The sequence below is a fragment of the Empedobacter sp. UBA5528 genome, assembly GCF_002426075.1.
Classification (GTDB): domain Bacteria; phylum Bacteroidota; class Bacteroidia; order Flavobacteriales; family Weeksellaceae; genus Empedobacter; species Empedobacter falsenii_B.
Map to the genome: position 1 here is coordinate 1 of NZ_DINY01000023.1, position 115343 is coordinate 115343.

Annotated in this window: 104 protein-coding genes and 2 riboswitches (1 of these 106 running past the window's edge); of the genes, 40 read left to right on the forward strand and 64 right to left on the reverse strand. The window is 30.8% G+C overall.

The features are described 5' to 3' along the window. Positions 1 to 76: 76 nt before the first annotated feature. A complete protein-coding gene (locus B4L98_RS04045) occupies positions 77 to 724 on the forward strand; it encodes a T9SS type A sorting domain-containing protein (RefSeq protein ID WP_219035233.1) in 648 nt (215 codons plus the stop codon). A gap of 71 nt (positions 725 to 795) precedes the next feature. Here B4L98_RS04045 and B4L98_RS04050 read toward each other — a convergent pair whose 3' ends face one another. From B4L98_RS04050 to B4L98_RS04060, 3 genes are all read right to left on the reverse strand, one after another. Then, on the reverse strand, positions 796 to 2862 hold the full coding sequence (locus tag B4L98_RS04050) for a protein-disulfide reductase DsbD family protein (protein ID WP_291049271.1): 2067 nt from the start codon (positions 2860 to 2862) through the stop codon (positions 796 to 798). Further along, on the reverse strand, positions 2856 to 4163 hold the full coding sequence (tilS, locus tag B4L98_RS04055) for a tRNA lysidine(34) synthetase TilS (protein WP_286496179.1): 1308 nt from the start codon (positions 4161 to 4163) through the stop codon (positions 2856 to 2858). Before tilS ends, B4L98_RS04050 begins: the two co-directional genes overlap by 7 nt. Positions 4164 to 4274: 111 nt before the next feature. Beyond that, positions 4275 to 4682, reverse strand: coding sequence for an RrF2 family transcriptional regulator (locus tag B4L98_RS04060; RefSeq protein ID WP_219035236.1), 408 nt, complete (start codon positions 4680 to 4682; stop codon positions 4275 to 4277). 370 nt (positions 4683 to 5052) lie between these two features. Between B4L98_RS04060 and B4L98_RS04065 the strand changes: the two genes are divergently transcribed. Next, the gene (locus tag B4L98_RS04065; RefSeq protein ID WP_286496178.1) at positions 5053 to 5487 is read left to right on the forward strand and encodes a hypothetical protein; all 435 of its coding nucleotides are present in this window, start codon (positions 5053 to 5055) and stop codon (positions 5485 to 5487) included. Positions 5488 to 5491: 4 nt separating this feature from the next. Here the strand turns inward: B4L98_RS04065 and B4L98_RS04070 are convergent, their stop codons facing one another. The 4 genes from B4L98_RS04070 to B4L98_RS04085 all read right to left on the reverse strand — a co-directional run bounded on the left by B4L98_RS04070 (position 5492) and on the right by B4L98_RS04085 (position 10386). Then, positions 5492 to 6130, reverse strand: coding sequence for a LysE family transporter (locus B4L98_RS04070; protein ID WP_286496177.1), 639 nt, complete (start codon positions 6128 to 6130; stop codon positions 5492 to 5494). A gap of 83 nt (positions 6131 to 6213) precedes the next feature. Next, complete coding sequence (locus B4L98_RS04075) at positions 6214 to 6945, reverse strand: alpha/beta hydrolase (protein WP_286496176.1); 732 nt, start codon at positions 6943 to 6945, stop codon at positions 6214 to 6216. Positions 6946 to 7050: 105 nt separating this feature from the next. Beyond that, on the reverse strand, positions 7051 to 9672 hold the full coding sequence (locus B4L98_RS04080; protein ID WP_286496175.1) for a valine--tRNA ligase: 2622 nt from the start codon (positions 9670 to 9672) through the stop codon (positions 7051 to 7053). A 78-nt stretch (positions 9673 to 9750) separates the two neighbouring features. Beyond that, a complete protein-coding gene (locus B4L98_RS04085; protein ID WP_286496174.1) occupies positions 9751 to 10386 on the reverse strand; it encodes a hypothetical protein in 636 nt (211 codons plus the stop codon). Between the two features lie 119 nt (positions 10387 to 10505). Here B4L98_RS04085 and B4L98_RS04090 point away from each other — a divergent pair, with 119 nt between their 5' ends. Beyond that, positions 10506 to 10871, forward strand: coding sequence for a DUF1573 domain-containing protein (locus B4L98_RS04090; RefSeq protein WP_038334454.1), 366 nt, complete (start codon positions 10506 to 10508; stop codon positions 10869 to 10871). Positions 10872 to 10945: 74 nt separating this feature from the next. Here the strand turns inward: B4L98_RS04090 and B4L98_RS04095 are convergent, their stop codons facing one another. After that, positions 10946 to 11602: a metal-dependent transcriptional regulator gene (locus B4L98_RS04095; RefSeq protein ID WP_286496173.1), complete on the reverse strand. Its 657-nt coding sequence runs from the start codon at positions 11600 to 11602 to the stop codon at positions 10946 to 10948. A gap of 106 nt (positions 11603 to 11708) precedes the next feature. Here B4L98_RS04095 and B4L98_RS04100 point away from each other — a divergent pair, with 106 nt between their 5' ends. Both B4L98_RS04100 and B4L98_RS04105 read left to right on the forward strand, forming a co-directional pair. Continuing rightward, on the forward strand, positions 11709 to 13763 hold the full coding sequence (locus tag B4L98_RS04100) for a TonB-dependent receptor plug domain-containing protein (RefSeq protein WP_219035242.1): 2055 nt from the start codon (positions 11709 to 11711) through the stop codon (positions 13761 to 13763). Further along, positions 13763 to 14209 (forward strand): thioredoxin fold domain-containing protein, encoded by a 447-nt coding sequence (locus B4L98_RS04105; RefSeq protein ID WP_291077615.1) that lies wholly within the window; start codon positions 13763 to 13765, stop codon positions 14207 to 14209. The genes B4L98_RS04100 and B4L98_RS04105 overlap by 1 nt, the downstream gene beginning before the upstream one ends. Before the next feature lie 58 nt (positions 14210 to 14267). Here the strand turns inward: B4L98_RS04105 and B4L98_RS04110 are convergent, their stop codons facing one another. Next, positions 14268 to 15449: a homoserine dehydrogenase gene (locus B4L98_RS04110; RefSeq protein ID WP_038331702.1), complete on the reverse strand. Its 1182-nt coding sequence runs from the start codon at positions 15447 to 15449 to the stop codon at positions 14268 to 14270. Between the two features lie 127 nt (positions 15450 to 15576). Beyond that, positions 15577 to 15675: riboswitch (SAM riboswitch) on the reverse strand. A gap of 445 nt (positions 15676 to 16120) precedes the next feature. Then, a riboswitch (SAM riboswitch) is annotated at positions 16121 to 16220 on the forward strand. 45 nt (positions 16221 to 16265) lie between these two features. Here B4L98_RS04110 and B4L98_RS04115 point away from each other — a divergent pair. From B4L98_RS04115 to B4L98_RS04130, 4 genes are all read left to right on the forward strand, one after another. After that, a complete protein-coding gene (locus tag B4L98_RS04115) occupies positions 16266 to 17264 on the forward strand; it encodes a homocysteine S-methyltransferase family protein (protein WP_115000635.1) in 999 nt (332 codons plus the stop codon). Further along, positions 17252 to 19915 (forward strand): methionine synthase, encoded by a 2664-nt coding sequence (metH, locus tag B4L98_RS04120; RefSeq protein ID WP_291077617.1) that lies wholly within the window; start codon positions 17252 to 17254, stop codon positions 19913 to 19915. The genes B4L98_RS04115 and metH overlap by 13 nt, the downstream gene beginning before the upstream one ends. Before the next feature lie 359 nt (positions 19916 to 20274). Then, on the forward strand, positions 20275 to 21231 hold the full coding sequence (gene metF, locus B4L98_RS04125) for a methylenetetrahydrofolate reductase [NAD(P)H] (protein ID WP_115000637.1): 957 nt from the start codon (positions 20275 to 20277) through the stop codon (positions 21229 to 21231). A 456-nt stretch (positions 21232 to 21687) separates the two neighbouring features. After that, positions 21688 to 22302 (forward strand): alpha-ketoglutarate-dependent dioxygenase AlkB family protein, encoded by a 615-nt coding sequence (locus B4L98_RS04130; protein ID WP_219035071.1) that lies wholly within the window; start codon positions 21688 to 21690, stop codon positions 22300 to 22302. Here B4L98_RS04130 and B4L98_RS04135 read toward each other — a convergent pair whose 3' ends face one another. Both B4L98_RS04135 and B4L98_RS04140 read right to left on the reverse strand, forming a co-directional pair. Then, positions 22303 to 22839 (reverse strand): hypothetical protein, encoded by a 537-nt coding sequence (locus B4L98_RS04135; RefSeq protein ID WP_219035070.1) that lies wholly within the window; start codon positions 22837 to 22839, stop codon positions 22303 to 22305. 103 nt (positions 22840 to 22942) lie between these two features. After that, entirely contained in the window at positions 22943 to 23689 is a 747-nt protein-coding gene (locus B4L98_RS04140) for a M15 family metallopeptidase (RefSeq protein ID WP_280037621.1), read from the reverse strand. A gap of 69 nt (positions 23690 to 23758) precedes the next feature. Here B4L98_RS04140 and B4L98_RS04145 point away from each other — a divergent pair, with 69 nt between their 5' ends. Continuing rightward, positions 23759 to 25033, forward strand: a complete 1275-nt coding sequence (locus B4L98_RS04145; protein ID WP_291077618.1) for a hemolysin family protein — start codon at positions 23759 to 23761, stop codon at positions 25031 to 25033. Between the two features lie 297 nt (positions 25034 to 25330). Here the strand turns inward: B4L98_RS04145 and B4L98_RS04150 are convergent, their stop codons facing one another. The 6 genes from B4L98_RS04150 to B4L98_RS04175 all read right to left on the reverse strand — a co-directional run bounded on the left by B4L98_RS04150 (position 25331) and on the right by B4L98_RS04175 (position 31080). Then, positions 25331 to 26770 carry an MFS transporter gene (locus tag B4L98_RS04150; protein WP_125350321.1) on the reverse strand — a complete coding sequence of 480 codons (1440 nt, stop codon included), beginning with the start codon at positions 26768 to 26770 and terminating at the stop codon, positions 25331 to 25333. A 297-nt stretch (positions 26771 to 27067) separates the two neighbouring features. Further along, positions 27068 to 27895, reverse strand: coding sequence for a 5'-nucleotidase, lipoprotein e(P4) family (locus tag B4L98_RS04155; RefSeq protein ID WP_125350322.1), 828 nt, complete (start codon positions 27893 to 27895; stop codon positions 27068 to 27070). A gap of 56 nt (positions 27896 to 27951) precedes the next feature. Continuing rightward, the gene (locus B4L98_RS04160) at positions 27952 to 28503 is read right to left on the reverse strand and encodes a hypothetical protein (RefSeq protein ID WP_291077620.1); all 552 of its coding nucleotides are present in this window, start codon (positions 28501 to 28503) and stop codon (positions 27952 to 27954) included. A 58-nt stretch (positions 28504 to 28561) separates the two neighbouring features. Continuing rightward, complete coding sequence (locus B4L98_RS04165) at positions 28562 to 28768, reverse strand: hypothetical protein (RefSeq protein WP_125350324.1); 207 nt, start codon at positions 28766 to 28768, stop codon at positions 28562 to 28564. Between the two features lie 237 nt (positions 28769 to 29005). Beyond that, positions 29006 to 29554: an acyl-CoA thioesterase gene (locus B4L98_RS04170; protein WP_291073234.1), complete on the reverse strand. Its 549-nt coding sequence runs from the start codon at positions 29552 to 29554 to the stop codon at positions 29006 to 29008. A 23-nt stretch (positions 29555 to 29577) separates the two neighbouring features. Continuing rightward, positions 29578 to 31080 (reverse strand): GH3 family domain-containing protein, encoded by a 1503-nt coding sequence (locus B4L98_RS04175; protein WP_291077622.1) that lies wholly within the window; start codon positions 31078 to 31080, stop codon positions 29578 to 29580. 655 nt (positions 31081 to 31735) lie between these two features. Here B4L98_RS04175 and B4L98_RS04180 point away from each other — a divergent pair. Both B4L98_RS04180 and B4L98_RS04185 read left to right on the forward strand, forming a co-directional pair. Next, on the forward strand, positions 31736 to 33679 hold the full coding sequence (locus B4L98_RS04180) for a tetratricopeptide repeat protein (RefSeq protein WP_422653355.1): 1944 nt from the start codon (positions 31736 to 31738) through the stop codon (positions 33677 to 33679). A 119-nt stretch (positions 33680 to 33798) separates the two neighbouring features. Beyond that, positions 33799 to 35061 (forward strand): DUF3472 domain-containing protein, encoded by a 1263-nt coding sequence (locus B4L98_RS04185; protein WP_286495172.1) that lies wholly within the window; start codon positions 33799 to 33801, stop codon positions 35059 to 35061. A gap of 57 nt (positions 35062 to 35118) precedes the next feature. Here the strand turns inward: B4L98_RS04185 and B4L98_RS04190 are convergent, their stop codons facing one another. The 3 genes from B4L98_RS04190 to B4L98_RS04200 form a co-directional block, all read right to left on the reverse strand. Continuing rightward, a complete protein-coding gene (locus B4L98_RS04190; protein WP_286495173.1) occupies positions 35119 to 36135 on the reverse strand; it encodes a PTS transporter subunit IIC in 1017 nt (338 codons plus the stop codon). 37 nt (positions 36136 to 36172) lie between these two features. Further along, on the reverse strand, positions 36173 to 37588 hold the full coding sequence (locus B4L98_RS04195; RefSeq protein ID WP_291049241.1) for a DUF4932 domain-containing protein: 1416 nt from the start codon (positions 37586 to 37588) through the stop codon (positions 36173 to 36175). A gap of 76 nt (positions 37589 to 37664) precedes the next feature. Continuing rightward, entirely contained in the window at positions 37665 to 41126 is a 3462-nt protein-coding gene (locus B4L98_RS04200) for a methylmalonyl-CoA mutase family protein (protein WP_291049238.1), read from the reverse strand. Positions 41127 to 41310: 184 nt separating this feature from the next. Here B4L98_RS04200 and B4L98_RS04205 point away from each other — a divergent pair, with 184 nt between their 5' ends. Then, positions 41311 to 42213, forward strand: coding sequence for a hypothetical protein (locus B4L98_RS04205; protein ID WP_280049674.1), 903 nt, complete (start codon positions 41311 to 41313; stop codon positions 42211 to 42213). 1 nt (position 42214) lies between these two features. On the opposite strand, the gene B4L98_RS04210 is transcribed toward B4L98_RS04205, so the two are convergent. Continuing rightward, complete coding sequence (locus tag B4L98_RS04210) at positions 42215 to 42892, reverse strand: uracil-DNA glycosylase (RefSeq protein WP_219034364.1); 678 nt, start codon at positions 42890 to 42892, stop codon at positions 42215 to 42217. Positions 42893 to 42937: 45 nt separating this feature from the next. On the opposite strand from B4L98_RS04210, the gene B4L98_RS04215 reads away from it, so the two are divergent. The 7 genes from B4L98_RS04215 (at position 42938) to B4L98_RS04245 (ending at position 49471) form a co-directional block, all read left to right on the forward strand. Then, entirely contained in the window at positions 42938 to 43321 is a 384-nt protein-coding gene (locus B4L98_RS04215) for a DUF5004 domain-containing protein (protein ID WP_115000084.1), read from the forward strand. 68 nt (positions 43322 to 43389) lie between these two features. Then, positions 43390 to 45537, forward strand: a complete 2148-nt coding sequence (locus tag B4L98_RS04220; RefSeq protein ID WP_286495176.1) for an endonuclease MutS2 — start codon at positions 43390 to 43392, stop codon at positions 45535 to 45537. Positions 45538 to 46098: 561 nt separating this feature from the next. Next, the gene (locus B4L98_RS04225; protein WP_219034361.1) at positions 46099 to 46374 is read left to right on the forward strand and encodes a hypothetical protein; all 276 of its coding nucleotides are present in this window, start codon (positions 46099 to 46101) and stop codon (positions 46372 to 46374) included. A gap of 417 nt (positions 46375 to 46791) precedes the next feature. Beyond that, complete coding sequence (locus B4L98_RS04230) at positions 46792 to 47418, forward strand: peroxiredoxin (protein ID WP_038336698.1); 627 nt, start codon at positions 46792 to 46794, stop codon at positions 47416 to 47418. A gap of 159 nt (positions 47419 to 47577) precedes the next feature. Next, a complete protein-coding gene (locus B4L98_RS04235) occupies positions 47578 to 47895 on the forward strand; it encodes a thioredoxin family protein (RefSeq protein WP_286495177.1) in 318 nt (105 codons plus the stop codon). After that, positions 47876 to 48127 carry a DUF6952 family protein gene (locus B4L98_RS04240; protein ID WP_038336694.1) on the forward strand — a complete coding sequence of 84 codons (252 nt, stop codon included), beginning with the start codon at positions 47876 to 47878 and terminating at the stop codon, positions 48125 to 48127. Before B4L98_RS04235 ends, B4L98_RS04240 begins: the two co-directional genes overlap by 20 nt. 171 nt (positions 48128 to 48298) lie before the next feature. Further along, positions 48299 to 49471 carry an IS4 family transposase gene (locus tag B4L98_RS04245; protein WP_291077649.1) on the forward strand — a complete coding sequence of 391 codons (1173 nt, stop codon included), beginning with the start codon at positions 48299 to 48301 and terminating at the stop codon, positions 49469 to 49471. A gap of 87 nt (positions 49472 to 49558) precedes the next feature. Here B4L98_RS04245 and B4L98_RS04250 read toward each other — a convergent pair whose 3' ends face one another. Further along, on the reverse strand, positions 49559 to 50179 hold the full coding sequence (locus B4L98_RS04250) for an L-threonylcarbamoyladenylate synthase (protein WP_219034359.1): 621 nt from the start codon (positions 50177 to 50179) through the stop codon (positions 49559 to 49561). A 63-nt stretch (positions 50180 to 50242) separates the two neighbouring features. Then, complete coding sequence (locus B4L98_RS04255; protein WP_286495179.1) at positions 50243 to 51118, reverse strand: DUF808 family protein; 876 nt, start codon at positions 51116 to 51118, stop codon at positions 50243 to 50245. Positions 51119 to 51315: 197 nt separating this feature from the next. Between B4L98_RS04255 and B4L98_RS04260 the strand changes: the two genes are divergently transcribed. The 6 genes from B4L98_RS04260 to B4L98_RS04285 all read left to right on the forward strand — a co-directional run bounded on the left by B4L98_RS04260 (position 51316) and on the right by B4L98_RS04285 (position 56173). Next, positions 51316 to 51900: a Crp/Fnr family transcriptional regulator gene (locus tag B4L98_RS04260; RefSeq protein ID WP_286495180.1), complete on the forward strand. Its 585-nt coding sequence runs from the start codon at positions 51316 to 51318 to the stop codon at positions 51898 to 51900. Between the two features lie 54 nt (positions 51901 to 51954). Further along, a complete protein-coding gene (locus B4L98_RS04265; RefSeq protein WP_286495181.1) occupies positions 51955 to 52389 on the forward strand; it encodes a carboxymuconolactone decarboxylase family protein in 435 nt (144 codons plus the stop codon). Positions 52390 to 52482: 93 nt separating this feature from the next. Then, the gene (locus B4L98_RS04270) at positions 52483 to 53196 is read left to right on the forward strand and encodes an AAA family ATPase (RefSeq protein ID WP_115000956.1); all 714 of its coding nucleotides are present in this window, start codon (positions 52483 to 52485) and stop codon (positions 53194 to 53196) included. A gap of 9 nt (positions 53197 to 53205) precedes the next feature. Beyond that, entirely contained in the window at positions 53206 to 53691 is a 486-nt protein-coding gene (locus B4L98_RS04275; protein WP_286495182.1) for a GNAT family N-acetyltransferase, read from the forward strand. Positions 53692 to 53770: 79 nt separating this feature from the next. Continuing rightward, the gene (locus B4L98_RS04280) at positions 53771 to 54808 is read left to right on the forward strand and encodes a sulfite exporter TauE/SafE family protein (protein WP_286495183.1); all 1038 of its coding nucleotides are present in this window, start codon (positions 53771 to 53773) and stop codon (positions 54806 to 54808) included. A gap of 81 nt (positions 54809 to 54889) precedes the next feature. Next, complete coding sequence (locus B4L98_RS04285; RefSeq protein WP_280061172.1) at positions 54890 to 56173, forward strand: MFS transporter; 1284 nt, start codon at positions 54890 to 54892, stop codon at positions 56171 to 56173. A gap of 68 nt (positions 56174 to 56241) precedes the next feature. Here B4L98_RS04285 and B4L98_RS04290 read toward each other — a convergent pair whose 3' ends face one another. Then, positions 56242 to 58626 carry an outer membrane beta-barrel family protein gene (locus tag B4L98_RS04290; RefSeq protein ID WP_291077626.1) on the reverse strand — a complete coding sequence of 795 codons (2385 nt, stop codon included), beginning with the start codon at positions 58624 to 58626 and terminating at the stop codon, positions 56242 to 56244. A 165-nt stretch (positions 58627 to 58791) separates the two neighbouring features. On the opposite strand from B4L98_RS04290, the gene B4L98_RS04295 reads away from it, so the two are divergent. Continuing rightward, entirely contained in the window at positions 58792 to 59346 is a 555-nt protein-coding gene (locus B4L98_RS04295) for a DUF4303 domain-containing protein (RefSeq protein ID WP_084106915.1), read from the forward strand. A 39-nt stretch (positions 59347 to 59385) separates the two neighbouring features. On the opposite strand, the gene rpoN is transcribed toward B4L98_RS04295, so the two are convergent. The 11 genes from rpoN to B4L98_RS04350 form a co-directional block, all read right to left on the reverse strand. Beyond that, a complete protein-coding gene (gene rpoN / locus B4L98_RS04300) occupies positions 59386 to 60858 on the reverse strand; it encodes an RNA polymerase factor sigma-54 (protein WP_115000980.1) in 1473 nt (490 codons plus the stop codon). An 81-nt stretch (positions 60859 to 60939) separates the two neighbouring features. Then, the gene (asnS, locus tag B4L98_RS04305; RefSeq protein WP_125349294.1) at positions 60940 to 62388 is read right to left on the reverse strand and encodes an asparagine--tRNA ligase; all 1449 of its coding nucleotides are present in this window, start codon (positions 62386 to 62388) and stop codon (positions 60940 to 60942) included. Between the two features lie 163 nt (positions 62389 to 62551). Then, positions 62552 to 62989, reverse strand: coding sequence for a hypothetical protein (locus tag B4L98_RS04310; RefSeq protein ID WP_280051165.1), 438 nt, complete (start codon positions 62987 to 62989; stop codon positions 62552 to 62554). Between the two features lie 58 nt (positions 62990 to 63047). Beyond that, complete coding sequence (locus B4L98_RS04315; RefSeq protein ID WP_219034348.1) at positions 63048 to 65459, reverse strand: DUF5686 family protein; 2412 nt, start codon at positions 65457 to 65459, stop codon at positions 63048 to 63050. A gap of 76 nt (positions 65460 to 65535) precedes the next feature. Next, positions 65536 to 66090 carry a ribosome recycling factor gene (gene frr, locus B4L98_RS04320; protein ID WP_115000990.1) on the reverse strand — a complete coding sequence of 185 codons (555 nt, stop codon included), beginning with the start codon at positions 66088 to 66090 and terminating at the stop codon, positions 65536 to 65538. A gap of 8 nt (positions 66091 to 66098) precedes the next feature. Next, entirely contained in the window at positions 66099 to 66809 is a 711-nt protein-coding gene (pyrH, locus tag B4L98_RS04325; RefSeq protein ID WP_115000992.1) for a UMP kinase, read from the reverse strand. 50 nt (positions 66810 to 66859) lie between these two features. Next, entirely contained in the window at positions 66860 to 67627 is a 768-nt protein-coding gene (locus B4L98_RS04330; protein ID WP_291077629.1) for a TatD family hydrolase, read from the reverse strand. Further along, on the reverse strand, positions 67617 to 68606 hold the full coding sequence (locus B4L98_RS04335) for a GSCFA domain-containing protein (protein WP_221855401.1): 990 nt from the start codon (positions 68604 to 68606) through the stop codon (positions 67617 to 67619). Before B4L98_RS04335 ends, B4L98_RS04330 begins: the two co-directional genes overlap by 11 nt. A gap of 3 nt (positions 68607 to 68609) precedes the next feature. Then, a complete protein-coding gene (locus B4L98_RS04340) occupies positions 68610 to 69581 on the reverse strand; it encodes a polyprenyl synthetase family protein (protein WP_115000998.1) in 972 nt (323 codons plus the stop codon). Between the two features lie 39 nt (positions 69582 to 69620). Next, positions 69621 to 70118: a hypothetical protein gene (locus B4L98_RS04345; RefSeq protein WP_115001000.1), complete on the reverse strand. Its 498-nt coding sequence runs from the start codon at positions 70116 to 70118 to the stop codon at positions 69621 to 69623. Continuing rightward, positions 70119 to 71108, reverse strand: a complete 990-nt coding sequence (locus tag B4L98_RS04350; RefSeq protein ID WP_115001001.1) for an LLM class flavin-dependent oxidoreductase — start codon at positions 71106 to 71108, stop codon at positions 70119 to 70121. It lies immediately after the preceding gene. Between the two features lie 486 nt (positions 71109 to 71594). Between B4L98_RS04350 and B4L98_RS04355 the strand changes: the two genes are divergently transcribed. Further along, positions 71595 to 73184: a transcriptional regulator gene (locus tag B4L98_RS04355; protein ID WP_291077631.1), complete on the forward strand. Its 1590-nt coding sequence runs from the start codon at positions 71595 to 71597 to the stop codon at positions 73182 to 73184. Positions 73185 to 73238: 54 nt separating this feature from the next. Here B4L98_RS04355 and tyrS read toward each other — a convergent pair whose 3' ends face one another. After that, positions 73239 to 74441, reverse strand: a complete 1203-nt coding sequence (tyrS, locus tag B4L98_RS04360) for a tyrosine--tRNA ligase (RefSeq protein WP_125349288.1) — start codon at positions 74439 to 74441, stop codon at positions 73239 to 73241. Between the two features lie 301 nt (positions 74442 to 74742). Here tyrS and ybaK point away from each other — a divergent pair, with 301 nt between their 5' ends. Next, positions 74743 to 75234 carry a Cys-tRNA(Pro) deacylase gene (ybaK, locus tag B4L98_RS04365; protein WP_125349287.1) on the forward strand — a complete coding sequence of 164 codons (492 nt, stop codon included), beginning with the start codon at positions 74743 to 74745 and terminating at the stop codon, positions 75232 to 75234. 1 nt (position 75235) lies between these two features. Here ybaK and B4L98_RS04370 read toward each other — a convergent pair whose 3' ends face one another. Further along, positions 75236 to 76357, reverse strand: a complete 1122-nt coding sequence (locus B4L98_RS04370; protein ID WP_038331384.1) for a redoxin domain-containing protein — start codon at positions 76355 to 76357, stop codon at positions 75236 to 75238. Positions 76358 to 76537: 180 nt separating this feature from the next. Here B4L98_RS04370 and B4L98_RS04375 point away from each other — a divergent pair, with 180 nt between their 5' ends. After that, on the forward strand, positions 76538 to 77308 hold the full coding sequence (locus tag B4L98_RS04375) for a hypothetical protein (protein WP_286495190.1): 771 nt from the start codon (positions 76538 to 76540) through the stop codon (positions 77306 to 77308). Positions 77309 to 77599: 291 nt separating this feature from the next. Here the strand turns inward: B4L98_RS04375 and B4L98_RS04380 are convergent, their stop codons facing one another. The 7 genes from B4L98_RS04380 to B4L98_RS04410 all read right to left on the reverse strand — a co-directional run bounded on the left by B4L98_RS04380 (position 77600) and on the right by B4L98_RS04410 (position 83659). Next, positions 77600 to 77938, reverse strand: coding sequence for a cysteine-rich CWC family protein (locus tag B4L98_RS04380; protein ID WP_038331257.1), 339 nt, complete (start codon positions 77936 to 77938; stop codon positions 77600 to 77602). 274 nt (positions 77939 to 78212) lie between these two features. Beyond that, entirely contained in the window at positions 78213 to 79502 is a 1290-nt protein-coding gene (gene brnQ / locus B4L98_RS04385) for a branched-chain amino acid transport system II carrier protein (RefSeq protein WP_286495192.1), read from the reverse strand. A gap of 325 nt (positions 79503 to 79827) precedes the next feature. Further along, positions 79828 to 80427 (reverse strand): hypothetical protein, encoded by a 600-nt coding sequence (locus B4L98_RS04390; protein ID WP_219034339.1) that lies wholly within the window; start codon positions 80425 to 80427, stop codon positions 79828 to 79830. Beyond that, entirely contained in the window at positions 80409 to 81812 is a 1404-nt protein-coding gene (gene creD / locus B4L98_RS04395) for a cell envelope integrity protein CreD (protein ID WP_286495193.1), read from the reverse strand. Before creD ends, B4L98_RS04390 begins: the two co-directional genes overlap by 19 nt. A gap of 65 nt (positions 81813 to 81877) precedes the next feature. Beyond that, complete coding sequence (locus B4L98_RS04400; protein ID WP_038331250.1) at positions 81878 to 82177, reverse strand: winged helix-turn-helix domain-containing protein; 300 nt, start codon at positions 82175 to 82177, stop codon at positions 81878 to 81880. A gap of 9 nt (positions 82178 to 82186) precedes the next feature. Further along, positions 82187 to 82819, reverse strand: a complete 633-nt coding sequence (locus tag B4L98_RS04405; protein WP_219034337.1) for a hypothetical protein — start codon at positions 82817 to 82819, stop codon at positions 82187 to 82189. Positions 82820 to 82939: 120 nt separating this feature from the next. Then, a complete protein-coding gene (locus B4L98_RS04410) occupies positions 82940 to 83659 on the reverse strand; it encodes a 3-ketoacyl-ACP reductase (protein ID WP_221856283.1) in 720 nt (239 codons plus the stop codon). 229 nt (positions 83660 to 83888) lie between these two features. Between B4L98_RS04410 and B4L98_RS04415 the strand changes: the two genes are divergently transcribed. After that, positions 83889 to 84074 carry a DUF1294 domain-containing protein gene (locus tag B4L98_RS04415; protein WP_409410630.1) on the forward strand — a complete coding sequence of 62 codons (186 nt, stop codon included), beginning with the start codon at positions 83889 to 83891 and terminating at the stop codon, positions 84072 to 84074. 5 nt (positions 84075 to 84079) lie between these two features. On the opposite strand, the gene arfB is transcribed toward B4L98_RS04415, so the two are convergent. The 8 genes from arfB to B4L98_RS04455 all read right to left on the reverse strand — a co-directional run bounded on the left by arfB (position 84080) and on the right by B4L98_RS04455 (position 93399). Further along, a complete protein-coding gene (arfB, locus tag B4L98_RS04420; protein ID WP_286495197.1) occupies positions 84080 to 84472 on the reverse strand; it encodes an alternative ribosome rescue aminoacyl-tRNA hydrolase ArfB in 393 nt (130 codons plus the stop codon). Then, a complete protein-coding gene (locus tag B4L98_RS04425; RefSeq protein ID WP_286495198.1) occupies positions 84472 to 85653 on the reverse strand; it encodes an MFS transporter in 1182 nt (393 codons plus the stop codon). The genes arfB and B4L98_RS04425 overlap by 1 nt, the downstream gene beginning before the upstream one ends. A 1-nt stretch (position 85654) precedes the next feature. Next, a complete protein-coding gene (locus B4L98_RS04430) occupies positions 85655 to 86608 on the reverse strand; it encodes an aldo/keto reductase (protein ID WP_286495199.1) in 954 nt (317 codons plus the stop codon). Positions 86609 to 86869: 261 nt separating this feature from the next. Next, positions 86870 to 89902, reverse strand: a complete 3033-nt coding sequence (locus B4L98_RS04435) for a sensor histidine kinase (protein WP_286495201.1) — start codon at positions 89900 to 89902, stop codon at positions 86870 to 86872. Further along, entirely contained in the window at positions 89889 to 90683 is a 795-nt protein-coding gene (locus tag B4L98_RS04440) for a LytR/AlgR family response regulator transcription factor (RefSeq protein ID WP_221856275.1), read from the reverse strand. The genes B4L98_RS04435 and B4L98_RS04440 overlap by 14 nt, the downstream gene beginning before the upstream one ends. 80 nt (positions 90684 to 90763) lie before the next feature. Further along, the gene (locus B4L98_RS04445) at positions 90764 to 91918 is read right to left on the reverse strand and encodes an MFS transporter (RefSeq protein ID WP_286495202.1); all 1155 of its coding nucleotides are present in this window, start codon (positions 91916 to 91918) and stop codon (positions 90764 to 90766) included. Positions 91919 to 91926: 8 nt separating this feature from the next. Next, complete coding sequence (locus tag B4L98_RS04450) at positions 91927 to 92316, reverse strand: VOC family protein (protein WP_291077634.1); 390 nt, start codon at positions 92314 to 92316, stop codon at positions 91927 to 91929. A gap of 3 nt (positions 92317 to 92319) precedes the next feature. Continuing rightward, a complete protein-coding gene (locus tag B4L98_RS04455) occupies positions 92320 to 93399 on the reverse strand; it encodes an NADH:flavin oxidoreductase/NADH oxidase (protein WP_291049159.1) in 1080 nt (359 codons plus the stop codon). Positions 93400 to 93696: 297 nt separating this feature from the next. Here B4L98_RS04455 and B4L98_RS04460 point away from each other — a divergent pair, with 297 nt between their 5' ends. Further along, positions 93697 to 95031, forward strand: coding sequence for an NAD(P)/FAD-dependent oxidoreductase (locus B4L98_RS04460; protein ID WP_286495204.1), 1335 nt, complete (start codon positions 93697 to 93699; stop codon positions 95029 to 95031). A 71-nt stretch (positions 95032 to 95102) separates the two neighbouring features. Here B4L98_RS04460 and B4L98_RS04465 read toward each other — a convergent pair whose 3' ends face one another. The 8 genes from B4L98_RS04465 to B4L98_RS04500 all read right to left on the reverse strand — a co-directional run bounded on the left by B4L98_RS04465 (position 95103) and on the right by B4L98_RS04500 (position 102523). Continuing rightward, the gene (locus B4L98_RS04465) at positions 95103 to 95750 is read right to left on the reverse strand and encodes a hypothetical protein (protein WP_125349271.1); all 648 of its coding nucleotides are present in this window, start codon (positions 95748 to 95750) and stop codon (positions 95103 to 95105) included. A 145-nt stretch (positions 95751 to 95895) separates the two neighbouring features. Continuing rightward, entirely contained in the window at positions 95896 to 96681 is a 786-nt protein-coding gene (locus B4L98_RS04470) for a zinc ribbon domain-containing protein (protein ID WP_115000894.1), read from the reverse strand. 2 nt (positions 96682 to 96683) lie between these two features. Further along, positions 96684 to 97781 (reverse strand): Nif3-like dinuclear metal center hexameric protein, encoded by a 1098-nt coding sequence (locus B4L98_RS04475; RefSeq protein ID WP_409558218.1) that lies wholly within the window; start codon positions 97779 to 97781, stop codon positions 96684 to 96686. Then, entirely contained in the window at positions 97778 to 98266 is a 489-nt protein-coding gene (locus B4L98_RS04480) for a GNAT family N-acetyltransferase (protein ID WP_115000896.1), read from the reverse strand. Before B4L98_RS04480 ends, B4L98_RS04475 begins: the two co-directional genes overlap by 4 nt. Further along, positions 98238 to 99269 carry a phosphotransferase enzyme family protein gene (locus B4L98_RS04485; protein WP_286495205.1) on the reverse strand — a complete coding sequence of 344 codons (1032 nt, stop codon included), beginning with the start codon at positions 99267 to 99269 and terminating at the stop codon, positions 98238 to 98240. The genes B4L98_RS04480 and B4L98_RS04485 overlap by 29 nt, the downstream gene beginning before the upstream one ends. A 6-nt stretch (positions 99270 to 99275) precedes the next feature. Continuing rightward, positions 99276 to 100196, reverse strand: coding sequence for a nucleotidyltransferase family protein (locus B4L98_RS04490; protein WP_280036182.1), 921 nt, complete (start codon positions 100194 to 100196; stop codon positions 99276 to 99278). Continuing rightward, the gene (locus tag B4L98_RS04495; protein ID WP_291077637.1) at positions 100186 to 101556 is read right to left on the reverse strand and encodes a Gfo/Idh/MocA family protein; all 1371 of its coding nucleotides are present in this window, start codon (positions 101554 to 101556) and stop codon (positions 100186 to 100188) included. The genes B4L98_RS04490 and B4L98_RS04495 overlap by 11 nt, the downstream gene beginning before the upstream one ends. Positions 101557 to 101638: 82 nt before the next feature. Then, entirely contained in the window at positions 101639 to 102523 is an 885-nt protein-coding gene (locus tag B4L98_RS04500; protein ID WP_221856264.1) for a ChaN family lipoprotein, read from the reverse strand. A 74-nt stretch (positions 102524 to 102597) separates the two neighbouring features. On the opposite strand from B4L98_RS04500, the gene B4L98_RS04505 reads away from it, so the two are divergent. The 7 genes from B4L98_RS04505 (at position 102598) to B4L98_RS04535 (ending at position 109402) form a co-directional block, all read left to right on the forward strand. Next, positions 102598 to 103494: an ABC transporter ATP-binding protein gene (locus B4L98_RS04505; RefSeq protein WP_221856261.1), complete on the forward strand. Its 897-nt coding sequence runs from the start codon at positions 102598 to 102600 to the stop codon at positions 103492 to 103494. 1 nt (position 103495) lies between these two features. Beyond that, on the forward strand, positions 103496 to 104326 hold the full coding sequence (locus B4L98_RS04510; RefSeq protein WP_291077639.1) for an ABC transporter permease: 831 nt from the start codon (positions 103496 to 103498) through the stop codon (positions 104324 to 104326). A gap of 98 nt (positions 104327 to 104424) precedes the next feature. After that, positions 104425 to 105450, forward strand: a complete 1026-nt coding sequence (locus B4L98_RS04515; protein WP_286495210.1) for a DHH family phosphoesterase — start codon at positions 104425 to 104427, stop codon at positions 105448 to 105450. After that, a complete protein-coding gene (locus B4L98_RS04520) occupies positions 105450 to 105977 on the forward strand; it encodes an FKBP-type peptidyl-prolyl cis-trans isomerase (RefSeq protein WP_115000909.1) in 528 nt (175 codons plus the stop codon). The genes B4L98_RS04515 and B4L98_RS04520 overlap by 1 nt, the downstream gene beginning before the upstream one ends. 25 nt (positions 105978 to 106002) lie before the next feature. Next, positions 106003 to 107082 carry a peptidylprolyl isomerase gene (locus tag B4L98_RS04525; RefSeq protein ID WP_286495213.1) on the forward strand — a complete coding sequence of 360 codons (1080 nt, stop codon included), beginning with the start codon at positions 106003 to 106005 and terminating at the stop codon, positions 107080 to 107082. Positions 107083 to 107183: 101 nt separating this feature from the next. After that, positions 107184 to 107795 (forward strand): sugar-binding domain-containing protein, encoded by a 612-nt coding sequence (locus B4L98_RS04530; protein ID WP_286495215.1) that lies wholly within the window; start codon positions 107184 to 107186, stop codon positions 107793 to 107795. A gap of 56 nt (positions 107796 to 107851) precedes the next feature. Next, positions 107852 to 109402, forward strand: a complete 1551-nt coding sequence (locus B4L98_RS04535) for a glycoside hydrolase family 2 protein (protein WP_286495237.1) — start codon at positions 107852 to 107854, stop codon at positions 109400 to 109402. A gap of 65 nt (positions 109403 to 109467) precedes the next feature. On the opposite strand, the gene B4L98_RS04540 is transcribed toward B4L98_RS04535, so the two are convergent. Continuing rightward, positions 109468 to 110439, reverse strand: coding sequence for an N-acetylornithine carbamoyltransferase (locus B4L98_RS04540; protein ID WP_286495216.1), 972 nt, complete (start codon positions 110437 to 110439; stop codon positions 109468 to 109470). Positions 110440 to 110525: 86 nt separating this feature from the next. Further along, complete coding sequence (locus B4L98_RS04545; protein ID WP_286495217.1) at positions 110526 to 111407, reverse strand: DUF72 domain-containing protein; 882 nt, start codon at positions 111405 to 111407, stop codon at positions 110526 to 110528. A 180-nt stretch (positions 111408 to 111587) separates the two neighbouring features. On the opposite strand from B4L98_RS04545, the gene htpG reads away from it, so the two are divergent. After that, entirely contained in the window at positions 111588 to 113465 is a 1878-nt protein-coding gene (htpG, locus tag B4L98_RS04550; RefSeq protein WP_291077641.1) for a molecular chaperone HtpG, read from the forward strand. Positions 113466 to 114103: 638 nt separating this feature from the next. On the opposite strand, the gene B4L98_RS04555 is transcribed toward htpG, so the two are convergent. Beyond that, positions 114104 to 114874: a succinate dehydrogenase/fumarate reductase iron-sulfur subunit gene (locus tag B4L98_RS04555; RefSeq protein ID WP_038337216.1), complete on the reverse strand. Its 771-nt coding sequence runs from the start codon at positions 114872 to 114874 to the stop codon at positions 114104 to 114106. Between the two features lie 60 nt (positions 114875 to 114934). After that, positions 114935 to 115343, reverse strand: partial view of a fumarate reductase/succinate dehydrogenase flavoprotein subunit gene (locus B4L98_RS04560; protein WP_286495219.1) — the 3' end only. The gene runs 1604 nt beyond the window's last position; 409 of the gene's 2013 nt are visible here — the last part of the coding sequence; the start codon falls outside the window, past its right edge — the gene reads right to left on this strand; the stop codon is at positions 114935 to 114937.

The window sequence follows — 115343 nt, forward strand, 5'->3', positions numbered from 1 at the left end:
TTAACAAGGGGAAGATTACACTGTTACTAAAGAAATTGATGACTACGGAAAAGTTACTATCATTGTCACGCAAGAAATGATTGATGAAGCAAAATCGTATATCAAATCCAAAAATTATCCAAAACCAGTTTCTCCAGTAATGCATTACTTAAACTCATTTAATGTAAATATTTACAAAGACAAATTAAAACTTTCTGGGAAAACAGGTGAAGGTGCTAGTATTGTAACAAATACGAACGGAACGTTTTTAACTGTTGAAACTGCAAAATGGGCAAATGCTGTTGCTTACGAAACTTACAATGAAGAAGACGAATTAATTTCTGTTTCTGTTTTAGGTACAGGAGATGTTACGTTTAAAAATACATTTGTAGATTTCCCAGTCAATGCTAAAAAAGTATATGCTGTTGGTTTCGATGGCGCTAAAATACTAGTTTATCCAACTAATTTATCTACTAACGAAAGTATCAAATCTACGGATTTTAATATTGTTCCAAATCCAATCAAAAATGACTCAAACATTAAGATTACACTTAACAATTCAAAAGGACAATACAATTTAAGTGTAATTGACATCAATGGAAAAGTCATCACAAATTCGATTGGAAATATAGATGAATTGAATAAAACTATCAATTCAAAATTCAAATCATTACCAAAAGGTATCTATATTGTTACATTGAAAAATGAAACTTCAAATTACACGAAAAAGATTATTAAAGAATAGTTTAACACGTATAATTCATAAACAAAAAACTCCCGCAAATGCGGGAGTTTTTACTACTATATAAAAGATAATTATTTCGCTTTATACTTCGCGATTCCATCTTGTAACCATTTTAGGTAAACTTCTACATCAAGTTCAGCTTCTAAAGGTTTAGAAAAACGATTCAAATCTTTATCAACCAAAATATAATAAGGTTGAGCATTTGCATTGAAATGTTCAATCTCGAAAGAAGTCCATTTGTTACCAACTGTTTTCAAATTACGATCTAACGCTTTCGAAAATACTTTTTGATCTTCTGGTAATTCTTTTGCTTCGTCAACATATAACGAAACTAAAACAACATCTTCAGCCAAAATTTTCTTCACACGCTCATCGCTCCAAACACGTTCTTCAACTTTACGGCAATTTGCACACGCATGCCCTGTGAAATCTAACAACATTGGTTTTCCAACTTTCGTTGCGTAAGCTGCTGCTTGATCAAAATCTTTGAATGCAGGAATTCCATGAGGTCCAGCAACCATATTTGGATCATCAAATTTAGCTGTTGCTTGTCCACCTCCTACACCTTCGTGGAAACCTCGTGGCGCTTCAGAATAGGTCATTGGAGGTGTTAAACCACTTAATAGTTTTAATGGTCCACCCCATAAACCTGGAATCATGTAAATCGCAAATGATATCGAAACCAATGCAAATAACATTCTCGGAACACCAATTGTTTGCACAGGTGAGTCTAATTCTAATCTAAATTTACCTAAAAGATATAATCCTAAGAAGATAAAAATTGCAATCCAAAATGCTAAGAAAATTTCTCTTGGTAACCAATTCATTTGCCAAACTAAATCTGCGTTTGATAAGAACTTCAAGGCAAAAGCTAATTCAATAAATCCTAAAGAAACTTTGATTGTATTTAACCATCCACCAGATTTTGGCATTGAATTTAACCAACCAGGGAACATCGCAAACAATGTAAATGGAATCGCTAATGCTAAAGAGAAGCCAAACATTCCTACGATTAATGAATAATAGTTTCCTCCTTGCGTCGCTTGAACTAATAACGAACCAATAATTGGTCCTGTACAAGAGAAAGACACTAATGCTAATGTGAATGCCATAAAGAAGATTCCAATTAATCCGCCTTTATCAGCACCTTTATCAGCTGCATTTACCCATTTACTTGGTAATGTCAATTCGAAAGCTCCAAAAAATGAAATAGCAAATACAATGAAAATTGCAAAGAATGCTAAATTCACCCACGGATTTGTTGACATTTCATTTAGGACTGATGGTCCAAAAATAACTGTCGCCAATAAACCTAATGCAACATAAATAACAATGATTGATAATCCATAAATAAAGGCTTTTCCAACTCCTTCTCCTTTCGATTTACTTTGTTTTGTAAACATACTTACTGTCAAAGGAATCATTGGGAAAATACAAGGCATTAATAGCGCTGCTAATCCTCCTAAAAATCCTAAAGAAAAGATTTTCAATAAACCATTATCTTTCTTTTCGTTATCTGCTAATAAAGAATCATCAACTTTTTTGATTGTATCTTGTGTTGCTACAACAACAGCTGTAGAATCTTCTTGAACAGAATCCTGCGTAATTTCATTTACTGCAACAGTATCTTTTGCTTCTGTAGCATCTGCTGGCTTTGCCTCTTCTTTCGTCTCTTCAACTTTTGCGGAAGGCGTTAATTTTATCGTTCCGCTTGTTTCATCTGGTGGCAAACAACGTTCGGCATCACACATTTGAAATTCTATTGTGTACGATACATTTACAGGTTTATCACCCGAAACTTTCACTTTTTGAACAAATTTTACTTGATTTTCGTAATATTTTTCATCTTGTTCAAAAATTTGGCTGTATTTATCTATACGTTTTCCAACTTCGCGCGTACCTCCAATCAATTTTGCATTTGCAGCTGGTTTAAATGATGCACTTGCTGGAATTCCAATTCCTCCATCAGGATGTTTCATTGAATAAAGGTGCCAACCTCTATCAATTTTTCCTGTTACCTCGATTTCAAACTCATTCTGTCCAACCTCCTTCACCGAACTCGACCATTTTGCAGGACTAAATAACTGTGCGTTGACTAAAATTGGAAACAAAAAAAGTATCCAAAGTTTCTTTAACATACTGTAATGTTTAAAAAGTTTTTACTTGTTTCTGTCGTTTTGAAACGTTCATCCAAACGATGATTTACCACCCAAATAATTTGATCTTTTTGGTCACAAAGCAACCAAACCTTCTCTTTTTCTAACTTAGAAAGTTTCAAATCTTTCATAAACTTACTCAACAATTTTTTTTGACCTTTCATTCCAATTGGATAAAAGAAATCTCCCTCTTTCACTTTTCTAAGTTTAAGCGGAAACAAAATTGATGTAAAGTCTACTATTTCAGTAGCGTTTTCGTGTGGATTTATCGATTTCACGAACTTCAAATTTAACGAATTGATTTCAATTAACTCATCAAAAATCGTTAATTCATCTTCATTTTCTTCTTCTATTTTTTGCAACAACAAATTTTCTCGATTTTTAATTAATCGATAAGTTGCTGATTTTATTTCACTTCCCGTTTCTGCATCCAAAAATTTTAAAATTTCTTTGCTCGACGAAAATCCATATTTTTCGAACAAATAATGTAAAAATGTTTCTAATGGTTGAAGTTTTTTTAATGCTGAAATTTCAATTTCAATCGGATTATCTCCTGAGAATAAATCACTTCTAACTTCTCCAACTTTATTTTGTACAATTTGATAATTATCATTGATATGATTTAAACTTGACAAAAAATTCTCATCAAATTGCGGATGAAGCTCTTTTAGAATTGGTGTAATGTGATGACGAATCTTATTTCTAGTATAATCATCCGTCGCATTCGTATAATCTTCTCGCCAATTTATTTCATTTGATTTTGCATATTCCAACAAATCATTTTTTGTAAAATTTAAAAGTGGACGAAAGATTTTTCCATTATCAATTTGCATTCCAACCAAACCTTTCAAACCTGTTCCACGAGAAAGATTAATCAAAAAAGTTTCAATATTATCATCCAAATGATGAGCTGTCACCAAAACATCCAAACAATTTTGTTGTTGAACTTGCTCAAACCACTCATAACGCAAATTTCGGCAAGCCATTTCTACCGAATAATTTCCTACTTTCTGATAAGCCGCAACATCAAAACGAGTCGAATGAAACGGTATATTATATTTTCCACAATATTCTCTCACAAACAATTCATCGCCATTTGCGTCTTCTTCACGCAACTGAAAATTACAATGTGCCACCTGAAAATTTGCAGCTGTTTGACGGAATAAATCTAACAAAACCATACTATCAATCCCTCCACTAATCGCCAATAAATAACGATGCGTAGAAAAAGAACGTTGTTCTAAAAGTTCTTTAAACTCTTGTTGTATAGATCTATTTTTCATGAAATACAAATGTTCGAAATTAGGAAGAATTCTCGAAAAAGAGTTATACTTTTTTTCTTCATTCTTATAAAATTTTACAATAAAAAAGCCTGAAAAACTCAGGCTAAAGATTTATTTTAAACTTTCTAAAGATTTATTTTCAAGAATTTCTAAAGTCGAATCTCTCAATTCAACCATCACCTTATTCAATGTACAAATGCCTTCGTTAGGGCAATCATCACATTTTTCGTAGTAATTTTTACTTACACAAGGTAAAAGCGCGATTGGTCCTTCTAAAACACGAATCAAAGATGCTAAACTAATATCTTTCGCATCACGTGCCAAATAATATCCACCACCTTTTCCTTGTTTCGAATTGACAAAGCCTAACTTTTTTAAATCCAATAAAATAGCCTCCAAGAATTTTTTCGGAATAACTTCTGTTTCAGAAATTTGTCCGATTAAAACTGGTTTGTTACTTTCTTGTCTGGCCAAATGAGCCATTGCTTTTAGTCCGTATTTTGTCTTTTTTGATAACAATTCTATAAGATTTAACTACAAAAATAACGTTGATTGTTGTATAAAACAAATATAAAATTAAATCGTTGAACCGAGATTTAAAAATATTTCATCAAAAAATCAATTACCTTTTGAGTTGTAGAATTATAGGGATAATTGAGAAATTTTGAAGGTGATAAAAACCAATTGACTTTTAAAATCGGTTTCATATGTGAAAAACTCTTTCTAAATATATTTTTCGCTAATAAACAGTAAGATGACGAATATTTGCTTTATTCTTACATTGCTTATCATAAATCTCATCTATTTTCGTTTTAAAATCTGGCACATGAAAAATTTTGAACGTTAATTTAACACTATTTTAAGTATTTTTAATCCCAAAAAGCAACAAATGAAAAATAATCTTACTTTGATTGACAAATTAAATCACATCAAAAATTTATTTATTATTGGTAAAAGTGATGGTAATTTGAATGAAAAAGAGATTCAAATTATCTCTGATATTGCCAAATTTCATGAGCTTTCTGCCAAAGATATAAGTTATATTTTGAACGAGAACACGAAGTTTGATTTTACGTTGCCAAAAACCTTTACTGATCGACTTTCTTTGTTGTACGACGCTGTTTTGTTAATGGTTGTTGATTTGAATATTCATCAAAATGAAAAAGCAATTTGTATTGATTTAGCTAAAAAATTTGAATTTAATCCTCAAATTATTGATGAATTAATCGAAGATATTTTGAGTTATATTTTAGAAGGAAAAGAATGCGATGAAGTGATGGAATATTTGCTTAAATACTCGCATCCAAAGCAAAATTTGAATTAAATTTTTATTGAAAAAGTTGATAAATCGTTAACAAAGAAATCACACTCGTCACTCCTCCTATTACATAGTTGATATTCTTTAAAATAAACGAATCTTCTTCTGATTTTGAATTAAAAAATTTCAGATACAGACCAAAAATAATCATCGAACCAATAACGACTCCTAAAGCAAAAACTGAGCTATTTGGTTGTCCAAAAACATTAACATTATACGAAATCAACGTTGCGCTTAAAAATACATAAAAAGGTATTGGAAAAACATTTATGGCAGATAACAATAACCCATAGATGAATTTATTTTTCTGTTTTACATTACCTTGTTGTTTTAGCTTTTTATTCTTATTTTTTTGATCTTGTTTCTTTGCAAAAAAGAGAAAATAAATCGTAATAATTACAAAAACAGCTAATCCAACTTCCCTAAAAATTTTAGTAACTTCTTCATTAAAATCAATAAATTTTGCCAGAAAAATTGCCAAATAAACCTGAATTGCAATCGTAATCGCTGTTCCAGACATAAAACTATATGCACTTTTAGTACCTTCTTGTTTCCCAATTTTTACCACCGTCATATTCAACAATCCAGGAATGGATGATCCAATAAAAGCTGTGAAAACTCCGATTAAAAGTAGTTCTAAATACTGCATTAATTCTTTTTAAAAAGGTTTGCAAATTTAGACAAACTTGTTGGAGAAACCTATTGAAGTAATATGAATCATTTAAAAAAATATTACTTAAACATCCATATTAACGCTGATTTTATTGAAGAATTGAAAATTGTGAAATGATTTTGCGAAGGATCATGTAAATAATTCCAATTTGATTTCAAGTTATCTTTTTCGCGTAATTTTTCTACAAATTGATCTGTAAACTTTGAAATTGAAATAGTTTTAGAACTTGAAATCCAAATCTTTTTATTTTCTAATAGATTAAAATCAAATTTTTTACAATAAGAGTCAAACAATTCGTGGTTATTCCACCAAAGCGAAGGATCAATTGCGATATAAGAATCAAAATAATGCGAAAAATAAAACAATATATCCATTACCAATAATCCGCCTAAAGACTCACCAACAATAGTTTTCGAATTATTTGTATAGTAATTTTTCGAAATATAAGGAAGTAATTCTAATACAATAAATTTCTCAAAATATTCTGCATTTCCATATTCTGGAACCCATTTTTTATCTTTTGCAATGTATGTATTTCTTGTAAAATCTAAATTTCGATTAATATTTTCAATTCCTACAATCATCAATGGTTGAATATGATTTGATATAATTAACTCATCAATTAGTTTTGATATTTGCTTAAATTTTTCATTAATTCCGCCATCTAATAAATACAAAACAGGCAAACTTTCATTTATAAAACGCTCTGGTATCCAAACAAAAATATTTCTTTCTTGGTTTAAAAAATCAGAATACAACTTTTTCTTTTTGTAATTTAATTCGCTTGACATTTATACTTTTTTGAGGCTTTATTAAAGTTAATCGAAAAAAATCAATAAAAAAACCACTCCAAAATTTGGAGTGGTTTTTCATATATTTTAAAAATTAAATTAAAATTACAAAGCTTGTAACTGCTCTTCAATTTGAGCAATTTTAGATAATGCATCAGCCTCTTTTTTACGTTCTGCATTAATCACTTGTTCTGGCGCACCAGCAACAAATTTTTCGTTTGATAATTTTTTACGAACCGAGTTTAAGAAACCTTGGTTGTAATCCAACTCTTTTTGTAATTTCTCACGCTCAGCTTCAATATCGATATTATCAGACATCGGAACCATAAATTCTAACGTACCAACACGGAAAGCAAAACCTTTTTCTGGTTTATCACCTGTATTGAAATTAGAAACATTTCCTAATTTAGAGAACACATCTACATAAATTTCATTCGCAGCTTGAGCATCAGCAAAAACTTCTAATGCTTCTTTTGGTGACATTCCTTTTTCTGAACGTAATCCACGAATAGCAGTTGTTGCTTCTTTTGTATTTTCAAAATTCTTGATAATCTCTTCATTGAAAGATGTTACTTCAGGATATTTAGAAATAATTAAGGCTTCGTTTTCTGTTCTTTCAGCAATTAAATGCCAAATTTCTTCTGTTAAGAAAGGCATAAATGGATGTAAAACTTTCAATACATTTTCTAAATAAGAAATTGTTGCTGCATAAGTTTTTGCATCAATTGGCTCACCAAAAGTAGGTTTAATTGCTTCTAAGTACCAAGAACAGAAATCATCCCAAATCAATTTATAAATTGCCATCAATGAATCAGATAAACGATATTGATCGTAATTATGTTCGATATCTGCTAATGCTTGTTGGAATTTATTTTCGAACCATTCAACCGCTTTTGTTTGAGCAGAAGTTTGTTCTAAATCTTCTTTCACTTCCCAACCTTTTATTAGACGGAAAGCATTCCAAATTTTATTCGCAAAATTACGTCCTTGTAGACACAAATCAACATCGAAAGGTAAATCGTTCCCAGCAGGCGCTGTTAGCAACATTCCCATACGCGTAGCATCTGCACCATATTCGTTCATCAATTCGATTGGATCTGGTGAATTCCCTAACGATTTTGACATTTTACGCCCTTGTTTATCACGAACAATTCCTGTGAAATATACATTTTCGAAAGGTAATTCGTTACGATACTCATATCCAGCCACAATCATACGCGCAACCCAAAAGAAAATAATATCTGGACCAGTTACTAAATCTTGTGTTGGATAATAATAATTGATTTCTTCATTTTCTGGCTCATTGATTCCGTTGAAAACAGAAATTGGCCATAACCAAGAAGAAAACCAAGTATCTAACGCATCTTCGTCTTGACGTAAATCTTCGATTGTTAATGTAACATTTCCTGTTTTTTCCTGTGCTAATGGTAAAGCTTCTTCTTTTGTTAGAGCAACAACGAAATCTTCGTTTCCATCACCATAGAAAAATGCAGGAATTTGGTGTCCCCACCATAATTGACGAGAAATGTTCCAATCTGTTACATTTTCCATCCAATTACGATATGTATTTTTAAATTTCGCAGGATGAAATTTAATCGTATCATTCATTACATTTTCTAAAGCTGGTTTAGCTAAATCTGTCATTTTCAAGAACCATTGATTTGAAATTTTAGGCTCAATCACCGCTCCTGTTCTTTCAGATGTACCAACTTTATTATTATAATTTTCTACTTTTTCAAGTAAACCTTTTTCTTCTAATTCTTTCTCGATTTCTTTACGCGCTTTGAAACGATCTAATCCAGCATAATTTAATCCTAAATCATTTAATTTCGCATCATCCGTAAAAATATCAATAAAATCTAAATTATGTTTTTTACCTAATTCGTAATCGTTCACATCGTGTGCAGGCGTAACTTTAAGACATCCTGTACCAAATTCGATGTCAACATATTCGTCTTCGATAATATTTACTTTACGACCAACGATTGGAACAATAACTTGTTTTCCTTTCAACCATTCATATCGCTCGTCATTTGGATTGATACAAACTGCAGAGTCACCAAAAATTGTTTCAGGACGAGTTGTCGCCACAACAATATATTGATCAGTTCCGTCAACTTGATATTTTAAATGATATAATTTTCCATTTTTATCAACATGAATAACTTCTTCGTCAGAAATATTTGTCTTTGCTTCCGGATCCCAATTTACCATACGGTATCCACGGTAAATTAATCCTTTGTTATATAAATCAACAAAAACACGTTGAACAGATTCAGATAAATCTGGATCCATCGTAAATTTCGTACGATCCCAATCGCAAGAAGCTCCTAACTTTTTTAATTGGTCTAAAATAATTCCACCATGTTTATGCGTCCAATCCCAAGCGTGATTTAAAAATTCTTCACGACCGATATCAAATTTAGAAACACCTTCCTCTTTTAACTTCGCAACAACTTTCGCTTCAGTAGCAATTGAAGCATGGTCTGTACCTGGTACCCAACAAGCGTTAAATCCACGCATACGCGCACGACGAATTAAAACGTCCTGAATCGTATTATTTAACATATGTCCCATGTGCAAGACACCTGTTACATTTGGTGGTGGAATGACGATTGTGTAAGCTTTTCTTTCATCTGGAGTAGATTTAAAATACTTCTTCTCCATCCAGTATTCATACCATTTTCCTTCAACTTCCGTTGGCGTATATTTAGATGCGATTTCCATTATTTATATATGACTTAAAATAAATTTGGGCAAATTTACACAATCTGCCCAACATTTCTAAGATATTATATAATTTGTTTATTTATTCAATAAATCAATAAGTTTAATTAAATCTTGTTCTTTTTTTATGCTAAGTTTATTTGTACTTACAATTTGATTTACGTCTTTATCTGTAAAATCTTTAAATTTTTTAGTTGAATTTGGAACATTATACATTTTATCACTATAACCAATCAATAATTTCTCTTGTTTAAAATAATTTCTCTTATTAGAAGCATTTAAACCACCAGCACCAAGACCATCTACTCCATCATTAGATAATTTTCTATAAAGTACAATTTTTCGATCTAAAGGTGATAATACTTGTAAATATCTTGATGTTAATGTACCCCCATCAATATAACTTACATACTTAAGAATTTTACCATCATCGAATCTAATAGTCTGGTTTGATAATTTATTCATTTTATATAAATATCCATCTCTTAAAAACTCTAAATCGTCTAGTAATGCATTATATCTAAAATTCTCCTTTTCTTTGAAACCATCTATACTTGCAGGAAGAAAATTAACATTAAAATATTCATCTTTATTAGTAACTCCTTCTGTATATTTCTGTTGTTTTACTTCTGCAACAATAGTTTGTAGATTATATTCATTAACAGTAGCTGTAGAAGACATTTGTGCATTAGTAAAATTGTAAACTAGAAGCATTATTGTAACAATTATTCTTTTCATATTAATATATATTAATTATTTTAGTACTAAAATACAAAAAAAGGTAGACTTTTTGTATTATTTATTTTAACTTTGGTTACAAATTAATTATCGTCATGAAAAAATTAATGTTTTTAGGTGCTTTTGCTTTAGGCGTTACAAGTTTATTTGCTCAAACACTTAGTTTAGAAAAAGAAGAAATTCAATTTGGAAATATAAAGTTGAATACCGAAGTAACAGCTAAGATGAAAGTAACCAACTCAGGTGATAAACCTTTAATTCTTAAAAGCGTTGTTGGTTCTTGTGGATGTACAGTTCCTGAATATCCTACAACACCTATCGAACCAGGAAAATCTGCGGATATTACCGTTAAATATTCAAGTGGTTCTGTGACTGGAGATTTCAATAAATCTGTAACAATCACATCTAACGATCCAGTTTCTTCTCGAAAAATTTTCAGAATAAAAGGAAAAGCGGAATAATTGTAAAGCAAGTTAAATAACTTGCTTTTTTAAGTTAAATAACTTGCTTTTTTCTTTTTATAAATTAAAAACCATTATCTACCTAATAATCTTGAAGTCACATGATTACTAAATATTTCAATTTCATTTGATTTTAGGAACTTAACCTTCATTGTTCCATCAAAATCTTCAACAGAAATGATTTCAATTTCATCATTCAAATGAATATTTTTTGAATTCAAATACTTCAAAAATTCATCAGAAGAACCAATAACAGCGCATATTTCTACTTTATCACCTTCTTTAAATTCGGCCAATTTTTTGTAATTGATAATTTCTATTTTTCCATTTTTATCTGGAATTGGAGAACCATGCGGATCTAATTTAGGAAAATTCAATAATTCGTCCATTTTATCGAAAAAAATTGGACTTTGAATATGTTCTATTTGCTCAGCAATTTCATGAACTTGTTCCCAACCAAATCCCATTTTATCTACCAAAAACATCTCTGTTAATCGGTGTTTTCTTACAATCAAAGAAGCTTTCAGAATTCCTTTATCAGATAACCGAAGTGGTTTATACGATTCATAAATCACCAATTCTTTTTCAGCTAATTTTTTCATCATACTGTTTACAGTAGGCATTTTTATTTCCAAATGCTTACTCAAATCCTTCACATTCACTTCTCCTTTCCCATTTTCAGAAAGATGAAATAATGCTTTTAGGTAATTTTCTTCGACCAATGAATTCATGGAAACAAATATAGTTGAAAATTAAGTAAAATTTAAAAATTCATTTTTAATAATATTTTTGTTAGATTTGTCTAACTTTTTAATTTGATTATAAATTTTACTTAACATGAAAACAACATTTTATTTATTCATCACCTTAACCTCCATTCTATCAAATGCTCAGGAACAAAAAGATTCTATTTATATGGAAGATTCTTCAGAAAATTTAGATGAGATTGTAATTACAGGAACAATGAAAGCTGTAAGAAAATCTGATAGTCCAGTTCCAATTGAAATCTATACACCAAAGTTTTTTCAAAAAAATCCAACACCTTCATTATTTGACGCTGTACAATTAATAAATGGTGTTCAACCACAACTAAACTGTAATGTTTGTAACACAGGTGATATTCATATTAACGGAATGGAAGGTCCATATACCATGATTTTAATTGACGGAATGCCAATTGTTTCTTCTTTATCTACTGTTTATGGTTTGAGCGGAATTCCGAACTCTTTGGTAGAACGAATAGAAGTTGTAAAAGGACCAGCATCTTCCCTTTATGGAACAGAAGCCATGGGTGGTATAATTAATGTAATTACGAAATCTCCTAAATCTGCTCCAAAATTATCTTTGGATGCTTTTACAACTTCTTGGTTGGAAACCAATCTTGATGGTGGATACAAATACAATTTAGGAGAAAAGGTAAATAGTTTATTTGGTTTTAATTACTTTAAATATGGTAATAAGAAAGATAAAAATAACGACGGTTTTACGGATGTAACGTTACAAGATCGCATCACGTTATTCAATAAATTTGATTTTGAACGTCAAAAAAATAGAACAGCATCAGTTGCTTTACGTTATTTATACGAAGATAGATGGGGAGGTCAAATGAATTGGAAAAGAAAACTACACAGAGGAAGTGACGAAGTTTATGCCGAAAGTATTATGACAAATCGTTTTGAAGCGATAGGAATGTATCAATTACCTATAAAAGAAAAAATAATGACTCAATTTTCTTATAATTTTCATCAACAGAATTCATTTTATGGTCCAGAATCTTATCAAGGAAAACAACAAGTTATTTTTGCTCAAGCTTATTGGGATAAGATAATTGGACAACATAGCTTACTTTTAGGATCTTCATTTAAATATACTTATTATGATGATAACACAAGAGGTACTGGAGAATATGATGAGGATAATAATCTAATCAAGAATAACCCAATGAATACACAGATTCCTGGTATTTTTGTACAAGACGAATGGACATTAAATTCTGAAAACAAATTATTACTTGGTTATCGATTTGATTATGATAAAACACATAAAGGAATACATTCTCCAAGAATTGCATACAAATTTTCACCTTCATCTCATCATACTTTAAGAGCAAGTTTTGGTACGGGATTTCGTGTTGTGAATGTCTTCACAGAAGATCATCGTGCATTAACTGGAGCTAGACAAGTAGTTTTTGAAAATGAATTAAAACCTGAAAAATCATATAATGGAAATATTAATTATGTATTCAAACTACCAACTTCTTTCACCGCTTTAAACTTTGATTTTACAACATTCTATTCTTATTTCACAAACAAAATTATTGCTGATACAGATACTGACGAAACAAAGATTATCTATGACAATTTAGATGGACACGCAATATCTCAAGGAGTTTCTTTAAACATAGATGCAACATTTGACTTTCCTCTAAAAATAATGCTTGGCGCAACCTATATGGATGTATACAAAAAAGAAGATGGAGAAAAAGAAGTTCAATATCATGCACCAAAATGGTCTGGAAATTTCTTAGCAAGTTATACATTCAAAAAAGGTTTTACTGTTGATTTAACCGCCAATTATAATGACAAAATGAAATTACCTCAAGTAGAAAATGATTATCGACCAGAATATTCAAAACCAACTGTTATTGCAAATATTCAATTAAGTAAATCATTTAAGAATAATATTGAAATCTATGGTGGAATCAAAAATATTTTTAATGTTTTACCAAAAGGCGATGTTATTGCTCGTTGGTGGGACCCATTCGGAGAACCTGGAAATGGCGTTACTCCTCCTAAAGGAAGAAACGATGTTATTTTTGAACCAAATGATTACAGCTATACACCTATGCAGGGAACAAGAGGTTTTATAGGTGTTCGATACAATTTACGTTAATGAAAATCTGGTACTTCATATTCATTTTATCATCATGGAATCTCCAAGCACAGATTTCATTAGAAAAATTTAATTCAATTTCTAATGAAAATCCTAAACCAATTCTGCTTTATTTTTCAACCAATTGGTGTAGTTACTGTATGATTCAAAAGAAACAATTAGAAAAAGATGATGAATTACTTCAAATTCTAAATAATGACATTTATTTTATTGAATTTGATGCAGAAACAAATGAATCTATTATTTTTTTAAACAAAAAATATGAACCTAAATCGAATAAAAAAACTCATCCATTTTTGGAAGAATTTATTGATAAAAACGAACAAATTAGTTATCCATATTGGGTTTTAATCTCAAAAGATTTTAAAATTGAAATGACTTATGCTGGATTAATTAAAAATAAACCACTAAAACTTTTATTGAAAAAGTATTTACAAAAACCTTAATTTTTAGATTTACAAAAAAAAGCCTCAATGTTAATTGAGGCTTTTTAATCACAAAAATTTACTCAAACGCAATTATCGAAAGTTTTGGATTTTCAATAATCTCTTTTTGTTTGAGCTTTTCTATATCAATCACACCAACAATGTGATTGTAATTTTTACTTTGATAACGCTCTTCTATTTCATCAAAAATGTTTGAAACATCATCTGCTTGATTCTCAAAACCGATATAAATTCTCTTTTTTCCTGTTTGATTAAAAACTCCTTCTTCTTTGTTTTCATATTTTCGAATCGAATATTGATAATCATATTTTAACGCAGAAATATCACTCAAAACAGCCGAAGAAGTTGGGAAACGTCCTGCTCCTTTTCCGTATAAAAATTGTTCATCCGAAAGCGAACTTCCAATCAAAACACCATTATATTCGTTGTTTACAAGCGCAATTGTTTTATTTAATTCAACAAAAGTTGGTAAAACTGTTGATGTAATTTCACCTGTTTGATGATTAATTTTAGAATTCGCAATCAACTTTATTGTATAATTTTTTTCTTTCGCGTATTTAAAATCTTCCACTTTCAATGAGGTAATTCCTTTTCGAATAACTTGCTCAACATCAATCTTTTTACCAAAAGCATGCAAGGTAATAATTGCTAATTTACTCGACGCATCAAAACCCTCCACATCAGCCGTTGGATCAGCTTCTGCAAAACCACTTTCTTGCGCTGCTTTTAAGGCATCTTGATACGACTCATTTTCATTTGCCATTTTCGTCAAAATGTAATTTGTTGTGCCATTTACAATTCCTGAAACATAATTCAATAAATCGTTATCAAAATATTCTTCTAAATTTCTAATAATCGGAACTGATCCACAAACAGATGCTTCATAAAGAAAAGAAACATTATTTTTTGCTTGCAAATCCAATAATTCTTTGTGATGATCGGCAATCAATTTTTTATTTGCACTTACCACATGTTTTCCTTTATTAAACGCTTTTATAATGATATCATGCGCCGCATCAGCATCCGAAATTAACTCAACAACAACATTTATTTCATCATCATTTAAAATATCATCCGCATTAGTCGAAAATAATTCAGACGGAGCATTTCTAGGTTTAGAATTATCTTTAATCACAATTTTTTTAATTGCAGCATTCAATTGTGGTTTTTCTTCCAATACCTTGTAAATTCCTTCTCCTACAACTCCAAATCCGAACAATCCGATATTTATTTTTTTCATGTATTCTTTTGTTTTAATAATTTTTTATCAGAGAAAAGTGAAGAAAAAAAAATGGTTCAACCGCATAAAAACAATTGAACCATTTTGAATAAAGAATATTATTGAATGATTGGTTTACAGTAGTTTTTATTCATCTTTCCTATAAGGATGGATTTAGCACCTTGATTCGTTAATCAGGTTGCTAAAGTTTCTTTGGGCCATTTCCCTCCACTTTTCTTGATAAAATGTAAATTTTAATGAACTATTTCTGAGGACAAATTTAGGCGAAAGAATTCTATATATCCAAATTAATTTTACTTACATTATTTAATATTTTCCGTAATTAGTGATAAGAATACACTAATTATGAATTTTATTCTATAAATATAAATATGTAAAAATAATTTTCTAAAAAACACAATTAAAAGAAAAAACAAATCTTAATATTTTTTAATAAAAATAGGTTTTTATTAAAAATATTCTAAAAACAATTAGTTTTAACAATTGATTAAAATATTATTTCTTTAAAAATATCATTTTAAAGAATATTTTTCTAAAATAAATTTCAAAAATGACCTATTAGAGATTTTGAACTATTTCAAACAAAAATTATTTCTATGAACCAAATTCTAAACTCGTTTTTTTCAATCTTGATTTTTTTATTCTCAATACTTTAAATAATTTTGCACATAGCTTTATAAAGAAAGATGGAGGGAATAGGCCCGTTGAAATCTTAGCAACCCAAAGTATAGTTGGGTGNNTAAATCCTACTCAAATAGAGAAAGATAAGGACACTCACCTCACACTTCTTCCCATAAGGCTTTTAAAATATTTAGAATGAAATTAAACGATATACTAAAAGAGCGTATTGTAATTTTAGATGGTGCGATGGGAACAATGATCCAAAAGCATAATTTACAAGAAGAAGATTATCGTGGAGAACGATTCAAGGATTTTCATACGTCTTTAAAAGGAAATAACGATTTATTGGTTTTAACGCAACCGCAAATTATCAAAAATATTCACCGAGAATATTTGGCTGCTGGTGCAGATTTAATCGAAACAAATACGTTCAATGCCAATATTATTTCTATGGTTGATTATGATATGGTTGATTTGGTTGATGAATTAAATTACGAAGCCGTTCGCTTAGCAAAAGAAGCTTGTGAAGAGTTTTCTACCCCAGATAAACCTCGTTTTGTAGTTGGATCTTTAGGTCCAACCAACAAGACAGCCTCTATTTCGCCACAAGTAAATGACCCTAGTTATCGCGATGTGGATTTTGATTTATTGGCAAATGTATATTATCGTCAAGCAAAAACAATGTTAGAAGCTGGTGCAGATATTTTACTTGTCGAAACTATTTTTGATACTTTAAATGCAAAAGCAGCATTTTATGGAATTCAAGATGCGATAGAAAAAACAGGAATCAACGTTCCTCTAATGGCTTCTGGTACAATAACAGATAAATCTGGACGTACACTTTCTGGACAAACAACAGAAGCTTTCTTGATTTCATTAGAACATATTGATTTAATTTCAGTTGGGTTAAATTGTGCTTTAGGTGCAACAGATTTGATTCCATATTTAGAAGTATTAGCCGAAAAAGCACCATTTTATGTCAGCGCATACCCAAATGCTGGTTTACCAAACGCTTTCGGTGGATACGATGAAACTCCTGAAATGATGCGAGATTTTATCAAACCTTTCTTAGATAAAAAATTGGTTAATATTTTGGGTGGATGTTGTGGAACTACACCAGATCATATCAAATTGATGGCAGATTTAGCAAAAGAATACGAACCTCGAAAAATTAGTGAACAATGTCAGGCGTAAAAATTCAACTTTCTGGATTAGAACCTTTAATTGTACGAGAAAATTCAAACTTTGTAAACGTTGGCGAACGTACAAATGTAACTGGTTCTAAAAAATTCTTGCGATTAATCAAAGAAGAAAAATTTGAAGAAGCACTTCAGGTTGCACGTGACCAAGTGGATGGTGGCGCGCAAATTATCGATATCAATATGGATGAAGGTATGCTTGATGGTGTAGCTTCTATGGTAAAATATTTGCGTTTGATTGCTTCTGAACCTGATATTTCGAAAGTTCCAATTATGATTGATTCTTCGAAATGGGAAATTATTGAAGCTGGTCTAAAAAATGTTCAAGGTAAAGCGATTGTCAACTCAATTTCTTTAAAAGAGGGAGAAGAATTATTTATCGAACATGCGAAGAAAATTAAACGTTACGGTGCTGCAACAGTGGTTATGGCGTTTGATGAGAAAGGTCAAGCGGATAATTATGAACGTCGAATCGAAATCGTAAAACGTTCGTATGATATTTTGGTAAATCAAGTAAATTTCAATCCAAGAGATATCATTTTTGATGTGAATATTTTCCCAGTTGCAACAGGAATGGAAGAACATCGCCGTAATGCCATCGATTTTTTTGATGCAACAAAATGGATCAAAGAAAATCTTCCACATGCGTTAGTTTCGGGTGGAGTTTCGAATGTTTCGTTTTCCTTCCGTGGAAACAATGCGGTTCGTGAAGCGATGCACACGGCGTTTTTATATCACGCCATCAAACACGGAATGGATATGGGAATCGTCAATCCAGAAATGATTGAGATTTACGATGATATTCCAAAAGATTTATTAGAGCACGTTGAAGATGTTTTATTGGATCGACGTGACGATGCAACAGAGCGTTTGATTGATTTTGCCGAACATCTAAAAGGTGTTACAAAAGAGAAAAAGAAAGATGACGCTTGGCGTGAGTTACCATTAGAAAAACGTATTGAAATTTCTTTAGTAAAAGGAATAACAGAATTTATTGATGAAGATACTGCCGAAGCTTTAGAAAAAATTGGTTCACCTTTACGCGTTATCGAAGGTCCTTTGATGGATGGAATGAACGTCGTTGGAGATCTTTTTGGAAGCGGAAAAATGTTCTTACCTCAGGTTGTGAAATCAGCGCGTGTAATGAAAAAGTCGGTTGCTTATCTAACGCCTTTTTTAGAGGAAGAAAAACTTAGAAATAAAACAGACAAAGAACCTTCTAAAATCTTAATGGCGACTGTTAAAGGCGATGTTCACGATATTGGGAAAAATATTGTTTCTGTTGTTTTGAGTTGTAATGGTTTCGAAATAATAGATTTAGGCGTAATGGTTTCTTCTGAGACTATTTTAGATGAAGCGCAAAAAAATAATGTCGATGTAATTGGTCTTTCTGGGTTGATTACCCCTTCGTTAGATGAAATGGTACATGTTGCCAAAGAAATGAAACGTCTTAATCTTGATATTCCGTTAATGATTGGTGGTGCAACGACTTCTAAAGCGCATACAGCCGTTAAAATTGCACCAGAATATGATAAAGCAATTCATGTTTTAGATGCTTCTCGTTCGGTTACAATTTGTCAAAAATTGATTGGAAATCAACAAGCAGAATTACTTACAGAAACAACTACTGATTATACAAAAATTAGAGAAGGTTTCTTAAATCGTGCTGTATCAAAGGAATATCTATCAATTGAAGATGCTCGAAAAAATAAATTAAAAGTTGATTTTGAAGAAAATAAACCTTTTAAACCAAATAAATTAGGTGTTTTCACGCATCGAACAACAGTTTCTGAATTAAGAGATTTTATAGATTGGACTCCATTTTTCAAAACGTGGGATTTACACGGAAAGTTTCCAGCGATTTTAGATGATGAAATTGTCGGAACAAATGCGAAAGAATTATATGTTGATGCATTGTCGATGTTAAATAAAATCGAAACTGAAAATTTAGCAAAACCAAAAGCTGTTTTTGGGCTTTTCAAAGCGAATACGGTAAACGATGACACGATTGAATTGTTTGATGAAAATGATAACAAAATCGAAGAATTCTACACACTTCGTCAACAAGCAAAAAAATCGAAAGAGCAACCAAATATTTCGATTGCTGATTTTATTGCGCCAAAAGATTCAGAAATTCAAGATTATATAGGTGCATTTGCGGTGACTGCAGGACAAGAAATTGAAGAGGTTGCCAAAGCTTACGAAACGAATTTAGATGATTACAATTCGATTATGGTAAAAGCAATTGCTGATCGTTTGGCAGAAGCTTATGCAGAATGTTTGCACAAATATGTTCGTACAGAAATTTGGGGTTATGGAAAAGATGAAACTTTATCAAATGACGAATTAATTTCAGAAAAATATAAAGGCATTCGTCCTGCTCCAGGTTATCCTGCTTGTCCTGACCATTTAGAAAAAGAAACGATTTTCAAAATTTTGGATGTGGAGAAAAATGCAGGAATTGAGTTAACAAGTTCGTTGGCGATGTATCCCGTTTCGTCTGTTTCAGGTTATTATTTTGGAAATCCAGAAGCAAAATATTTTGGAGTTGGAAAAATAAAAATGGATCAGGTTGAAGATTTTGCTAAACGTAAAAATATAGAACTTGATAAAGCTGAGCGTTGGTTGAGTCCTAATTTGGCGTAAAAGCGTTATGCGTTATGAAAAAATAAATTTGTGTTTCTTAATGAAGCTTTGCGAAATAAAGAATCTTAGATTCCTCGACAAGCTCGGAATGACAGAAACACAAAGTCATTCTGAACTCGTTTTCAGAATCACACAAGTTTGGATGAGATGCTGAAATAAATTTAGAATGATAACGAACGTAGAACAAAACAAAAAAATGCGTTAGGGATTGCAGTGAAAATCCTTTTTTGTTGATTTCGACTTCGCTTAATCAACAAAAAAGATTGCAACGAAAAGCCCGCCCGAAGGGAACGCCATTATAAAAGAAATTATATAATCGAAATTCGAGATTCGAACTTCGCTAAACGATAAAATAAAGAATGAAAGTTACCGAACATATAGAACGCGCAAACGGAAAACCGTTGTTTTCTGTGGAAATTTTACCACCTTTGAAAGGACAAGATGTCAATGCAACGTTCAAAACTTTAGATCCATTAGTTGAATTAAATCCAGCTTTTATCGATGTAACTTATCATCGTCAAGAGTATATTTACAAACAGAAAGAAAACGGGTTGTTGAAGCGCTATCAGGTACGAAAACGTCCTGGTACAGTTGCGATTTGTGCTGCGATACAGAATCATTATAAGATAGATGCAATTCCGCATTTGATTTGTGGTGGATTTACAAAAGAGGATACAGAAGATGCGTTAATCGATTTGAATTTCTTGGGAATTGATAATCTTTTGGTTTTGCGTGGAGATCCTATTAAATCGGAAAAATCTTTTGTGCCAGAAGTTGGAGGACATGCGCATGCATCGGAATTGATTGAGCAAATTACGGCTTTAAATACAGGAAATTATCTAGACGACGAACTACAAGAATCGCATGCAATGGATTTTTGTATTGGTGTAGCGGGTTATCCTGAGAAGCATTTCGAATCACCAAATCTTGCAATGGATTTGTATTATTTGAAAAAGAAAGTGGAATTGGGAGCTGATTATATCGTGACGCAAATGTTTTTTGATAATCAGAAATATTTTGATTTCGTTAAAAAATGTCGCGAAATGGATATTAATATTCCGATTATTCCGGGTATAAAACCTTTGACAACTTTCAATCAACTAACGTCGATTCCACAAAATTTCTATTTGGACTTACCAGAAGCTTTGGCAATGGAAGTTTTGAAGTCGAAAGATAAGGAACGAATCAAGGAAATCGGAATTGAATGGTGTATTCAACAATGTAAAGAGTTGATCGATTTTGGTGTTCCTGGATTACATTTTTATACAATGAGTAATTCTATAAATACAAAAAGAATCGCTGAGGCAGTTTATTAAAATAACAATAGTTGGTTGTTTATCTTTTCACAAATAAACAACCAAAATTATTAATTAAATTAATACGTAAAAATTAATCCATAGAAAAATTGTTTTTCCCCCTTATAGTCTTATAACTCATCATTACAGCGATAAGCGAAATAATTGTAACCGAGAAACTGATGTTCAAGATAAAATCCGCATGATCTACATTTAACATTTTTAAAAAGACAGAAACAAGAAGTAAAATACTACTTACAAGGAAGAACTTAATTGTGTTCTTAAAAATCAATTTATTCATATTGTGTTAAATTTTGGTTAAATAAAAATAAATAAAAAATTATATAATCCAATTTTTTTTTGACTTATTCAATATTAAATTTTAAATAACAAACGTTAGTAAAACTTTATTTATCTGCACATTACATTAACTGAATTAAATCTAAATTCCTTATTTTTGATCATATAAAACTATAAATGGATCTTTTTAACGATTTATTTGACGGACAACAAAATCTACTTCCAAAAGATGGAACTGTAAATTATTTTGGACAAATTATGACCGATGAAAAAGCGCATCATTATTATTCTATATTATTAAATGAAATTGAATGGAAAAACGATCAAGCAATAATATTTGGAAAATTGATAGAAACTAAACGAAAAATTGCTTGGTATGGAGATTTTCCATTTGCTTATACCTATTCCAAAATCATGAAAACAGCTTTGCCTTGGACTGATACTTTACTTGAATTAAAAAAATTAGCTGAGGAAAAAACTGGCGAAACTTATAATTCTTGTTTGGTAAATTTATATCACGATGGTTCCGAAGGGATGGCTTGGCATAGTGATGGTGAAAAACAATTGAAACGTCATGGCGCAATTGCCTCGCTAAGTTTCGGCGCTGAACGTAAATTTGGTTTTAAACATAAAGAAACTAAAGAAGTAATTGCTTTAAATCTTGCAAGTGGTAGTTTATTAGTTATGAAAAATGAAACACAAGATTATTGGCTGCATCGCTTACCTCCTACTAAAAAAGTAAATTCGCCACGAATTAATCTAACATTCAGAACAATAGATTTGGAGCAATAATTATTTTTGCTTGGAGATTTCAGCTTTATAAAAAGTCAAACTTTGTTGATTAAATTTATTCAGAAATGCATCATTAAAATCATTCAAAGAAATAACATCCAAATCAATTTTAGTTTTTAGCGTTGGTAAAGCAATCACTTTATTTGATGATTTATCCAAACTATTCCATTTCGCAATAAACTCTTTTGTAGCTGTAATAAAAGTTGATTCGCCATTTTCTTTCGAATAATCATCCGAAACTATTGAACGTTTTATGGCAGATAATTCAATCTTTTTTGTCTGACGATTGTATCGAAAATAAGATGTAAACAAAACATCTCCTATTTTATTGATAATCTTGAAACCTTTCTTTGTTTCCTCAATCTTCGTATTACGATCCAATTCATTAAAAGCTAAACTACTCTGCTTTTTATATTCAGTATCAGAAAGTAAAAACTCTATTTTATTCGTTTCAAAATTAATTGAAACCTTGTCAAACTTTCCATCGCCATCCAAATCTTTCACAATCGATTGTTTGGCAAAAGTTAGTAAACTCATGCTCAAAAATAACGATATGAAAAATGTTAATCTCATCAGAAAGTATAATCTCTTAAATTTTATTTAAAGATACCACAAAAAAAGCTCCAAAAAGGAGCTTTAACTATTTAATAACAGGATTTATATCCAAAATATTTTCTTTTCGATATTTTTCGATAAAATCATCTGTAAAATTTTCGCTTCCTAACAATTTATTTTCTTGTAAAACCTTTTTAATATCAAGCTTTTTATAAGCTTGTAACATCGGTTCAGAAATCGCTTTATACGTAAAATGCCACGGTTCATATTTGAATCCTTTTCTCGCTGAATTATCCGTGTACACCAAATAAAAACCATATTTAGATGCATTTTCATCTAACCAAAGTTTAAATTTATGCATTGATCCTCCTTCGTTAAAATGTTTCTCATTCAACGGATCTGCTGGTATTCCGCGCGTTCCGTCTATAATATCCAAATCAGTTCCCCAATGGTGACGAGAAGTTCCTGGAATGGTAGAATATTCAATAATCTTTTCGATGTTTTCTTTCGCTGCAATTTTCTTCGCTTGATTTGCTTTATACTTGCGCTCCCAAATTCCGTTTTGATACGTATAATTTCTATAGCTCGAAATCACTTGTATTTTAAAACCTGCTTTTTGTGCATCAGCTTTCATTAATTCAAATTGTTTTGCAACTTCTGGCAACAATTTATACCCATTTCCAACCATCGTAGGGTTGCCTTTACCAATCAATTCAGCCGTTGTAAAAGTAGGTAAAATAGTATCTGTTTCTTCTGGAGTTTGATCGCTGTTACCGAAAGCACAACCAGCATTTAGCATAAAAGCAAGTAAAATTAAATAAGAAAATTTCATAATATTAAATTGAGACATTATGGTAAGTATTAGATTTTGGTTTATTTTTATCAAAATTAAAGAATAAAAGTGGAGATTGTTATAATAATCGTATTGATTTTATTGAACGGAATTTTTTCCATGTCAGAAATGGCACTTGTTTCGTCAAGAAAATTCAAATTAGAAAATCAAATGAAGAAAGGAAGTTCTGGTGCTAAAACGGCTTTAGAACTTGCTGAGAATCCGAACAAATTTTTATCAACCGTACAAATCGGAATTACCCTTATTGGTATCTTATTAGGGGTTTTCTCGGGTGATAAACTAACTGCAAATTTAACAGAATTTTTAACATCTATTTCTTTCATTGCACCTTACGCCAAAACACTTTCTCCAATTATTATGGTAGTAATCATCACTTATTTTTCGATTGTATTTGGCGAATTATTACCAAAACGTTTGGGAATGAAATTTCCTGAAATGGTTTCTACTATTGTTTCGAAACCGATGAAATGGTTATCTATCATCACTTCTCCATTCGTTTGGTTGTTAACAGTTACCAATAATTTTTTCTTAAAATTGTTTGGTATTAAAGACGATAGCAGCGAAGTTGTTTCGGAAGAAGAAATTAAAAATATCATCAAAGAAAGTACAGAAGGTGGTGAAATTCAGGAAAAAGAACACGAAATCTTAGAACGTGTTTTCGAGCTTGGAGATCGTCGTGTGAACACGTTAGCAACGCATCGTTCGGAAATTGCTTCATTAGATATTTCAGATGATTATGAGAAAGCACGTGCAAAAGTTAAGAAAAATAAATATTCAGCCTACCCTGTTACGAAGAACAATAATCTGGACGAAATCGTTGGTATCTTGAAACTAAAAGATATGTTTGGTGTAAGTAAGGAAGATTTTAGCCTGAAAAAATTTATACACAAACCTATTTTTGTCAATGAAAATTCGTTTAGTTATCCTTTGTTGGAAATGTTACAGAATTCACAAGCACATTTTGCCATTATTTTAGACGAATATGGTACGACGGCTGGAATTGTAACAATAAACGATATTTTGAACGAATTGGTTGGTGATACACCAGAGAACCAAGACGAAGATTACGAAATCGTAGAACGTGAAGATGGTACATGGTTGATCGATGGGCAATTTTCGATCTATGAATTCGAGAAGTTTTTTGAGATTGATATCGACGAAGACATCGAAAATAGATATGTTACCGTTGCTGGAATTTTCTTAGATAAATACGAAACCATTCCAAATGTTGGTGATAAGGTAGAAGTAGAAGATTTGACACTAGAAATTGTAGACAAAGACGGTAATCGTATTGATAAAATATTGGCATATCGTAAGAAATAAAAAACTCAACCAAATGGTTGAGTTTTTTATTAACTCACTAATTTATTTTTTGAGCAGTAATATAATTTTCTCCATTAGCACTAATCCCTAGACCAGTAAATAGATTTATAGCGATGCTGTCTGGGTAGTGGTATTTGAATTATTCTAATTAGAATATTTTCTAGAACCTTGTCAAAATGTTGTAATTTGTTGTTTCTCTTGTCCCTTCACCTATTATATTAATTCAATAACTGAAAAGGCTGTTTTATAATAAATTATAAAACAGCCTTTTATTAAATTACTAAATATTAAATCTTCCTAATGTCCTCCTTCAGATTTAACTTCACCAAGATTTATTCCTTGTTTTTTAAGAATTTTAGGCGTTGCAATTGCATAAAATACAAGATACACAAAACATAAAATACAAACAATATAACTAGAATGAACAGTTGATAAATCTGCAATATACCCTTGGAATATACTTACTAATCCTCCTCCCATAATCATCATAATTAAGAAGTTACTTCCTTGCGAAGTGTTTTTTCCTAAACCATTAATTGCTAATGCAAAAATACAAGGCCATAATGTACTACAGAACAAACCAACACTTGTAATAGAATAAATAGAGACTAAACCAGTTGTATTCATTCCGATTAATAATGCTACAATTCCAATAATTGAGAAAGTTAATAACATTTTAGCAGGGTTTCCATTTGTCCATAAAGAAGCTAAAATCATTATTAAAATAATTACACTATATAGATAAAATGGTTTCAAATCATGCCCTGCAATGTAATTAACTAATAAGAAAATCCCAAAAGCTAAATAAGGTGCTATAAATTTAAGAGCCAATGTTTTTGTCTTATCTAAACCAAATGCTTCTGCTGCACCACCCCAACGACCAATCATCATACTTGCCCAATATAACGAAACATATGGTGTTACTCCTTGTATATCGAACCCTAATTCATTGTGCATATATGCTGGTAAATTACTTACAGTAGAAACTTCTACACCTACATATAAGAAGATCGCAAGCATTCCTAATAATAATTGAGGATATTTTAAGGCTGATGATTTATCATTTTTTGAAGTTGCAATCGCACTATCCTCTTCTTGTTCTGGATGATTTGGTAAAGACGAAAATTTCAAGAAAATAGCAACAGCTAAAAAAGCAACACCCAAACACAAATATGGAATTTTAACTGCTTCTATACTCAAAGTTGTTTCTCCTTCTCCTCCTGCACCAAAAATTGCATAAGCAACAATTAAAGGTCCAATTGTAGTTCCTAAGTTATTAATACCTCCAGCTAATGTTAAACGTTGAGATCCAGTACTTGCATCTCCTAAAGCAATTGCAAGCGGATTAGCAACAGTTTGTTGCAACGAAAAACCTAGACCTACAGTAAACAAACCTGTTAACATTAAAGGAAATGATCCTGTATTGGCTGCTGGAATAAAAAAAAGCGTTCCAATAGCTGATAAAAGAAGTCCAAAAGATAATGAATTCTTATACCCAAATTTATTGATTAAATCTTGTTTAGCTAATAATGAAACGCCCATATAAATTAAAGCTCCAACCGTATAAGCTATATAATAAGCTACTGCGACTAATTGACTTTCGGCTTGGGATAAATCAAATGATTTTTTAAAAACTGGAATTAAAATTTCATTACTTGCCGCTACGAATCCCCAAAAGAAGAATACTGTAACCAGTGGGATAAATTGACCCCAATTAGTTTTTTGTGATTGACTCATGTGTTTTGATATAATTTTTTTTTAAATATTGGTTGATGATTGCCTAAACAACCAGCTTATAAATATAGGTTATTTATAGTTTAATTTACAAATAGGTGAATGCTTAAATATTATACAGCACAAAGAAAAAAACTATATATTCAATAAATAAATATTATTTTTTTACAGATCAAATAATAATTAATAGATTATTTTTAACAAAAACATGTTAAATGTATTTAAAATTTAATTTCTCACTTTTTTATAAATCAAAAAAAAACTGTCCGATTAAGACAGTTTTCATTGTGTATTTATTCTTTATTTCACAGGAGTTTCTCTCGCAGCTTCGTATATAATCGAATCTCTTTGCTCTTGCGTCAAGTCATATTTGTAATCAAATATTGCAGATTCCCAATCTCCATATCCAACATTCGGCAATACAATAAATCGTTTTCCAAATTCAGATTTTAAAGTTTCTACAGCTGCCGCTCTTTCTTTTTCAGATTTATGATTATCAAATAAAGAAGAAAAATCTGTTAAACTATCTCCTAACAATAAAACAATGTCATAATCTTTCGAAATATTTTGACGACGTGCTTCTTTGCTACTTTCTTTACTTCTCAAAATCAAATTCTGAGCACTTTGAATTGGATAATTGTATTTTTCTAAATTTGCCAAAGTTCCAGGACGCTCTACTTCGTATCGATTTGTAACGTAAAAAATCTGAACACCTTTACTCGCTGCATACTGAAAAAACTCTTGAGAACCAGCCAAAGGAGTTGCAATTCCTTTCGACGTCCAATTTGCCCAAGTTTCTTGCGACCACGTTTTTCCTTGACGCGCCATTTCTACTGCATAGTACGAATTATCCAAAAAAGTTTCGTCAATATCCGTTACAATCGCTAAAGGTTTTGCGCCTTTTGTCGCAATTGCTTCATCCAATCTCATTTTAGCAACATTATAAGCTTGCTGGCTTAAGGCTTGATATTCAGCAGCACGTTGTTGAAAAAATGCAGCATAAATTTTACCATCAACTTGTAAACTTTTTTGCTGAACTGGTTGTTGTTCAGTAACTATTTTTGGTGTTTGACAAGCTGTTAATCCAAAAAGCATCAAGCTTCCAAGCATCAATTGTATATGTTTCATATCTCTAAATTCTGAAATGCAAAATTAAGCCTTACAATTCAAATCAAAAAATCAGATTACTGAATGTATTTAATCGATTCGAAAGTTGTTTGATGAAAATAGTTTTTGAACTGATGATGTTCTCCATTAATTTCTATATCAATTTCCAGATAATCGTTTTGATTAAAATGAATTAAATCTGTTTCGAAAAAATAAATATTTCGGATAACGTGAGAATCAGGTAAAATGGTATTTTTCAATAAAATATCATTTGTCCCCATTGCCAATTCTCCATAAAATGTAACATCAGCTTTGATTTTTTTTTGAGAAAAATTTGAATAAAAATCAGCTTCAACGATATTTATACGAACTGTTTTTTCGGTATTATTTTGAATAGAAATTAAGAATTCTAATGTATTTTTTTTCTTTGTTACCGAATCTATTTTTACTTGAAATTCTGAAATTTGTTGATTAGAATCATCAATCAAATCATCATTTTTTTCAATTTTTAAAAACGATATTTTTGGTTCTTCTTCTTTCGGAAGTGGTTTTTCAATTGGAACTGTTTTTAATTTTTTGTTAATAACAAACAGCACTAACAATACAAGTAAAATGAATAAATATTTCATTTTACAAATTTAGAAATTAAATCGTTTTTCTGATTTCGAAAAAATGATTTGTTTCGTTTTAGACAATTTTTTTTCTGAAACGAAAAGCACAAAAAGCTAAAACAAATACACTTCCTGCTACAGCAAAACTAATAGGATTTGAAGATTTAGAGCTATTTTCAGTAAAATTTGTTTGTATTAATTGACTATTTAAACCAGAAGATTGAGCAAATGAAATAGTTGTACTTGCAATGAATAGTAATAAAAATTTGAAGAGAGTTTTCATAATAATGAATTAAATAAAAAGTTTGGTTTTGATATTAAGAATCGATAAAACAAATACAATGCCTAATTTTCTTAAAATTAAATAATTTGCAATTTAGTAATGCCACTCAAATTCAATAATCAATTTTTTGGAGCATAACAATTAGGAGATAAAATATAAACTATTTATCAAAACCCTATAAACAAAATAACTCAATTCATTTTCAGAATTGAGTTATTTATTAATGATGTAAAAACTTTAATCTAGTTCTATTTTCACGAAATGATTGTCCAATAAATGATCAATTAAATCTTGCGATTTATAATCAATCGGATCTTTTATTTGTTCTTTTGCTTTTGTATGTTCTTCAATTCGATGCAAAGCTTTATAAAAGCGTCGAACTTCATTCAAATTCTTCAAAATTAATTTTGGAGCTTCAGCTTTTTCTCCATTTTCTTCTTTGCAAATCATCGTAAAATAAGACGAATTACAATGTTTAATTTCGCCCGTTTGGATGTTTTGACTTTCTACTCGAATTCCTACAACGATTGACGTTCTTCCTACATAGTTAACCGATGCTTTTAGGGTTAATAATTCTCCTACTTCTACTGGCGTTAAGAAATCTACTCTATCCACAGATGCTGTTACACAGTACTTTCCAGAGTATTTGGAAGCACATGCAAATGCAATTTGATCGAGTAGAGAAAGAATGAATCCACCATGAATTTTTCCACTAAAATTGGAATGTGATGGAAGCATTAATTGCGAAAAAGTTACCAATGAACTTTTTACCGTTTTGTAAATCATTTTATCTATTGTTCTGTGTGTGTTCAATTTGTAGTAATTAAGTTTAGACTGTAAAATTCATCTGCAATTTCGCGGTTATTAGACAAACGAGGAACTTTATTTTGTCCACCCAATTTCCCTATCGATTTCATATAATGCTGAAAACCTTCTGTTTTAACCTCAGAAACAACAAGTGGACGCAAAATATTTCCCGTAATCAAATCATCATAATATGTATTTTGACGACGCATTTGTGCATCCAATTCTTGATTAAAAATTGTTAAATTCTCAGGTTTTTTATCAAACTCGATTAACCATTCATGATGAGGCAAACCTTCTGCTGGATTAACTTGAGGCGCAACTGTAAACTCATTTACACTCGCTGGATGTTTTTCTAAAGTTTTTTGTAACGCCTGCTCCACTTCGTGACCAATTACATGTTCTCCAAAAGCAGATGTATAATGTTTAATTCGACCAGAAACAACAATTCTATAAGGTTTTATCGAAGTAAAACGAACTGTGTCACCAATATTATATCCCCACAAACCTGCGTTTGTATTGAGAATTAGAACATAATCTTTTCCTACTTCAACATCTTTCAAGGAAATTCGGGTTGGATTTTCATCAAAAAATTCATCAACTGGAACAAATTCATAAAAAATTCCATTGTTCAATAAAAGCAATAAATCATCACTTGTTTGTGAATCTTGATATGCAATAAACCCTTCTGAAGCAGGATAAGTCTGAATACAATCTATTTTTCGACCAATTAATTGATTCACTTTATCGCGATATGGTTCATAATTTACACCTCCTGTTACCATTAATTGTAAATTCTTAAAAATCGACTGAACGTTTTCTTTTCCAGAAACTTTAATCAATCGTTCAAAATACATAATCAACCAAGGCGGAATCCCAGAAATCAGCGTCATATCAGCTTTCACCGTTTCATCCACTACTCTATCCACTTTCGTTTCCCAATCTTCAATCACATTTGTTTCATAAGACGGCAAACGATTTTTTTGTAAATAATTTGGAACAAAATGCGCACTAATTCCAGAAAGTCGACCAACTTTCAATCCGTTTATATCTTCGAGAATTGGACTTCCTTGTAAGAAAATCATTTTTCCGTCAACAAAATTAGAATTCTTTGTTTCATTAATATAAAACAATAAAGCATTTCGAGCAGAATTTATATGCGAAGGAACGGATTCTTTTGTAAGCGGAATATATTTTGCACCAGAAGTAGTTCCAGAAGTTTTAGCTAAATAAAGAGGTTTTCCAGGCCATAGAATATTAAGTTTCCCTTCAATTACCTCATCAAAATAATGTTTCAACCCTTCGTAATCGTTGATTGGAACTTGCGATTTGAAATCTTCATAATTTTTGATTGATTCAAAATGATGATCAACTCCAAACTTTGTATTTTTTGCAGCAATAATCAATTCATTTAGAATTTTGTCTTGTGTTTCTAGCGGATTATTTATCCACTTTTGTTCTTTGTTGACAATGTATTTTGCAAAAATTTTCGCTAAAAAAGCTTTCATGCTGTTCCTTTAAAACATTATTATTGGTCGAATTTAAACGAATATTCTAAATAATTTAACAACAATTGCAATGATTTTTCTTAGTCAAATCACTAATTACATTAAAGCTAAAACGTTAGCTATCATTTTATAATCATCCCGTAAAAAGTCGCTTCTCTATTATTTCTATTCCACATAAAATTATCTTATTTTTTCGAAGGATACAAGATTTTTTCTAATCGAACGTTTTATTGTAGATTTGTTTTTATTCGCTATCATGAAAAAGATTGTACTGAGTATCTTCGCCGCAAGTTTTTTAATCGGCTGTTCTACGCAAAAAAATAGTTTCAAAAACCGACAATATCACAAGATGACATCGTGGTTTAATGGAGTATTCAATGCTGAGGATGAGTTAGAAAAAAAGAACACAGAACTACAAACAAATTATGTAGAAAATTACTCGAAGATTTTACCTGTTGGAATAGAATATTTTTCTGTTTCGGACTCTGCTAATTTAGGTGAATTTAATACGCCCAATTTTGGTATTGGAAGTGGAAATCGAAATAATCAAGATAAAGTAGAAAAACCTGTTGGATTTGCTGCTGTAGAGGCAAAAGCTTCGAAAGCAATCGAAAAACATTCGATGTTAATTAAAGGAAAAGAAAATAATCCTTTGATGGGTCGCGCTTATTTATTGATTGGAAAATCATTATTTTATCAAAAAAAATACTTTGAAGCGCTTGATGCTTTAAACTATGTTGTCAAAAATTTCAAAGATTCTAAATACGCGCAAGAAGCGCATGTTTACAAAACTGTTGCCGAAATAAAAGGTGGAAATTACTTTGATGGAATCGAAACTTTACAAAAACTTTACGAAAACGATCCGTATAAAAGTAAAGAATTAAAAACAATGATTGCGCGTACCTATGCTCAATTTTTAATTGATCAAAAAAAGTACGAAGAAGCACTTGATCCATTGCAAAAAGCCGAATATTTTTCTACAAATAAAGATGAACGAGTTCGAATATTTTATACGTTAGGACAAGTTTTTTCTAAATTAGGAAAACAACAAGAAGCTGGTGAAGCTTTCACGCAAGTTTATAAAATGAAGCCTGGATTTGATATGGAAATCAAATCGCAGTTGGCGATTGCAGCTAATTTTGATCCAAAAATTAATAATTACGGAAATTACAAGCAAAACTTGTTGGACATCTCGAATAAAGGAATTTATGCATCGAAGAAAAACGAGTTATATTACGGAATTTCTGAAATGGCTTTTCGAGCTGACAAAATGGATGATGCTGTAGAATATGCAAAATTGAGTTTGAAGGAACCAATGTCTGATCCTTATATTCGTGGGCGCGCTTTCGAAAATTATGGTGATATAAAGTTCAAGCAAAACGATTATGTTTACGCATCGGCTTATTATGATTCGGCACAAACAAGTTATAATTTGCCAGAAGATCAAACGCGTATTCAGAAACGAAATGATGTTTTGAAAAAATTGATGGAAAAACATTATTTAGTTCAGAAAAATGATTCAATTCTAAAACTTGCTGCACTTCCAAAAGAAGATCAATCAAAATTCTTCACAGATTATATTGAAAAATTAAAGAAAAAAGAAGAAAAGCAAGCTATAGAAGAGCAAAAAGAAATGGAAACTTTTCAGTTAGAGAATAAAACAGCAAGTTTTACGACGAGTTTCAATAATGCTGATAAAGGAAAATTCTATTTCTATAATCAAAATTTAAAATCGACTGGACAGCAAGAATTCCAACGTATTTGGGGAGGAATTTCGTTGAAAGATAATTGGAGAAATTCGAGTGCGATAAGTACTGTAATTGAGGACAAACAGAATGAATTGACAGGGCAAATTGCTGCTGGCGATCCAAGACGTTTTGAACTTGATTATTATTTAGATCAAATTCCAACTTCTCAAAAAGCATTGAATGAGTTGAAAGTTGTGAGAGATACAACGCAATTGTCTTTAGGTACTGGATATTTTGATATTTTCAATAACTCAGAATTAGCTGGAAAAGAGTTGAAAGCCTTGGTTGCTTCGCCTCCAAAATCGGAAGATGTGTTATTAAAAGCGACTTATCAATTGTATCGTATTTATAAAAATCGTGATCAAAAATTAGAAGATGAATACAAAAATATCATTCTAACAAAATATCCAAATACGATTTATGCAGGTTATATTCTTAATCCAGAAGTTGAATACATCACTGCTGAAACAAAAGAAGCTTTAGAAGCCTACAAAGTTGCATACACGTTGTATCAAGATAAAAAATATGATGACGTAAAGAAAAAAGTACAAGAAGCAATTGTAAAATTTCCTACTGAAATTATCATTGCTAAATTTGCTTTATTAAATGCTTATGTAATCAAACAAACGGGAAAAGATAGCGATTTTGAACAAGCTTTAGAAATTGTAATTACTGCTTATGACGGAACTGAAGAAGCTAAGCAAGCAAAACGTTTGTTGGATAAATTGCGTAATACTAAGAAAAAAACTACTGAAAATCAAAAAATTGAAGAAAACCAGCCACAAATTAATACTGTAGATAGATCACCTACACAAATCATCGAAAAAGAAATAAATCAACCNNAGAAATAAATCAACCGAAAAATAACAATGATGATAAAAATGTTATTAAAAAAACTGTAAAAGAATCAAATACAGTTGGTCTTGAAGGAGGGGATACGAATTATTAAAATATAAATTAAATTAACACCATGAAAACAATTCATTACATCTTATTCTCTCTTTCCGTTTTGGTTGGAGGAAATGTAATCGCTCAACAAACAAAAACTTATGACATTCCTTTGGTTGGAAATGCTTTTGAAGTCGGTCATAAAGAAGGATCATCATCTACAGTTACAAAAGTGGATGCTTTAATTTCTCCACAAACTAAAAATGTAACAAAAACGTATTTCAAAGTTTTAGGAACTGGAAATGTTAATATTCAATTAAAGGGTGAAGCTAAAAATGACGCTCAATTAAATGTTGGTTTCAATAAAAAAACAAAAAAATACAATTGGAAATCTACTGATAAAACTATTTCTGTAGGTACATTCGCTATTTCAAAACCGGGTTATGTTTCTGTTGATTTAAGCGGATTGAAAGGCGAAATTGCTATTACAGATTTTATAGTTAGTGGAACTGCTGTAGACAACGGAATTATTTATAGCAACGATCCGCAGTACTATTATTGGGCGAGACGTGGACCTTCTTGCCATTTAGCCTATGAAATTCCTTCTGATAAAAATGTTTCATATTACTACAATGAAATCGTTGTACCAAAAGACGCTGATATAATTGGTTCTTATTATATGGCAAACGGTTTTGGAGAAGGATATTTCGGAATTCAAGCTAATTCAGAAACGGAAAGACGTATTTTGTTTTCAGTTTGGAGTCCTTTCGTAACTGATGACCCAAAAAGTATTCCTGATGATGAAAAAATCGTTTTGTTAAAGAAAGGAGACAATGTGAAAACAGGAGAATTCGGTAACGAAGGTTCTGGTGGACAAAGTTATATGAAATACAATTGGAAAGCCGATACAACGTATAAATTCTTATTGAAAGGTGTTCCAAATGGTGATAATTCGACAACTTATACAGCTTGGTTTTTTATGCCAGAAACGAATAATTGGCAAATCATCGCAAGCTTTAAACGCCCTAAAACAAATACATACCTAAAAAGATTTCACTCTTTCCTAGAAAATTTTATGCCAACACAAGGTTACTTAACTAGAAAAGTAAACTTCAACAATCAATGGGTTTATGATGGAGAATGGAAAAAAGTAAATGGAGCAAAATTAACTGTTGATGCAACTTATAAAGCAAATCAACGTATTGATGCAACTGGAGGAACAACATCTACTGGATATTTCTTGAAGATGGGAGGCTTTTTTAATGAAATTGAACAACCTGGAACAGCTTTCAAGTTTGATAACAAACAAACTGCACCACAAATTGATTTTTCGAAATTACAATAATCAATATTGTATAAACTAAATAAAAAATCGGTTGGAATTATCCAACCGATTTTTTATTTACCCCAACTTCATATCACCATCTTTTATCCAGTTTTTCTTTTTCATGAAAATGTAAATTAAATATGAAATAATTGCTGGAGCAATGATTTGCAAAATTAATATTGAAGTTAAAATATATGAAGTATCATATTTAGATTTCATGGCATTGAAAGTTCCTATTTGTCCAACCAAACCACAAGAACCCATCCCCGATTCTAGAGCTGTATTTTCCATATTGAAATAAATAATTCCAATTGGACCTATAATCACTGAAGCTAAAGTTGGTGGAATCCAAATTTTCCAATTTTTATAAATGTTCGGAACCTGTAACATACTTGTCCCTAATCCTTGTGCTAAAACACCTTTCAAACCATTATCCTTAAAACTGATTGTAGCAAATCCAATCATTTGTGCACAACAACCTATTGTTGCAGCTCCAGCTGCTGAACCGTCTAATTCTAACATTAGACACAAAGCAGCTGATGAAATTGGTAAAGTCAAAACCATACCGACAATTACAGCAATTACAACTCCCATTATCAAAGGATTAGAATCGGTTGATAATATAATTATTTCACCAATCCATTTCATCATTTGTTGAACAGAAGGACCAATGATTTGTGCTAAGATTACTCCAACCAAAACAGTAATAATCGGTGTAATTACAATATCTATACGTGTTTCGCCTGCTACCATTTTTCCCACTTCAACCGCTACAATTGTCGCTATAAAAACACCTAAAGGTCCACCTAATTGATATGCTGCAATTCCTATAACTGCTGACGAAAATAACACCAATTGAGGTGCTCGTAAACTATAAGCAATAGCCAATGCTATCGCAGGTCCTGTCGCTTGATTCGCAACTGGCCAAACAATATCAGTTAAAAAAGAAATATCTAACTCTTCACCAATAGTTTTCAAAATTGTACCAACCAATAAAGTCGCAAATAAACCATAAGCCATTGCGCCCATTGCATCGATAAAATATCGTTTTGCAGAAATTTGTATATCTTTTTTGAGTAGGAAATTTTTCATGTTTGAAATTAAAAAAATCTATTATTTGTATAAAAAACTAATCTATTTCATTCTCTTTTTTACACCAATCAAGCATATATTCATATAAATCAGTCATATTAATTGATGGATTTTCTTTGTACTTTGCAAGCATTACTTGATTAAAATCTGTAAATTTCGCAAAACCTCTCATATTACTCATCATTCCATTCAATTCTGGCAAATATTTATCCAAATCTGTTTTGCTATAATTATCATGAACATATAATATATAAACAGCAAAAGTCATGTATTCGTTAAAAACCTTGTAAGGTGATTCATACATATCAGTTATTGTAGGTTTCGCCCACTTTTTACGATTTGACAATGCTTCATTGATTTGTTTCACATATTTATCAGAAACAGGATTTACATAATTATGATCGATTTCAGTAAATACAACACGTGATTCTAACAATTCATTTTGCGTAGGAGTCAATTTTGAATCAAAATCTGCACGAGCAATGAACATAATAGTTTGTGTAAATCCGTTATCCTCAAAACGCGATGTAGAATGCGCTCCATAAATTAACGGCGAAAAATATACTGCGTATGAACCATAACCAAATCCGAACTTTTTATCCAACCAATTTTGCATTTTCTGAATTGGATTTAATTGATTATACCTTTGCAAAAGTTCTGTATAATACGGTTGGTTGTTCTTATAGAATACTCTAAAATTACTCACTTTTGCAAAATCTTGGAACACTTTTGCATCTTTCATCGGATCAAACGTATACCAGCCTTTTGCCATTTGACCTATGTTTCCATTATTTTTAATCTCTCCGTTTTTATCAAAATTATATGCACAAGCATTCATTTTCAAGGCATAATAATAGCGATAACTTGTATTAGAAAACATATTTCCTTTGTAATCCTCAATATACTGTAAATCTGTAATATATTTTTTAATCGTATCTATCGCAGGATGATTCAAATAAGGCTTAAAGTACTCTTTTACTTGTTTATAATATTCTGTTTTGGTGTCAAACATATTAATTTCTTTCTCAGCATCGGGATGCAAAGCCATTAAAATATTGACCAATTCACTCACTTCCGGAATCGCAACTTCAGTTTTTCCTTTATATTTATTGATATAATCTTTTGTAAAATTTACGTTAGGTGCAATTCCAATAATACGTTGATAAGCGGTATCTTTCTTATTCTGAATGATTAAAAAATCAATCGTTTCACCTTTTTTTAAATCAAAAGAAAGATTATTCTTTCCATCAGAATAAATCACTTCACTCTTTTCATTTGAAACTTCTGCCATAAAAACATCTGGCTTAATTTTAGAATTAATAGCCCAAGATTTGCTTGATATTTTACCATTTACTTTTATTTCAAGCATTTTTTCATTGGTATGTAAAACTTTTTGTGCAAAACTTGGCATTGCTAACAAGGTGAATAAAGCTACAATTACATTTTTTTTCATATTAGTTTATAAGTATTTTTAAAAGAAAACAACCCCATCAAAAGATGAGGCTGTTAAAGTATTATTAATAAAAAAATTACATATTTCTACGGTACTGTCCGCCTACTTCGAATAAGGCAGAAGTGATTTGTCCTAATGAACAAACTTTGGTTGCTTCCATCAACACTTCAAAAATATTTTGATTGTTAATAGCCGCTTGTTGTGCAGTTTCTAATGCACTTTCAGCTTGTTGTTCATTAATTTTATTCAAGTTTTCTTTAGTTTTAATTTGAAATTGTTTTTCCTCTTCTGTTGCACGAATAACCTCCGCAGGAACCACTGTTGGCGAACCTTTTGAACTTAAGAACGTATTTACACCAATAATTGGGAACGTTCCGTTGTGTTTCAATGTTTCGTAATACAATGATTCTTCCTGAATTTTAGAACGTTGATACATCGTTTCCATCGCTCCTAAAACGCCACCACGTTCTGTAATACGATCAAATTCTTGTAAAACTGCTTCTTCTACTAAATCCGTTAATTCTTCAATTATAAATGAACCTTGAATTGGATTTTCGTTCTTCGCTAAACCTAATTCTTTATTGATAATCAACTGAATAGCCATTGCACGGCGAACCGATTCTTCTGTTGGCGTTGTAATTGCTTCATCGTACGCATTGGTATGTAACGAGTTACAGTTGTCGTAAATCGCATATAAAGCTTGCAACGTCGTACGAATATCGTTGAAATCAATTTCTTGCGCGTGTAACGATCGACCCGAAGTTTGAATATGGTATTTCAACATTTGTGCACGTTCGTTAGCTCCGTATTTATTTTTCAAGGCTTTTGCCCAAATTTTACGCGCCACACGACCAATTACTGAATATTCTGGATCGATACCATTGGAGAAGAAAAACGATAAGTTTGGCCCAAACGCATTGATATCCATTCCGCGAGATAAATAATACTCAACATACGTAAATCCGTTAGCTAACGTAAACGCTAACTGCGTAATAGGATTCGCTCCTGCTTCAGCAATATGGTAACCCGAAATAGAAACCGAATAAAAATTACGTACATTTTGATTGATGAAATATTCTTGCACATCGCCCATTAAACGCAACGCAAATTCTGTTGAGAAAATACACGTATTTTGTGCTTGGTCTTCTTTTAAAATATCTGCCTGAACAGTTCCACGAACCTGAGCTAACGTATTTTTCTTAATTTCAGCATAAACTTCTGCAGGTAAAACCTGATCACCAGTTACACCCAAAAGCATTAACCCCAAACCATCATTTCCTTCTGGTAAATCGCCATTATAACGAGGTCTTTCCAAACCTTTGTCTTCGTAAATAGCTTTGATTTTTGCTTCAATTTCAGTTTCTAAACCATTTTCTTTGATGTATTTTTCACAATTTTGATCAATTGCGGCATTCATAAAGAAACCTAACAACATAGGCGCAGGACCGTTAATCGTCATAGAAACCGAAGTAGCTGGATGTGATAAATCGAAACCAGAATATAATTTCTTCGCATCATCTAAACAACAAATCGAAACTCCAGCATTACCAATTTTTCCGTAAATATCAGGACGATGACCTGGATCATTTCCATACAAAGTTACCGAATCAAACGCTGTAGACAAACGCTTTGCTGGCATTCCTTTCGATACATAATGGAAACGACGATTGGTACGCTCTGGTCCACCTTCACCCGCAAACATACGCGTTGGATCCTCACCTTCACGTTTAAATGGATATAATCCCGAAGTAAAAGGAAACTCACCCGGTACGTTTTCTTGTAAAACCCAACGTAAAATATCGCCCCAAGCTTCGTACTTTGGCAATGCAATTTTAGGGATTTGTAAATGCGATAAAGACTCAGAATGTGTCTGAATTTTAATTTCTTTATCACGCACTTTAAATGTATAAACTGGATTTTTATATTTGTTTACCTTTTCGTCCCAAGTCGTGATTACTTCCCAGTTGAAAGGATCTAAATTCATTTTTAATTTATCAAATTCAGCTAAAAGAATTTTAACTAAATCTGCATTTTCAGTTCCAGAAATATCAATTCCGTGTTGAGAAATTGTTGGCTTTTTTCCAGAAAGTGTTTCAATTGTTTTAAAGAAACCATATAGTTTTTGAGCTACATCTCTCTGTGCATTTGCACGAACATCATATCCACGATTATTTTCAGCAATCTCTGATAAATAACGCGTTCTTGATGGTGGAATAACAAAGATTTTCTCTGACATTTCTTTTGTAATTTGAAAAGAAGATTTCAAATCTGCATTTGTTTTTTCAACCACTTTATCAATGATTGATTGGTATAATTGATTGGTTCCTGGATCGTTAAATTGTGAAGCAATTGTTCCAAAAACAGGCATTTCATCAGGATTTATATCCCAAAGATTATGATTACGTTGGTATTGTTTTTTTACATCGCGTAAGGCATCTAACGCACCACGTTTATCGAATTTATTAATCGCCACAATGTCAGCAAAATCTAACATATCAATCTTCTCTAATTGCGTTGCAGCACCAAATTCTGGCGTCATGATATACAATGAAGCATCAGAATGATCTAAAATTTCGGTATCTGACTGACCAATTCCAGAAGTTTCTAAAATAATCAAATCATATTTCGCAGCTTTCAACACCTGAATCGCTTCCTCCACATATTTCGATAACGCTAAATTTGATTGACGAGTAGCCAGCGAACGCATATAAACACGAGGATTGTTGATAGAATTCATTCGAATACGATCTCCTAACAAAGCACCACCCGTTTTCTTTTTTGATGGATCGACAGAAACCAAAGCAATTGATTTTTCTGGAAAATCAATCAAAAAACGACGCACTAATTCATCTACCATAGACGATTTTCCTGCTCCTCCTGTTCCCGTAATTCCTAAAACCGGTGCAGATTTATCAGCTACTTTATCGAAATCAAATGCCTTCAAAAAATCTTCTTCACGATTTTCTGCCAACGAAATTAGTCGCGCAATCGTCGTGATATCTTTATCTTCTAATGATTGATAAACATCTTTTCCTTCTGGCAATTCTAATGGCCCTGTCGGAAAATCTGCTTTCTCCACCATATCATTAATCATTCCTTGCAAACCTAATTCGCGACCATCATCAGGAGAGTATAAACGTGTAATTCCGTAATCCATCAACTCTTTAATTTCTGACGGTAAAATTACTCCACCTCCACCTCCAACGATGCGGATATGACCCGCTCCTTTTTCTTGAAGCAAATCGTACATATATTTGAAATATTCGTTGTGACCTCCTTGATAAGATGTCATTGCAATTGCATTTGCATCTTCTTGTATCGCAGTATTTACAACATCTTCAACCGATTTATCGTGACCTAAATGGATTACCTCGCAACCCGTTGCTTGAATAATGCGACGCATAATATTAATCGACGCATCATGCCCATCAAACAAAGCAGCAGCAGTTACAATACGTACTTTGTTTTTAGGAGTGTATACTTCTTGTATTGGATGTACAAACTTTTCTTTCTTTTCTTCTTGAGTAATTTGTGACATTTATTTGTGATTTTGATTTTTTATGACTCTTGCTAAGATAACATAAATTTCAATGTTTTTCGTGCAGATAAAATTATCATATTCAATAAAATATTAATGTTTTATTAATAAATCACTATAATTTATATTGATTTATTTACAATATATTATTAACTTTAAAGAGAACTATTTTAGAATTCTACTTATGAATACTTATTCTCTAAAAGATCTATCAGATCTGTCAAGACTAGATGAACAAATGATTGTTTTATGGGATAAAAAGTTCAAATTGTTTAACGAGGATAAGATTGATAAAAATTCATTATTTAACCACGATCACTTAAAAAAAGTTATTATTATTTCTTTTTTAATTGAATCAAACAAAAAATATACAGTAGAAAATTTAAGTGTAAAATCACTTTCAGAAATACAACTTTTATCCGAATTTGAAATTCAAAATTATATCCAGAAAAACAAAAGTTATGAACCAATTATTGTGTTATTAATCTGTTCTTGTTTTTCATATGATACACGTTTCTTTGACGCTATTCTTACACTTTGTTTCAATAAAATTGGAATCGAAAAATGTTGTATAGATATTGTTTTTCCTTTTTTAAGCAAAATGTCTATCATTATGGAAAAGTATACTATTCAAGAATCGGTTATTTCGTTTTCTAAAAACCTAATTAGAAAACATCTTTTTTATTTGATTAAATCAATTCCATATTCAGATCAAAATTCTCGTAAATGGCTTTTATTTTTACCTGAAAAAGAAAATGAAGATTTAGAATTAATTTATACTCATCTTCTTTTAAAAATTAATAACGAAAAAGGAATTTATTTAGGGGAAAATCAGAGTTTAAATTCTATTTTAGAATGTATTGAAAATACTCAAATAACACATATTTTTATTTATATCTCTAAAAATTATGATTCCACTTCTCTTGAAATTTATCTCGAATCAATCACGAAAAATCTTCCAAATGTTACCATTTTTGTAGCTACTTATACTATTCTAAAAGAAAAAATAACCGAAAAAGTTCCGTATATAAACGTAAACACCCCAACAGCTTTTAATTCTTATTTACAAAAAATTATGGCGATGTAAATTATTTACTTTTGATTTCCCAATTTATAGGTTGTAGATTCTTACTTTTCAAAAAATTATTAGTTTTCGAAAAAGGTTTACTTCCCCAAAAACCTCTGTAAGCTCCTAATGGAGAAGGATGAGCAGATTCTATAACAACATGCTTATTTCGGTCAATTTTTGCTCCTTTTTTTTGAGCATAAGCTCCCCAAAGTATAAAAACTAAATTTTCTTTTTGATCAGAAAGCTTCTGTATTACAGCATCTGTAAATATTTCCCAACCTTTTTTCTGGTGCGAACCTGCCTTAGAAGCTTCAACCGTCAATGTTGCATTTAATAATAATACACCTTGTTTAGCCCATGTTTCCAAATTTCCAGAAGTAGAAATTCTTATTCCTAAATCATCATTCAACTCTTTATAAATATTTTGCAAACTTGGAGGTAATTTAATTCCATCGACAACCGAAAAAGACAAACCATTTGCTTGTCCAATCCCATGATAAGGATCTTGACCAATCAAAACCACTTTAACATCATCAAAAGGCGTATAATCTAATGCAGAAAATATTTTGGATGCGGGAGGATATATTGTTTTTGTTTCATACTCATTTCGTACAAAATCTGTCAATATTTTAAAGTAATCTTTTTCAAATTCATTCTTTAAAACTTCTTTCCAAGAAGCATCTAATTTCACATCCATTTTCATATATTTATACAGAAACAAAATTAACCAATTTTAACCTCTATGAAAAAGTTTCTTTACCTAATTCCCTTTTTTATACTAAATTCTTGTATAGATTTTGCTGATGATGATCCTTATGATTTAGGCCGGAAAATTGAAAATAATATAAAAGTTTTGAATACAGATATGATATATAATGCAGACCGAACATACAACATAAGCACTGAAGTGAAGAATAAAAACAAGGATTTTTCAGTAAAAGTTAAATTAACTTTTGAATTTAAAAATCCAAATCCGACAATCAATTCCGAAACTTTAACTATTGATTTAAAACCAAATGAAACTAAAAAATCAGTTTTCAGAAGTAGCAAAGCAAATACTAACACAGATCAAATGACATATATTAATAAGGTCAAAATTAATGTCATTCACTTTGATCGGTCATAAAAAACCACGGATTTCAAAGTATTTCATGATTTTGAATTTGTCGAAATTTTATCCGTAATTTTGCGTTAATGCAAATATCAGAACAAACTTTAAAAGATTTAGAATTTAATGCGGTTCAAAAAGAAATCGCAGAATTTGCTTATACAGAAAAGGTTGAGGCACTTATTTTTAACTTAAAACCTTATCAGGATCACCAACTTTTGGTACAAGATCTACAAACGACAAACGAATATTTAACAAGTTTCGAGACGGGAAATCGTTTTCCGTTTTCAGAATATTATATTTTAGATGAAAATCTAAACCGATTAGAAATTGAGAATTATTATTTGCCTGCAGAAGAATTCTTCAAAATCAAGGCAAATACGCTTCAAGTGAAAGAAATCTTGAAATATTTGACAGCTTTCAACGAATATGCACCTGTTTTGTTTGAGAAAGCTTCAACGATTACTTACGAAAAAAATATCATAAAATTAATCGATCAAGTATTCAATAAATTTGGAGAAATCAAGGACGACGCAAGTCCTGAACTGAAAATTGTACGCGATCGTTTGCGTCATTTGAATGGACGAATTACCGAATTATTCAATAAATCGATGTCTTATCATTCGGATTATTTGGATGACATTCGTGAATCTGTTGTTGGAAATCGTCGCGTTTTGGCCGTTAAATCTGCTTTGAGAAAACGTGTGAAAGGGCAATTTTTAGGTACTTCTAAAACTGGATCGATTACGTTTATTGAGCCAGAAAGTGTACAAAATCCTCGTCGTGAATGGGAAGAATTAAAAGAAGAAGAAAAACATTTGGTTATTCAGATTTTATTAGATTTAACTGCTCAAATTGCAGAATACAAACCAAATCTTGAAGAATATCAAACGTTTTTAGAATACATCGATTTTACACAAGCGAAAGCAAATTATGCTTTTTTGATTAATGGAATTTTACCTCAACTTTCTGAGAATCGAATTATCAAATTAGTCGATGCTTATCATCCTGTTTTATTTTTAAACAATAAAAGAAAAGCTCAAAAAACGATTCCGCAGAGTTTAGAAATTAACGAAGATTGTCGAATTATCATTATTTCTGGTCCAAATGCTGGAGGAAAATCAATTACGTTAAAAACAATTGGTTTACTTCAAATTATGATTCAGAGTGGTGTTTTAGTTCCTGTAAAAGATCAAAGTCAATTTGGATTTTTTAATCAAATTTTCACAGATATTGGAGATAATCAATCCATTGAAAATCATTTATCAACATACAGTTATCGTCTAAAACAAATGTCCTATTTCTTGAAGAATGCAGACGATAAAACATTATTGTTAGTTGATGAATTTGGGACAGGTTCTGATCCAGAATTGGGTGGAGCTTTGGCCGAAGTTTTCTTTGAAGAATTTTATGAACGTAATTCTTTCGGTGTTTTTACGACGCATTATACAAATATCAAATTGAGCGCAGAAAGTTTGCCAGAAGCGATAAATGCTTGTATGTTGTTTGATAAAAAAACATTGGAACCACTTTATCGTTTGGAAATTGGACAAGCCGGAAGTTCATTTACATTTGAGGTTGCTGAGAAAAATAAAATTCCGTTTCGTTTGATTAATCGTGCGAAGAAAAAAGTTGAACGTGAAAAAGTGAGTTTGGATAAAACTATTTTAAAACTTCAACAAGAAAAATTTGAAATTCAGAAAACAAAAGATCATGTTGAAGAGTTGCGCGAAACAAATCTTGAGCACAACGAAAAATTAGAGCAAACGAATGAAAAAATTCAGCAAAAACTATATGATTTTCAGCAATTATATGATCGCGAGCAAAAACGTTTGAAACTTGGAGAACGTATTTCAGACATGGCGGATTCTTACTTGAAAACGAAAAATAAAAAGCAAATGATTTCGAATTTCTTGAAATTAATTGAAATGGAAAACTCGAAAAAAACGAAAGAAGTTCAACGATTAAAGAAAATTGAAAAGATTGTAGAGAAAGAAGTTAAACGCGAGTTAAAAGAAAATTCAGAAACAATTTCTCAACAAAAAGAAGTCATCGAAAAGAAAGAAAAAGCAGCTACTCAGAAAAAAATTGATGCGTTGAAAGTTGGTGATCGTGTCAAAATTCATGGTTCGTCTAGTGTTGGAACAATTGATAAGATAAAAAAAGAAATTGTTTTTGTAAATTACGGTTTATTTACAACTCAAATCAATGTTAATGAGGTATATAAAATTTAGTTTTTTCGTTTAATTAAAAAGTTTTCAATCTTGTTTGTGGCAAGATGATGACATTAAACACTATTCTTGTTCTTTTATAATAGATGTAACAAATTGAAATAACACATTGAGTGATTGTAAATATATAGTTACTATCAACAATCGAGGAATGATGAATGAAAAAGGTATTTTTTAATTTAAGTTTAAGAATTCTTCAAAAATTTACACAAAAAATTCAGCTATATAAACTGTTAAATCTGGTGTTAATAATATTCCGGTTGAAATTAGCAACTGTAATTATGAAGATGAAATAATCGAAGTTTGTTTTATGCAATACAAATAACACACGATATATAAATTATTTATAAAAGATTAATTACCCAAACTTTATTTCTAAATATTACTAATTGTGCATTCGCACAAACGAATAATAACTGGGGTTGGTTAATTGGAAATTGGGGAGGAATTGGTATTGGAAAACCTGGCGAAGGAAAAGGAACTTTTTCTTTTGGTCATCAATTAAATAACAATATTATTGTCCGAAAAAGTCATTCTGAATATCCTTCACGAGATTCTAAAAAAATGACAGTATATGATGATTTACTGGTTGTTTATTTAGATGAAAATAAAAATTTATCGAAAGCTATTTATTTTGATAACGAAGGTCATGTTATCAATTATTCGATTACTTATCCCGAAAAAAAGATTACATTTCTGAGTGAAACAAAACCCAATCAACCCATATTTAGATTGATTTACTCGCTACTCGAAAATAATGAAGTTAACACAGCTTTTGAAATTTCAATGGATGGAAAAAATTTTAATACCTATATCGAAAGAAAAATTAAAAAAATATAAAACGAAAAAGGTTAGTGAATTCACTAACCTTTTTCGTTTTAATATCTTAATCTTTCTCTATGCCTTGTGAACTTATCATTAAATCATAATTATCACAGTCGTTTTTAAATAAAATTTAATTCATTTTAAATAATCATCAACATAATGAATATCATTCTTTAGGGTAAATAATCTTCGTAAATTAGCGTATAAATAAGATAAAAAGGCTGTTGTATTGAATTTCAATAGAATATTAACTCAATAATTATTATTAATCATATATCATAAATATAATTTATAGTATAATCTATATTTGAAATTGAAAATATATGGACAGTTTAAAATATCAGTCTAAATTTGTATCAGTAAAAGAGATAAAAACTATTACAAGTTTTATCACATCGAGAAGTAAAAAACAAAATATAAAAAATTAAAATTATGTCATTAGTAGGAAAAAAAGCGCCTTTATTCACAGCGCCAGCAGTAATTGATGGAGACGAAATCGTAGAAAACTTTTCAATGCCAATCGGAGAGAAAAACATCGTTTTATTCTTCTACCCAAAAGATTTTACATTTGTTTGTCCAACAGAATTACACGCATTCCAAGCTAAATTAGCTGAATTCGAAAAAAGAGATGCTGTTGTAATCGCTGCTTCTTGTGATTCAGAAGAAACTCACTTAGCGTGGTTAAACACTGCAAAAGATAACGGAGGTATCGAAGGTGTTACTTACCCAATCGTTGCTGACTTAGCAAAAACTATCGCTATGGATTACGGAGTTTTAGCTGGTGAGTATGTTTACAATGAAGAAAATGATTCTTTAAAATTTGAAGGAGCTCCAGTTGCTTACCGTGGTACTTTCATCATCGACAAAAATGGTGTTGTTCGTCACGAAACAATCAACGATTTACCATTAGGACGTAACATCGATGAGTATGTACGTTTATTAGATGCAATTTTACACGTTGAGAAATATGGTGAAGTTTGTCCAGCAAACTGGGAAGAAGGAAAAGATGCTATGAACGCTACTAAAGATGGTGTAGCTTCTTACTTAGCTTCTCACTAAAAATAACTTGAAAATCTTTTGATTTTCAAAATTCACGAAGAGGCTGTCTAAAAAATTTGACAGGAGATTTTAACGAATTCATTTTCAATAAAAATCACTAAGCTCAACACTTAGACAGCCTTTTTTATACCCAATTTTTAACTTATAAAAATTAATAAAATGTTTGCAGAATTAGAACAAGATAACTTAGCACAAGTAGTTGCTGATAACAATATAGTAATTGTACAATATGGTGCTGGATGGTGTGGAAACTGCCGTTTAGTAAAACCAAAATTCAAAAAATTAGCGGCTGAATATGAAGGTCAAGCTGAGTTTTTATATGTTGATGCTGAAAAATTAGTAGAATCAAGAAAATTAGCTGAAGTTCCAAATTTACCAACTTTCGCGGTTTTCAAAGGAGGAGAAAATGTAGGACAAGTAACTGCGTCTAAAATTGATGCTGTAAAAGAATTGATCAATGAAGTTGCCGGTATTTAAGAATTTAGCAAAAAACGTTTCTATTGAAGCAATGGAAACAGCTTTAGAAGTTTTGGAAGTTTATGCTGATTCTCCAGCTGTAAAGGAGCCAGAACAAGAAGTAATTGGAGAAATGATTTCTAACATTTGTGGAGCTATGGAAATGAAGCAAATGATGGAAGAAGAAGGATTGGACGAGCGTACTGCTGCCAATACTTTTATGCAACGCGTAATGGGTTCGATTGATAAATAATTTTATCAATTAGTTAGTATAGAAAAAGGATTTCAATTGAAATCCTTTTTTGGTTTTATATAATTAATGTTGAATCATTAGCGTCCTAAACGTTAAAAGAAAGCGTAAAAAAAGCGCGTAAATTTCGGATCTCAAATTATCTTTGAGTTGGACACCAAAAAAAACACGCGCTTGATGGTAAATATAACATTGTTTTCTCAGATAATAACAAAACTTAACCGCTCAAATTTCAAAAAATTAGTAAACGAAAAGCAAACGGATAAGCACAACAAAGGTTTTGACAGTTGGAGTCATTTGATTTCCATGCTATTTTGTCATTTTGCACGTAGCAAGTCTGTTCGTGATATAAGCAATGGCCTTCGATCTGCTACGGGAAATCTAAACCATCTTGGTATAGTTAAAGCGCCCTCTAAATCATCAATAAGTTATCAGAATAAAAACCGAAGCCATGAGCTATTTAAAGAATATTATTTTGCTTTGCTTCAAAGTTTAGGACAGCACCCCAAGTTTAAACAGGTAAAGTTCCGCATAAAATCAAAAATCCTATTATTAGACTCCACCACAATATCCCTATGCTTAAGTATTTTTGATTGGGCAAAATACAAGACCACCAAAGGAGCTGTTAAAATGCATACACTTCTTGATTTTGATGGGAATCTACCAGCTTACATCAATATCACCGATGGTAAAACAGCTGATAATAAAGGAGCTTACGACATTCCTTTGCTGAAGGGTAGTGTTATTGTTGCAGATCGATTTTACAATGATTTTAGCCTGTTAAACATTTGGGACAGCAAGCAAGTATACTTTGTAATTAGACACAAGGATAACTTGAAATTTGAGACAATTAAGGAGTTAGAATTACCTAAGAACAGGCATCAAAATGTTCTGAAAGATGAAATCATTACTTTGGCTAATGAAAAATCAAAACAGCTATACCCTAATAAACTAAGGCGTGTAGCGGTATGGGATCAAGAAAACGAACAAGTCATAGAGCTTATTACCAATCAGTTTACCTGGACGGCTCATACGATTAGTCAGCTTTATAAAAGTAGATGGATGGTGGAGATATTCTTTAGAGACTTAAAACAACTTTTACATATAAAAACCTTTGTTGGAACCTCGGAAAACGCTGTAATGATACAAATATGGACGGCGCTTATCACTATTTTAATACTTAAAGCACTACGTGCGCAATCAAAATTCAATTGGCATTTATCCAATTTAGTCGCTTTTATAAGACTAAATCTTTTTGTGAAGATTGAATTACAAAAATGGCTTGATAATCCACTAAAGGAAGTAGAAAAACCTCCTCCAAAATTGGAACAAGGGGTTCTATTTTAAATTTTGTCCAACTATAGCTTGTATCCTACTAAAGTGGGTGGATATTTTATGCCCTAAATTTATTTAGGACGCTATTGATGTTGAATCCTATAAATAATCTTCAATATCACCCTTACCTTCACGTAAAACCTCTACTCCATCCGTCATATCAACAACAGTAGACGCAATATTATCTCCATAACCACTATCAATGACAGCATCTACAAGCTTCTCCCATTTTTCAAAAATCAATTCAGGATCTGTTGTATATTCTACAATTTCATCTTCATCATAAATAGAAGTTGAAGCAATAGGATTTCCTAATTTTTCGACAATCATTTGCGGAACAGCATGATCTGGAACACGAATACCAACCGTTTTTTTACCTTTGTAAGCAACAGGTAAATTGCGCGATGCATTCATGACAAATGTAAAAGGACCTGGTAAAGCGCGTTTCAAAATTTTGAACGTACTGTTATCAATTGGTAAAGTATATTGTGACAAATGGCTTAAATCATTACAAACAATAGAAAAATGAGATTTTTCAAGTTTAACACCTTTCAATCGAGCAAGTTTCTCCATTGCTTTAATATTCGTAATATCACATCCTAATCCATACACAGTATCGGAAGGATAAATAATTAAACCTCCATTTTGTAAAATCTTAACCACTTGATCAATCGCTTTTTCTTGTGGATTTTCTGGATGAATTCTGATATAATCTGCCATTTGTAAATCTTTATTCAAAGATACGAAATAGTTAACAATTCTTTTCGAAATCTATTCTATCTCCTAACCTTTAGCTAAACCTATTATTTTCTTAACTATTGTGACAAGTACCACAACCAATAATCCTGCAATCAAAGCAATCAAAGCTTCGCTAATCATCATTGGAATTGCTGTAGGTAAATGATGATGAATATAATCGATGTTATGAACAAATATCCCGCCTGAAACCAATAAAAGCGCAACAGTCCCTACAAATCCTAAAATTTTGATCACATATGGTAATGCATCAACCAAAAAATGTCCTAATTTAGAAACAGCTCCTTTGTCGTGTGATGCTTTTATCAGTTTAAAACCTGCATCATCCATACGAACAATTAAGGTTACAATCCCGTAAACACCAATGGTTGCTAAAATTGCAATAAACGAAACTGTAAAAACTTGTGTCAACATTGGTTGTTCCAAAACTGTACTCAATGCAATAATCACAATTTCTATCGAAAGGATAAAGTCCGTAATAATCGCAGATTTCACTTTTGATTTTTCCGAAACATGCTTCTTATCTTCTACTTTATCTTCATGAATAACTTCTGAACCTTTTTTTGGACGGTGAAAAATAAACTCGATTATTTTCTCTACACCTTCAAAAGCTAAATAAAAACCTCCCAAAATCAAAACATATTTTATCACTTCTGGCATATAATGATTTAGTGTCAAAACAATTGGAACAATGATCAATTTATTGATAAAAGAGCCTTTTGTTATTGCCCATAAAACTGGTATTTCGCGCGAAGATAAAAATCCCGTTGCTTTCTCAGCATTTACAGCCAAATCATCTCCTAAAATCCCTGCTGTTTTACTCGCTGCTACTTTACTTGTAACCGCTACATCATCCATCAATGCTGCAATATCATCTAAAATTGCAAATATTCCTGAAGCCATATTATTGTTATTTTTTGGTTCGTAAAAGTAAAAAAAAATGTCAAATCTTTATAGATTATTTTTATGTTCTTTCGACGATTCATTTCAAGTAAATTGCACTCCAAATTCTGACTATAAACCTGATTAATTTTAAACTAAATTAAGTCCTTTCGGAAACTAATCATTAATTTTAAAGAGAAATATATTAAGCTTATAAAATGGAAAATTCTTTCGGTCAGTTAAAGAAACATATTCAAATTTTCACTTCAATTTCTGAAGAAGAATTTCACGATTCAGTCCAATATTTTGAGAAATTTTCGGTGAAGAAAAAAGAAATGATTCATAAAGCTGGAACAGTTTGTACGTACAATTATTTTATTATTTCTGGATGTATTCGATTATTTTTCATCAATGAAAAAGGTGTAGAACAAACCATTGATTTTGCTATCGAAAATTGGTGGTTGACAGATTTGTTTTCTTACATTAATCAACAAAGTTCTGAGTTTTATATTCAAGCTGTAGAAAATGCAATTATTATGAAAATGAGTAAAACGAACGAAGAAATTTTATGCGAAAAACATCCTATTTTCAATTCGTATTTCAAACAAATTTATCAAAAAGCAAATGCTGCTGCTCAAATGCGTTCCAAATATTTGAAAGAGTTTTCGAAAGAGGAGTTTTATCTTCACTTCAAGAAAAATTTTCCTGAGTTTTTACAACGTGTTCCGCAATATTTATTAGCTTCTTATTTAGGTTTCACACCCGAATATTTAAGCGAAATCCGAAAGAAAGAGTTTTCTTAAACCAGTTTAATTTTATTGAATAAATAATCAACGAACTTTGTAAAAAATTAAGAAATGAAATCACGATTAAACATTCAAAAATTAGAACCAAAAGCTTACGAAGCAATGTATGGTCTAGAGAATTATTTAGCAAATTCTGAATTAGATAAATTACATTTAGAACTTATTAAAATCAAAGCTTCACAAATCAATGGTTGTGCTTTTTGTATTAATATGCACACCAAAGACGCGATGAAATTAGGCGAAACAAATCAACGTATTTTTTTGTTGAATGCGTGGCGAGAAACGACACTTTTTACAGAAGAAGAGCGTGTGATATTGGAGATGACAGAAGAAATTACAAATATTAGTCAACATGGTTTATCAGAAGAAACTTATCAAAAAGCATTAACACTTTTTTCTGAAAATTATATTGCGATTATCATTATTGCAATTACCACGATTAATGCTTGGAATAGAATTGCAATCAGTTCTCATATGACGGTTTAAAATTTTAGCTTCAGAAATCTGAAGCTTTTTTTGTGCTAAAAATCGGCTTTCGGATTAAAATAGTTTATTTTTGAGTCTTGAAGTAAAATTGATATGAATATTTACGATTTAATTGTTGACGATAAGGAAGAAATTTCTTTGAATGATGTTTTTTTAGATGATCAAAATCTTGCTCAAGTAAAACAACTTATCAAAGAACATAGATATATAGAGGAATTGAGTAAATATAATTTACCTGTCAATAATAAAATTTTGTTGCATGGATTTTCAGGTTGTGGAAAAACAACAACTGCAAAAGCAATTGCAAATGAAATCGGAAAACCAATATTGATTTTGAATTTAAGTAATATTGTTTCATCAAGAATTGGTGAAACTTCGCAAAATATTCGAATGCTTTTTGATAAAGCTGCTCGTGAAAAAGCAATTCTATTTTTGGATGAGTTTGACCAAATCGGAAAAGCGCGTGGAAATGATGACAAAGATGTTGGCGAAATGCGTCGTTTAGTGAACACAGTAATTCAATTAATTGATTATTTGCCACAAAATTCGTTGTTGATAGCCGCAACAAATCATCCACATATTATTGATGTTGCATTGTTGAGAAGATTTCAATTAAAAATTGATTTCAAAATGCCAACTTCTGAAATGTTAGATGTTTATTATGATAAACTTTTAAACGATTTACCAAAAGATATTCAATCACTCAAACGAAAATATAACGTTTCATTTGCAGAAGCTAAAGATTATGCACTTACAAACGCAAAAGCATTACTGATTGAAAAATTAGAACGTCAAGCAAATTCTTAAAACCAAAATATGGAAGACGAATTAATTTATTTCAGAGAACTTTTGGACACTGATGTAGCACGACTTTTCGAAATTTATTCGAATGCAAAAGCCATGAAATACCGCGAAACCGCTCCAATGAAAACAATCGAAGATTCGTACAAAATGCTGGAAAGAGATAAAGAAAAAAAGAATTCTGGATATGAATTTCGTTTTGCTGTTATCGAAAAATCTTCTGAAACCTTGATTGGTACTGTGATGTTTCAACCTGTTCACGACAAAGCGATTATTGGCTATTCGATTGATGAACAATTTTGGAACAGAGGTTACGCAACACGAATCATCAATCTGATTTCGAAAGAGTTGAAATCGAGAAAATATATGCTGATTGAAGCTTGGGTGAAAAAAGAAAATATCGCCTCGTCTAAAGCCTTATTAAAAAATAATTTTCAACAGATTTCGCAAACAATTTATCCGAAAAATCATCTTTTTCAATTAAGATTTACTTATTCTTAAGTTTTACTTAAGATAAGTCTTTAAGCATTAATTTCTAAAATCATCGTCCTAATTTTGTAACAGAATAAAATTTCTGGTCATGATTTTTACTATTTTTCTCCTATTTATTGGAGCTATTTTAGCATTTTGGATAAGTGCAATTTGTGGCGGTGGCGCAAGTTTAATCTTAATTCCAATCCTCAATCTTATTATTCCAACTTCGTTAGTCCCTTTTTCGTTAACAATCGGAACATTTACAAGTTCTGCCTCTCGAATAGCGGCTTTCAGAAAATCTGTACATTGGAAAATCTTCTTTTGGTTCGTGCCATTTTCGATTCCAGCAGTTTTAATGGGCGCTTATTTAATCAAATTTATCAACCCAATTTATTTACAAATTATTGTAGCTGTATTATTGATTTCAAATGTTCCACAATTATTTCTAAACAAAAAACAACAAGACAATGAAGAAAAACCTTCACCAAAATATATTTTGGCCATTGTTGGTTTTTTAGCTGGATTCGTTTCTGGAATAACAGGAGCAATAGGTTTATTATTCAATAGATTTTATTTAAAATATGGATTAACAAAAGAAGAAATTATTGCAACGCGAGCTGCCAACGAAATTATACTTCATATCATAAAATTAATCATTTATATTGTTCTTGCTTTATACTCAAAGAACGCATTATTACTTGGATTGACGATTGCAATTGCCTCAATTATTTCTTCTTATACGGTCAAATATATTTTACCTTATTTTAGCGATTTTATTTTCAGAAAAGTTGGCTATGCAGCGATGGTTATTTCTGGAATTACACTTTTTTATACAAGTTCCCAAAAAATCATTCAAGAAGATAAAGTTCAACTTACAACAACAAGTAAAGGTGACGAAAATGAAACCACTTTAAAATGGCGAAACAGCGATTTTGTGATGGAATATTCGTTAGATGGTGAATTTGAGATTGAACGTCCAATTCAACCGAATGAATTACCTAAAAATTTATTAAAGAAATACAATGAAATTTTACCTAATTACGATAAAATCCATCTCGAAAAAGTATTCAGAATTGGAGAAGATAGTTATGAGTTTTATTGTTACAAAGACAATAAACTGACCAAATTTGAACTGAAAGAATAGAAGATTGAACAATTAATTTTTACGAAACATTATTTTTGATAAATTATTCTTAAGTTTAACCAACATTACTATAAAAAATTTATGAATACAAAAGATAATCCCAAACTAATACGAGCTTGGATTTCTTACGACTGGGCAAATTCTGTTCATTCTTTAGTTATTGCCTCTGCTATTTTTCCGGTTTATTACACTTTAATGACCTATGATGCGAACGATCACCCAATTAAATTTTTAGGATTATTACCAGAGTCCGCATTCAATTTTTCATTGGCAATTGCTTTCTTTTTTGTGATTGTTTTGTCTCCTGTTTTATCTTCAATTGCAGATTTAATCGGAAATAAAATAAAATTTCTTCGCTTTTTTTGCTATTTAGGATCTTTCTCATGCATCGGAATGTTTTTCTTTACATCAAGCGATTTAGTTTGGTTAGCTTTATTACTCAATATCACTGCAAGCATAGGTTTTTGGGGAAGTTTAGTTTTTTACAACGCCTATTTACCAGAAATTGTCTCAGACGAAAAAATGGACAAAGTTTCGGCGCAAGGTTATATGTTTGGTTATATTGGTTCTGTCATTTTATTGACGATTTGTTTGGCAATGATACAATTCGCCCCAGAAGAACAACAAGCAATGTTTACTCGAATAAGTTTCTTATTAACAGGAATTTGGTGGTTAGGATTTGGACAAATTGCATTAAGTAAATTACCAAACCACAAATATGATCGCGAAATTCCAAAAGATATCATCAAATCGAGTTTTAGAAATTTAAAACATACCTTCAAAGATCTTAATCAATACAAAAATATTCGTGTTTTTTTGGCTGGATTTTTCTTTTACAGTTTAGCAATGCAAACTATCTTTTTGATGGCGGCAATGTTTGGAAGTTCAGAAATAGGAATGGAATCTTCAGAATTGATTATGACCATTTTATTAATTCAAATTGAAGCTGTTTTAGGTGCATGGTTATTCTCTTTTCTATCAGGAAAAATAGGAAATAAGAAAACCTTATTAATCGGGATTTTTATCTGGATTATTACATGTATTATTGGTTATTTGATTAATAAAAATGATCCTAATGTAAAAACTCAATTTTACGTAATGGCTGCAATGGTTGGTCTTGTAATGGGAGGTTTGCAAGCTTTATCACGTTCTACATACGCCAAATTATTACCAGAAACAGAAGATACTACAACCTATTTTAGCTTTTACGATGTTTTCGAAAAATTTGCCTTATTTTTAGGTTTAGTTATTTATGGATTATTGATTGAATATTCTGGCGGAATGAAAGCTTCGGCACTTGCAATGGGCGTTTCGTTTGCGATTAGTTTCGTTATTTTATTGTTCTATAAAATGGAAAAGAAGTAAAGTCATTTATATCAAATAAAAAACTAAACCCCAATATTTTAATCAATATTGGGGTTTGTATTTTAAAATTATAATCTTCCTTTTTCAGAACTACTTTTTGATTGTTCTATTGTGAATGATTTTCCAAAATTGTATCGAATTCCAATACGATAATAGCGAGCAGATTGTCCTGTATAAACAAATTTTGTATCGTTACTAAAACTTTGATCTTGCCAAGCTTTATCTTTAAATACATTGTTCACATTAAACGAAACCTCGAATTTTTTATCCAAAAATAACGCTCTCAAACCAAAAGCTGTACTCCAATTCGCGCGACTTCTTGACATGGCATCAATTGTTTTTGTTGTATAATTTGTGGTATGATTAAACAATAATGTTTTCGATTTATTCAATTCTAAATTATTTGTCAAACGAAATTCTCCATTAAATCCATCCAATACATAATTGTATTCAGGAATAATTCCTTTTGTTTTCTTGTAATACAAATCAATCGTTCCATTGACTTTCCACCATTTTACAAGCTTGAAATTTAGATTTTCACTAATTCCAAAACTCTCCGAATCAGCATAATTATATGGAATCCAATTTTGTGTATTTTCTGTTGGATTTACAACCACAATTTGATTGATTTCATCCGTAGAATTTCTGTAATATAATGTTGTAACTGCCAAATCTTTGTATGCATATTCCAACTCATAATTATACGAATAAGAAGGTTTTAATTTCGGATTTCCTTCGGCAAAAGAATAAGGAGAATAAATGGTACGAAACGGATTCAATTGTCCCATAAAAGGTCGATCAATACGACGCCCAACATTAATACTTAACGAATGATTTTCAGCAGGTTTATACATCAAATAAGCGGTTGGAAATAATCCATCATATTTATAGGTATCATGTTGATTTTCTTGCGGAGAAAAACCTTTTGCATCTGTATTTTCGTATCTCAAACCAACTTTTGCAGACCATTTTTCTGAAATATCTTTTTCAATACTCGCATAAAAAGCCAAAATATTTTCGTCATAATAAAAACCATTACTCAACTTTTCATCATAAACAGGCGACCCAGAAGATGTGTTGTAAAATAAATTATCGCTATTATTTTTCGTCCAACTATAACGTCCACCATAATTTAGTTTCCAAGTATTAACGGGATGTTCCATATCAATATTCAAACTATAATTATTTGCTTTTTGGTCGGACAAACTTTTATTTCCTTGGTATTCTGTTTTATTTTCAACATCTTCTGAATTAAAAAATCGGTTTGAAGTTACACTTGTATTGTTATTATTAAAATTTACCCAATCAAAATCAAATGTCAGTTTTTTTCCGATCGTATCCATTTTATAAATCACATGATAATTCAGCGTATTGTATTTCGTGTTTCCTTTGCTTCCATTTCGATCATTCAGAATATAACTCAACAATTCATTTTTATCCAAACTATTTATCGTTGTTTTCGTGCCACCAGTTCCTTTTCGATTTCCAGCATATAAATCAACCGTAAAACCAGTCGTCAATTTATCTGAAACTTTATAATCCAATCCTAATTTTCCGCCAATATTTCTATTTTTTCCACTATTTTTTTCTCTTTCAGTCCAAACTTCATTTGTCTTTCTAAAATAAATATCAGATTGTCCAATTCCATCATATTCACCAAAACCACCAAAAATATTCGAAACTAAAGTCCATTTATTTTTTCGGTAATTAAACGATGCACTATTGTTCCAATATGGTTTGTTATAATGTTGCAATGATGACGACAAACTTCCATTCCACGAGTCTTTTTTGCCTGATTTCAGTACAATATTGAGAATTCCACTATTTCCTATTGCTTGATATTTTGCGGGTGGATTTGTAATTACTTCAATTTTCTCAATATCATCTGCACGAAGCGTTTTTAAATAATTTGTCAATTGATCACCAGACATTTCCAATAAACGATCGTCCACCATCACACGCAAATTACTTTTACCAATTATCGAAACTACATCATTATCAACCTTTACACGAGGCGCCAATTTTAGCAAATCTAATGCATCTCCGCCTTTTGCTCCCTCCGCTAAATCAGCATTAAAAACAAGTCGATCAACTTTCTTTTCTATTAATTTTTTCTGACTCTTTACAACCGTTTCATTTAATGTAATATTTTCAGTTTTAGGAAGAATAATAACGCCTAAATCCTGATTTTTTCCACATAAAATCGTTTGAGTATGAAGCAAAACACCAGCTTCTTCTATTCGAAACATATAATTTCCTTCGGCTAAATCAACTGTAAAACTTCCTTTATCATCAGTTGAAATTTCTTCAATAATTTGATCATCTTTCAGAATAATCACATCTGCTAGACTAACAGGCATTTGATTCGTATATTGCAAGCTTCCTTTATATTGTTGTTGCGCAAAAATCGAGGTCGAGGCAAATAATAAAATTGGTATATATAATTTAGACATATTAGGTTTGTTTACTATAATGACGTGTGAATTACAGAAAAGTTACATAGAAAATGAATAATAATTGAATTTGTCTTTAAAAAATAAATTAACAATGATTTAATATTTAAAGAATTTTACTACATTTCAAAAAATAATTTTAACCGATTAAAAAAATATAAATGAATGGATTTTAATGAATTAAAAAACAAATTAGTGCAATCAACCAAACAAGCCTTTTTGAAAATTTATAACGAAAATCCTTCCCAAGACCTTTACGCTTTTGCCTTGTGCAATAACGACTCGAAAATAGCTATTCATCCTTCGGCAAATTCTGTAGAACATTTGGAAAAAGTTTCGGATGAAGACGATTTTTGTTACTACAAATACGAGCCTTCTGAATGGAAATATGATTATTTAGGAGCTGAAAATTCTTTTCAAGAAATCAATCAAATGTGTAAAGAAATCGTTGATGAACACGACGATGACGAAGATTGGTTTTATCAATTTCAGAATAAAATTAATGAAAAATGTATCGAAGTTTTAGAAGAATTAAAGAATGAAAATTTCTTTTCTAAATTAATTGGTAAAGATATTTTCTTAAACTTTTCTGTAATTGATGATGATTTGAACAAAGAAAAACAACAAAAAATTATTACGCAATTGAATGATAATTCGTACAAAGAAGATTATTTTGAATGGATGACAACTTGGGGTAAAAACAAAAAAAGAGCTTTATAAAAAGCTCTTTTTTTGTTTGATAATATTTCTTCTAAAAGTTTAGATTTCTTTTCTCAATCTCGCAACCGGAATATTTAGTTGTTCGCGATATTTTGCAATTGTACGACGAGCAATTGGATAACCTTTTTCTTTTAAAATTTCGGTTAATTTTTCGTCTGTCAAAGGTTTACGTTTGTCTTCATCTGCAATTACATCTTGTAAAATTCGTTTAATTTCGCGCGTCGAAACTTCTTCACCTTCATCATTTGTTAACGATTCTGAGAACAAATCTTTTATCAAAAATGTTCCGTAAGGCGTTGTGACATATTTAGAATTCGCTACACGAGAAACTGTCGAAATATCCATTCCAATTCTGTCTGAAATATCTTTTAAAATCATCGGTTTAATTTTCGTTTCATCTCCTGTTAAGAAATACTCTTTTTGAAATTTCATAATCGCTTCCATCGTGTATAAAAGCGTGTTACGGCGTTGCTGAACCGCATCAATAAACCATTTCGCAGAATCTAACTTTTGTTTGACAAACATCACAGCTTCTTTCTGTTGATTCGATTTATTTTCGGTTTTTTTGTATGTATCTAACATTTCTGCAAACGCACTCGAAATTTTCAATTCTGGTACATTACGTCCATTTAACGACAATTCTAAATCGCCATCGTTGATATGAATCGTAAAATCTGGCGTTATTTGCTCTACAATTTTACTACTACTCGAAAATGATTTTCCTGGTTTTGGATTCAAACGTTCAATCTCCGAAATTGCATCACGCAACTCATCATCATCCGCATCATATTTTGCCATCAATTTCGAATAATGCTTTTTCGTAAATGCATCAAACGATTCTGAAATTAATTTTTCTGCTAACTCTACTGCTTCTGTTTGATTTTTATTTTCTAATTGAATCAATAAACATTCTTGCAAATCACGCGCACCTACACCAACTGGATCCATTCGTTGAATATAATTAATCAACAAATTTTCGACCTCTTCTGGCGAAGTGTAAATATTTTGCGAGAATGCTAAATCGTCAACCAACGATTTAATATCACGACGCATATAACCATCATCGTCAATATTTCCTAAGATAAATTCAGCAATTTGAAATTGTTCCGAAGTTAATCGATTCGTATATAATTGTGATGTCAAAAACTCGATAAAGCTCTCTCCTTGCGCGTAAGGAACAGATTTATCTTCGTCATCATCACTATAATTATTCGTATACGTTTTATAATTTGGGATGTCATCATCGCTCAAATAATCATCAATATTGATGTCACTTGTGTCAATCACTTGCTCGTCGCCAAAATCATCACTCTGATTGTCCCATTCTTCCTGTTCTCCTCCGTAATCTTCATCATATTCAGAAGATTGATCATCCAAAGCAGGGTTTTCTTCCAACTCTTCCTTTACGCGTTGTTCAAAAGCAACCGTAGGAAGTTGAACCAACTTCATTAATTGGATTTGTTGTGGCGATAGTTTTTGTTGTAATTTTAAATTTAATTCCTGCTTTAACATATTTTGGGTTTTGGCTTATATAAAAAACGGATTTAGCTTAAAGTTACAATTTTTAAGCATAAATCCGTAAAAATATTTTGATTAAAATTCAGCGTTATTCGGTGTTCTAGGGAAAGGAATTACGTCACGAATGTTACCCATTCCTGTAACGAATAATACCAAACGCTCTAAACCTAAACCGAAACCTGAATGTGGCACAGAACCGAAACGTCTTGTGTCACGGTACCACCATAATTCTTCTTTATCAATTCCGAATTTTTCCATTTTTTCGTCTAAAACTTCTAAACGCTCTTCACGTTCAGAACCTCCGATAATTTCTCCGATTCCAGGGAATAAAACGTCCATTGCGCGAACTGTTTTTCCATCATCATTCATACGCATGTAAAATGCTTTGATTTCTGCAGGATAATCAAATAAAATAACTGGCGTTTTGAAATGTTTCTCAACTAAATAACGTTCGTGTTCTGATTGTAAATCTGCTCCCCAACCTTCGATTGGATATTTGAATTTACCTTTTTTATTTGGTTTAGAATCTTTTAAGATATCTATTGCTTCTGTATAAGTTAAACGAATGAATTTGTTATTTAAAACATATTCTAAACGCTCAATTAAACCTAATTCAGAACGCTCTGCTTCTGGTTTTTGTTTTTGTTCTTTGTCAAAACGTTCAGCTAAGAATTTCAAATCATCTTTACACGTTTCCATTGCATAAGTGATAACAGATTTCATAAAATCTTCTGCCAAATCCATATTTTGATCTAAACGGAAAAACGCAACTTCTGGCTCAATCATCCAGAATTCAGCTAAGTGACGAGAAGTATTCGAGTTTTCTGCACGGAAAGTAGGTCCAAATGTATAAATTTTCCCTAATCCCATTGCTGCTGTTTCTCCTTCTAACTGTCCAGAAACCGTTAAGTTAGTCGATTTACCAAAGAAATCTTGTGTATAATCTACTTTACCTTCTTCATTTTTAGGTAAGTTTTCCATATCCAAGTTTGTGATATGAAACATCTCTCCTGCTCCTTCAGCATCAGATCCTGTAATAATTGGCGTGTTGATGTAAACGAATCCATTTTCGTTGAAATACTTGTGAATCCCGAACATTAACGCGTTACGAACACGCATAGTTGCAGCAAAAACATTTGTTCTGAAACGTAAATGTGCTTGCTCACGCAAAATCTCTAAACTGTGTTGTTTTGGTTGTAAAATTGTTCCTTTTAAATCATCAGATGGCGCAGTTCCTAAAATTTTGATTTCTTTCGCAACAATTTCAATCTCTTGACCAGCTCCTTCACTTTCTACCACTTCTCCTTTTACTTGTAAAGAAGCTGCTGTAGAAATTTGTTTTATAATTGATTCGTCAAAATTTTCGAAATCTACTACTACTTGAATATTATTAATTGTAGAACCGTCATTCAACGCGATGAAACGATTACTTCTGAACGATCTTACCCATCCATTTACAACTACTTCCTGTAGCAACAAATCCTTGCCTTTTTCTAATAAGGCTTTAATTCCGTACGATTGCATAATTTTTTAATTTATCCTTACAAATTTAGTTATTATTTAAAGTTATAAAAATTATAGGCATAATTTTTGCGAATATTTTTCAACCAACCTAAAAATCCTTTACAATTTCAATGAAAATGTAAAGGATTTTTGATTTTAGTTTATTTTTTGAAGTGAAATTATTCTAGTTCTTAGATTCAAAACGCAAAAGAAGTTCATTTATTCTTTGAATAAGAACTTTATCAGAATTATTATTTTGAATTAAATAATCTACATAATTTTTTAATTCGTAAAATTGACTATCAGTTTTAATTTGATCTTTCTCAATTATCTTTTCGATTCTTTTAAAATATGATTCAAAAATATCAATGTCATAATTGGTTGTCTTTATCAAATATTCATTAAAACCAAAATCTCTATCTTCGATAAAATCAGACGTTAAATCTTTAAACCAGTTTTTTAAAATAGTTAATTTTCTTTTTGAATAATACTCCTCTGTTTGAGTTTTTAGACGAATATATTCATCTTTCATTTCATTATTAAAAGCAAGATGAACAATATAATAATCTATAGTCGCAAGTACTAAATCTCTATATTTTTTAAGTTCAAACTCTTTATTCATAAATTTAAATCAATATATACGATTCTGAAACGAGTCCAGAATGACAAAATCTAAATACCTACAAAAAATTCAAATTTACAGTTAATTTTAAATAGAAATTATCTTGGAATTTTTCTTCTGAATAAGCACCTAAACGGTAAAATGCTCCCAATCCAAATGTTTTGAAAATTAAATTATTTACTTCAACTCCTGTTTCGTGGTAATAATGATTCAATGTTTTGAAATCTAAATTTTGATGATCTGTTTTATCTTTCATATCACCTAAAACTCCACGGTAAACGAATTGTGGGAAAATAATTTTGTTTCCGACTTTAACGCCAGCAAAAATATGTTTCAATTGAAAGGATACAAATCGATCCGAATAAAATTCTCCAGGACGCATTGTTTCGAAATTTGTTAAACCTCCTACTCCAAAGTTTGCAAAATCATTACGTTTTGCGTTTCCTTGTCCTTCGAACAAGTTCATCAACGGCATTTTTCCTTCAACCCAACCCGCATTTACATTGAAATTTGTTTTACCAACTCGCGTATCGAACACATCAAAATAAGAAATATTGAAACGAAGTGGATCATAATCAGAATTGAAAATATCCCAATATTTCGTCAACATTGCATAGAAAACAGATTTCCCGCTATTCACCGTCACTTTTCCGTAAGGCGTGCGGATAAACTTGTCTTTTGGTGCAAAACGGATCGCTAATTGCGTATTATACAAATCGTACCAACCTATATTATTCAGGAAAGAATAATCAAATTCTGCTTGTTGTTTTTCATAATTTGCCGAAATATTGAAGGTTACATTCTTGAAAATATCTTGCTCATATCCAAAAGAATAATGTTTATACGAAAAATATTCGTGATTATAAATATTACTAAAAGCTCCAGAAATTAGACGTGTATAATTCGATTGTAATAAAATTGGCGTTTTCCCAGAAGCCGAAACATCTTGCGAGTATTTTGCAAAAATTCGACCCGAATAAGGCTTATTTACATAATAATCTCCACCAAATCCAAACTTGAATGTTTCATCTTTGAAACCATAAGCTGAATACGCATTCAACGAATATTTATCGCTCCAATTTTCATTTGTATTAAACGCGGCACCAAGTCTAAAACCTTCGTAATCATTAAACGCTAAGATTTTTGTTAAATCTAAATCAACTTTTCCTAATGATAATTTCCCACCAGAATTGATGATTCTCATCAATTTCATTTGACGTTCTAACTTATATTTATCGCCAATACTATCAATTGTCGTATAAGTATTTCGCTCTTTGTTTGATAATGACGAATCGCGGTAATCTTCCATCACATTGTCCCATTTCTTTTCGTTCATATTTTGAAAAGAAATTTCGTCTTCGTAACCTAAAAATTCGTTGCGTTTGAAATGTGCTGGATTTTGAATATCCTTGAAAGTTGTTTCAAGATTAATCCAAATTTTTTCTTTTTTATCAATAAAATCATCATCGGATAATTTCTCTGTAATCTTAAAATTACCAGCTTCCATGCGATATTTTTGTTGATTTGGAATCCAAGAACCATTATTCAATTTCCAATCTGCTTCTAATTCTGCAACATAATTTGAAATCGTATTTTCTGCTTCAATTTTGATTAAAGCATACGTTCTATCATCAATCCAAAGTGTTCCTTTAATTTGTCTTTTATCCGTTTTGATTGAAGGGAAAAAGCTAATAACAGCCGTTTTTCGCCCATCAATAAAAATATCCTCTTTGAAACCATAACGGTAATGCGAAAGACCTTCTCGACTTACTGGATTAATAATTCCTTTGAAGAAAAAATTGATTTTATCTTGATCAAAATTGAACGCAATTGGTTGCATCGCCAAATATTCGTACAAAGGCGAACGCATTCCAGAAATACGAGAAGATTGCACGATATTTTTTAGTCCAAAACGCTTCGAAACTTTATGATCCATTGCACGTTCTCCCAAAAATAAATGACTGTTGTCTAACAATTTTTTCCATTGATTATTGACAGAATCTTTGTGATTTTGAGGTTGAATGATAAACGGAATCGAATCGTTATTTACTGTACTCCAAAATTTAGTGTATGATTTTAGGAAAATATTTCCTCCGTTTCTGATTGTATTTTTGGATTGATTGCGAATTGCTTTGATAATCAAATTACGACCAACAGAATCATTTGTCGTAAAACTAACCTCATCCAAACTAATGAAAGAAGGTTTCATCATAATTTCCACCAACTTTTTACCATCAGTCTGAATACTTTCTGAGAAATATCCGTTTTTGATTATATCAATAAAATGAACAGAATCATTGATATCCAATTCTCCTAATTCGTCTGTTTGACCAAGAAATTGTTTGGTATCGCTGTAAACATTAGCACCAGTTAAACGAAATTCGTCTTGAGCATCGAATACTCTCACTTTAATTTGAGCAAATGTGGCAATTGAAATACAGAAATTTAGCAGGAATATATAGTTCTTCATCTTTTGAAATTGATTATGCAAATAAATAAAAAAAGCAGCGAAACGCTGCCTTAAAATATTTTTTTTTCAAGAAAGATTAAACTTTCATGATTTCAGCTTCTTTTTTCGTTAAAGCTTCTTCTAATTTCTTAGAAAACTTGTCTGTTAATCCTTGAACACGTGTTTCGTAATCTTTCACCATGTCTTCAGAAGCTTCTTTTACAGCTTTTAACGCTTTGTTCGCATCTTGACGTGCATTACGAAGAGAAATTTTAGCAGTTTCCATATCCGATTTGGCCATTTTCACCAACTCTTTACGACGTTCTTCTGTTACTGGAGGAATACTGATAATAATTGTATCTCCATTGTTAGAAGGTGCAAAACCTAAATTAGCATTGATGATTGCTTTTTCAATTTCATGAATTAAATTTCTCTCGTATGGTTGAATGCTCAATGTCATTGCATCTGGTGTATTTACATTTGCAATTTGAGTTAACGGAGATAAACTTCCGTAGTAATCAACACGAACTGAACTTAACATTGCAGGAGTAGCTTTACCTGCTCTTAATTTGTCGAATGCAACCTCTAAGTGACTTACAGTTCCCTGCATTTGCTCCTTAGCCGTTTCTAAAATAATATCTAATTCTTCCATTTCGGGATTTATTTATTTGTTACTAGAGTACCTACGTTATCTCCTAAAATTAATTTTTTCAAGTTACCATCTGTATTCATATCAAATACAATAATAGGTAAATTATTTTCTTCACTCAAAGTAAAAGCTGTCATATCCATTACTTTTAAGTTTTTATCGTAAACTTCTTGATAAGAAATTGTTTCGAATTTCTCTGCTGTTGGATCTTTTTCTGGATCTGCAGTATAAATTCCATCAACACGAGTTCCTTTCAAAATAACATCAGCTTGCGTTTCAATTGCTCTCAAAACGGCTGCTGTATCTGTTGTAAAATATGGATTTCCTGTTCCTGCACCAAAAATTACGACACGACCTTTTTCTAGATGACGCGTAGCTCTTCTTTTGATAAATGGTTCTGCGATTTGCTCCATACGAATAGCCGTTTGTAAACGTGTATTAACACCAGCATCTTCCAAAGCTCCTTGCAATGCCATACTGTTAATCACAGTTGCCAACATTCCCATATAATCTCCTTGTACACGATCCATACCAGAAGCAACACCTTGTACACCTCTAAAAATATTACCACCTCCGATTACGATTGCCACTTCGCAACCAAGTTCAGCAACTTCTCTAATTTGTTGCGCATATTGTTTCAGCATATTTGGATCAATACCATATTGTAAATCTCCCATTAATGCTTCACCACTCAATTTAAGTAATATTCTTTTGTATTTCATCTTGTCAAAGGTTTTCTTTTGCAAATATAATTTTTCTATTCTGATTTATCCTAACGTTCGAAAATGTCAAACGCATTTTTTGTTGTAATTGCTGCAATTTCAGCTGGTGTTTGATGGTAAATATCAACCAACTTATCGCAAACATGTGTCAAATAACTACTTTCATTTCGTTTTCCACGAAACGGAACTGGCGCTAAATAAGGTGAATCTGTTTCGAGAACGATATGTTTGATATCAAAATCACCTAAAAATTGATCTATTTTACCATTTTTAAAGGTTACAACTCCACCAATTCCTAATTTCAAATTGAAATCTATTGCGCGTTGTGCATCTTCTTTTGTTCCTGAAAAACAATGAAAAATTCCGAATAATTTTTCATCTTTCACTTCTTCTAACACTTCAAAAACTTCATTGAAAGCATCTCGACAATGAATGATAATTGGTAAATTCTTTTCTTTTGCCCATTCAATTTGCATTTTAAATGCATCTTGTTGCGTTTGTAAAAATTCTTTTTCCCAATACAAATCAATTCCGATTTCGCCAATTGCTTTAAATGGTCGTTTATCAATCCATTTGCGCACATGAGCCAATTCGTCTTCTATTGTATCTGGATGAACCGAACACGGATGCAAACCCATCATCGCAAACATCGAATCTTGGTGAGCAGCTTCTAACGCCAACATTCTATCCGTGTAACTTTTATCAATTGCTGGCAAATAAAATCGCTCTACTCCATTTTGCTTTGCTCGCGCAATTACTTCATCTATATCATTCTCAAATTGCTCCGAATATAGATGTGTATGTGTATCAATTAACATGTTTTATTTTTGATTTCAAAAGTTCATTTTCAACTGAAAAATCAAGTTGATTTCCTTTTTCTAATTCATTCATCAATGTAATCGTTTTTACTAAAAATTGTTGATAATTGTCTGATCCTTCATTAAAAGGGCGATGATTAATTGCTGAAATAACTTTATTTATTTTTTGAATAATTGTTTGCGTTGATTGCTCGAAATAAGTTTCTGAAAACTTTTCCCAAATATAATCAACGGCTTGTTTCGATGGATGAATCAAATCTTCTTTGAAAAAACGATAATCTCTCAAATCATCTAAAACTAATTCATATGACGGGAAATATTCAACTTGATTATTTTGAAGACTTAATTGATATAAAGCATCCAACAGTCTAGCTTTACTTACATTATTTTCGATCATTCCATCTTTTGTATGACGAACAGGACTAACTGTTGTAATGATGCGAATAGTTGGATTAATTTTCTTCAAATCTGAAACAATCAATTCCAACGATTTTAGATTATCTTCTGTTGTTAATAATCTTTTTTCAAATTGTTTTGCCTCAACTTTATGACAATTCGCGACAACTTGATTTGAAGTTTTCCATTCATAAATCCACGATGTTCCCAATGTAATCATCAACACATCACAAGAATGAATGTAATCATGAACCTGATTGATTGTTGAATTTAATTCCTCTAAAACAGCTTCTTTCGTCAACGCATTAAACGACGAATGTACATCGAAACAGAAAAATTCTTCTCCGTTTTGATGTACATCAGTTATTGTAAAATATTTTTTATGAATGCTTCTTTCTATTAAATTTTGAATGGAATGTGAATTAAAAATCACTCCAAATGGATTAATTAATCCATCAAACTTTAAATCGGTCAAACGCTTTCCAATTTCATCTGAAAAACAAGAACCTATCGTCAATATTTTGTGTTGATGATTGAGTTTAAAATCAGAAGATTGAATTTGAAAAGACGTTCGAAATTGCATTTTTTATCCTTGTCGATCAATTAAAACTTCGCTTAATTCTCTCAAATAAGATTTACGTTCTTCTGGAACATCAATTTGATCCAAATAGCTGTGCGCTTTATTCGTATATTCTCTAATTAACGTTGAAAGTTTACGGTTAACATTCAGTTTTCTGAATAATTTTTCTACCGCATATACCTTATCGATATTATCTGTATTTGAACTATACCAATATAATAATTCCTCTTTTTCTTCTTCGTTTGCCGCTTCTAAAGCAGAAATGTAAAGAATCGTTTTCTTATTCTCGAAAATATCTCCAGCGTGTTTTTTACCTAAATGTTCAAGGCTACCAAAAACATCCAAATAATCATCTTTCAATTGATACGCGATTCCTAAATTCAAACCATATTGGTACAATTTATCTGAATCCTCCTCCGAAGCATTTCCAATCATTGCGCCTAATTTCAAAGCACAACCAAGTAAAACACTCGTTTTTAGAGAAATCATTTTGATGTAATCTTCGTATGAAACATTCAATTTTGTTTCATAATTCACATCCAATTGCTGTCCTTCACAAACTTCTAAAGCAGTTTTAGAAAATAATCTTGTCGAACGTTTAAATAATTCTGGTTCTAAATCTTCTAAATATTGATATGCTTTTACCAACATCGCATCACCAGAAAGAATCGCTGTATTTAATCCAAATTTTTCGTGAACTGTTGGTTTACTTCTTCTTAATGAAGCATTGTCCATAATATCGTCGTGCATCAACGAAAAATTATGAAAAAACTCAATCGCTAACGAAGGTTTCAACGCTTTTTCAACTTCACCATCAAACAAATCAGTTCCCAATAAAGTCAAAATTGGACGAATTCTTTTACCACCAATATTCAAAATATAATCCATCGGTTCGTATAATTCTTCTGGATTTTTAGAAAATGGATTTTTATCGATTGTTTCGGCAATTAATTCGTGAAATTTATCAAATGAGTACATAGTTTGATTTTTGTAAAAATTAAGTTTTGGCAAATATAACTAAGAATGATTGATTTTGGGTTGTTTTCTTTTATTTTTGATTGAACCTAAAAATTCGTTTCCGACAATCAAATACAAAAGAATTTGACCAATAATCGCCGCAATAAAATAAGGATGACCTTTTTGTAAAACAATCTCAGCACTTTGCAGCAAAGGAATTGTCCAAAAATAAGTGGAAACAATTACTAAAAGCAACGCATTAAGCCTAAAAATCCAGATTTTATTCATTTTATATGTTCCGAAATGGATAAATAAAGCGCCCAAAAAAGTATAAGCCAATACCTCAAAAAATTCATTCAGCACAAATTGTTCTCTAAATAAGCCAAAAATATCTTTGTGACTTACAAACAAAAATTCTTCAGGAACAAGATAACTCCAATGGTTTGCAATAAAAAATAAAACAAGATTTAGCATCAAAACAATCGTCAATTGATCTTTGAATTGATCAACAAACATTGAATAATACTTGAACTTTGAGATTGATTTCTTTGATTTCATTTAACGAAATAATTCACTTACAATTTGATACGATTTTCGTTTTGCTTTTTGATCAAAAACATTCGTAGAAACCATAATTTCATCAATTTTAGATTCAAAAATAAATTCATCTAAACTCTGCGCCAAAGCACCTTTACTTCCAATAAAAGACAAAGCTGTCATTCCTTTTAGCATATATTTTTGCTCAGGCGAAGCCAATTCTAATTGTGTTTTTTCGGGTGGAACAATTGGTTGGCGTTTATCGGTAATAATATTCAAAAATCCTTGGTACATCGACATCGATAAATAATGCGCTTCTTCGTCTGTATTCGCCGCAATTACATTGACACAAGCAATCGTATAAGGTTCTTGCAAAAATTCTGAAGGTTGAAATTGAGAACGATAAATCTCTACCGCATTATAAAATTGTTGTGGCGCAAAATGCCCCGCAAATGCATAAGGTAAACCTAATTTAGCCGCCAAAAAAGCCGAATCTGTACTTGATCCCAAAATATAAATCGGCACATTTGCTCCTTCTCCAGGAATCGCACGCACTTTACTTTCTTTATTATCTAAACTAAAATAGTTTTGTAGATTTTTGATTTCAGCTTCGAAATCGTAATTCATAAAATTATCTCCTCTACGCAAAATAGAAGCTGTTAATTGATCAGTTCCTGGCGCACGACCTAAACCTAAATCGATACGATTTGGATAAAGCGCATCCAAAGTCCCAAATTGTTCTGCAACTGATAAAGCAGTATGATTAGGTAGCATTATTCCTCCCGAACCAACTTTAATTCTTGAAGTTCCATTTGCTACATAGCCTATTAATAAAGAAGTTGCCGCGCTCGCTACATTCTGCATATTATGATGTTCAGATAACCAATAACGGCTATACCCTATTTCGTCTACAAATTTTGCGTTATCTAACGTGTTTTTGAACGTTTGATTTAATGTATCTCCTTCTCTTACATAAGCCAAATCCAACACTGAGTAGTTTATTTTTCTCATCCGTTCTTTTCTAATTAAAATATTAAACTAAATTACAAAGAAAAAAATTCAAAAAAAATTCCCCCATAACATACATTATGGAGGAGATAATTTTGTAATTGGATTTATAAATAGGTTTAAGTAGTTGAAGAGTCTAAAATTTTTAATTAATAGTTTGATGATAGATTAGTAATCTTTCGAGATACTTAATTCAAAAATAGATAATAAAAAAAATAAATACTCAATTTAGAGGGGGGACAACTGGGGGGACATTTCATATTCATCTAAATATCAATACTTTGAAAATGAAGTTAAACATAAAAATAATTCAATTTTTTGTTAAGATTTACAATTTTTTCGGTCTATATTTGAAAAAATAATATATTGAAAGTTTCTATTTTTTTTACGCTCCTACTCTTTCCTTTTTTATTTTTATCATCATTTAGTTCTATTAGTAAAAATGATGAACGTATTCTTATTGAAAAAATCATCGAACAGAATAAAAATGTGACAGATACTATTCAATTGCAAAATAATTTCAAGAAATTAGATATCTCATCAACTTCTTTTTTATCAAAAAGTCTAAAATCAATTTATCAAGTTTATTTAGCTAATCTCTATGCACAAACCAACGATAAATTAAACAAAAAAAGTAATTCGTTATTTGAGTCTGCATTAAAAGTTTCAAAAAATGTTAACTCACCAGAATTACAAATTTGGGTGAATACACAATATGGGTATTACTATTATAATTTTAGCCAATATCAAAATGCTTATCCATATTTTATGGAAGCATCAAAACTTCTCGACTTAACAAAAGATGAGGATATTTTTTCTAAAAGTGATGTTTACAAAAAGAATGCATTCTACTTTATGAATGTAAAAGAATTTGATAAAAGTGAAAAATATCTTTTGTTAGCTTTAAAATATACCAACAAAAAAGACCACGAATATGGAACAATTCTGAATGCGATTGGTCATGTTTTTATGAATAAAAATAATATTAATAAAGCAAATAATTACTTCGAATTAACAAAAGAATATGCAATTCAAAATAAGGACGAAATTCGATATGCAAAAGCTTTAGGTGATATTGCCTCTATAAATATTCTCAACAAACAGTACGATTTAGCGATTGATAATTTGAAAAAAGATATTGAAATTTCTAAAAAATTAAAAAACGCTCGAAATTTAATGTACGCTAATATTCAATTGGGAAAATTGTACTTGCAATTAAATCGAATTGATGATGCTAAAATAATTTTGAATGAAGCAAAAGAATATGCTTCTCAGAAAATTTATTTGAACAGTTTTGAATATGACATTTATAAAATCTTATTAGAAATTGCTGTAAAAAACAATAATATCAATGAGGAGTTAATTAGCCGAAGAAAACTAGATGAATTGGAGTTAGAGTTGCAAAAAACTGATGGCCAAAATGTGATTAATGAAATTAATTGGAAAATTCAACAAGATAATTTCAACTTTAAATTTGAAGCAGAAAAAGCAGAACAAGAGAAAACAACCATCCTAAAAAATGCATTATTTCTTATTTCTTTTCTATTAATCATTATCATTTTATTTGTAATAATTTCTTATCGTCGAAAAATAAAAATACAAAATTCTACATACGATAATAAAATATTATCTATTCAAAATGAAAAACTTAAATCTGAAAATAAATTAAATAAAACTGCTCAAACTTTAGAATCTTATAAAACTTATTTGTCTGAAAAGAATAAACAAATAGTTACATTAAAAAATGAAATCAATTCTATTTCCAATTCAAGTACCATAAACAAAGAAAAACAATATAATGAATTAGTTAATCTCTTAGATTCGCATTTAATGACAGACGAAAGTTGGGGAAATTTCAAAAATATTTTTGCTCATGAACAAAACGATTTTGTAAAATATCTTTCTCAAAATTTTCCATCTTTAACCGAATCTAATTTGAGAACTATTTATTTGTTAAAATTAGGCTTGAACAATTTAGAAATTTCGCAAATCTTAGGAATTTCGGCTGATTCAGTCAAAAAAGCGAAACAACGCTTAAAAAAGAAATATAAAAATTTTGATCAAATTTTTCAAGATTAAGAAAATAGGAGATAAAAAAGATGATTTACTAAATAGTAAATCATCTTTTCACTATTACTTCAACTCGAAGAAATCTCGTTTTCCTATTTTAATTTTAGTTTCGGTTTTTAATTCAAAATCATCAAAAGCATCCATTTTTTTCTCTCCATTAATTTGTACTGCACCGCTTTCTATCAAACGTCTGATTGCATTTCTCGATAAATCTTTCTTTAATTGATGACAAACATCTAACAATGTAATATTATCATTCTCAAAGTTTAAAGAACTAATTTTAACAACTTCGAAAACTCTATTTTCATCATTTCTTTTCTGAAATTGATTGTTAAAAAATTCTTCTGCTTGTTCAGCTTCATTTACAGAATGGTATTGAATAATAATATTTTTTGCAACTAATTTCTTAATTAACATTGGATTATCTGTTTTTAATCGCTCATTCAAATTCATTTTTTCTTCAATAGAAAAATCCGTTGCTAACGCAATATATTCTTCTAATAAATCATCTGGAATAGACATTGTTTTCCCAAACATTTCATTTGGTTCATCCGTCAAACCAATAATATTATTCAACGATTTACTCATCTTTTCTTTTCCATCGGTTCCTCTCAAAAGTGGCATACACATTACAATCTGAGCAGCTTCTCCATTGGTTTCTTGCAATTGTCGTCCCATTGTACAATTAAATAATTGATCCGTTCCTCCCATTTCGATATCAGCACTTATCTGAACAGAATCGTATGCTTGTAAAATCGGGTAAACCAACTCATGCATTGCAATCGGCGTATTTTCGGTGAAGCGTTTATTAAAATCATTTCGATGCATCAGTTGTGCAACCGTAACTTTTGACAACAACTGAATAATATCCGAAAAAGGTAAATGATCTAACCAGTCTGAATTAAACACAATTTCAGCCTTATTCACATCAATAATTTTTGACAATTGATTAATGTAGGTTTCCGCATTGTTCTGAACTTGTTCTGCATTCAGCGGTTGACGACTTTTATTTTTTCCTGTTGGATCTCCAATCTGAGCTGTAAAACTCCCAACCAAAATAACTATTTGATGTCCCAAATCTTGAAATTCTTTCAATTTCTTCAATACAACGGCGTGACCAAGATGTAAATCTGGTGCGGTAGGATCAAAACCTAATTTGATTCGTAATGGTCGATTTTCTTTTTCAGCTAATTTTAATTTTTCTTCCAATCCATTTTCTGGTAAAAAAATAGCTACATTTTCCTTTAAACTTTTTAAATTTTCCATGATTTTTTTTAAATAAAAAAAGCCCGAGCAAAACTGCTCGGGCTTGTAGATTATGATTAAATTTTTGACGTACAAAATTAATACGAAGTATACACATAGTCTACCCGAGCAAATATTGTACGATAATAAGTGCTAAAAAACGGTAAACGTAATATGTGTTGCAAAAACTTCATTTATAATGCAAAGGTAAGAATAGTTTTGAGAATAGAAATTTTCGTTCAAAAAATTATCTTAGACAATAATTCTATAGAAAAACCTTTATAAAAGTTTTTCGTAATAACTTTGTGTAAATTATTATAGAATGAGCAATAAAACTGCTAAAACAAATGTAGTACGAATTTTAGACACACACAATATTTCGTACGAATTGCGCGAATATGAAGTTGATGAAGAACATATTGATGCTTTGCATGTTGCAAATTCATTGAACGTAAATCCGGAAGGAATTTATAAAACTTTGGTTTTGAAAGGAAATATAGAACCATTTTTAGTTGCCGTAATTCCTGCAAACACACATCTTGATATGAAAAAATTTGCGAAAATTTCTGGTAATAAAAACTGCGAAATGCTTCCTTTGAAAGATTTGCTGAATGTTACAGGTTATATTCGTGGTGGTTGCTCACCTATCGGAATGAAAAAGCAATTTCCTACTTACATAGAAGAACTGGCTGTTTTGCAAGATCAGATTTGTATTAGTGCAGGAAAAAGAGGTTTACAAATTATTCTAAACCCCGAAGATTTAAGAAATTTGATTGAGGCTAAATTTGAAGATATTACACAATTTGATTCATAATTTATTTACTATTCAGAATGATTTTTTCTAAAATAGTTGGAAATTTTGCTTCATCTTCAAACGTCAAATCTGGATTTGCATACACAATAATTCCATTTTTATCAATCACATAAGTTGCTCTATTATTGTAACCTAAACGATTATAAGAATTATACATCAACGAAATTGCATAATTCTCATCATTCAAATACGTAATATTATTTGTTCGCAAAGCTGATTTCCATAATTCTAACAACGGATTTGTAGAACTAGAAACTGCGTAATTTTTTACATTTTGTAACAATGGATTATGATCGATTAATTGAATTTGAGCAGCACAAGTCATTGCTGCTTTCGTATCAATTGACGTAAAATCAGGCAAAATTTGTCCACTAAACGCCGCAGGATAAAACGTTAAAACTTTAAAAGTCGATTTATCATTCAAAAATTTATCTGTCGAATTAGTCTTATAATTCGGTCCATTCAAAATAAAATCTGGTGCTTTATCACCAACCTTCAAGGTTTTATTTTCTGTGATATTTACTTCTATGTTATCGATTTTAGACGTTCTTTTAATCAATCTTTCCAAAGGTTTCAGATGTTCGCCTTGCGCACGATAATCATTATCTCGCATCAAAATTTTATTGTTTTGATCCACTAGAAAAAGAATCGAACTTTCTACTAAAACATTGTTAGAATTTGACGTTGGAATTATACTCGAAATTGAATTTTGCTTAAAAGGTTTCAACCCTATTGCATTGTAAATTTTTCCAACTTCATCATAAATTACCTTCGTTCCATCCAACTTATTTTGATTAGTCGTTTCATTAAAAGCAAACGTTTGCTGCGGTTCTTTACTCCATTTATTATCTTCATTTACAATATAAATCACATCAATTTTTGGTGGATTTTGAGACGAAAATGCCAAATTCTTCACAAAATAATAATTCAGCGAAGTTGTCATCATGCTCGCATACGGATTCGTTTTGTATAAACTTGGCGTAAATACAATAATTTTAAAGTTTGAAGATTGATTGATATTTTCAATTTTATTAATCGGAAACTGAGCGCCAACATTCAAATTTTGAGCTTTTGTAAAACAAAAACCACATATAATTAGTACTATCGAATAGATTCGTAACATAAAACGTTTATTTTAAATAAACTAATAAAAACTACCACAAGATAACTAAAATTCTACTTTCTCAAAAAAACTATTCATTAAATTCTCATTAGAATTGACGATTAACTTTTGAAATTATCAAGTTTTTTTTGCAGTAAATCAGTTACCTTTGTGTTGATTTTTAATTTAAAATTTACACAAATGGAATTCAATGTTAGCAATGCTTTGAAACAATTAAATAATGATTATTCAGAAGATAAGGCGTCAGAAATTATCGAAAATCTATTGTATAATTCAACTGATTTTTCTGATGAAGACCATGAAATAATCGATCAATTGGGTGATAAATTTCTACGAATTGCTGCACAAATTTTTGTGGAAGATTTGGCGTATGATTTCAATACTTTGGTGAATTATTGGGAAGCTTTTATTGGACAATTAACAGAAGAACAATCTCAAAACTTATTGAATTTCGCTATTGAACAAACAGATACAGAATTTGTAGAAGATTTTATTATTGGATACCGAAAATTTTATTCAAATCCCAAAGAAAGTATTACATTTTTCAATAAACTGAATGAAGACGAATTTTACGAAATTAAATTCTTCAAAGCACGTTGTTATGAGGTTTTAGGTGAAAATGAAAAAGCTGTGGAAGCTTATAATAGTTACTTAAATTCTGCACATTTCAAAAAAGAAGAAAATGCTGAACAAGCTGCTGTAAACGAGTTTTATATTAGTCATAGCATTGCGCCTTTGTTAGTGAGCATGAAAAAATATGATGAAGCCAAAACTTACTTTGATCGTGTTTTAGGAAATATCGATTTCGAAGATTATTTAGCTAATTTTGAAGGTTCTAATCAACAAGAAATCAAAAGTTTCTTAGAGGATTATGTAACAACTTTGGAAGAAACTGAAGATAAAACAACTGCTGAAAAAATTTCAAAAAAAATAATGCAATATTTTTCTTAGAATTACAACATTCGGAAATGTAGTATTGATTTTTTAGCAAATATTCATAAATAGGTAAATTTAATATTTTCTTAACATTAATATAAATTCTATCTATTTGAGTATAAAAAAATAAATATAAATTTATTTATCAAATTAAGAAATCTACCTACCTTTGTACCATAAATAATTTATTCATAGTTGTTAAGGATAATGAAGTTGATTTTCTGAAGAAGAATATCCTTAATCAAATAGAGTTTTTTTATAGTATTTTTAGGTTGGTTAGTGGTTCAATGTAAGTTGAACCATTTTTTATTTCTTATAACCATAAGCACAATGTCTGCAACCATTTTGGCAACATTTTCCTTTCTGATAATGGAAAAATTCTGTAAAAACCCAATACCCATTTTCGATATAATAATGTATATGAGGAACAAACTCCGAAGGCATTGTTGGATGTGGATATTCTTGATCTAATTCTACAAAATAATTCAGTTTTTCTATACAAGAATTACACAAACATTTGTAATGCGTTTTCTTCAAAAACTCTTTTATTTCATCTTTTATAACAATTGTAGTACAAGCACAATTCGAAATATCATCTACCTTACACTCCATTGTTTCGTTACAACGCGAACAATTTTCGATCATTTTTTTGGATTATTTTTTTGATTTTTCAAAATACGAAAAATTCATAAACTTATCTTAAATCATGTGATTGAAATTCTCTATAACCATCATAAATAAATAGTTATAAATTAATTCTATCTAGACATAAAAGAAATCATTTAAGAATAATAGATTTAAAGTCAAAACTTTAAGAAATTTGTAAAAGAATAAAAGATAGACATTATCATTATTCAATTAGTGTTTTTATAGTAGTTTTGATTGGTTAAAATCCTCGGAATAATTTTCCGAGGATTTTTTATTTTCTTAATCTATCAACTAATAAACCAATTACAAAACCGATAATCGAAGGTGCAATCCAACCTAAATCGTATTCGAAAAATGGAATTTTATTCAGATTTTCTATAGTCGATTCATCTAACTTTCCTAATAATTTCAATAATCCTAAAATTGCGATGATTGTAGACGCTATTAATGCAAAAATATAAGGAGTTTTGCTTTTAATTGTTTTTCCAAACAACACTATATAAATAACTAACGTGATTGTAATTGGATATACGAAAGCCAAAGGTGGATATGCAAAATTAATAATTTCGTCTACACCTTTTATTGATAAACCAAACGATATTACTGTACATAAAATCACTAAAGCAGTGTAACTTACTTTTCCATTTGTTAAACGTCCAAAAAATGTACCTACCGCAGATGTTAATGCGATTGAAGTGGTAAGACAAGCAAACGCCATACATAACGCAATTGCAATTAACCCATACTGTCCTAATGTATTTCGAGAGATTTCTATTAATAATTCTGCACGAGAAATTTCTGGATTTGTAATTCCAGAAGTAGCACCTAAATAAATCAATCCACCATATACAAATAACAAACAAGTTGTAGACAATAAACCTGATATAATTACAATTTGAGATTTACTTTTTGTATCAGTATACCCTTTATCTCGTGCTGCTGAAATAATAATTCCAGCAAAAATAACAGAAGCCAAAACGTCTAATGTTTGATAACCTTCTATAAAACCTTTCGAAAAAGATTGCATCATCGTTAAGTCTGAAGGTAAGAAATCAGCGGTTGGGTATATAATTCCAATGACTATTAATAAGGTCAATAAAATCAATAATACTGGTGTTAAATAATTTCCAATAACGTCTACCACTTTTGAGGGACGAATCGCTAAAATAAGTGTTACTGCAAAAAATAGTAACGATCCCCACATCGGATCCAATGTTGGAAAAAATGGTTTTAATCCCACTTCGAATGTTGTTGCGGCAGTACGAGGAATCGCAATTAACGGTCCGATACAAATCATAATAATTGTACCTAAAATAGCCGCCAAATGTTTGTTCACACGATGCCCTAAATCATTAAAATTATCACCCGAAAAAACAACAGATAAAATACCAGTAAATGGCAATAAAATACCAGTTAACCCAAATGCTATCATCGCGACGAAATAATTTGAACCCACTTCTAATCCTATCAAAGGAGGTAAAAGAAGGTTTCCTGCACCAAAAAACATCGCAAACAACGCAAATCCAAGTGTTAATACATTGGTTAACTTTTTACTTTTCATATATTTAATAATTCTATCTGTTTTAAAAAACGGTTCGCAAATTACTACAATTGCATTTTCAAGCCTTAAACTTAGTAGAATTATTCGATAATCACACAGCTAATTTATAAATTTGACAGATTTGAATAATAATTTTTATATTTATCAGATTTTAAACTTTATATATTATGAATGTTTTAATCATCGATATCATCAAATCTTAATTGATTTGAAATTTTATCTAAAGTGATAATTCGATTCGTTGGTGTATAACCTTCTCCTTTTGGCTGAAAATATTGAATATCTATCTTCATAGTTTCAAAGTAAACATTCATAACAAAAATTTTTAAGCTTTTAATTTTAAAATTTTTGTAATAATATTTATGAGGTAAATATTAAACATCATAAAACAGATTGATATTGAAGGATACTCAAAAACAGCGAAAAGTATTATAATCAAACTAAAAAATAGTATTAAAACTACCGCTAAAAAAATCGAAAAATAATTAAGATAATTAAAACCTATCGTTTCTTCATCATCAAAATTAGTGTAGAATATTGCTGCAAAAAAATCGACTATAATTAAAAGAAACAATAAATAACCTAAAAGCGGCAAATAAAAACTTAAATCATGAAATCCTCGAATAATTGTTACATCCAAAACAAAAGCTACTGGAATACAAAGCCATGTAATGTTGGTCCAAACAAATATTTGTCCAGAATTAGAGAAAATTTTTCCTAAAAACAACTCCGAAATCTTATCAATTTTCAAATAAAATGACATTGCAAATAAGCAAATCACAAGCTCTAAAATAAGAATAGAAAAGCTGAAAATTGTATCATTATTTTTAATCACAATATCCGTAAAGGAAATTGCCATCAGTACAAGACCGATGACAAAAATCCCAAAAAATAAGTGTGCAAATGTTATTTTGTTTTGTTCCATTCGATGTTTTTTGAATAGTACATTAGGATTGCAACAATGATAAATAATCCTATACTTCCTACTAATAACGCGTGTTCTTTGAGTTGTAAAACACTGTAAATAAATGTGTATAATAAAATTAACATTAATGTAATTTTGAATGTGAAACCAAATGATTTTAGGAAAGAATTGACAAAAAATGTAATCAATAAAATAGTTGCACCAGATGAAATAAAGTAAGCAATATCAAATCCTAAATATTCTGACAACGATAACAATAACACAAAATTGACACAGATTGCAAATCCAACTAACGCATATTGTACCAAGTGAATGTTGAAATTATTTCGGCTTTCGATAAAGAAAAATGCTACAAATGTTAATCCAATGAACAGAATCGCATATTTTGTCGAACGATATGTTTTGTCATAATGATCGTTCATCTGCAAGAAATTAACGCCAAAACTATAATCAGAAAAGTTAGAAGCGTCTTGCCAAATCTGTCCTTGCAAAGGATTTTGTTGATAAATAGACCATTTTACATTTGTTTTTCCATTCTTCGTTTCGGGATCAGAATTAGGTAAAAAATTTCCATCATATTTCAAATCTTTCCAATTTGTAGCCAAATCAACTTTTGTATTAATCGCAGATGGAATGATATTCAACATTTGAGAACCTTTCATCACCAAATTGATTGAAACTTGATTAAAATCGAATGTAGAAGGATCTATTTTTTGAGACATCATTTGCACAGGCATCACTTTTTTAGTGGTACTCACTTGTTCCAAATATTCTCCATTTTCTACTCTAACTTCTGGTTGAATAGTAATTGTAGAAGTTATATTATCCATATTCAATGGATAATTTTTGTTGTTAGATTGTACAATTACTTTGTTCTCATATCCTTTAGAATCAGAGATTCCAAAAACAATTTTAGTCGAAACTACATTTTCTGCACTTACTTCCACTTCATTAAGCATATCGCTATAATTCTTAAATTTCGAATTGATATTCAGTTTCGAATTGTAAACTACTGCTTCATAAATACTACGACTTTTTAACTGCGTATCAATCGTTCCATTTATATTTAAATCATTAGCAGAAATATACTTTTTCACTTGTTGCTTCACAACTTTTCCTTGTCCATCATTTACATTTTCCATGTAAGTAACCTCGATAAAAGGACCATAAATCGTCTGTTTCCCACTCCATTTATCTGAAATTTCGGTAATTACTTTTTCCTTGTTTCCTTGTCGTTCTTCAATTAAATTTAATATGAACGGAATCGGAATTAAAAGTCCTAAAACTAAAAGACATACCAAAAATCCTTTTATCATTGTTTTGTTTTGTGAATAAACTGATTGATTTTCAGGTTGATATTCATTTTTTAAATCATTGTTTTCCATAAGTTTGAATTTTATTATTTATTTTAAAAAGTACTTTGTTTTTCAAAGTTTAAATGCAAAAAAAATTATTTTATATTCTTTATTAATTTTTCAAGATAGTTCAAATGCTCCTGAAAAGCTTGTTTTCCAAGTGCTGTTATCGAATAAGTTGTATTCGTTTTTCGACCTATAAATCCTTTGTGTACAGTAATATAATCGTTTTCTTCTAGGTTTTTTAAGTGCGAAGCCAAGTTACCATCAGTCAAATCTAAAAAGTCTTTCAAATCCTTAAAAGAAATTTCTTCATTCATGACCAAAGCACTCATAATTCCCACACGAATACGATTATCAAAGACTTTGTTTAATTTATTAAGATTAAAATCCATGTTGCAAATTTAAGCTTTGTAATCATATTTTCGTACCATCCAAATCCCAAAAATTAGATGTAAAAGCCCGAAACCGATAAACCAAAACAATAAACCATTGAAAATAAAATAGAAAGCCAATAACCCTAAAAATATTTCGCACATTGCCAAATATTTTATTTCTACAATTGTGTCACGTTCTACCGTATACAAAGCTAAGCCGTAAAACAAAAGCGTTGCTGGAGCTACATAAGCAAAACTAAAATTATTGATAAAAATCAAACTTACTATTCCTCCAACGATTAAAACAAAAAGAAATTTACGCAATATTCGTTTTGTAACTGGATTTATAAATTTAACGTCATCTTTTGTCGATTTTCTGGTCATAAAAAAGAAACCTCCAATACATGCAACCATTAAAGTTACAATTCCTAAAATGAATAATTTAATTTCTAAATTATTCATTAAAATAGGTGTCAATGTTCCTCTATAATTTACTTGAAGTGCATCTTGTAGAATCAAAACATAAGCGATAAAAGCAGAAATCATTCCCACTACTCCAACCCAAACACCACTCCATCCACTAATACTTGTGAATTTTGATGTGCGTTGCATCATTGATTTGATTTCGTTTAAACTTTCTACAGGATTATTTGTGCTCATATTAAAAGTACTTTGCAATTCAAAGTTAATATAAAAAATGATTCTGCAAAATATTTTTTCAAAAAAAATCCAATTTCTAAATGAAATTGGATTTTATAAATATGATTAATTAATCAATTTTTAAGGATTTGTAGACCACAAAGAAGCTGATGCCAACATTGCGCGTTTATCTAATTTTAATAAATCGACAATTAATTGAGCAAAATCTTCAGGCTGAAGCACTTTTTCTGGATTTCCGTCTGTGATTTTCAACACATCTTTTGACATCTCAGATGCAATTGTACTTGGAGTTAAAGTCGTAACACGAATGTTTTTCTTTCTTAATTCGAACATTAATGATTCTGATAAACCTATCAATCCCGCTTTTGAAGCTGAATAAGCAGAAGTTACTGCGTTTCCTTTTAATCCTGCAGTTGAAGATACATTGATAATATCACCACTTCCTAACTCTACCATCGAAGGAATTACAGCTTTAGAAACATAATATGGTCCAAATAAATTGGTACGCACAATCTCTTCCCAATCATTTTCTGGCATTTCCAAAAAACTTCCGAAAGCCGCAATACCGGCATTATTAATCAAAATATCAAACGCTCCAAAACTCTCAATTAATCGTTCAAGTTGCATTTTCACTTCAACTTTTTCAGCTACATTAAAAATCGAATAATCCGCTTTTACTCCAAAACTTTTGATCTCTTCTACAGTTTCTTCTAATGTCTTTGTATTTCGTCCTGTCACAGCTACATTAACACCTTCTTTAGCCAATGCCAAAGCAACAGCTTTTCCTAAACCTCTACTACCTCCTGTGACTAAAGCATTTTTCCCTTTTAAATCTTGCATAATTATTTTATAATTAGAATTTTACAATTTATTTTTTGAAGATTTTTTATGATTTTGAAGTACAAAGATAAACAACATAGATTTCTAGGAAAAATATTTTTTATCTACCTAATTATAAGTATTTTTACTACTTAATCACACACTGAATGGATAAATATTTATTTTTTACTCTACTCCTTATCAACGTCCTCTCTTTTTTTTTATTTAAAATAGATAAAAAAACTCAATTATTGGTAAAAGACGTGTATCTGAATTAGCACTTTGTTTTGTGACTTTGATTGGTGGAACAATTGGTTCTCTTATGTCAATGCAGATTTATCGTCATAAAATAAGAAAAAAGTCTTTTATTTTTAAAATAGTAATGATTATAGCAATACAATGTAGTTTATTAATTTTTTTAGTTGATCGAATTTAATTGTTCTAAAATTTAAACCTACGACAGTCTTTTTTCTCAGCTTGTTGTTTCTTTTGATTCAGTCTTTTTTGCTGAGAAGCTTTAGTAGGTTTAGTCTTTTTTCTAAACTTTGGAATAATCAATGCTTTTTCAACTAATTCTAACATTTTCTTTGTTGCAGATTCTTTATTGTCCAATTGAGAGCGAGATTCTTGCGAATTGATTTGTAAAAATCCTTCTGAATTAATCTTATTTTTTAGCTTTTCTGTGATTAATGCTTTTTCTTCATCAGAAAAAAATTGGGAAACTTCAACGTTCCATTTTGCTAAAACCATCGTTTCAACCTTGTTTACATTTTGCCCTCCTGCACCGCTACTTCTCGCTGTTTTATATGTTATTTCATAAGAAAAATCTTTCATCACTTATTATTTTTATTGAATAAAATATGAGAAATCAAACAGATTAAAGTAAAAAAAACGCCAACAGCAACCACTCCATTCCATTGAAATTTATCCCACGCATTTGCTGCAATAAATGTTCCTAAAGATCCACCAATAAAATAGCTTGTCATGTAAACTGTATTCACTCGATTTCCTGCTTTGGCATCTAATCCAAAAATAATGGTTTGATTAGAAACATGCATTGCCTGTAAACCTAAATCGATCAAAATTACACCAACAATTAATCCCCAATATGTATAGCCAAATTCATAGAAAAATCCCCAAGAAATTAGCATAGTAATGATGGAATAAAAGATAATTTTTGATGTTGACAGAACTTTTGAAACTCTACCAACTAATGCAGCAGCTAATGCTCCTACTGCTCCAATTAATCCAAAAGCACCAGCAATATCGCTTCCAACAAAAAATGGTGCTTCTTCTAAGTGAAAAACCAATGTTGTCCAAAATGCACTAAATGCTGCAAAACCTGTAGCTCCACGAAAAGAAGCTAATCTTAATTGTGGTTGATTTTTTACTAAATCTACAATCGATTTCATCAAATTACCATAAGTTCCTTTGAAATTTGGTTGTATTTCTGGTAAAAATATATAGATAAAAATCCATAGAACAAACATTAAAATTGCGCCTATCATATAAACTTCTCGCCATCCTAAATATTCACCAATAAAGCCACTAAAAACACGAGAAAGTAGAATACCAACAAGCAAACCACTCATAACCATCCCGACAGCTTGCGCTTTTTTTTGAGGTTCAGCTAATTCAGCCGCCATTGGCACAAAAACTTGCGGAATAACTGAGGTGAAACCGATTAGAAAACTTAATGGAAAAAGCCAGCTTACAGATGGTGCAAAATACATTCCCAAAAGAGCTGCGATTATAAAAACAAAATCGATTAAGATCATTCGTTTTCGTTTCAGTAAATCTCCTAAAGGAATAATAAACAACAATCCACAAGCGTATCCAATTTGTGTTAACATTGCAATATTAGAAACTTTACTTTCGGAAACATTAAAATCTTTAGCGATTAATGACAATAATGGCTGATTGTAATAATTATTTGCCACAACCAAACCGCTCCCAATAATCATTATCCATAAAATGATTGGAGTTAATTTGGGTTTCATTTGTAAATTTTCCATTCTAATATTCGCTTGCTTCAGTCAAAAGTTTAACATCATCATGAGATAATTGCACATTTACACCTTCTACAAAAGCATCAAGATGTTGTTCCTTAGTTGCACTCGCAATGGGAGCTACAACAGTTTTCTGATCCATTAACCAAGCCAATGCAACTGCCGAATAAGAAATATTATATCGTGTAGAAATAGTTTGTAAAGCGTCCAAAATTTTGAATCCTCTTTCATTCAAATACTTTTTGATTCCATTACCGCGCAAACTTTGTTGTAAATCTTCTTCAGTTTTATATTTACCTGATAAAAAACCACTCGCTAAACTGTAATAAGGGATAACAGCTAAATTATATTTCTCAGCAACAGGTTGCAAAAATTCTTCAAAATGCTGACGATCATACAAATTATATTCAGGTTGCAAGGTTTTGTATTGCGGCAAATTATAAAGTTCTGATTTATCCAACGATTCAATCAATCGCTCCGAAGAAAAATTAGAAGCTCCTATAAATCTCACTTTTCCTTCTTTTATCAATTGATTATAAACGGATAAAGTTTCTTCTACAGGTGTATTTACATCATCATAATGAGTTTGATACAAGTCGATATAATCTGTTTGTAAACGGATAAGTGATTCTTCTACTTCTTTTAAGATATGAGCTTTTGTAGTATTTGGCTTATCTTGAATCATATTTCGTCCACCAACTTTCGTTGCCAAAACAATTTGATCTCTCACTCCTCTCGATTTTAACCAATTTCCGATAATTCGTTCAGACTCTGTTCCAACATTACCTTCCACCCAATACGAATAGTTATTTGCAGTGTCTATCGCATTAAATCCTCTGTCCAAAAATCCATCTAAAATTCGAAAAGATTCTTCTTCATTCAATGTCCAACCAAAAACATTTCCTCCGAAAAAAATTGGTTTTATTTCTAAATCTGTATTTCCTAATTGTACATTTTTCATGGGGATAAAGATAAAAAAAAGCTACTTTGCAGTAGCTTCTTGTTGTAAAATTTTTTGACTCACACGTCGAAAAATGTAACTTTTAAGATACTTTTATGGTGTCTTCATAGGTTTAGAAAACAAAGCATCAAAGTTTAATACTTAGTTTGAAATCGATACAACAAATATATATACTGAATAATATCTATCATTAAAATAGAGTTCAGATTTCGTTAATTCACGTTTCAGCAAGGTGAATTGTGAATTTATTCAGGTGAAATTTTAATCAACTTTCAAAATCATTCGAACTTTTGTTCCTTTTTCATGAAAATTTATAAAAATATTTTCTTCAATATTACGATTAAGCAATTGTAAACGCTCATTAACTATCTTAAGTGCTTTCGAATCGTGAGTTTTATTTTGCGTAATTTGTGTTGTATTTCCCTTTCCATTATCTTCAATGATTATTTCTAAATAATCAATTTTTACACGAATAATCAATTTGATAATCGGTTGTAAATGATTTTGATCAAATGCGTGAACAAAAGAATTTTCGATAATTGGTTGAATCAACATTGGAGGAATTTTGATGCGATAAATATCCAATTGACTATCAATTTGAACATCAAATTCTATTTTATTTTTCCATCTAAAATTCTCAACTTCAACATATAATTTCAAAAAATCAATTTCGTCTTTCAAACTAATTTCATCTTTTGTTGAAAGATTTAACATCTGACGAATCAAGTGAGAAAAACGTCCCAACGAATTTAACGCATTATCAATATCATTATCCAAAATATAAAACTGAATAGAATTCAGCACATTGAAAATAAAATGCGGATTCATTTGCGATTGTAAAGCTGTTAACTTCGTTTCGGTTAATTGCCGCTCTAATTGCAAACGTTGATTTTCTTGAGTATTTTTTTCATTTAATTGACTAATTTTTAATTGATTAAATTTATTTAACGTCTTGATTTTATTTGTATTATAACGATAAATAATCAATCCTAAAGTTAAGACTGACAACAAAATAAAATAAATATTCAAGTAAAAAGGTTCGTCAACATTCAACGAAACCAAATCAATAATTTGTTTTTGTCCATTGCTTGTATCCGTTATTTCTAATTGAACACGATATTTACCATATGGTATATTCCGCAAATAAATAGATGGGTTATAAAAATACTCGTTCCACTTTTCATCAGGATTTACACGATATCTGTACTTATAACTTTGAGCAAAATTAGCATCAACCACAGCAAAATTTAATGTAATATTATTCTCATTATTCTTTAAATTCAAATCTTTATCAATCAAATCAAACCACATAAATTTATCTATTCCAAAAGATTGATCATTAATTTTAAAACTTGTAATTATAATCTCTTTCGACTGATTTTTTTGCTTTAATAAATTCTCAAGATTTAACTTATAATATCCATTTTCAACACCAATTGTAGCCGTTTTTCCGTCAAAAATAGACGAATGTATATCCTTATTTACAAAACCTTGTTCATTACCAATCATATATGTTTTACCATTATTGAAAACGAGTAAATTACGATTGGTTCCAATCAGAATTGAGTTCCCAAAAATGTCAATTGAACTGATATTTTCCCCGCCAATTTCACGAATATTGATTACTTTTTTTGTGATTAATTCATCTCCTTTTACCTCTAAAATATAGACTTTCGCAAATTCTGTTGCAACCAACAACTGATTATCTCCAACGCATTTTATCATTTTAATTTTAGATTCATTAAACTGATTATTTTGCAAATAAGAAATAAAATTTCCATTTTCATACTTGAATAATCCATCCAAAGAAGAACCAAAAAATACAGCTTTTTTATTTTGACAAATCGAAACAACATCTTTCGGAACATTCGCTTGCGTAGCTGAATATGCGTGATATTTTAGATTATTCAGATCATCAAAAACCAAAATTCCTCCAAAAGGATTTGTCTGAATAAATTGATTATTAAAATATGTAAATTGACTTGTTCGATTAGGTAAATAATCTTTGAATTCTCCATTAAAATCTAACTCGAAAAGTCCTAAATTAGTTGCTATAATAAACGAATTATGACGAATAATCATTTTATAAAAACGAAGATTTTTTTCTTTCAAATCAAAATCAATTTCATAAAAATCTTTATTTGATTGACTTAAAAAATCTTTGAATTTTGACTTATTTCGAAGCATATATTGATAAAAAGCATTTCTCTTTATCTGCTTATTGAATACATTATTCTCTTGAAAATAAAGTCCTTCTGGTGTTAAAAAATATTGTGTATTCGCAACTTTTAGAATTTCAATGACTCTTTTATTATCAATCGTTGAAAAATCTAAAAAATGATTAAAATGAACTTCAAAAAGTCCTTTATCAGCACTTCCAACATAAATTAAATCATCCGTTTTACTACTAAAAACTCGATATGGATAATCCGAAGTGATTTTAAAATTTTCTGTTTGATCTGTTATTTTATTGTCCTTTAATTCGGCAACCATTCCATTTCCTGCACCCGTTTCGTAACCAGCTAATAAAAGAGAATGACGTTTATCTGAAATGTTGTGATTTCTAAAAACTGGAAAATCGTAGGTTTTAAAATTCAATTTTTTATTCAAAAAATCGTTTATCGAAATGATATTAAGACCTTTAGAAGATGACAAATACAAATCATTATTATTCAAAAAACTATAATTAATTCGATTGAAAGGATTGACCAACTTCAACTTATCGCGATGAACTTCATAAACACCATGATCTATTGTTGCAACATAAACCTTGTTTTGATATTCGAAAAAAGATACCGCTTCGAACACAATATTGTTATTTTTTTCAAAAGAAGGATTATAAATTTTCTTTGATTTTGTATCAATAATCGAAACGCCACCTTGCGCAGCAACATATATTAAATCATCTAAATAAAATAAATTTCGAACACGATCCGAAACTAATCCTTTCGCTGTATTAATTTGTTCAAAACGTTGACCAGTAAATTTCAATATCCCTTGTCCGTAACTTCCGAACCAAACATTATATTGCTTATCTTCTATTATTGTCCAAACATTATTGTATTGTACTTTCTCGAAGCGTTTCATCATTTTGAAATTGTCCATGTCTTTCACAAATACGCCAAAACGAGTTCCAACCCACAAGATTTTACGAGAATCTTTGTAAACACTCAAAATCTCATTGGCAGGCAAGCCATTTTCGTACGTGTATTGTTTTGTCAGAACATATTGCGCAGAAAGTTGATGAGAGCAATGAAATAAAACAAGTAAAAAAATGAAGTTACGCAACCACATTCGATAAAATTTTATACCCCAAAGAAGTTACAGGAAGATTTGATTCACCATCTTTTGGATGACAATTCAGAATCAATAAATTGTTTCGTTTATCAAATTTTTTAGCAAAATTAATATTAACCAAATACGATCTATTGACACGGAAAAAATTGGTTTGATCAATTAAATTTTCTACCTCTTTCAGCGTTTTAGTTACCATGTACGCCTCTTTTTCAGTAAAAATTGTACAATAACTATCATCTGCTTTACAGTAAATAATATTTTCAATTTTCAGTACCAAAACCTCTGTTATAGATGGAATAAATATAATTCCATGCTCATTTTTGAAAACGTCTTTCAGATTATCAGTTTCTACTTCATCTTCAAAATCATCTGCAATATTAATAATCTCTTTCGTTATTTTTGTTTGATTTTGACGCTCTACAAAACGATTCAATAATACTTTAAGATCAGAAATTGAAATAGGTTTCATCAAATAACCCAAACATCCCCATTGATTTACAGCTTCTAAAATATAGTCTGAATGAGCTGTTGTGAAAATGACATCAAACGTAATATCATCGAAATAATCAAATAATTTAAACCCAAATTCCTCTGGCATGTGAATATCCAAAAAAACGATATCTGGTTGATTTTCCTTAATTTTTTCAACGCCTTCTTTTACAGAATTTGCAGTATCAATGGAAACAAAAAAATCTGGCAAAGCATGTTGAATAATTTTCTTTAACCCTTGTTGAGCAAAGTGTTCATCATCTATAATAAGAGCTTTGTAATGATTCATTTGAGTTTAATTTGTTACAAATATAAACTAAAAAAGGATGCTCCGTAGAACATCCTTTGATTATGATTGAAGTAATATTTTTAAACTCTTTTCGATTTTAATTGTAAAAAGATTGCTGCAATTATTGATCCTACCGAAGCCATAATAAAGCCAACCCACAATTGCGAATTAAATCCTAACCCCATTGCAATCGGAATTCCTCCTAAAAATGCACCTAAAGCATTTCCGATATTAAAACTTGCTTGACCAGCTGCTGCGGCTAAAGTTTCGGATCCTTTTCCGTTATTAATCAACATCATTTGAATTGGCGAACCAATTGTAAACGCAATTAATCCCGTAATAAACGACATAATATAAGCCATTATTTGTATGTGAGAAGTGAAATAAACAATCACTAAACAAATCGCCATCGAAGCAAATGAGATAATTGCAGCTTTATTTGGCGACATGGTATCTGCCAATTTTCCACCTATAAAATTACCTACAAACATTCCTAGACCAATCAAGGTCATAATAATTGGAACTTTTGTTTTGGGTAAATCTGCCACATTTGTCATTAATGGAGAAATGTAACTTATCCACGCAAATAATCCTGAAGTTCCGATAGAAATCATCACAATTAATACCCAAGCTTCCCATTTTTTGAAGAAACTTAATTGCTCTACTAAACTTCCTTTGTTTGTATTTTTAAGATTTGGAACCCAAAGCGAAATCGCTAACATTGTGATTAATCCTAAACTTGCAATAATCCCAAACGTTAATCGCCACGAAAAAACTTGTCCTAATTTCGTCCCTAATGGAACTCCGACTAAATTCGCAAACGTTAATCCCGCAAACATAATCGAAATAGCTTGCGCTTCTTTTCCTTTTGTTGCTAATTGTGCTGCCACAACAGATCCTACACCGAAGAATGCTCCATGAGGTAAACCAGACATAAAACGAGCAATTAATAAGGTATTATAACTTGGTGCGATAACAAAAAGTGAGTTAAAAATGGTAAACAATAACATAAAAAAGATTAATACTTTTTTAGGCGAATATTTACTTGTAGCCATGATCAATGTTGGAGCTCCAACCATTACGCCCATTGCATACATTGATATAAAATTCCCTGCTGTTGGAATTGAAATATTCAAATCTTTTGCAAAATCTTCTAAAACTCCCATCATCGAAAATTCCGTCATTCCAATGGCTAAACCTCCCATTGCTAAGGCAAGTAAACTCTTTTTTACCATTTATTCTTCTATTCTTCGTATAATTCTATCGGCAAACCGTCGGGATCTTCAAAAAAAGTAAACTTCTTTTGCGTGTATTCATCCACACGAATTGACTCTACCATCACATTCAACTGCGTTAATTTTTCTACTTCATTTTCTATATTTTCCACAGCAAAAGCAATATGTCTCAATCCAGAAGCTTCTGGTCGAGAAACACGTTTTGGTGGATTAGGAAAAGAAAATAATTCGATGCAGTAATAATTTTGCAAAGCTAAATCTAATTTATAAGAATCACGTTCTTTTCGGTAAACTTCTTGCACAATTTCGAATCCTAAAATTTCTGTGTAAAAATGTTTTGATTTTTGATAATCCGAACAAATGATTGCAATATGATGGATTTTTTTTAATGCTAACATAATTTATGCGTAATGATTATTTTTTGCTCTTTCATATTGTGGCAACCACTTTATATCTTCTTCTAACTCTTTTGCAGCACGTAATGCAAAATATGGATCGCGTAATAATTCTCTTCCTAAAAAGATTAAATCTGCTTCTTCATTTTGAAGAATTTCTTCGGCTTGTTTTGGCTCAAAAATTAATCCAACAGCTCCAGTAATGATTTCGACTTGGTTTTTAATTTCATTTGCGAATGGAACTTGATAATTTTTTTTGACATCAATCTTTTGATGACTCACTCCTCCTCCAGACGAAACATCAATCACTTCTACTCCATTTTGTTTTAAAATCTTACACAATTCTATTGTTTCTTCTAAATTCCAACCATTTTCCGCCCAATCCGAAGCTGACAAACGAACCCAAAGCGATTGAGTTGTAATATATTTTTGCATTTCAGCAACAATTTCCAACACAAAACGAATTCTATTCTCGAAACTTCCACCATATTCATCTGTTCGATTATTGATTAAAGGCGACAAAAATTGATGAACCAAATATCCATGCGCACCATGAATTTCTAAAATTTCAAAACCAGCTTTTATCGCGCGTTCAGTTGCTTTTCCCCATTCTTTTACAACATCTTTAATTTCAGAAATTGTTAATTGATGTGGAATTTCATCCGATTCATTAAAAGGTAAATTAGAACTCGAAACTGTTTTCCAACCATTTTTTTCGTCAGATTTTATTTGATGGTGTCCCAACCAAGGCTTTTCTGTACTTGCTTTTCTTCCTGCATGCGCTAACTGAATCCCAGGAACACAATTGTATTTTTTAATTTCGGAAGTTAATTTTTGATACACTTCAATATGTTCATCTTTCCAAATTCCTAAATCGCCATACGAAATTCGACCATCTGCAATAACAGCGGTAGCTTCTTGTATAATCGCCGAAACATTGCCAACTGCACGCGAAACATAATGTTGAAAATGCCAATCATTTGGAAAACCATCTTCCGAAGAATATTGGCACATTGGCGACATAATAATTCTATTTTTTAATGAAATAGATTCATTTATACTGATTGATTCAAATAATTTGCTCATTACTTGTTTTTTTGACTTAATTAATTTGGAATAAAATTCGTGAATTTGATTGATTTCTTAAAACGATTCAGCTTAAAAATTGTTTAAATTCTAATCTTTCAACAAAATTAAAAAAGCTTAGAAATACATGAAATCACAAATAATTTTAACAATTTATTTAAAACTGACAAAAAACATAAATTTAAAAAAATCTAATAATCAATCCGATATCATAGTAAATATCTAAGGTTCAGAATAATTTTTAATAAATCTTTCATTGTTTCTTAGTTTGTTCGTAATTTTACAAAAAAGTGAATTTTGGAAAAGAAAAAGATTGTCATTTTAGGTGCTGGATTTGCCGGACTTAAATTAGCCCGTAAATTAAATAATAACCCACACTTTTCTGTTACACTTATTGACCGTTATAACTATCATCAATTTCAACCTCTTTTTTATCAAGTTGCTACAGCAGGAATAAACGCTAGTGATATTTCGTTTCCTATACGAAAAGTATTTCAAGGAAGTAAAAATGTCAGCGTACGATTAGCTGAAGTAACAGCTATAAAAAAAGAAGCTAATATTGTTGAAACCACAATCGGAGATTTTTCTTACGATTATTTGGTTATTGCCATGGGATGTACCACAAATTTCTTTGGTAATAAGCAAATTGAGGAATTATCATTCCCAATGAAATCCACAAACGAAGCTTTAACGCTAAAAAACAGATTGTTAACAAATTTTGAAAGTGCTTATTCTGCTGAGTCAGAAGAAGAATTAGAAGAAATTTTGAACATTGTTGTTGTTGGTGGTGGACCAACTGGAGTAGAACTTTCTGGTGCAATTGCACATATGAAAAAACACATTCTACCAAAAGATTATCCAGATTTAGATTTCTCTAAATTGAATATTTATTTGATTGAAGGAAGTCCTAATTTATTAGGACCTATGTCTGATTTAGCTCATAAAAAGTCTCACGAATATTTGACAAATATGGGAGTGCATATTTGGACAGAAGGACGAGTTACAGATTATGATGGAAAAACTATTTCCTTAGCTGACGGACGCACAATCAAAACAAAAAATTTAATTTGGTCTGCTGGTGTTACAGGAAATATTCCTGAAGGAGCTGTGTCTCAAGAAGAGTTACAAAGAGGTAACCGTTTTAAGGTAGATCGTACAAGTAAAATTATTGGAACTGATAACATATATGCTATTGGTGACATTTCTTGTATGGAAACACCTAAATATCCTCATGGACATCCTCAATTAGCACGTGTTGCTGGGGATCAAGCTATGAATTTAGCCAAAAATTTCAATAAAATTGGACAAGGTTTATCAGAAGATAAATTAACTTTATTTGAATATCAAGATCCAGGATCTATGGCTACAATAGGAAAACATAAAGCTGTTGTTGACTTACCTAAATTCTCTTTCTCTGGACGTTTGGCATGGTTTACATGGATGTTCTTACACTTAATGTTAATCTTGACTGTTCGCAACAAACTGGCTATTTTCTTTAATTGGGCTCAAAATTATTTTACAAATGATTCATCATTACGTATTATTGTTCGTCCAACGAAAAAAGATTTTAGATTTAATTTGAAAGGTTATCGCCGTTTTCCAAAGAATCGTGATAAAGAAGTAGAAGCTTAATCAAAAAAGTATATCAATAAAAAACTCCGCTAAATATTTAGCGGAGTTTTTTGTATCTATGAATTGAAATTTTATTTTCTTGCAGAAGGTGTTCTCACTCCTGTTTTTACTCTTTCTGTTGATGCAGATTTTGCACTTACAGCATCTTTAGCAGATTTGCTGTATAATTGGATAAAATCAAATAATCCATCAAAATCACCAGTCAATGTTTTACCATTCGAAACTCTCAATGCAAAGTTTGTAGATAATAAACTTCTGTTATAAGGGTCAAAATAATTTTTTAGATTAATAGATCCAGAAGAAAAATCTGTATCTAACAAAGCAAACGTTCCAGAATTAAGAACTGGCACATAATTTTGCATTATAGGATCTTCATAATATTCGATATAATCCAATCCTCTATCATTATTTTCTGTTACGTAAGATCCATTAAAACTTAAATCACCTCTTTGGAAAATTTCTAAATACAAATAAGCTCCATTTAATTTACCATTCTTAGGAACTGGATTTGTAGATAATTCTACACTATAATAAAATCCGCCATCAGCCTTTTTTATATCTGCAACAACTGCATTTCGAAGCGGAAATGATACACCATCATAATTGATTTGTCCAACATTAACAATTTCAGGTTCATAATAGCCATCATCATTATTCACACAAGATGTTAATGAGATAGACGAGACAGCTAACATTGCTAAAAATATAATTTTTTTCATAATTTCTAAATTTTCAAACTAATTATATTGCCAGTATTACAAATAGCGTGCTAAAAAATAACAACAACTAGTTTTAGCATAAAAAAAGTGTTACACAATCGTGTAACACTTTGATATTAAATAAAATATTTTTTAACAAAGAAAATTATCCTTTGATAATGATTTCCATTTTTTCTTGCTCTTCTAAAGCTAATTCCAAATCAACTAAGATACGTCCTGAATGTTCGTCAGCGATAATTTTTTTACGTTGAGCGATATCCATTTGTCTTTGTGGTGGAATTGTAAAGAAAGATCCCGCAGAAGCTCCACGTTGTACAGGAACAACAGCTAAACCATTTTTCACAGAATTTCTGATACGGCTGTAAGCGTCTAATAATCTTTGTTCGATTTTAGCAGAATATTCAGAAGATAATTTCAATAAATTACTTTCTTCTTTTTCTGTATCTTTTACAATTGTATCCAACTCAGCTTGTTTGTGAGATAAATGCTCTTTCATTGAGTTTAATTTTGCATTAAATTCTTCAACTTGTGCATTTTTTTGAGAAATTTTAACTGTAAACTCACGAATACGTTTCTCAGATAACTCAATTTCCAAACCTTGATACTCTACTTCTTTCGCTAAAGCATCAAATTCTCTATTGTTTCGTACGTTATCTTGTTGTTTCGTGTATTTTTTAATTAAAGCTTCAGCATTTTTGATTGCTTCTTTCTTCAATTTAATTTCTTCATCCAAACCTTTAGTTTCGTCAACTATTTTTTGGATTCTCGTTTCTAATTGTGCAACATCGTCGCTCAAATCTTCAACTTCTAAAGGTAATTCACCTCTTGTGTTTCTGATTTCATCTAAACGTGAATCAATTAATTGCAAGTCGTATAACGCGCGAAGTTTTTCTTCTACGCTTAGTTCTTTGATATTTTTTGTTTCAGACATAGTTAACAATAATTAACAGGATTGGTATTAATTCCAGAATTAAAGACCACAAAATTAGTAAATTTTTCTTTAAGATACGAAGTTATTAAGTTTTTTGTAAACTGTTCCGATTCAAAATGTCCAATATCTGCCAAAACAAGCTTATTTTCAGCTGTAAAAAAATCGTGATATTTCAAATCAGCCGTGATATAAATGTCCGCTCCAGCCGAAATTGCATTTTTTATTCCAAATGCGCCAGAACCTCCAAGTACAGCAACCTTCTTTATTTTTTTGTTTAATAATTTCGAGTGACGAATAACGGGTGTATTCATTTGAGTTTTTAGATAATTGAAAAAATCGAGTTCTTCCATTTCATTTTCTAAATCTCCAATCATTCCAATTCCAATATAATTGTTTTGATTATTCAACGAAATAACAGAATAAGCAACTTCTTCGTACGGATGATTTTTGAATAAAGCATTCATCACATCACCTTCCAAATGTTGCGGAATCACAACTTCTATTCGCGATTCGTTTACTGTTTCTAGCTTACCAACTTCACCAATAAAAGGGTTTGCGCCAGCAGTTGGTCTATAATTTCCAGTACCTTCTACCGCAAAACCGCACGAATCATAATTCCCAATTTTTCCTGCACCCGCTTCATACAACGCAGATTTCAATTGCTCAGCATGTTCTGTTGGCACATAAGTAATCAATTGTTTGATGGTTTGAGACTTTGGAATAAGAATTTTAGTATTCAATAAAGATAATTGTTCAGAAATTTTGAAATTAACACCAACTTTCGAATTATCTAAAGCTGTATGCGTTGCATAAATATTAATTCCATTTTTGATTGCTGTCATCACAGCTTTTTCAACATAATTTTTTCCGTTCAATTTCTTTAAACCAGAAAAAATAATTGGATGAAAACTCACAATCAAATTACAATTTTTCTCAATCGCTTCTTCCACAACTTCTGGTGTTGTGTCCAACGTTACCAAGATCTCTGTTACCTCATTATTGTAATCACCAACTAGCAATCCAACATTGTCAAAATCCTCTGCATACGCCAAAGGCGCTATTTCTTCCATCGCCAAAGCGACATCTTTTACTCGTATCATTTCTCTTTTAAAAGCAATTTTTCTGTAGGCAAATCATTTTCGATGCCTTTCCAATACGATTCAAAATTAAACTTTTCTAACAACTTTCTTGAAGCAACATTATCAGGATCGATGACAGCCATTACTTGCAAATCAGGAAATTTTTCTTTTGATTCTGCTAATAAATGTTCGCAAATCATTGATCCAAAACCTTTTCTCCAAAATTCTTTTTTCAATAAATAACCTATTTCAAGTGAATTTTCGATATGTTTGTTATACACCAATTTACAATCACCTAAAAGTGTGTCGTTTTCGTCATAAACCTTAAAAAAACCAAGGTTTTCGTTAACGCTACCTTTTTCTAAGATTGATGTAAATTTGTGATTTGCTTGCTCTTCATTCAAACCTTTTCCAGAGATATATTTCATCACTTCGTCGTCCTGAACAAGTTTAAAAAAGTTATTAAAATCTGTAGGTTTATATTTTTCGAACCGAATTTTCTTCATGAAATTTTGTTAATGCTTTTAATAAATTGATTTGATTAATCGTACGATTTAGATTTTGTTTTGGATAAGAAATCGAATAATAAATATCGTTTTCTAAATAATCTGCCAAAAATCTAACCACCTGAATATAAATCACAATATACGCAACAAAATCCATATTTTCGATCTCTATTGGTTGTAAATCATATTTTAAATGTTCTAAAAACCCATTTTTAACCGCTTTATAATAATCAGGTTCAAACAATTTTTCAGGATTAGGATCGTCTTCAGCTTTCAGGTTTGCGTATGTACGAATCATATCTCCAAAATCGCACAAAATATTCCCTGGCATTATTGTATCCCAGTCTATCACAGCGATTGCTTGCGAATGATTATCATTATTAAATAAGAAATTACTGATTTTAGCATCAGCATGAACGACACGCTTTGGGAAATCTATTTCTAAATACTTTTCAACTTGATACAGATTATCCAAAATATAAGCAACTTCTTCTTTCGTTTCTTCTAAACGCTCTGTTGAAGCATTTTTCAATGCATTTTTGAAATCATTTACACGTTTATGATAATCTAAAAACCCGACAATCGAAGGATAAATTTCATCAACATTAACATCTAACAAATACGAATGAAATTCACTAATTGTTTTCGCCGCTTCATACGCTTGTTCCGCAGATTCCACTTTCTCAAAACAAATAGAATTTGGAATAAAAGAAGTCATTCTCCAAGTTTCTCTATCTTCTTTTGCTAATAAATTTCCTTGCAAATCTTTTACAATTTCGATTACCGAATTTTGATAATTCTTTGCTTTTAGATGGCGAGAAATGATGTCAATATTGTTCGAAATTACTTCTGGTTGAGGAAAAACGTGCGTGTTTATTTTTTGTAAAATATATTTTTTTCCTTCATACTCAACTTCATAAGTAGAATTAATCCAACCAGAACTGATTGGATTAATACTAACTTGATCTATATTTTCGAAATAATGTTTTAATATTTTCTCCATTATATTTTATGTCCAAAGAGAATTTGGATATTTTTGATCATTGATTAAATTGTGAATAGAATTTACTACAACTTCTCTATCTTCTGGATAAGTCATTCCGAACCAATTGTCATCCGATTTTTCTACAATCACTTCCAATTGATCTTCTTTGATCATATCATTTACAACTTTCGGCAAGAAAAATTCTGCTTTCAATTGAGAAGCATTTTCGTGAAGAAATTCCTCAAATTTATCTTCTAATTTTCTGAAAATAGAAGGATGTAAAACAAAGAAATTCATCGATACAGCCGTATCTCCATCTAATGGTAAAACGTTATCATCTTCTTCGAAAACAATTTCTCCATTTTCGTTAGAATAGATATTTGTACGTTCTACAACATTCTCCAAATGACCGTTAGTTACAGTACATACTCCGCGAGAAACAGAACCATTTTCGCTAATCGTATTGGCCAATTTGTACGCAACCATACCATAAGTATTTGCAGTGATTTTTTCGTTTTGAACCAATTCACTTGCTTTTTCAAATGCTTTACGACCATAAAAATCATCTGCATTAATCACAATAAATGGATTGTTTAAATGATTTTTTGTAATCATTAACGCATGCCCAGTTCCCCAAGGTTTTTCACGTTTCTCTATTGTATCGTAAATTCCTCTCGGAACAGATGTATACGTCGTTTGAAGAACAAATTCTACTTTACCTCCATTTTTTTCAATTAAATTTTGAAAATATTTTTTAGTTTCTGCATTAAATTGTTCATTAATAATGAATACAAAATGTTTTATTCCACAAGAAAAAGCATCGAAAATTGAATATTCCATCAACGTTTCTTTACTTGGTCCAATTGGATCAATTTGTTTTTGTCCTTTGTAGCGGCTTCCCATTCCACCTGCTAAAATGACTAATGATAAGGTTTTAGATTCCATAATCTTCTGTACCAAAAACTGGTTTTCTTGTTTTATATTTTCCTCTTGTAAAATCTGGCATTTCTTGAGAAGCACCGTTTCCTTCGATAGATTTTTCACTTAATGGTGTTACTGCATACCAAGTTGCTAAATCGTATACATCGAATGGGAATTCTTTGTTTGCTTTGATACACTCGATAAAATCATTCATTAAGAAGAAATCCATTCCTCCGTGTCCTGCTCCTTCTGCCTGAGTTTCGTATTTTTTCCAATATGGGTGATCGTAAGTTTTTAAATGATCTTCTGAACTCGCCCATTTGTGAGAATGTTTCATTTCATCTTCAAAATAAATGAAACCTTGACTAAATCCTCCTGAACCGATATCTTGCCAAATACCATCAGTTCCTTGAATACGGAAACCTAAGTTATAAGGACGTTGTAAAGATGTATCGTGCGTTAATAAGATTGTTTCTCCATTCTCACATTTTAACATTGTTTGAACGATATCTCCTTGTTTGAATTTAACCTTTGCATTTGGGTGATCTGCTCCTCCATTTTTCACGATATAATCAGTTAAACCAGCTTGTCGAGAAGCCATAGAAGTTAAATGTGTAATTCTATTTCCACGGTTAACATCCATCATTGTACCGATTGGTCCTAAACCATGCGTTGGATATAATTCTGCATTACGTTTTACATAATGATTTGTACGCCAAGCAGCTTCAGAGAAACCTTTGTCTCCAAATTCAACTCCTCCACCATAAGGTTGTTTACCATCGTTAAATAATACATTTCTTAAATCGTGTTGGTAACCACCTTGTCCATGAACAATTTGACCAAACATTCCTTTACGAACCATATTCATTACAGCCATAACATCGCGACGGTAACAAAAATTCTCCATCATGAATACAGGAACTTTCGTTTTTTCGTATGTATCTACGTAATCCCAACATTCTTGTAAATTCATCGCTCCACACACTTCTAAACCTACAATTTTACCCGCATTCATTGCTGCAATTGTTTGCTCAGCGTGAAATTCCCATGGCGTAGCTATAATTACAGCATGAATTTTCTTATTCTTATATAATTTTTTATATCCATCTAAACCTTTAAAATACTCTACAGGTTTTTTATTATGTTTTGCAAAAATTTTGTTTGAACGATCAATCATTCGTTGATCTGGTTCAGCGATCCCAACAACTTCTACATCATTTCTTTTTAATAACTCATCTAAATGTACCTGCCCTCTCATTCCACAGCCAACAATTCCTACTTTCACCTTTTCAATTTTTGATGAAAAATCAAATAATGAATCTGGTGATACTAATGCTACCGTAGATGCTGCAGCAGTCGATTTAATAAAATTTCTTCTGTCCATAGTTGTATTTAATTGTTTGCTTTATTTTTTAAAATGCAAAATATGAAAAATAATCAATAAAACTTTCTGCTTATAAGTAAAATTAGTAGGTTTTAGGCGAATCCTTAGGAAATACTATAATAAATTCTGTCGTAGTAACATTTTCGTTTTTAGATTTAATTACAGATAATTTTTCATTTAAATCTTCACTTTCTAGAATTTCAATTACGGCGATTTTGAGCTCAGGTCGAAAATATTTCAAATACCAATAAATTCCGCCATAATTTTTAGAATGATAATCACCATTGTAATGAATGAATAGATTATTTTTCTTCAAATTATTCAAAATTGATTCTGCCATTGTTGCATCCTTTGTAGCTTGTGCTGCAACAAACTGTTTTGCCTTCACTCCAGCATGATCTCCCATCATTTTAATCATCTCAGGATAACCAGGTGCATCATAATCTATGGTAATAGGAAGTTTCGCAATAAAGGCTTTCTCATTATTTGGAACTGTATCCAAAGCTTCAAGTCCATTCTTAGCGACATACGAAGCATATTTGCGCGTTACATTAGTTGCTACAAAATCTAAATTCTTTTCTTTCGCAAAATCAACAAGCGGTTTGTAATCTGTTTTGTAATTATTCCAAAGCTTTGTACTCTTTTGAAACTCATCATCCGTCGTTTTGCTTTTCAAATAATTCGTTAAATCATTTTGTTGATGACGCTCGAACATTTCTGCTCCAAGAATCAGTTGTTTTCCTTTTATCTTATACAATTCTTTTGTCGTTTGCAATTGCAACCAATGATTTACCGCATTATTATGATGTTCACCAAATAAAACAACATCATATTTTGCTAATTCTTTAATCATTTTATCAAAATCAACTTTCTTTTCTTGTTGATTATAAATTTGATAAGTTTTTCCGTTTTGCGCTTTAGCCTGAATTGTTAGTACAATTAATAAGGTATAAAGTATCGTTCTCATGTTATTTAAATTAATTCTAAATTGTAACAAATTAACAAAAAACTCTACATATAAAGAAAACAAATTCAACTACTATGAATAAAGTTCTTGAAATTAATCAACTTACTAAAAAATTTGGCAGTTTTACAGCGGTCAACAATGTCACTTTTTCGGTAGAAAAAGGAAACGTTTATGGATTACTTGGTCCAAACGGAAGTGGAAAATCGACAACATTAGGAATGATTCTTAATGTAATCAATCCTACAGCGGGTTCGTGGAAATGGTTTGATCAAGAACCAGATAACGATTCATTAAAAAAAATTGGTGCAATTATCGAAAGCCCAAAATTCTATCCTTATTTATCAGCAGAAAAAAATCTTGAAATTGTTGCTGATATTAAAGAAGTTAATTATGGAAAAATTGACGAAAAACTTGAATTAGTTGGATTACTTTCTCGTAAAAAAGATAAATTTCAACAATATTCGTTGGGAATGAAACAACGTTTGGCAATTGCGGCTGCGTTATTAAATGATCCTGAAGTGCTGATTTTAGACGAACCTACTAATGGTTTAGATCCACAAGGAATTATTCAGATTCGTGAATTGATTATTAAAATTGCTCAACAAGGAACTACAATTATTCTAGCAAGTCATTTATTAGACGAAGTCGAAAAAGTATGTTCGCATGTAGTGGTTCTGAATCAAGGAAAAATGCTTTATGCGGGTTCTGTAGATCAAATGAATTCAAGTTTTGGAAGTATAGAAGTTGCTGCGCAAAATATGGAAAGTTTGGAATATACACTAAAAACGTTCTCATTCGTTTCAAAAGTTACCAAAGAAAACAACAAACTTTTTGCTGTTTTATCAGAAGAGAAAGATCCAGCAGAAATTAACAAAATGCTTTATGAACAAGGAATTATCGTGAATCATTTAGTAAAACGTAAAGAATCTTTAGAACAACAATTTTTCCAACTAATCCAAAAACAGAACTAACATGAAAAGATTATTTAGCATAGAATGGAATAAATTATTCTACAATAAAGGAACGCGAATTTTCATCATTTTATATTTTGTGATGATTCTGTTAATGGGAATTACGTTACCGAATTTCAAACCAAATATGAATGAAATTGAAGTTGATTTAATCAAATTGGGAGCATTAGACTTTCCTATAATTTGGCATAATATTACGTGGTTAATTGGTTTTGGAAAATTCTTTTTAGCTATTATTGTTATTAATAATATTACAAACGAATACTCTTTCGGAACTTTCAAGCAAAATACAATTGATGGTTTATCTAAAACTGAATTTTTAAACACAAAAGTTTTGATGAACGTTGTGATAACTTTGATTTCTACACTTTTAGTTGGCGTTTTAGTTTTTGCATTAGGTTCTATTTTTAGCGAAAAGTTTGATTTTGTAAACGGAATCGAATTCTTAGGAGGATATTTCGTCGAAATCTTCGCTTATATTGTATTCGCCATGTTTTTATCATTCCTATTAAAGAAAAGTGCTTTTGCGATTTTATCTTTAATTGTTTTGAATATTATAGAATCTGTTGCTAAAGTTGTTGAATTTTTAGTTCGTTTTGGTAAAAATCCTCCAAAAAATCCTGATGAAATTAAAATCTTAACTAATTATTTACCACTTAATTCAAACGGAAAAATAATTGATTATCCTTCTGTAGATATACAAAAAGCAATTATGGAAGGAAAATTATTTGTTGCGGATCATGTACAATGGGAATATTTTGCTACAAATGTTTTCTACATCATTTTATTTCTTGGTTTATCCTTATTAATTATCAAAAAAAGAGATTTATAAATTATAAATATTTCATAAAAACAAGAAAACCTCCAAATTTGGAGGTTTTCTTGTTCAAAGCAATTTACAATATCACTTGTTTGTTTATCTTTGCAACTATGCAAATGACAAATTTCGAAGAGCTAAAAGCTCTGTTAAAATCAACCCCAAAGAAAATTGCAATTCTACCGCACAAAAATCCTGATGGAGATGCGATAGGTTCTACATTGGCGATGTTTCATTATTTGAATAAATTGGGACATACGTGTAACATTGTTTCACCAAACGATTTTCCGAAGTTCCTAAAATGGATGCCTTCTGCAAAGGAGATTGTAATTGCAGATTACCGACCAAAAGTTGCAGAAGCTATTATACATCAAGCTGAGTTGATTTTTATCTTAGATTTTAATACTGTAAAACGAATTGATGACTTAGGAAACTGGGTTGAACGTTCGAAAGCTCCAAAAATATTAATCGATCATCACCGCGAACCAGATACATTTGATTTTATGTATTCGGATATCGAAATGCCTGCGACTTGTCAAATGGTTTATAATTTTATCGAAGCGATGAATGATTTAGATAAAATTGATAAAGGCATTGCAGAATGTATTTACACAGGAATGATGACTGATACAGGCGGATTCCGTTTTCGTAATACATCAGCAGATACGCACAGAATTGTAGCAGAACTGATTGACAAAGGTGTAGAAGTTGACAAAGTAACTTCGTATGTAAATGATTCACAAACACAAGGACGTTTAAAGTTATTATCATTAACCTTAAATAATCTAACTTTTTTACCTGAATATCGTACTGCATTTATGTTTTTAAAACGTGAAGATTTATTAGCAAATGGTTTTCAAAAAGGAGATACAGAAGGTTTTGTAAATTATGGTTTGAGTGTAGAAAATTTTATCTTTTCTGTAATTTTTATTGAAGACACACATCATAATTTCATTAAAATTTCGTTACGTTCGAAAGGTGATTTTGATGTGAATAAATTCTCTCGCAAACATTTCAATGGCGGCGGTCATATGAATGCTTCAGGAGGTCGTTCGGATATGAATATGGAAGAAACAATTGCTTATTTCCAATCCCTTTTACCAGAATATCAAGAAAAATTAGCTAGTATCGTTATCTAATGAAAAAAGTTATTTTATTCACTTTCGCTGTTTTTGCGTTGATGAGTTGTGATCAAAAAGTCATACAATATCCCGTTTCATATTCCAATGACGATTTTATGAAACGTTCGCAAGAACGTGGAAAATTATTGCATCAAGAAGAATTACAATGGTTTGATGATTATATGAAAACATCTGACCTAAAATTTGTTAAAACGAGTTCGGGCTTTTGGATTTCAAATAGTGGTCAACGAACAGCTTCTACAGCAAATAATGGAGACTACATCGAATTTGAATATCAAGTAACTGATCTCGAAAACAACATTTTATATTCGTTTAACGATAATAAAGTTCAGAAAATAATTTTAGGAAAAGCTGATATTGTGAGAGGTTTACAAGCTGGTTTGCAATTAATTCCTGAAGGTGAAACTGCTAAATTATTATTACCTTCGTTTTTAGCTTATGGAGGTTATGGTGATACACAAAAAATTGCGCCAGACTCGCCTATTATTATGGATGTAAAAGTTTTAAAAATAAAAAAACACTAATAAACACAAAAACTGTAAAGTTAAAATGAGAAAAATATTATTAATCTTAACTGTCATCACTACCCTTGTTAGTTGTGGCGTTAAAATTCCAAAATCGATGAGTAAAGAAGAATTTAAAAGTTTAGAAGACGGATTGTATGCAAAAATGACAACAAATCATGGTGCAATGACAATCAAATTATACGAAGAAGAAGCGCCAATGACGGTTGCTAACTTTGTTGGATTAGCAGAAGGTACAAAAGAAAATAAAGCAAAAGCAAAAGGAGTTCCTTTTTATGATGGAATCATTTTTCACCGTGTGATCAAAGATTTCATGATTCAAGGTGGTGATCCAGATGGTATTGGTACAGGTGGACCTGGTTACGATTTCGAAGATGAGTTTGAACCAACTTTAAAACACGACAAAAAAGGTGTTTTATCTATGGCAAATTCAGGACCAGCTACAAACGGTTCTCAATTCTTCATCACAGAAGTTCCTACACCATGGTTAGACGGACGTCACACTATTTTCGGACAAGTTGTAGAAGGTTTAGACGTAGTTGATTCTATTGCAAATGTAGAAAAAACGCCAAGTGATAAACCAGTTGTTCCAGTTGTAATTGAGAAAGTAGAAATCGCTCGTAAAGGTGATAAATATGCTAAATACAACGGAGCTGAAGCATTTGAAGCTGCAAAAGCTAATCACGCAAAAAAACAAGCTGAAGCTGAAGCGAAAGCAAAAGCTGAAAAAGATGCAGAAATTGCTCGTCAAAAAGAATTAGAAGCAAAAGCTCAATCAACTCCTTCTGGATTAAAATATGTAATTTTAGAAGAAGGTAACGGAGCAAAACCAATTCAAGGAGATCCAATCCAAGTACATTATACTTTACGCTTAAACGATGGTGAAAAATTAGATTCATCTTACGATCGCAATCAACCACTAGACGCAACAGTTGGTGTTACAGGATTAATCCAAGGTTGGATGGAAGCATTAACAATGTTCAACAGAGGTTCTAAAGTTTTCTTAATTATCCCTGCCGAATTAGGTTACGGATCAAGAGGTGCTGGAGGTGTTGTACCACCAAATGCAACTTTATATTTTGATATGGAAGTTTTAGATAAATAATTTATCTATTCAAAATAAGTAGAAAAGCCACTCAAATCGAGTGGCTTTCTTTTTTGCCTACATTTTTGAAATTACTATTTTTACTGCTTATCAAAACTCACATGAAAAATTTAACATCTCTAATTTTACTCTTTATCGGTTTACAAATAGTAAATGCACGAGAAATAGTAAACTTCAACTCTAATTGGAGCTTTAAAAAAGGGCCATTTACCACTGCAGAAATTAATTACAATTCTATCTTCAAAGGCGATTGGCAATTGGTTCAAGTTCCACATACATGGAATGCAACTGATATGCAAACGAACCAAGTTACACCTGGTTTTTATAGTACAAACGAGCGTTTTTATGTGGGTGATTCGTATTACAGAAAATCTTTTACGCCAAAAACAAACTGGAAAGGTAAACGAATCTTTATCAAATTTGAAGGTGTTGGAGCAAATGCAGAAGTTTACATGAATAATTCTCCTTTAAAATCAACTCAAAATAAGAACAAAGTAAGCTATCAAAGTGATGTAAACAACGGAAATTATAATTTTGTAGGTCGTCATCAAGGTGGATATTCTGCTTTTGTTTTGGAATTGACAGGAATGTTAAAATTTGATCAAGAAAATGAAATTTTGGTTAAAGCTAATAACGAAGAAAATCCAGCAATTATTCCTGTTAATCATGTTTTATTCCTGTTTATGGCGGAATTTATCGTCCTGTTTCGTTAATTGTTACTGATCCTATCAATATTGCTGTAAATGATTTTGCTTCGGCTGGAATTTTTATTTCTCAGAAAAATGTTAGTAAAAAATCGGCTGATATTCATCTTAAAGTCAAAGTTGATAATAAATCAGCTCAAACAAATAACATCGAAATTTTCACTTCGATCATCGATCATAACAATAAAACTGTAAAGTCTATCAGCACTCCTTACACTCTATCACCACAAGGAAGACAAGAAATTATTCAAGATATTAAGGTTAATAATCCACATTTATGGAATGGATTAGAAGATCCATATTTATATAAAGTAGTGACACAAATCAAACAAAATAATCAAGTTTTAGATGAAGTAACACAACCTTTGGGTATTCGTAAATTTGAACTAAAAGCGAACGAAGGTTTCTTCTTAAACGACAAAAAATATCCGCTTTATGGCGTGACAAGACATCAAGATCGCTGGGGAAAAGGTTCGGCTTTATCAAATGAAGATCACGATGAAGATTTAGCAATTATAAAAGAAATTGGTGCAACTTCTATTCGATTAGCTCATTACCAACAATCTGATTATTTTTACTCGAAATGTGATAGTCTAGGATTGATTGTTTGGGCAGAAATTCCGTTTGTGAATCAGGTTACAACCTTGGAAGAAAATAATGCAATGCAACAATTAAAAGAGTTGATTCGTCAAAATTACAATCATCCATCTATTTACACTTGGGGATTACACAATGAAGTTTATTCGCCAAATAATTACACCATCGAATTGACAACAAAGCTAAATGACTTAGCTAAAACAGAAGATTCTGATCGTTATACAGTACAAGTAAGTGGTTATAATGTGGTCGATCATCCAGTTAATAATAATGCGGATATACAAGGAATTAATCATTATTTTGGATGGTACAATGGCGAAGTAGAAAATTTGACAGACAAAGAAGATGTTGAAACTTGGGCGAATGAAATTTCGAAAAAATTCAAAGATTACAAAATCATTTTCTCTGAATATGGCGCAGAAGCAAAACCTGAAGATCAAGTTGAAGTTGCTGGGAACTATGGAAATCAATGGAGTGATCCTGCATTTTTTCCAGAAGAATTTGCAACTAAATTTCATATTGTTCATTGGGCAACAATAGAAAAACATCCAATATTTTTGGGATCTTATGTTTGGAATACTTTCGATTTTGCAACGCCTATTACACGATTAAATGTTAATCCAAGAAATTTCAAAGGTTTGGTTTCGTTTGATCGAAAAATTAAAAAAGATCCTTTTTATTGGTATAAAGCAAATTGGAGCAAAGAACCTGTTGTTTATTTAACGCAACGTAGAATGGTAAATAGAGGAAATGAATTTACAACTGTTACAATCTTCTCTAATCAAGGAACGCCAACGTTAACTGTAAATGGTAAAAAGATTGAAAATGTAAAAAATGGCTATAATAAGATTCATTTCGTTGCTGAAAATGTTCAATTGCAAAAAGGTGAAAACATAATCATTGCAGAAACTAATCTTAATGGAAAAACCATTTCAGATAAGATTATTTGGAACTATGATTCAAAATATAAAACTTCTCAAAAAGAAGCCACTACGAAAGATATTCATGTTGGACTTTAGTGAGAAATAATATCATTAAAAAAGGCTTAAAAATTAATTTTTAAGCCTTTTTTAATTGTAGTTTACTACTTATTTTTCAAAATCTCGTGAAAAACGGTTTGAGCTGAGAAAATTCGGTTCGTTGCTTCATCAATTACGATAGAACGATCAGAATCTAAAACTTCATCAGATACTACTACATTGCGACGAACTGGTAAACAATGCATAAATTTTCCGTTATTTGTCAAATTCATTTTATCCATTGTCACTTCCCAATCCTTATCACCATCATTCGGTTGACCATAATTTTCATAAGAAGACCAGTTTTTTGCATAGACAAAATCAGCATCTTTCAACGCTTCATCTTGATCATAAGCAATCGTTGCTCCATTAGTAAATTTTGGATCTAACTCCAAACCTTTTGGTTGTACAACTGTAAAATCTACCCAATCTACCTTAGAAAACCATTGCGCAAAAGAATTCGGAACAGCTTGTGGCAAACGACGTGGATGCGGCGCCCAAGTCATCACAACTTTCACTTTCTTTTCAGGTTTTGTCCCAGGCGTATAACCCGTTTTTTCTGCAATTGTAATTAAATCAGCAAAAGACTGTAATGGATGTAAAGTTGCACTTTCCAAAGAGACAACAGGAACAGAAGATAATTCTTTTACTTTATTGAACATGATTTCGTTATAATCTTCATCACGATCTACTAATTTCGGAAAAGTACGAACGCCTAAAACATCACAATACGCACTCATTACCTGAATTGCTTCTTTGATATGTTCTTGCGTATCTCCGTTCATCACAGCACCATCAGCCATTTCCAATGTCCAAGAATCTGCTCCAGCATTCAAAACCCAAGCATTTGCTCCAAGATTATAAGCCGCTTTAATAGAGCTTAGACGTGTACGTAAACTTGGATTAAAAAATATTAAACCAATTGTTTTGTTTTTACCAACCTCTTGTTGAGCAAAAGGATTTGCTTTAATTTCTAAGGCTATTTTTAGTAATTCGTCGATGTTTTCTACATCATTAACCGAAGTAAATTGTTTCATAATTGAGAAGAATCTTTTGTTTTATTTGTTCTGCAAAATTAGTTGAAACAATCGAGGTTTAAAGAATTATTTTTTCTAATTTTCACTTAAAACAACGTCAATTCATCTTGCGGACTACGAATATCTAAATCTAAATCATTGTTTAATTTCTTAATAAAATATTTGGCTAACATTGGCGATTCTAACTCTAAATTTTGATGAATAAAGAAATACAATTTCTGCAAACCTTCTGCTTTCCAAAGTTTAATTGTTTCAATCCATTCATCCAAACGCTCGTAATCAGATGGAATATTTGCTCCAACAAAACGCACAAAAGCTTCATTCGAAGTCAATCGCATATGCACCATATCTCTCCTACCCGCTGTATCAACAATAATATTTGAAATGTTATGCTTTTCTAATAACGAAACCAATCGATTAAAATTTTCTTCGTTCGAAAACCAATCTTCATGACGAAGTTCTACAGCTAACGGATAACCTTTCGGAAAATTTTGAATGAAATTTTCTAATTTTTCAAAATCTTTTGGAGCAAAATTTTCGTGCATTTGTAAGAAAATCATTCCTAATTTTTCTTCAAATAACGCAACTGCATCCAAATATTGATTCAATTTATCTGTCACATTTTGCAATCGTCCATAATGACTAATACTTTGTGGAATTTTCGGGAAAAATTTAAAATCTTTTGGAGTTTTATTTACCCAAGTTTCGACATTTTCTTTACTTGGCGAACGATAATATGTCGCATTTAACTCGATACTATTAAATTGCGTTGAATAATAACTCAATTCATCTTTTGTTTTAGGCGGATAAAAATTCTTCAAATCTTGCTTATTCCATTTTGCACAGCCTACATATACTTCGAAATTATCTGATTTATCAACTTTATTCAACAAATCAATCGTTTCTTTTGGCGTTTTTGGCAATGTAAAATCAACCAATTCTGGGTTTTCTACTTTTCCGAATTTCATCTTTCTAAATTTGAACGAAAATTAAGCAATTATAAGCAGTTCTCATGATCTATTTTACGACAAAATGTCAGAAAAATTTCATTTGGAATATCTTTTGAAATTTACATTCCGTCTACAAATCTCATGATTTAGACTATTTACAAGAAAAACTAATTATTAAAAATAAAAAATACAATAACGATGAATAAAGGAAATATTAATGTTTCGGTAGAGAATATCTTTCCATTAATTAAGAAGTTTTTATACAGCGATCACGAAATCTTTTTGCGTGAGTTGATTTCGAATGCTTCTGACGCAACCCTGAAATTAAAGCATTTAACAAGTATTGGTGATGCAAAAGTAGAATACGGAAATCCAAAAATTGAAGTAAAAATCAATAAAGACGATAATACTTTACATATTATTGACCAAGGTTTGGGAATGACAGCTGATGAAGTTGAAAAATACATCAATCAAGTTGCTTTTTCTGGTGCAGAAGAATTTATTAATCAACACCAAGATGCAGACGGAATTATCGGACATTTTGGTTTAGGTTTTTATTCTGCATTTATGGTTGCGGATAAAGTAGAAATCATTACAAAATCATACAAAGACGAGCCAGCAGTTCATTGGACATGTGATGGTTCTCCTGAATTTACCTTAGAAAATTCGGATAAAACCGAGCGTGGAACTGAAATCGTTTTACACATTGCTGAAGATTCGAAAGAGTTTTTAGACGAATGGAAAATCCGTGAATTATTGAATAAATACAATAAATTCATGCCAATTCCGATCAAATTTGGAACGAAAAAAGAAACACTTCCTTTACCAGAAGGTGCTGCTGAAGATGCTAAACCAGAGGAAATCGAAGTTGATGATATTATCAATAATACAAATCCGGCTTGGACAAAAGCGCCATCAGAATTGTCTGACGAAGATTATCAAAATTTCTACAGAGAATTGTATCCAATGCAATTCGAAGAACCTTTATTCCATATTCACTTAAATGTTGATTATCCATTTAATTTGACTGGAATTTTATTCTTCCCAAAATTAGGAAACAACATCAATATTGATAAAGATCGTATTCAATTATACCAAAATCAAGTATTTGTAACAGACGAAGTGAAAGGAATTGTTCCTGATTTCTTGATGTTATTACGTGGTGTGATAGATTCTCCAGATATTCCATTGAATGTTTCGCGTTCGTACTTACAAGCTGATGGAGCTGTGAAGAAAATTTCGGCACATATTACGAAAAAAGTGGCGGATAAAATGTCTTCATTAATGAATCAAAATCGTGAAGATTACGAGCAAAAATGGAACGATATTAAAGTTGTAATTGAATATGGAATGATTTCGGAAGATAAATTCTTCGAAAAATCTGACAAATTTGCATTGTATCCAACAGTTGATGGTAAATATTTTACTTGGGATGAATTAAATACTGCGATTAAAGACAATCAAACCAACAAAGACGGAAAATTAGGAATTCTTTATGCGTCTGATGTTGATGGACAAGATCAATACATACAAATTGCGAAAGAAAAAGGTTACGAAGTAATTTTATTAGATTCTCCTATTTCTTCTCACTTGATTCAGAAGTTAGAATCTACAAAAGAAAATGTAACATTTGTTCGTGTTGATGCGGATCATATCAATAATTTGATTGAAAAAGATGAAGTTAAAATTTCCAAATTATCTGATGATGATAAAGAAAAATTGAAAACTGAAATCACAGAATCAATCAACAATAAATCATATACAATTCAATTAGAAGATTTATCTGGAACAGATGCACCTTTCATCATTACGCAATCAGAATTTATGCGTCGTATGAAAGATATGCAAGCTTCTGGCGGAGCTGGGATGTTTGGAATGGGTAATTTCCCTGAAATGTATAATGTTGTTGTGAATGCAAACTCGGATTTAGCAACAGAAATTTTAGCTAAAGATTCGAAAGAAGAAAAAGAAGCGTTGATTAATCAAGCATTAGATCTAGCAAAATTATCGCAAGGTTTGTTAAAAGGTAAAGAATTAACAAATTTTATCAATAGAAGTTTTAAGAACATTAAATAATCTCAGAACACTATATTTTAGTAATCTTAAACTTAAAATCCAGCACATAATGTGCTGGATTTTTTATTTCTAAATAGATTTATTGATGTGTTAAACTTTTAAAATTAATCTGAAATAATTTGCAAAACATGATTTTTGTCATTAATTTTACATCAAGGAATTAATAATTATTCGTTCAGGACTTCAAAATACTTTAGTTGTTTTGAAACAGAACATTAAAATTAATAGTTGTTTTTCCACAAAATAACGAAATTTTTAAGCCGACAGAGAATTTTCATAATAAGGTGAAAATTAATTCAAATCATTATCAAAAATTTCGGGAAGGATTTCAAGAAATTGAAATCCTTTTTTCCCTAGACGTTCTTTTTAAATCGATTTTGCTCATAGTTATTGCATAGGATTAATAGTCTCTCATATATGAGTACATTTCATTTATTATTTACAATAGATATTTGTTCTATTTATAAAAATTCTTTTTTATAATCATTTAAAAAGAACAAGTTACAATGGACTTATTCAGAAGAAAGAATTTGACATTGGGAAGGATTTCAAGAGATTGAAATCCTTTTTTTTTGCAATTATTATAACAAAAAAAGAGCGACAAACATGTCGCTCTTTTAATATATATCAGAATGTTATTATTCTTGTGATACAATTTTTGCAGATAAATACTCACGGTTCATACGTGCAATGTTATCTAAAGAAATTCCTTTTGGACATTCGATTTCACAAGCTCCTGTATTTGTACAGTTACCAAAACCTTCTAAATCCATTTGTGCAACCATTTTTTGAGCACGACGAGCAGCTTCTACTTGTCCTTGTGGTAACAATGCGAATTGAGAAACTTTAGCTCCTACGAATAACATTGCAGATCCATTTTTACAAGTTGCAACACAAGCTCCACAACCAATACATGTTGCAGCGTCGAACGCTTCATCTGCATGCATTTTGTTTACTGGAATATTGTTTGCATCTACTGTACGTCCTGATGTATTTACAGAGATGTAACCACCAGCTTGTTGGATACGGTCGAAAGATGAACGGTCTACAATTAAATCTTTGATTACTGGGAATGCAGCAGATCTCCATGGTTCGATGTAAATCGTTTCACCATCTTTGAACATACGCATATGTAATTGACAAGTTGTAACACCTCTATCTGGTCCGTGCGCTTCTCCATTGATGAATAAAGAACACATACCACAAATACCTTCACGACAGTCGTGGTCGAATGCAACTGGCTCTTTTCCTTCCTCTATTAATTGCTCGTTTAATAAATCAAGCATTTCTAAGAAAGAAGAATCAGTAGAAACATCTTTTAAGGAATATGTTTCCATTTTTCCTTGAGCATTAGCGTTTTTTTGACGCCAAATTTTCAGCGTGATGCTGATTGTTTTTGATGATGCCATAATTCTATATGATATTTTGACATTTTGCTTGAAGGTTTGTTATCAAGCAAAATGATTTTATTATTTATAACTACGAGTTTTAAGCTCGATATATTTGTAATTTAATTCCTCTTTGTGTAAAACCTCAGTGTTGATATCATCACCTTTATATTCCCAAGCGGCAACATAAGTATAATTTTCATCATCACGCATTGCTTCACCTTCTTCTGTTTGGTACTCCTCACGGAAGTGACCACCACAAGACTCATTACGGTTAAGAGCGTCAATTGCCATTAACTGTCCTAATTCTAAGAAGTCAGCTACACGTCCAGCTTTCTCTAACTCAGTGTTCATTTCGTTAGCATCACCAGGAACTTTTACATCACGGTAGAATTCTTCACGTAAAGCAGCAATTTCAGCAATCGCTTCTTTTAAACCTTGAGCATTACGAGCCATACCTACTTTGTTCCACATAATATTTCCTAAACGT

What these genes read in the sequence shown, in the direction of transcription:
- B4L98_RS04045 (WP_219035233.1), top strand. Translation starts at nt 77, where the DNA reads ATGATTGATGAAGCAAAATCGTATATCAAATCCAAAAATTATCCAAAA.
- B4L98_RS04050 (WP_291049271.1), bottom strand. Translation starts at nt 2,862, where the DNA reads ATGTTAAAGAAACTTTGGATACTTTTTTTGTTTCCAATTTTAGTCAAC.
- tilS (WP_286496179.1), bottom strand. Translation starts at nt 4,163, where the DNA reads ATGAAAAATAGATCTATACAACAAGAGTTTAAAGAACTTTTAGAACAA.
- B4L98_RS04065 (WP_286496178.1), top strand. Translation starts at nt 5,053, where the DNA reads ATGAAAAATAATCTTACTTTGATTGACAAATTAAATCACATCAAAAAT.
- B4L98_RS04070 (WP_286496177.1), bottom strand. Translation starts at nt 6,130, where the DNA reads ATGCAGTATTTAGAACTACTTTTAATCGGAGTTTTCACAGCTTTTATT.
- B4L98_RS04075 (WP_286496176.1), bottom strand. Translation starts at nt 6,945, where the DNA reads ATGTCAAGCGAATTAAATTACAAAAAGAAAAAGTTGTATTCTGATTTT.
- B4L98_RS04080 (WP_286496175.1), bottom strand. Translation starts at nt 9,672, where the DNA reads ATGGAAATCGCATCTAAATATACGCCAACGGAAGTTGAAGGAAAATGG.
- B4L98_RS04085 (WP_286496174.1), bottom strand. Translation starts at nt 10,386, where the DNA reads ATGCTTCTAGTTTACAATTTTACTAATGCACAAATGTCTTCTACAGCT.
- B4L98_RS04090 (WP_038334454.1), top strand. Translation starts at nt 10,506, where the DNA reads ATGAAAAAATTAATGTTTTTAGGTGCTTTTGCTTTAGGCGTTACAAGT.
- B4L98_RS04095 (WP_286496173.1), bottom strand. Translation starts at nt 11,602, where the DNA reads ATGAATTCATTGGTCGAAGAAAATTACCTAAAAGCATTATTTCATCTT.
- B4L98_RS04100 (WP_219035242.1), top strand. Translation starts at nt 11,709, where the DNA reads ATGAAAACAACATTTTATTTATTCATCACCTTAACCTCCATTCTATCA.
- B4L98_RS04105 (WP_291077615.1), top strand. Translation starts at nt 13,763, where the DNA reads ATGAAAATCTGGTACTTCATATTCATTTTATCATCATGGAATCTCCAA.
- B4L98_RS04110 (WP_038331702.1), bottom strand. Translation starts at nt 15,449, where the DNA reads ATGAAAAAAATAAATATCGGATTGTTCGGATTTGGAGTTGTAGGAGAA.
- B4L98_RS04115 (WP_115000635.1), top strand. Translation starts at nt 16,266, where the DNA reads ATGAAATTAAACGATATACTAAAAGAGCGTATTGTAATTTTAGATGGT.
- metH (WP_291077617.1), top strand. Translation starts at nt 17,252, where the DNA reads ATGTCAGGCGTAAAAATTCAACTTTCTGGATTAGAACCTTTAATTGTA.
- metF (WP_115000637.1), top strand. Translation starts at nt 20,275, where the DNA reads ATGAAAGTTACCGAACATATAGAACGCGCAAACGGAAAACCGTTGTTT.
- B4L98_RS04130 (WP_219035071.1), top strand. Translation starts at nt 21,688, where the DNA reads ATGGATCTTTTTAACGATTTATTTGACGGACAACAAAATCTACTTCCA.
- B4L98_RS04135 (WP_219035070.1), bottom strand. Translation starts at nt 22,839, where the DNA reads ATGAGTTTACTAACTTTTGCCAAACAATCGATTGTGAAAGATTTGGAT.
- B4L98_RS04140 (WP_280037621.1), bottom strand. Translation starts at nt 23,689, where the DNA reads ATGAAATTTTCTTATTTAATTTTACTTGCTTTTATGCTAAATGCTGGT.
- B4L98_RS04150 (WP_125350321.1), bottom strand. Translation starts at nt 26,770, where the DNA reads ATGAGTCAATCACAAAAAACTAATTGGGGTCAATTTATCCCACTGGTT.
- B4L98_RS04155 (WP_125350322.1), bottom strand. Translation starts at nt 27,895, where the DNA reads ATGAAACATATACAATTGATGCTTGGAAGCTTGATGCTTTTTGGATTA.
- B4L98_RS04160 (WP_291077620.1), bottom strand. Translation starts at nt 28,503, where the DNA reads ATGAAATATTTATTCATTTTACTTGTATTGTTAGTGCTGTTTGTTATT.
- B4L98_RS04165 (WP_125350324.1), bottom strand. Translation starts at nt 28,768, where the DNA reads ATGAAAACTCTCTTCAAATTTTTATTACTATTCATTGCAAGTACAACT.
- B4L98_RS04170 (WP_291073234.1), bottom strand. Translation starts at nt 29,554, where the DNA reads ATGATTTACAAAACGGTAAAAAGTTCATTGGTAACTTTTTCGCAATTA.
- B4L98_RS04175 (WP_291077622.1), bottom strand. Translation starts at nt 31,080, where the DNA reads ATGAAAGCTTTTTTAGCGAAAATTTTTGCAAAATACATTGTCAACAAA.
- B4L98_RS04185 (WP_286495172.1), top strand. Translation starts at nt 33,799, where the DNA reads ATGAAAACAATTCATTACATCTTATTCTCTCTTTCCGTTTTGGTTGGA.
- B4L98_RS04190 (WP_286495173.1), bottom strand. Translation starts at nt 36,135, where the DNA reads ATGAAAAATTTCCTACTCAAAAAAGATATACAAATTTCTGCAAAACGA.
- B4L98_RS04195 (WP_291049241.1), bottom strand. Translation starts at nt 37,588, where the DNA reads ATGAAAAAAAATGTAATTGTAGCTTTATTCACCTTGTTAGCAATGCCA.
- B4L98_RS04200 (WP_291049238.1), bottom strand. Translation starts at nt 41,126, where the DNA reads ATGTCACAAATTACTCAAGAAGAAAAGAAAGAAAAGTTTGTACATCCA.
- B4L98_RS04205 (WP_280049674.1), top strand. Translation starts at nt 41,311, where the DNA reads ATGAATACTTATTCTCTAAAAGATCTATCAGATCTGTCAAGACTAGAT.
- B4L98_RS04210 (WP_219034364.1), bottom strand. Translation starts at nt 42,892, where the DNA reads ATGGATGTGAAATTAGATGCTTCTTGGAAAGAAGTTTTAAAGAATGAA.
- B4L98_RS04215 (WP_115000084.1), top strand. Translation starts at nt 42,938, where the DNA reads ATGAAAAAGTTTCTTTACCTAATTCCCTTTTTTATACTAAATTCTTGT.
- B4L98_RS04220 (WP_286495176.1), top strand. Translation starts at nt 43,390, where the DNA reads ATGCAAATATCAGAACAAACTTTAAAAGATTTAGAATTTAATGCGGTT.
- B4L98_RS04225 (WP_219034361.1), top strand. Translation starts at nt 46,099, where the DNA reads ATGACAGTATATGATGATTTACTGGTTGTTTATTTAGATGAAAATAAA.
- B4L98_RS04230 (WP_038336698.1), top strand. Translation starts at nt 46,792, where the DNA reads ATGTCATTAGTAGGAAAAAAAGCGCCTTTATTCACAGCGCCAGCAGTA.
- B4L98_RS04235 (WP_286495177.1), top strand. Translation starts at nt 47,578, where the DNA reads ATGTTTGCAGAATTAGAACAAGATAACTTAGCACAAGTAGTTGCTGAT.
- B4L98_RS04240 (WP_038336694.1), top strand. Translation starts at nt 47,876, where the DNA reads ATGAAGTTGCCGGTATTTAAGAATTTAGCAAAAAACGTTTCTATTGAA.
- B4L98_RS04250 (WP_219034359.1), bottom strand. Translation starts at nt 50,179, where the DNA reads ATGGCAGATTATATCAGAATTCATCCAGAAAATCCACAAGAAAAAGCG.
- B4L98_RS04255 (WP_286495179.1), bottom strand. Translation starts at nt 51,118, where the DNA reads ATGGCTTCAGGAATATTTGCAATTTTAGATGATATTGCAGCATTGATG.
- B4L98_RS04260 (WP_286495180.1), top strand. Translation starts at nt 51,316, where the DNA reads ATGGAAAATTCTTTCGGTCAGTTAAAGAAACATATTCAAATTTTCACT.
- B4L98_RS04265 (WP_286495181.1), top strand. Translation starts at nt 51,955, where the DNA reads ATGAAATCACGATTAAACATTCAAAAATTAGAACCAAAAGCTTACGAA.
- B4L98_RS04270 (WP_115000956.1), top strand. Translation starts at nt 52,483, where the DNA reads ATGAATATTTACGATTTAATTGTTGACGATAAGGAAGAAATTTCTTTG.
- B4L98_RS04275 (WP_286495182.1), top strand. Translation starts at nt 53,206, where the DNA reads ATGGAAGACGAATTAATTTATTTCAGAGAACTTTTGGACACTGATGTA.
- B4L98_RS04280 (WP_286495183.1), top strand. Translation starts at nt 53,771, where the DNA reads ATGATTTTTACTATTTTTCTCCTATTTATTGGAGCTATTTTAGCATTT.
- B4L98_RS04285 (WP_280061172.1), top strand. Translation starts at nt 54,890, where the DNA reads ATGAATACAAAAGATAATCCCAAACTAATACGAGCTTGGATTTCTTAC.
- B4L98_RS04290 (WP_291077626.1), bottom strand. Translation starts at nt 58,626, where the DNA reads ATGTCTAAATTATATATACCAATTTTATTATTTGCCTCGACCTCGATT.
- B4L98_RS04295 (WP_084106915.1), top strand. Translation starts at nt 58,792, where the DNA reads ATGGATTTTAATGAATTAAAAAACAAATTAGTGCAATCAACCAAACAA.
- rpoN (WP_115000980.1), bottom strand. Translation starts at nt 60,858, where the DNA reads ATGTTAAAGCAGGAATTAAATTTAAAATTACAACAAAAACTATCGCCA.
- asnS (WP_125349294.1), bottom strand. Translation starts at nt 62,388, where the DNA reads ATGCAATCGTACGGAATTAAAGCCTTATTAGAAAAAGGCAAGGATTTG.
- B4L98_RS04310 (WP_280051165.1), bottom strand. Translation starts at nt 62,989, where the DNA reads ATGAATAAAGAGTTTGAACTTAAAAAATATAGAGATTTAGTACTTGCG.
- B4L98_RS04315 (WP_219034348.1), bottom strand. Translation starts at nt 65,459, where the DNA reads ATGAAGAACTATATATTCCTGCTAAATTTCTGTATTTCAATTGCCACA.
- frr (WP_115000990.1), bottom strand. Translation starts at nt 66,090, where the DNA reads ATGGAAGAATTAGATATTATTTTAGAAACGGCTAAGGAGCAAATGCAG.
- pyrH (WP_115000992.1), bottom strand. Translation starts at nt 66,809, where the DNA reads ATGAAATACAAAAGAATATTACTTAAATTGAGTGGTGAAGCATTAATG.
- B4L98_RS04330 (WP_291077629.1), bottom strand. Translation starts at nt 67,627, where the DNA reads ATGTTAATTGATACACATACACATCTATATTCGGAGCAATTTGAGAAT.
- B4L98_RS04335 (WP_221855401.1), bottom strand. Translation starts at nt 68,606, where the DNA reads ATGCAATTTCGAACGTCTTTTCAAATTCAATCTTCTGATTTTAAACTC.
- B4L98_RS04340 (WP_115000998.1), bottom strand. Translation starts at nt 69,581, where the DNA reads ATGTACTCATTTGATAAATTTCACGAATTAATTGCCGAAACAATCGAT.
- B4L98_RS04345 (WP_115001000.1), bottom strand. Translation starts at nt 70,118, where the DNA reads ATGAAATCAAAGAAATCAATCTCAAAGTTCAAGTATTATTCAATGTTT.
- B4L98_RS04350 (WP_115001001.1), bottom strand. Translation starts at nt 71,108, where the DNA reads ATGAGAAAAATAAACTACTCAGTGTTGGATTTGGCTTATGTAAGAGAA.
- tyrS (WP_125349288.1), bottom strand. Translation starts at nt 74,441, where the DNA reads ATGGAAAATTTAAAAAGTTTAAAGGAAAATGTAGCTATTTTTTTACCA.
- ybaK (WP_125349287.1), top strand. Translation starts at nt 74,743, where the DNA reads ATGAGCAATAAAACTGCTAAAACAAATGTAGTACGAATTTTAGACACA.
- B4L98_RS04370 (WP_038331384.1), bottom strand. Translation starts at nt 76,357, where the DNA reads ATGTTACGAATCTATTCGATAGTACTAATTATATGTGGTTTTTGTTTT.
- B4L98_RS04375 (WP_286495190.1), top strand. Translation starts at nt 76,538, where the DNA reads ATGGAATTCAATGTTAGCAATGCTTTGAAACAATTAAATAATGATTAT.
- B4L98_RS04380 (WP_038331257.1), bottom strand. Translation starts at nt 77,938, where the DNA reads ATGATCGAAAATTGTTCGCGTTGTAACGAAACAATGGAGTGTAAGGTA.
- brnQ (WP_286495192.1), bottom strand. Translation starts at nt 79,502, where the DNA reads ATGAAAAGTAAAAAGTTAACCAATGTATTAACACTTGGATTTGCGTTG.
- B4L98_RS04390 (WP_219034339.1), bottom strand. Translation starts at nt 80,427, where the DNA reads ATGGAACAAAACAAAATAACATTTGCACACTTATTTTTTGGGATTTTT.
- creD (WP_286495193.1), bottom strand. Translation starts at nt 81,812, where the DNA reads ATGGAAAACAATGATTTAAAAAATGAATATCAACCTGAAAATCAATCA.
- B4L98_RS04400 (WP_038331250.1), bottom strand. Translation starts at nt 82,177, where the DNA reads ATGGATTTTAATCTTAATAAATTAAACAAAGTCTTTGATAATCGTATT.
- B4L98_RS04405 (WP_219034337.1), bottom strand. Translation starts at nt 82,819, where the DNA reads ATGAGCACAAATAATCCTGTAGAAAGTTTAAACGAAATCAAATCAATG.
- B4L98_RS04410 (WP_221856283.1), bottom strand. Translation starts at nt 83,659, where the DNA reads ATGCAAGATTTAAAAGGGAAAAATGCTTTAGTCACAGGAGGTAGTAGA.
- arfB (WP_286495197.1), bottom strand. Translation starts at nt 84,472, where the DNA reads ATGAAAGATTTTTCTTATGAAATAACATATAAAACAGCGAGAAGTAGC.
- B4L98_RS04425 (WP_286495198.1), bottom strand. Translation starts at nt 85,653, where the DNA reads ATGGAAAATTTACAAATGAAACCCAAATTAACTCCAATCATTTTATGG.
- B4L98_RS04430 (WP_286495199.1), bottom strand. Translation starts at nt 86,608, where the DNA reads ATGAAAAATGTACAATTAGGAAATACAGATTTAGAAATAAAACCAATT.
- B4L98_RS04435 (WP_286495201.1), bottom strand. Translation starts at nt 89,902, where the DNA reads ATGTGGTTGCGTAACTTCATTTTTTTACTTGTTTTATTTCATTGCTCT.
- B4L98_RS04440 (WP_221856275.1), bottom strand. Translation starts at nt 90,683, where the DNA reads ATGAATCATTACAAAGCTCTTATTATAGATGATGAACACTTTGCTCAA.
- B4L98_RS04445 (WP_286495202.1), bottom strand. Translation starts at nt 91,918, where the DNA reads ATGGTAAAAAAGAGTTTACTTGCCTTAGCAATGGGAGGTTTAGCCATT.
- B4L98_RS04450 (WP_291077634.1), bottom strand. Translation starts at nt 92,316, where the DNA reads ATGTTAGCATTAAAAAAAATCCATCATATTGCAATCATTTGTTCGGAT.
- B4L98_RS04455 (WP_291049159.1), bottom strand. Translation starts at nt 93,399, where the DNA reads ATGAGCAAATTATTTGAATCAATCAGTATAAATGAATCTATTTCATTA.
- B4L98_RS04465 (WP_125349271.1), bottom strand. Translation starts at nt 95,750, where the DNA reads ATGAAAAAAATTATATTTTTAGCAATGTTAGCTGTCTCGTCTATCTCA.
- B4L98_RS04470 (WP_115000894.1), bottom strand. Translation starts at nt 96,681, where the DNA reads ATGTCTGAAACAAAAAATATCAAAGAACTAAGCGTAGAAGAAAAACTT.
- B4L98_RS04475 (WP_409558218.1), bottom strand. Translation starts at nt 97,781, where the DNA reads ATGATACGAGTAAAAGATGTCGCTTTGGCGATGGAAGAAATAGCGCCT.
- B4L98_RS04480 (WP_115000896.1), bottom strand. Translation starts at nt 98,266, where the DNA reads ATGAAGAAAATTCGGTTCGAAAAATATAAACCTACAGATTTTAATAAC.
- B4L98_RS04485 (WP_286495205.1), bottom strand. Translation starts at nt 99,269, where the DNA reads ATGGAGAAAATATTAAAACATTATTTCGAAAATATAGATCAAGTTAGT.
- B4L98_RS04490 (WP_280036182.1), bottom strand. Translation starts at nt 100,196, where the DNA reads ATGGAATCTAAAACCTTATCATTAGTCATTTTAGCAGGTGGAATGGGA.
- B4L98_RS04495 (WP_291077637.1), bottom strand. Translation starts at nt 101,556, where the DNA reads ATGGACAGAAGAAATTTTATTAAATCGACTGCTGCAGCATCTACGGTA.
- B4L98_RS04500 (WP_221856264.1), bottom strand. Translation starts at nt 102,523, where the DNA reads ATGAGAACGATACTTTATACCTTATTAATTGTACTAACAATTCAGGCT.
- B4L98_RS04505 (WP_221856261.1), top strand. Translation starts at nt 102,598, where the DNA reads ATGAATAAAGTTCTTGAAATTAATCAACTTACTAAAAAATTTGGCAGT.
- B4L98_RS04510 (WP_291077639.1), top strand. Translation starts at nt 103,496, where the DNA reads ATGAAAAGATTATTTAGCATAGAATGGAATAAATTATTCTACAATAAA.
- B4L98_RS04515 (WP_286495210.1), top strand. Translation starts at nt 104,425, where the DNA reads ATGCAAATGACAAATTTCGAAGAGCTAAAAGCTCTGTTAAAATCAACC.
- B4L98_RS04520 (WP_115000909.1), top strand. Translation starts at nt 105,450, where the DNA reads ATGAAAAAAGTTATTTTATTCACTTTCGCTGTTTTTGCGTTGATGAGT.
- B4L98_RS04525 (WP_286495213.1), top strand. Translation starts at nt 106,003, where the DNA reads ATGAGAAAAATATTATTAATCTTAACTGTCATCACTACCCTTGTTAGT.
- B4L98_RS04530 (WP_286495215.1), top strand. Translation starts at nt 107,184, where the DNA reads ATGAAAAATTTAACATCTCTAATTTTACTCTTTATCGGTTTACAAATA.
- B4L98_RS04540 (WP_286495216.1), bottom strand. Translation starts at nt 110,439, where the DNA reads ATGAAACAATTTACTTCGGTTAATGATGTAGAAAACATCGACGAATTA.
- B4L98_RS04545 (WP_286495217.1), bottom strand. Translation starts at nt 111,407, where the DNA reads ATGAAATTCGGAAAAGTAGAAAACCCAGAATTGGTTGATTTTACATTG.
- htpG (WP_291077641.1), top strand. Translation starts at nt 111,588, where the DNA reads ATGAATAAAGGAAATATTAATGTTTCGGTAGAGAATATCTTTCCATTA.
- B4L98_RS04555 (WP_038337216.1), bottom strand. Translation starts at nt 114,874, where the DNA reads ATGGCATCATCAAAAACAATCAGCATCACGCTGAAAATTTGGCGTCAA.